Origin of the sequence: Streptomyces sp. NBC_01260, from assembly GCF_036226405.1 — a bacterium.
Taxonomy (GTDB): domain Bacteria; phylum Actinomycetota; class Actinomycetes; order Streptomycetales; family Streptomycetaceae; genus Streptomyces; species Streptomyces laculatispora.
Genome location: NZ_CP108464.1, coordinates 5,199,836 through 5,315,178 on the forward strand (window position 1 = coordinate 5,199,836; position 115,343 = coordinate 5,315,178).

The window sequence follows — 115,343 nt, forward strand, 5'->3', positions numbered from 1 at the left end:
ACGACGCTCCGCCCCGAGCAGGCCGCCTACATCGGCGTCGAGGTCGACGGCCCGTACAAGTCCGACCACTACCGCTACTGATCCCGTAACCGCGGCGGGCCGCCGGTGACCGGTCACCGGCACGACCGGCCAGTGACAACCGGCCAGTGACAACCGGCCACCGGCAGACCCCGCGGCCCCCGGCCCGGAACCCGCGGACGCGACAGCGTCAGCAGGCCCGGTGACTCAGCAGCAGCGCAGCGCAGCAGCTACGAACGCAGGCCCCCGCACCCCCGTGTCGGGGGCCTGCGCCGTACCGCACCCGCACAGCCCGAGGAACCCGAAGGACCCCATGCCCCGCGGCCGTTATTCGCTCCACGATCTCCACGACCACACCCCCCTCGGTGAAGAGCACTTCCACTGCGCCCCCGGCCCCTCCGGCTGGCGCTATGTCTCCCAGACGACCGCCCCGTCCGGCGACCACCTCGGATCCATCGATCTCACCCTGGACGAACTCGGCCGCCCGATCCGTCTCGAACTCCACGCCGCGAGCTGGCAGATCCGCGGCGCCGCCCTCGAAGGCGTCACCTGGGTCCGCACCGATCCGACCGGCACTCACGCCAACGAAGGCAATGTCCGCGCCCACACCTTCACCGGCACTTCCCCCGCCTTCCTCATCGCGACCGCACGCCTGCTGCGCCTCACCCCCGATTCCCCCGCGACCCGTCTCCGCGTCGTCGCCTTCACGGATCCGGTCCTCGCCCCCCGTACCGTCGACCAGTCCTGGGCCCTGGTGAACAGTGAAGCGCACGCCACTGACAACGGCCCCCTGACCGTGGACGAATACCAGGTCAACGCCCTGGACACCGGCGAGCAGCACACCATCCACATCGCCGGCGACGTCGTCCTCTCGGCCCCGGGCATCGAGCTCGAAGAGCTGGAATCCCCGCCCTCGACCCGCTAGGCGTAGTGCCCCCGCAGGGTTGCTGACGCGGCGGATCAGGCGGGACGACGGCTCTAGGCGGGCGGAGCGAACCCGGTAGCGGGCGGACGCGCCCGGTCCGCCCGGGGAGCCGCGGCATCCCCGGGCCCCGCAGGCCGAACAGGTGCCCCAAGTGCCCCAGGCGTCGCGGGTGCCACAGGCACCGGGTGAGCAGCAGGGGCACCAGGGACAGCAGGGGCAGTCTCCGAGCCCCACATCCGCTCACTCACAGAAGCGGCGAGCATCCGGTGCGCGTCCCGAGTCTGCCGTTCGTTCACCACGGCCGCCAGGTACGCGGCGGCGGGCACGCCCACCGGAGCCGGAACCCCGGTCCACCCGGCGAGCTCTCCGGCCAGCCGACCGGCCATGGTCCGGCCCACCTCGGCGTCCAACTGGTGCATCCGCGTCAGGTACTGGCGCACCGCCAGCCACAGTTCGTCCGGAACCGCCGACAGATCCAGCCCGGCGAACCGTCCCACCAGCCAGGGCGGCGGGGGCGGAACAGTGGCTGCCCGGCCCGCCGGCAGCCGCTCCCGTACGACGAGCGTCCCCGCGAAGACATCCCCGAGCCGCCTCCCACGCGCCGACACGAGCGATGCGATGGAGGCGACCACCCCGAGTGTCATGAGGATCTCCACGACACCCATCGCCCCACGCACCAGCGCGTGCCGGAACCGGATCGGCCCCCCGTCGTCCCGCACCACCCGCAGCCCGCACGCCAGCTTCCCCAGTGAACGGCCGTGGCTGAGCGTTTCCACCGCTATCGGTGCTCCCACCAGCACCAGCAGGAACGTCGCCACGGAGACGGCGGCGGATGCTGCCCCGTCCAGGGAGGCCGTCGCCACGGCCAGGCCGACCGACACCAGGACGAACGCCGTCCCCACCACCACCAGATCGATGGCCAGAGCCAGCGCACGGCTCGGCAGTTTCGCCGGCCGCAGCCCCAGCACGACCGCGTCCCCGGTCACGAGCTCACTCATCGCCGCCCACCCTTCGCCGACCATCCCTGCCCCTCGGGGCCACAGTCTGCCAAGCTGACCCGCAAACGCGCCGCAGCAGTACGGACCCGTACGCACCCATGCCTGGAGCAGCAGCCGACCATGGACCTCGACGTCTTCGTCAACGCCCACCGCAGTGAGTGGGACCGCCTGGATCACCTCCTGCACCGCGGGCGCAGGCTCACAGGCGCGGAAGCCGACGAACTCGTCGACCTCTACCAGCACACGGCAACCCATCTCTCCCTGATCCAGTCCAGCGCTCCCGACCCGCTGCTCATCGCGCGCCTCACGCAACTGGTGGCCCGGGCCCGCTCCACGGTGACCGGCACCCGTCGCGCCTCGTGGCGCGACGCCGCGCGCTTCCTCACGGCAGGATTTCCCGCGGCGGTCTACCGCTCCAGGCACTGGTGGATACCCACGGCCGTCCTCTCCACGCTCCTGGCCGCGCTGATCGGCTGGTGGATCGGTACCCACCCGGAAGTCCAGTCGGCCATCGCCGCCCCCGAAGACCTCCGCCGCATGACCAGTCCTGGCGGGGAGTACGAGACCTACTACTCAAGCCATCCCGCGGCCTCGTTCGCCGCCCAGGTCTGGACGAACAACGCCCAGGCCGCAGCCATGTGCCTGGTGCTGGGCGCATTCCTCTGCGTCCCGGTGATCTGGATCCTGTTCCTCAACGTGCTCAACCTCGGGGTAGGTATCGGACTGATGTCCTCGGCCGGCCGGCTCGACATGTTCCTCGGCCTGATCCTTCCGCACGGACTGCTCGAACTCACCGCCGTCTTCGTGGCGGCCGGCACCGGTCTCCGCCTGGGCTGGACGGTCATCGACCCCGGCCCCCGCACCCGGCGCACAGCTCTGGCGCAGCAGGGCCGCGCCGCGATCGGCATGGCCATCGGCCTGGCCCTGATCCTGTTCGTCTCGGGTGTCATCGAAGGCTTCGTCACCCCGTCGGGCCTCCCGACATGGGCCCGTATCGCCATCGGAATCGCCGCCGAGCTGGCCTTCCTCGCCTACGTCTACATCCTGGGCGGCCGCGCGGCCGGAACCGGCGACGCCGGCGACATTGCCGACTCCGAACGGAGCGCCGAACTCCCGGTTGCCGCCTGATGTGCGTAGGCCTCTCCCGACCTGCTAGTCTCCTCCTCGCCCCAAAAAACCGTTGACACGGCGGACTGGGGGAGGTAGATTAGAACGGTTGCCTCGAACTGGACAAGTTCGGGCCCAGCAGTTAGCGTCATCTCGCTCTCACCGGAAATTGAATTTCCGCAGAGCCATTGATTCCCACTCTTTGGATCGGGAAGCCGATTAGTTCGGCCGAACTGCTTCTGATAAAGTCGGATCAGCCGAAAGGCAAGGCCACTTCAACGGCCACTGGAAATCGAATTCGAACCGGAAACGGAACGAGATCGAGTCTGGTAAGGTTGGAACCGCCGGAAAGGGAAAGCGCGAAAGCGAAGAACTGGAAAGCGAAAATGCGAGGCCCGCTTCGACCGGGAATCGGACACGAAAGAGTCTGATAGAGTCGGAAACGCAAGACCGAAGGGAAGCGCCCGGAGGAAAGCCCCAGAAAATGTTCTGGTGGTGAGTACAAAGGAAGCGTCCGTTCCTTGAGAACTCAACAGCGTGCCAAAAGTCAACGCCAGATACGTTGATACCCCGACCTGCTTCGGCAGGTTCGAGGTTCCTTTGAAAGTCCTGGCAGACCACATTAGTGGTTCTACCAGGCAATGCACATAGCGAGGACATAGTGAACGATCGGTCTTATTCCGACTCGATTGTTCCGCTCTCGTGTGTGTGATCCCGATTACGGGAAAACATTCACGGAGAGTTTGATCCTGGCTCAGGACGAACGCTGGCGGCGTGCTTAACACATGCAAGTCGAACGATGAAGCCCTTCGGGGTGGATTAGTGGCGAACGGGTGAGTAACACGTGGGCAATCTGCCCTTCACTCTGGGACAAGCCCTGGAAACGGGGTCTAATACCGGATAATACTTTCCCTCTCATGGGGGAAGGTTAAAAGCTCCGGCGGTGAAGGATGAGCCCGCGGCCTATCAGCTAGTTGGTGGGGTAATGGCCTACCAAGGCGACGACGGGTAGCCGGCCTGAGAGGGCGACCGGCCACACTGGGACTGAGACACGGCCCAGACTCCTACGGGAGGCAGCAGTGGGGAATATTGCACAATGGGCGAAAGCCTGATGCAGCGACGCCGCGTGAGGGATGACGGCCTTCGGGTTGTAAACCTCTTTCAGCAGGGAAGAAGCGAAAGTGACGGTACCTGCAGAAGAAGCGCCGGCTAACTACGTGCCAGCAGCCGCGGTAATACGTAGGGCGCAAGCGTTGTCCGGAATTATTGGGCGTAAAGAGCTCGTAGGCGGCTTGTTGCGTCGGTTGTGAAAGCCCGGGGCTTAACCCCGGGTCTGCAGTCGATACGGGCAGGCTAGAGTGTGGTAGGGGAGATCGGAATTCCTGGTGTAGCGGTGAAATGCGCAGATATCAGGAGGAACACCGGTGGCGAAGGCGGATCTCTGGGCCATTACTGACGCTGAGGAGCGAAAGCGTGGGGAGCGAACAGGATTAGATACCCTGGTAGTCCACGCCGTAAACGTTGGGAACTAGGTGTTGGCGACATTCCACGTCGTCGGTGCCGCAGCTAACGCATTAAGTTCCCCGCCTGGGGAGTACGGCCGCAAGGCTAAAACTCAAAGGAATTGACGGGGGCCCGCACAAGCAGCGGAGCATGTGGCTTAATTCGACGCAACGCGAAGAACCTTACCAAGGCTTGACATACACCGGAAAGCATCAGAGATGGTGCCCCCCTTGTGGTCGGTGTACAGGTGGTGCATGGCTGTCGTCAGCTCGTGTCGTGAGATGTTGGGTTAAGTCCCGCAACGAGCGCAACCCTTGTTCTGTGTTGCCAGCATGCCCTTCGGGGTGATGGGGACTCACAGGAGACTGCCGGGGTCAACTCGGAGGAAGGTGGGGACGACGTCAAGTCATCATGCCCCTTATGTCTTGGGCTGCACACGTGCTACAATGGCCGGTACAATGAGCTGCGATGCCGCGAGGCGGAGCGAATCTCAAAAAGCCGGTCTCAGTTCGGATTGGGGTCTGCAACTCGACCCCATGAAGTCGGAGTTGCTAGTAATCGCAGATCAGCATTGCTGCGGTGAATACGTTCCCGGGCCTTGTACACACCGCCCGTCACGTCACGAAAGTCGGTAACACCCGAAGCCGGTGGCCCAACCCCTTGTGGGAGGGAGCTGTCGAAGGTGGGACTGGCGATTGGGACGAAGTCGTAACAAGGTAGCCGTACCGGAAGGTGCGGCTGGATCACCTCCTTTCTAAGGAGCATTTCTTACCCGGTTTTCCGGGTCAGAGGCCAGTACACCGGCGAATGTTCGGTGCTGGTTGCTCATGGGTGGAACGTTGACTATTCGGCACGACAGGTTGTTTTTCACTAGTACTGCTTCGGCGTGGAATGTGGGGAGTGATCGGTCGGGTCGGGCACGCTGTTGGGTATCTGAAGGTACGGCCGTCGTGGTCGTCCTTCGGTTGCCGGCCCCAGTGAACTCGCCCGGTAAGGGTGGGGTGGTGGGTGGCTGGTCGTTGTTTGAGAACTGCACAGTGGACGCGAGCATCTGTGGCCAAGTTTTTAAGGGCGCACGGTGGATGCCTTGGCACCAGGAACCGATGAAGGACGTGGGAGGCCACGATAGGCCCCGGGGAGCTGTCAACCAAGCTTTGATCCGGGGGTGTCCGAATGGGGAAACCCGGCAGTCGTCATGGGCTGTCACCCGCTGCTGAACACATAGGCAGTGTGGAGGGAACGAGGGGAAGTGAAACATCTCAGTACCCTCAGGAAGAGAAAACAACCGTGATTCCGGGAGTAGTGGCGAGCGAAACTGGATCAGGCCAAACCGTATGCGTGTGATACCCGGCAGGGGTTGCGCATGCGGGGTTGTGGGATCTCTTTTTCACGGTCTGCCGGCTGTGAGACGAGTCAGAAACCGTTGATGTAGGCGAAGGACATGCGAAAGGTCCGGCGTAGAGGGTAAGACCCCCGTAGCTGAAACATTAACGGCTCGTTTAAGAGACACCCAAGTAGCACGGGGCCCGAGAAATCCCGTGTGAATCTGGCGGGACCACCCGTTAAGCCTAAATATTCCCTGGTGACCGATAGCGGATAGTACCGTGAGGGAATGGTGAAAAGTACCGCGGGAGCGGAGTGAAATAGTACCTGAAACCGTGTGCCTACAAGCCGTGGGAGCGTCGCTGTGTGTGCTTGCACATGCAGTCGTGACTGCGTGCCTTTTGAAGAATGAGCCTGCGAGTTTGCGGTGTGTTGCGAGGTTAACCCGTGTGGGGAAGCCGTAGCGAAAGCGAGTCCGAATAGGGCGATTTAGTAGCGCGCTCAAGACCCGAAGCGGAGTGATCTAGCCATGGGCAGGTTGAAGCGGAGGTAAGACTTCGTGGAGGACCGAACCCACCAGGGTTGAAAACCTGGGGGATGACCTGTGGTTAGGGGTGAAAGGCCAATCAAACTCCGTGATAGCTGGTTCTCCCCGAAATGCATTTAGGTGCAGCGTCGTGTGTTTCTTGCCGGAGGTAGAGCACTGGATAGGCGATGGGCCCTACCGGGTTACTGACCTTAGCCAAACTCCGAATGCCGGTAAGTGAGAGCACGGCAGTGAGACTGTGGGGGATAAGCTCCATGGTCGAGAGGGAAACAGCCCAGAGCATCGACTAAGGCCCCTAAGCGTACGCTAAGTGGGAAAGGATGTGGAGTCGCAGAGACAACCAGGAGGTTGGCTTAGAAGCAGCCACCCTTGAAAGAGTGCGTAATAGCTCACTGGTCAAGTGATTCCGCGCCGACAATGTAGCGGGGCTCAAGCGTACCGCCGAAGTCGTGTCATTCACACATATAGGGCCAACGCCTGTGTGGATGGGTAGGGGAGCGTCGTGTGCCGGGTGAAGCAGCCGCGGAAGCGAGTTGTGGACGGTTCACGAGTGAGAATGCAGGCATGAGTAGCGATACACACGTGAGAAACGTGTGCGCCGATTGACTAAGGGTTCCTGGGTCAAGCTGATCTGCCCAGGGTAAGTCGGGACCTAAGGCGAGGCCGACAGGCGTAGTCGATGGACAACCGGTTGATATTCCGGTACCCGCTTTGAAACGCCCAATACTGAATCAGGCGATGCTAAGTCCGTGAAGCCGGCCCGATCTCTTCGGAGTTGAGGGTAGTGGTGGAGCCGACGAACCAGACTTGTACTAGGTAAGCGATGGGGTGACGCAGGAAGGTAGTCCAGCCCGGGCGGTGGTAGTCCCGGGGTAAGGGTGTAGGCCGTGTGGTAGGTAAATCCGTCACACATTAAGGCTGAGACCTGATGCCGAGCCGATTGTGGTGAAGTGGATGATCCTATGCTGTCGAGAAAAGCCTCTAGCGAGTTTCATGGCGGCCCGTACCCTAAACCGACTCAGGTAGTCAGGTAGAGAATACCGAGGCGTTCGGGTGAACTATGGTTAAGGAACTCGGCAAAATGCCCCCGTAACTTCGGGAGAAGGGGGGCCATCACTGGTGATTGGATTTACTCCATGAGCTGGGGGTGGCCGCAGAGACCAGCGAGAAGCGACTGTTTACTAAAAACACAGGTCCGTGCGAAGCCGTAAGGCGATGTATACGGACTGACGCCTGCCCGGTGCTGGAACGTTAAGGGGACCGGTTAGCTGACTTTCGGGTCGGCGAAGCTGAGAACTTAAGCGCCAGTAAACGGCGGTGGTAACTATAACCATCCTAAGGTAGCGAAATTCCTTGTCGGGTAAGTTCCGACCTGCACGAATGGCGTAACGACTTCTCGACTGTCTCAACCATAGGCCCGGTGAAATTGCACTACGAGTAAAGATGCTCGTTTCGCGCAGCAGGACGGAAAGACCCCGGGACCTTTACTATAGTTTGATATTGGTGTTCGGTTCGGCTTGTGTAGGATAGGTGGGAGACTTTGAAGCGGCCACGCCAGTGGTTGTGGAGTCGTCGTTGAAATACCACTCTGGTCGTGCTGGATGTCTAACCTGGGTCCGTGATCCGGATCAGGGACAGTGTCTGATGGGTAGTTTAACTGGGGCGGTTGCCTCCTAAAGAGTAACGGAGGCGCCCAAAGGTTCCCTCAGCCTGGTTGGCAATCAGGTGTTGAGTGTAAGTGCACAAGGGAGCTTGACTGTGAGACCGACGGGTCGAGCAGGGACGAAAGTCGGGACTAGTGATCCGGCAGTGGCTTGTGGAAGCGCTGTCGCTCAACGGATAAAAGGTACCCCGGGGATAACAGGCTGATCTTCCCCAAGAGTCCATATCGACGGGATGGTTTGGCACCTCGATGTCGGCTCGTCGCATCCTGGGGCTGGAGTCGGTCCCAAGGGTTGGGCTGTTCGCCCATTAAAGCGGTACGCGAGCTGGGTTTAGAACGTCGTGAGACAGTTCGGTCCCTATCCGCTGTGCGCGTAGGAATATTGAGAAGGGCTGTCCCTAGTACGAGAGGACCGGGACGGACGAACCTCTGGTGTGCCAGTTGTCCTGCCAAGGGCATGGCTGGTTGGCTACGTTCGGAAAGGATAACCGCTGAAAGCATCTAAGCGGGAAGCCTGCTTCGAGATGAGTATTCCCACCCTCTTGAAGGGTTAAGGCTCCCAGTAGACGACTGGGTTGATAGGCCAGATGTGGAAGCCCGGTAACGGGTGGAGCTGACTGGTACTAATAGGCCGAGGGCTTGTCCTCAGTTGCTCGCGTCCACTGTGTTAGTTCTGAAATAACGAACGGCCGTGTTTTGTTCCGGTGTTGGTTAATTTCATAGTGTTTCGGTGGTCATTGCGTTAGGGAAACGCCCGGTTACATTCCGAACCCGGAAGCTAAGCCTTTCAGCGCCGATGGTACTGCAGGGGGGACCCTGTGGGAGAGTAGGACGCCGCCGAACTCCTTTTGATAGTTAAGCCCCGTGCCCTTGTGGCACGGGGCTTTTCTGCGTTCCGGACCAGAAAGGGCTTGAACGGATCCGAGCGGGTCACGTCCGTCCTTCCTGACGTGCCCGCTGATCGGATCGGGCGCGGCCGCAGCCCCGCTACAGACGGCCTGCTGCCTTCAGAGCCAGATAGGCGTCGGCGAGAGCCGGCGCGAGGGTGTCGGGAGTGGCGTCGACGACCACTACGCCGCGGCGCTGGAGCTGGTCCGCCGTTCGACGCCGTCGAGCCTTGGCCCGGGCACCGGCAGCTGCCTCGTAGACCGCGTCCACTGTGCCTCTCGCGCCGGCCATCTCCTCGATGTGCGGGTCGCTGACGGCCGCCAGCAGCAGGGTGTGGCGCTGGGTCAGGCGGGACAGGACGGGCAGCAGGCCCTCCTCGACGGGGGCCGCGTCGAGACTGCTCAGAAGCACGATCAAGGAACGGCGAGGGGCGCTCGCCAGAGCCGTGGCACTGAGGCCCCGCGTATCCGTTTCCACGAGCTCCGGTTCGAGCGGCGCCATCGCATCGACCATGGCCGACAGGACTTCCCCGGCTGCCCGGCGCTGAACGCGGGCGCGGACACGGCGGTCGTAGGCGAGCAGATCCACGCGGTCGCCCGCTCGGGTGGCGAGAGCGGTCAGGAGCAGGGCCGCGTCCATCGCCGCGTCGAGACGAGGGACGTCACCGACCCGCCCTGCCGAGGTACGGCCCGTATCGAGGATGACGAGGATGTGCCGGTCGCGCTCGGGGCGCCACGTCCGTACGGCGACGGCAGACTGGCGGGCGGTGGCCCGCCAGTCGATCGAGCGGGTGTCGTCGCCGGGGACGTAAGCACGAAGACTGTCGAACTCCGTACCCTCGCCGCGGGTCAGGACACTCGTGCGGCCGTCGAGTTCTCGCAGTCTGGCGAGGCGGGACGGCAGGTGCTTGCGACTGGTGAACGGCGGCAGGACCCGGACCGTCCAAGGGACTCGATGATTGCCTTGGCGGGCCACGAGGCCCAGCGGCCCGTACGAGCGGACGGTGACCAGCTCGGCCCGTCGGTCACCACGGCGGGTGGGGCGCAGGAATGTGGTGACGCGGCGGCGTTCGCCGGACGGGATCGTCAGCTTGTGGCGGGACGCGGACTGCTCCGCGCCCGGCTGCCAACTGCTGGGAGGCCAGGCATCACGGAGGTGTGCCCGCAGGCGGCGGCGGGAACGATTGACTACGGTGAGTTGCACTTCCGCGCCGTCACCGAGTCGAACGCTTGTATCGCCAGATCGGGTGAACTGGAGCGGGCGCACTGGCGCAGCCAGGGCATAGTCGCACAGAATTGCTAGAGACAGCGGGGCGTTGACCGCGAGCATGCCCGTCCAGCTCGGGGCCAGGATGCCTACTGGGAGTGACCCCAGAGCGGCGAGCAGCGCGGTGCGTCCGGTGAGGGCCACGATTCACCGCCTCATCGGGGTACGGGGACTTGGGCGAGGACTGCGGTGATGACGGAGTCGGGGGTGACACCTTCCATCTCCGCCTCGGGCCGCAGCTGGATGCGGTGGCGGAGAGTGGGGAGGGCCAGGGCTTTCACGTCGTCCGGAATCACGTAGTCGCGGCCCGTGAGCCAGGCCCAGGCCCGGGCGGTGGAGAGCAGAGCAGTGGCACCTCGGGGTGAGACCCCGAGGGAGAGTGAGGGGGAATCACGCGTGGCACGACAGATATCCACGACGTAGCCGGCGATCTCGGGGGAGACGCTGGTCCTGGCGACAGCGGTGCGAGCGGCTTCCAGGTCGGCCGGTCCTGCGACCGGGCGTATGCCCGCTGCCTTGAGATCGCGGGGGTTGAAGCCGTCGGCATGGCGGGTCAGGACGTTGATCTCGTCCTCACGGGACGGAAGAGGCACCGTCAGCTTGAGGAGGAAGCGGTCCAACTGGGCTTCGGGAAGCGGGTATGTGCCCTCGTACTCCACCGGGTTCTGGGTGGCTGCGACGAGGAAGGGGTCGGGGAGGAGACGTGGGGTTCCGTCGACGGTGACCTGGCGCTCCTCCATTGCCTCCAGGAGGGAGGACTGGGTCTTGGGAGGTGTCCGGTTGATTTCGTCGGCGAGCAGGAGGTTGGTGAAGACCGGCCCCGGCTGGAAGGAGAACTCGGCGGTGCGGGCGTCGTAGACGAGGGACCCGGTCACGTCGCTGGGCATCAGGTCAGGGGTGAACTGGACGCGTTTGGTGTCGAGTTCGAGTGACGCCGCGAGGGCGCGGACCAAGAGGGTCTTGGCCACACCCAGGACGCCTTCGAGTAGGACGTGACCCCGGCAGAGCAGTGCGACGACGAGTCCGGTCACCGCCGGGTCCTGTCCGACCACGGCCTTGGCGATCTCGGAGCGCAGAGTTTCCAGGGAGGCGCGGGCCGCATCGTCGCTCCTGATGGTCTCGGCTGTCCCGGCGGGAACTGGGGGCGGGGCGGTCATGAGGTACGAACCTCCCTTTCGAGGGAGTCGAGTTGGTCTGCCAGAAGGACGAGCGCGGCGTCGTCGGAAGGAGCCGAGCCAAAGAACAGTTCTCGGAGGCCGCTGTCGGTCGTGCTGAGGCGCGCGGAGACGGCGGGCAGGAGCGTGACGGGGGAGTGGGCGTCCCGGGGGGAGACGCCGACGAGGGGGGCGATACGGGTGCGAGAGGCGTGGCGCAGTGAAGCGGCGGCCCGGTCACGGGCGTTGGTCTTGCGGTGGAGGCGGGCACGCCCCTCGGTGGACTCGGAGGCGCGAATGGCCACGGGCAGCCGTTCGGCGATCACGGGGCCCAGGCGACGGGCTCGCCAGACGGCGGCAAGTACGGCGGCGATTGCGAGTTGCAGGGTGCCCCACAGCCAGCCCGAGGGGATCAGGTCGAGGAAGCTGCTCTCGCCGCCTGCGCTCTCGCCCCCTGCACCGTCGTCATCGTTGCCGCCGCTGCTTGCGGCGGGACTGTCAGCGAGCGAGGGAAGGTACCAGACCAGATGCGGGTGGGAGCCGAGGAGTTGAAGGGCCAGCGAAGCGTTGCCCTGATTGTCCAGACGGTCGTTGTACAGGATGTCGGGGGAACCGAGAAGGACAGTGTCGCCCGCTGCAGGCTGCCGGAGGAGCAGCAGGGAGGGAAGGCCGTCGGCCGGGTAGCAGGCGAGGGCGTCGAGGCTGTCCGAGGCGTAGCGGAAGCCACCCGTCTCGACATCGCCGGCTCGACGGGCCGCGTCCAAGGAGCACCGAGGGGCACGTGTGGTGACCGGGGCGGAGGACTCCGCTCGGACGCCGGGGGCCAGTGCGCCCACGGAGGGAGGGCCCGCAGCGATGAGCACGGTGCGGCCGGCGGCGTCGGCCGTTGCGGTGCGGAGCTTGTTCTGCTGGACCGGCGTCAGCAGGTTGGGTGCGGCGACGAGCAGCGTGGTGTCGGGGCCGGCAGCGGATGTGGCGTCCTGGAGCGTGGTGACGACGCGGACGGAGACGCCACGGTCCTTGAGCAGTTCGGCGACGGCCCGGCTGCCGTAGCGGTCCGCGGAGCGGGGGTCGAGGCGTCCGTGCCGATCACCGGAGTGGGTGGCCGCCAGGGCGACTCCGGCGGCCACGAGCACGAGGACGGCGAGCAGCAGTCCGCGTGTGCGGATCCAGACCTGACGGGGAGTCGGGGAGGCCGAGGAGGAAGGGGTGGTGACCACGGTCATCCGGCAGCTCCCTGGAGCGCGCCGGTCAGCTGGGGCTTGGTGGACCCGAGCTCCAGGTCCAGGGCGAGCACGGTCAGATACGCCTGCTGGTCGGCGGTGCGGCCACCGTATGTGACGTCGTCGAACTGCCGGGCCGCCGCAAGCAGTCGCGTGGCGTGTGCGGGGAGCGGGCGGGCGGCTTCCGCGGCGGCTTCGTCGGCCGTTCGGCCGGGGCGCGGGTCCAGCAGGGCGCGTTCCTCGAGGGAGCGGACGATGGCGCGCATCCGTTCCTGGACCGCCTGGTTCCAGCGGCCGGCGGCGGCGTGCGCCTCGGCCGCTGTGCGGTGCTCCGCAGCACTGCGGGGACCGTTCCGGAAGAGGGCGTCCGCCGGGCTGAAGCCGCGTTGCGGGGTGCCCAGCCGCCACCAGAGTGCGGCGACCAGAGCGAGGACGATCAGTACCAGTACGACCAGTCCTGCCGGACCGCCGGGGGCGGCGCCCGAGGCGGACGAGAGGAGATCGCCGATCCACTTCCACAGGTGGTCGAGGGCACGCTGGAGGAGGTTCGGGTCGTTCTCGTGGTACATCGGTTTGGACAATTCGTGCCGTGCGGCCTCGCGGCCGGGCACCCGCGGGGTGTCCACGGGTATGTCGCCGCTCGCCCGGATCAGCAGTTGTGCCGCCGCTGTGCCGCCCGCCCCCGACACGGCGTCAGCTCCTGTTGTCGTAGCCCGGCAGGCCGGCTGCCCTGGCGAGGTCGAGGTCGAGTGCCTCGCGTCGGATGCGCTGGTCCACGTAGAGCAGCGCCATGACACCCGCGGAGAGAGGGTAGGTGATCGTTGCGATGACCACGTTGCCGATACCGGAGACGATCAGGAACGGCCAGCCGAGACTGTTGGCGCCATTGGTGAGGAACGCGTTCAGACCGCCGCCGTCCACAATCATCGCGATGATGCCGAACGGGATCCCGATCACCAGGGTCACGATGAGGATCAGCAGCCAGGTGAGCGCCAGGATGCCGAAGGTCCGCCACCAGGCACCCCGGATCAGTTTGGCGGAGCGCCGCATCGAGGTGGTGATCGACTGCCGCTCCAGCATCAGCGCAGGGGAGGCGAGGCAGAAGCGGACCATCAGCCAGACCAGCACGACACATGTGGCGAGCAGCGCGAGGAAGGCGAGCCCGACACCTGCCGTGTCGCCGAGCAGGTAGCCGGGCAGGAGTCCGACGGTCATGATGGCCGCGGCCATGACAGCCAACAGCAGTGTCAGGCCCAGCAGCGGGAACAGCCTGGGCCGGGCCTCGGCCCACGCGTCGGCGAGGGTGACGGGGCGGCCGAGCACCGAGCGGCTGATCACCACGGTCAGTACCGCTGTGGTGAAGATGGTGGCGAGCATCGTGATGAGCAGAGGCGGGGCGTTGTTCAGCAACGTGGCCTGGAGCGAGTCGGCTTCCTGTCGCAGGGCCTCCGAGCCCGTGGCGTTCAAGTCGACCGACGGGGGATCGGGCAGCAGATAGCGCTGCACGAGGAGGATCGCGGTCTGGACGATCACGGAGACGGTGAGCGTGATGCTGAGGACCGTGCGCCAGTGGGCGCGCATGGTGGATACGGCGCCGTCCAGGATCTCGCCGACGCCCAGTGGCCGGAGCGGGATGACGCCGGGCCGGGCCGCATCCGGCAGGCCGCCCCAGCCGGGCCCCTGCGGCCGGCCGCCCCAGCCGGGGGCGGGTGGCGGTGCGCCGGGGCCGGTGCCGGAACTGCTCGGCGGGGACCACTGTCCTGCGGGCGGCTGCGTGGAAGACCAGTTTCCCGCAGGTCCGTTGCCGTCGACAGGCTCGGAAGGCCGGGGGATGCCCGCCTCCTGGCCGTCGGAGGGGGCAGATCCGGGCGAGGCCCAGCCCGGAGTGTCGTTCATTCTCGCTCCTTAACGGTCCTGACCGCTCATCGGGGCGTCAGGTTGGCAGCCATCGTGCCACGCGTTGCACCGGTCCGGGCCTGGTGCTCTATCTCCTTCGTCCCTTCATTTGTGGGCGGCTCACCGGGCAGACTGGGGGGATGGCTGATCAGGACGCGCAACCGCCGGTGGGCATCGCCCCCTCGGCGCTTTCCGTACTTCGCTGGGACGAGCCTCCGGAAGGTCCGGTGCTGGTGCTTCTCGACCAGACGCGGTTGCCTGCGGAGGAAGCCGAGCTGGTGTGCGCCGATGTGCCCGCGCTGGTGGAGGCGATCCGGACGCTGGCGGTGCGGGGAGCACCGCTGCTCGGTATCGCGGGGGCCTATGGCGTGGCTCTCGCCGCGGTACGGGGCCAGGACGTGGGGGTGGCCGCAGGGCTGCTGGAGCGGGCGCGGCCCACCGCGGTGAACCTCGGCTACGGCGTGCGGCGGGCCGCCGGGGTGTACCGGGCGGCGGTCGAGAAGGGGGCAGGTCCGGCGCAGGCCGCGGCGGAGGTGCTGGCAGAGGCCAGGGCCCTGCACCGGGAGGACGCCGTGGCCAGCGGTCGCATGGCGCGGTTCGGGCTCGCCCTCCTGGACGAGCTGCTGCCCGACGGCGGGCATCAGCTGCTGACCCACTGCAACACCGGGGCGCTCGTCTCGGGAGGCGAGGGCACCGCCTTCGCGGTGGCGCTCGGCGCGCACCGGGCAGGCCGGCTGAGGCGGCTGTGGGTGGACGAGACCCGTCCGCTGCTCCAGGGCGCCAGGCTCACCGCGTACGAGGCGGCTCGCAGCGGTATGCCGTACAGCCTGCTCACGGACAACGCCGCAGGGTCGCTGTTTGCCGCAGGGGAGGTGGATGCCGTACTCATCGGTGCGGACCGCATCGCCGCGGACGGATCCGTGGCCAACAAGGTGGGGAGTTATCCGCTGGCGGTGCTCGCGAAGTATCACCACGTACCGTTCATCGTGGTGGCCCCGACCACGACCGTGGATCTGGACACCGCGGACGGGGCGTCGATCACCGTGGAGCAGAGACCCGGACGGGAAGTGACTGAGGTCACATTGTCGCAGGTCGGGCTAGCCGGCCGGGAAACGGGTGGCGTGGTCGTGGCACCGCTGGGATCCCCGGCGTACAACCCCGCCTTCGACATCACGCCGCCGGAGCTGGTCACGGCGATCGTCACGGAGGAGGGCGTAATCTCCCCGGTCACAGGGGTCGGACTGGCAGAGCTGTGTGCCAGGTCATCGCAGATAACGATTAGCTAATGGGATGATGTCGATTATGAAGGGACGCGTCCTTGTCGTCGACGACGACACCGCACTGGCCGAGATGCTCGGCATTGTGCTGCGTGGTGAGGGGTTCGAGCCGTCGTTCGTAGCGGACGGCGACAAGGCACTTGCTGCATTTCGTGAGGCAAAGCCGGACCTGGTCCTGCTGGATCTCATGCTGCCCGGTAGGGACGGCATCGAGGTCTGCAGGCTGATCAGGGCCGAGTCAGGTGTGCCGATCGTCATGCTCACTGCCAAGAGCGACACGGTTGACGTGGTGGTGGGCCTGGAATCCGGGGCCGACGACTACATCGTCAAGCCGTTCAAACCTAAGGAGTTGGTTGCCCGGATCAGGGCACGTTTGCGGAGGTCCGAGGAGCCGGCGCCGGAGCAGCTGACCATCGGCGATCTGGTCATAGATGTGGCCGGGCACTCGGTGAAGCGGGACGGGCAGTCCATTGCCCTGACCCCGCTGGAGTTCGACCTGCTGGTCGCGCTCGCCCGTAAGCCGTGGCAGGTCTTCACCCGTGAGGTACTGCTCGAGCAGGTATGGGGATATCGCCATGCCGCCGACACCCGGCTGGTGAACGTTCATGTTCAGCGTCTCCGCTCCAAGGTCGAGAAGGACCCGGAGCGGCCGGAGATCGTGGTGACCGTCCGAGGCGTCGGTTACAAGGCCGGACCGAGCTGACATGTCCCTGGGTAGCGCTGCTCCGAAGCCCGGGGAGCCGGGAGTCCGTGCGGAGCGGGCTGCCGGTTCAGGGTCTGCGTCGTCTCACTTCGGGCGTTTCCTGCGGGGCGGCCGGTTGTTCCAGAACCGGGCGCCCGGCGGGCCGGTGCCGCGTCTGCTGATGCGCTGGGTGCGGCGTCCGCTGCTGCCCGCGGTGCGGCTGTGGCGGCGCAACCTTCAGCTGCGGGTCGTCGCGGGCACGCTGCTGATGTCGCTCGGTGTGGTGCTGCTGCTCGGCCTGGTCGTGATCGGGCAGGTGCGCAACGGCCTGCTGGACGCGAAGGGCAAGGCCGCCCAGACACAGGCCGCGGGCGGATTCGCTGCTGCCCAGGAGAAGGCGAACGCACCACTCACCCCTGCTACCGGGCAGGGCGGCGACGCCGCGGACGGCACGACGGCCAACAACTCCTGGCGGACCGAGCTCGTCGACCAGCTCGCCAGCGGCGGGAAGAACGCCTTCAACGTGGTGGCGCTCAGCGCCGACGAGGGCTCCCGCGCGCCCAGAGGCTCGGGCAGCGTCGAGGCCGCGAGTATTCCGCAGAGCCTGCGCGATTCCGTGAACAAGGGCCCTGGAGCATTCCAGACGTACTCCCTGATCCGCTACGCGAACGGGCAGGAGTCGCAGCCCGGTCTCGTCGTGGGCAAGCGGCTCTACGACATCGACCGCAACCCCTACCAGCTGTACTACGTCTTCCCGCTGACGCAGGAGGAGAAGTCCCTGACTCTGGTCAAGGGCACACTGGCCACCGCGGGCCTGTTCGTGGTCGTGCTGCTCGGGGCCATCGCCTGGTTCGTGGTGCGCCAGGTCGTCACACCCGTCCGCATGGCGGCCGGGATCGCGGAGCGGCTCTCCGCCGGCCGGCTCCAGGAGCGGATGAAGGTCACCGGCGAGGACGACATCGCCCGGCTCGGTGAGGCCTTCAACAAGATGGCGCAGAACCTTCAGCTGAAGATCCAGCAGCTGGAGGAGCTCTCGCGGATGCAGCGGCGGTTCGTCTCGGACGTCTCGCACGAGCTGCGGACACCGCTGACGACGGTACGGATGGCTGCCGATGTCATCCATGAGGCGCGAGTCGACTTCGACCCCGTCACTGCTCGTTCCGCGGAGCTGCTCGGTGACCAGCTCGACCGGTTCGAGTCGCTGCTCTCCGATCTGCTGGAGATCAGCAGGTTCGACGCGGGAGCCGCGGCGCTGGAGGCCGAGCCGATAGACCTGCGGCAGGTCGTGCGACGGGTGATCGGTGGCGCCGAGCCGCTGGCCGAGCGCAAGGGCACCCGGATCCGGGTGGTCGGTGACGAGCAGCCGGTGATAGCGGAGGCCGATGCGCGACGGGTCGAGAGGGTCCTGCGCAACCTGGTCGTCAACGCCGTCGAGCACGGAGAGGGCCGCGATGTCGTGGTGCGGATGGGGGTGGCCGGCGGAGCGGTCGCGGTGGCCGTCCGGGACTACGGTGTGGGGCTGAAGCCCGGCGAGGCGACCCGGGTGTTCAACCGCTTCTGGCGGGCCGACCCGGCCCGCGCGAGGACGACCGGCGGCACCGGTCTGGGGCTGTCGATCGCCGTCGAGGACGCCCGGCTGCACGGCGGCTGGCTGCAGGCCTGGGGCGAGCCCGGTGGCGGCTCGCAGTTCCGGCTGACGCTGCCGCGTACGGCGGACGAGCCGCTGCGCGGCTCGCCGATACCGCTGGAGCCCGAGGACTCACGGCGCAACCGGGAGAACCGGGAGCGGGCCGCGGCGGCCCCCGCGCAGGCCACGGGCAGCGAGCACCGGCTGATGGCGGTGCCCTCCCAGCCGGCGGGTACGGACCGCTCACCGCTGCCGGTACCGGCTCGCGCCCCCGCGGCTGCCCGGACCGCACCGGTCTCGGTGCATCCGGCGGCACTGCCGGGCAGCGGCGCACGGGTGGTTCCGCGGCCCGCCGAGGAGCGGCCCGGCGACAACGACTCCCCGGGGCAGGATCCGGGGCGGGAGGACACGACTCGTGGGCACTGACCGTCATCAGGGCGGCCTCGGACGTGCGGCGGGGCTGACCGTGCTGCTGGGATGCGGCGCCCTGCTGCTCACGGCGTGCGGCTCGATGCCCGTCACCGGGGACGTCAAGGCCGTGGACGCCTCGCAGCCCGGCGACTCCCAGGTGCAGGTGTACGCGGTCGCACCGCGTGACGGTGCCACGCCGAACGAGGTGGTCGACGGTTTCCTGGAGTCGATGACCAGCGATGACTCCGACTTCCGGACGACGCGCAAGTACCTCACGCAGGAGGCGTCGAAGGCCTGGAAGCCGGGTGCGCTCACCACCGTGCTGGCCAAGGCGCCGAACCGGAGCGACCGGCCCTCCCACGAGGGTGACCGCAGCACCACCGAGGTCACCTACACGCTGTCCGGCGAGAAGGTGGCGACGGTCGACGAGCAGAACGCCTACCAGCCGCTGGCTCAGACGGACTACGCCCGCACCCTCCACCTGGTGCGGCAGAACGGGCCGGACGGCAAGGAGTGGCGCATCGACATCGTGCCGGACGGCCTGGTGCTCGGGCAGTCGGACTTCAAGCGGCTCTACCGTTCCGTCAACAAGTTCTACTTCGCGACCGGTCGCTCCGAGGCGCAGTCCACCCTCGTCGCCGACCCGGTCTACATCCGTAACCGGACGGACCCCGTCACCGGGACGGACACCGTGACGCAGGCGGTCCGCAGTCTCCTGAGGGGTCCGACCGACTGGCTGCGGCCGGTGGTCGAATCACGTTTCCCGGCGGGGACGGGACTGCGGAAGGACGTCATCTCGCTGACGCCCGACGACCGCAACGTACTGAAGGTCCCGCTCAACAAGAAGGCGGACGGGGCCGGACAGCGCTCCTGCCGGATGATGGCCTCGCAGGTGCTCTTCACCCTCCGGGACCTGACGTCGGCGCGGGTCGAGCAGGTGGAGCTGCAGCGTTCGGACGGTTCGCCGTTGTGCGTGCTCGGGTCGGATCAGGCCGAGGAGTACGCCCCCGACGGTTCGTCGGGCGGGCCCGACAGCCAGTACTTCGTCGATGCCAAGGGGCATGTGCAGCGCATTCCGGGGAGCACCAGGGGCAGCGGGGAACCGGAGCCGGTGGCCGGGCCGTTCGGTGCCGGTCCGGCGCGGGTGAGCGAGGTCGGCGTGGCCCGGGACGAGCAGTTGGCCGCGGCGCTCTCGCAGCACCACGACGCGCTCTACGTGGCCTCCATCACCGAGGGCGGCCAGCTGCCGGCCCCGGCGGTGACGAGCAAGGCCGGCGGTTCCGAGGACCGTCTGACGGCGCCCAGCTGGGACGGCAGGGGTGACCTCTGGGTCGCCGACCGGGACCTGGACAACCCCAGGCTGCTGCGGCTGGCCGGTGGTGCGGGCAAGCCGCAGGAGGTCACGGTGCCGAGTCTGAACGGCAGCCGGATCGAGGGACTGCGGCTGTCCTCGGACGGTGTGCGCATCGCACTGCTGCTCAAGAGCGACGGCCATACCACGCTGAGGATCGGCCGGATCGAGCGTCAGGGACCGCAGGACAAGGAGCGGGTTTCCGTGGTGGACTTGCGGCAGGCCGCGCCGCAGCTGGCGGATGTGACCGCGATGTCGTGGTCGGGCGGCAGCCGTCTCGTGGTGGTGGGCAAGGAGCAGGGCGGCGTGCAGCAGGTCCGCTACGTCCAGGCGGACGGCTCGACGCCTGCCTCGGGCGTGCTGCCCGGGGTGAATCAGGTGCGGGCGATCGCCGCGGCGGACGACGAGCAGTTGCCGCTGATGGCGGACACGCAGGGCGACGGAATAGTGAAGCTGCTGCCCGGAGACAACTGGCAGACCGTCCTCAAGGAGGGTTCGGCGCTGGTCTACCCGGGCTGACGCCCGCACCCGCCCGCACCCTCGTACCGCCTGCATCCGCCCGGTTCCGTCGGCCCCTGGGCGGTTGTCCACAGGGGTGGTCCGGCGGCCCGGTCGGGGGCACAGTGGAGTTATGCGCGGGTGGTGGCGTGAGATCACCGGACTGGTCCTGCCGGTGGCCTGTGGGGGCTGCGGCAGACCGCGGACCGAGCTGTGCGAGGAGTGCGGCGCGCAGCTCCACGGCGGGGTTCCGCGCCGGGTGAGGCCTGAGCCGGAGCCGGCCGGTCTGCCCGCGGTTTATGCCGCCGCCGGCTACGAGAACGCGGTACGGGCGCTGCTGCTGGCCCACAAGGAGCGGGGTGCACTCGGCCTGGCAGGGGCACTCGGCAAGGCGCTGGCGGGTGCCGTGCGGGCCGGGGCGGGGCCGTCGTCCGAGCCGGGACCCCTGCTGCTCGTGCCCGTGCCTTCGTCGCGCCGGGCCGTCGCGGCGCGAGGACATGATCCGACGCGCCGGATCGCGTTGGCGGCCGCTGCGGAACTGCGGCGTGCGGGCACCCCGGCCCGGGTGGCCGCGGTGCTGCGGCAGCGGCGTCCGGTGGCCGACCAGTCGGGGCTCGGAGCCGGGGCGCGCCGGGCGAATCTGGCGGGTGCGCTGGAGGTGGTGGCCGGGGGCGGGCGACTGCTGGCAGCCGGACGGCCGGTGCTGGTCGACGACTTGCTCACGACAGGTGCCTCACTGGCCGAGGCGGCACGGGCGGTCGACCGGACGGACGGGCCGGACAGCACTGGTTCCGGGGCGCTCCAGGGTGCCGTTGTCGCAGTGTCTCCGTCCGCCTTCGAAATAAACCGGAACTGGAAGTGAACTTGCATCGTTGCAGGTAGTGAGTGGGTAAAAAGACCTGAACGGAGGTACGTGCGAGTAGCGGGTGCCGACAGGCGGCCGAGCAGGCTATGTTCGGTTGTGAGGAATGGTGAATGCCAGACCTCGGCGAATGCAACACCAGGTTTCGGGCAGGTGACCCACCAGCAGTTCAGAATCCGGAAATTCGGTGGGGTGCAGACCTCGCCGTCGGGGGAGGAGGAGGTGGAAGCCACCGAGTCCGCGGCTCCGGTTACCACCGGGGCCTGGTGCAAAAGGGAGATGCTCCGCCACTGAGCGGAGCGATCCGGGAACGGAGTTCTGCGTGGACATCGTCGTCAAGGGCCGCAAGACCGAGGTGCCCGAGCGGTTCCGCAAGCACGTGGCCGAGAAGCTGAAGCTGGACAAGATCCAGAAGTTCGACGGCAAGGTGATCAGCCTCGACGTGGAGGTGTCCAAGGAGCCGAATCCCCGTCAGGCCGACCGTTCCGACCGGGTGGAGATCACGCTCCGCTCGCGTGGGCCGGTCATCAGGGCGGAAGCGGCCGCAGGCGACCCGTACGCAGCGCTGGACCTGGCCACCGGCAAGCTGGAGGCCAGGCTGCGCAAGCAGCACGACAAGCGCTACAGCCGCCGCGGCTCGGGCCGCATCTCAGCTGCCGAGGTCGCCGAGGTCGTGCCGGACGCGGCTTCGTTCAACGGCGACGGCGTGCTGATCGCCGACGAAGTGGCAAAGCCCGTGCCCACCACCAGGATCGGCTCGCTCGAGGTACAGGGCGAAGGACCGCTGGTGATGCGCGAGAAGACGCACGTCGCGGCACCCATGTCGCTCGACCAGGCGCTCTATGAGATGGAGCTGGTAGGACATGACTTCTACCTGTTCGTGGACTCCGAGACGAAGGAGCCGAGTGTCGTCTACCGGAGGCACGCCTACGACTACGGTGTCATCCACCTGAGGACCGACCCGCTGGCCGCCGATGAGGCGGGCGGCGCGGGTGGTGCGCTCGGCGGCTGACGCCCCCTCCGTGGTGCCCCTGGAGCGCCGTGTGCGCCCCCAGGGGCACCCGCGTGCGACCACTGGATCACCGCTCTGACGTCCAGGCATGAAATCATGGCGGCCCAAGCCAATCGGTGCTCTGTGAACTGCCGTTGGCGGACAGTTTGTGAACTTCAGGCCATGGCCTTCAGGGGGAGGAACGATGGCGGACACCTTCGGGCCCGTGCGCGATGCGAATGATGCCGACTCTGCTTCCGGTGCCCACACCGGAACGGACGAGGACAGCGGTTCCCACAAGGAACCGATCCGGGTCCTCGTGGTCGACGACCACGCCCTCTTCCGCAGAGGACTGGAGATCGTCCTCGCGCAGGAGGAGGACATCCAGGTCGTCGGCGAGGCAGGGGACGGGGCGGAGGCGGTCGACAAGGCGGCCGATCTGCTGCCCGACATCGTGCTGATGGATGTACGGATGCCCAAACGCGGTGGTATCGAGGCCTGTACCTCCATCAAGGAGGTGGCCCCCAGCGCGAAGATCATCATGCTGACGATCAGCGACGAGGAGGCCGACCTCTACGACGCCATCAAGGCGGGCGCCACCGGCTATCTCCTCAAGGAGATCTCCACGGACGAGGTCGCCACCGCGATCCGTGCGGTCGCCGACGGGCAGTCCCAGATCAGTCCGTCCATGGCGTCGAAACTGCTCACCGAGTTCAAATCGATGATCCAGCGGACCGACGAGCGCCGGCTGGTGCCGGCGCCCCGGCTCACCGAACGTGAGCTCGAAGTCCTCAAACTGGTTGCTACGGGCATGAACAATCGCGATATCGCGAAGGAACTCTTCATTTCCGAGAACACCGTGAAGAACCACGTCCGCAACATTCTGGAGAAGCTCCAGCTGCACTCCCGGATGGAAGCCGTGGTCTACGCCATGCGGGAGAAGATCCTCGAGATCAGGTGACGCGGCCGGGTAAAGCCCCGGGAAGGCGTGGTCACGCCAGGACGCGGGCTATTTCCCGCGTGAGCGGCCCGCGCAGTTCCGGTGCGTCCACCCGCTCCAGCCGGACCTCGGTGCAGCCGACCCACGACGCCGCCTCGACCAGAGCCTGCGCCATCGGCGGCACGGCCTTCGGGCCCGCCAGGGACACCTGCCGGGCGACCAGCGTCGTGCCCTCACGCGCCGGGTCGACCCGGCCCTGCAGTCTGCCGCCCGCCAGCAGGGGCATCGCGAAGTAGCCGTGGATCCGCTTGGGCTTGGGGACGTAGGCCTCCAGCCGGTGGGTGAAGGCGAAGATCCGCTCGGTGCGCGCCCGCTCCCAGACGAGTGAGTCGAACGGCGACAGCAGCGTCGTACGGTGCCGGCCGCGCGGCTCCGAGGCCAGTGCCGCCGGATCCGCCCAGGCCGGCTTCGCCCAGCCCTGCACCGTCACCGGCACCAGGCCGGAGTCCGCGACCACCGCGTCGAACTGCTCGCCCCTGAGCCGGTGGTAGTCGGCGATGTCCGCGCGGGTGCCCACGCCCAGCGACTGCCCGGCCAGCGCCACCAGGCGCCGCACGCACTCCGCGTCGTCCAGGTCGTCGTGGAGCACCGCATCGGGCAGGGCCCGTTCCGCGAGGTCGTAGACCCGCTTCCAGCCGCGCCGCTCGGTGCACACCACCTCGCCGTACATCAGGGCCCGCTCGACGGCGACCTTCGACGCCGACCAGTCCCACCACTCCCCGCCGTTCTTCGCGCCGCCCAGCTCCGTGGCCGTCAGTGGGCCCTCGGTGCGCAACTGCTTGATGACCGTGTCGTACGTGCCGTCGGGCAGGTCGTGGTGCCACTGCGGGCGCGAGCGGTAGGCGCGGCGGCGGAAGGCGAAGTGCGGCCACTCCTCGACCGGCAGGATGCACGCCGCGTGCGACCAGTACTCGAAGGCGCGGCCCCCCGACCAGTACGCCTCCTCCACCGGGCGCCGGCCGACCGCGCCGAGGCGCGCGTACGGAATCAGCTCGTGCGACCGCGCGAGCACCGAGATCGTGTCGAGCTGGACGGCGCCGAGATGCCGCAGCACGCCCGGCACCCCGGCCCGGCGGTCCGGAGTGCCCAGGAAGCCCTGGGCGCGCAGGGCGATCCTGCGGGCCTGATCGGCGGAGAGTTCGGCTGCGGGAGGCTGCACAGACGTCATGACTCGAACCCTAGAGGGCGGCACTGACAGTCCGGCCCGGAATTCCGCGGTCCTCACGGGCGGACGGGGGCCACCGCCGGAAGGTAGGCGCAGGTCCCCGGCAGCCCGAGGTCGGACGGGAGCAGCGCACCGGTCCACGTATCGCGTCGCACCCCCTTGTTGAGCAGTCCGGAGCGCTGGTCGCCCTCCATGAGGAAGCCGGCCCGCAGCGCCACCGCCCGCGAGGGGACATTGCCGGTCTCGGCCCGCCATTCCAGCCGGTCCCCGCCGAGCGAGGTGAAGGTCCAGTGGGCGGCGCGGCGGACCGCCTCCGTCATGTAGCCGCGGCCGCGGTGCTCCCCGGCGGTCCAGAACCCCACCTCGTAGGTGCCCGGCTGGTTGCGGCGGTTGATGCCGAGCGCACCGGTCAGGGCCCCGCCGTCGCGCAGCACGACGGCGAAGTTGTACATGGAGTCGTCCTGCCAGCCGGCGGGCGAGAACTGCCGGGTGAAGAGCTCCGCGTCGGTGCGGCCGTACGGCGAGGGGACGACCGTCCAGCGCTGGATGTCCGGATCCTGGCAGGCGGCGTGCACCTCGTCCGCGTCGCCCGGGGCGAAGGGGCGCAGCAGCAGGCGGTCGGTGGTGAGGGTGATCGGTTCCATGTACGGATTCTGGTGACCGGCCCGGGTGCGGGGCGAGCACTTTTCGGACTTCCCGGCACCTTCGGCCCCCTTGGGCCGTTGATCGGGAAGGGCACTGCGAGCTCAACGCGGTGGCAGCCCTCCCGGCGCGGCGGGGTCCTCGCTTACGATGGCCGTTGCGGTGGGGCCCACCTGCCGTGCCCGCGCCAGAGTCCATAACACGACCCAGTGCCAGGCCCGACCGGCAAGGAGACCAGCCTCAGTGTCCGTCTTCAACAAGCTCATGCGTGCAGGCGAAGGCAAGATCCTGCGCAAACTGCACCGCATCGCGGACCAGGTCAGCTCCATCGAAGAGGACTTCGTCAACCTCTCCGACGCCGAGCTGCGGGCGCTCACCGACGAGTACAAGGAACGGTACGCGGACGGCGAGAGCCTGGACGACCTGCTTCCCGAAGCATTCGCGACCGTCCGTGAGGCCGCCAAGCGGGCCCTCGGACAGCGCCATTACGACGTTCAGATGATGGGCGGCGCAGCCCTGCACCTCGGCTATGTGGCCGAGATGAAGACCGGCGAGGGCAAGACCCTGGTCGGCACGCTGCCCGCGTATCTCAACGCGCTCTCCGGCAAGGGCGTGCACCTGATCACGGTCAACGACTATCTGGCCGAGCGCGACTCGGAGATGATGGGCCGGGTCCACAAGTTCCTCGGGCTGGAGGTCGGCTGCATCATCGCCAACATGACTCCGGCCCAGCGTCGTGAGCAGTACGCCTGCGACATCACGTACGGCACGAACAACGAGTTCGGCTTCGACTACCTCCGCGACAACATGGCGTGGTCGCAGGACGAGCTCGTCCAGCGCGGTCACAACTTCGCGATCGTCGACGAGGTCGACTCGATCCTGGTCGACGAGGCCCGTACCCCGCTGATCATCTCCGGTCCCGCCGACCAGGCCACCAAGTGGTACGGCGACTTCGCCAAGCTGGTCACCCGGCTGGCCAAGGGCGAGGCGGGCAACCCGCTCAAGGGCATCGAGGAGACCGGCGACTACGAGGTCGACGAGAAGAAGCGGACCGTCGCGATCCACGAGCCCGGTGTCGCGAAGGTGGAGGACTGGCTCGGCATCGAGAACCTCTACGAGTCGGTGAACACCCCCCTCGTCGGGTACCTCAACAACGCCATCAAGGCCAAGGAACTCTTCAAGAAGGACAAGGACTACGTCGTCATCGACGGCGAAGTCATGATCGTCGACGAGCACACCGGCCGTATCCTCGCCGGCCGCCGCTACAACGAGGGCATGCACCAGGCGATCGAGGCGAAGGAAGGGGTGGACATCAAGGACGAGAACCAGACCCTCGCCACGATCACCCTGCAGAACTTCTTCCGCCTCTACGGCAAGCTCTCCGGCATGACCGGTACGGCGATGACCGAGGCCGCCGAGTTCCACCAGATCTACAAGCTCGGTGTCGTGCCGATCCCGACCAACCGGCCGATGGTCCGGGCCGACCAGTCGGACCTGATCTACCGCACCGAGGTCGCGAAGTTCGCCGCCGTCGTCGACGACATCGCGGAGAAGCACGAGAAGGGCCAGCCGATCCTGGTCGGCACCACCTCGGTCGAGAAGTCCGAGTACCTCTCGCAGCAGCTCTCCAAGCGCGGTGTGCAGCACGAGGTCCTCAACGCCAAGCAGCACGACCGGGAGGCGCCGATCATCGCGCAGGCCGGCCGCAAGGGTGCCGTCACGGTCGCGACGAACATGGCGGGCCGCGGTACGGACATCAAGCTGGGCGGCAACCCCGACGACCTGGCCGAGGCGGATCTGCGTCAGCGCGGACTCGACCCGGTCGACCACGTCGAGGAGTGGGCGGCCGCGCTGCCCGCGGCGCTGGAGAAGGCCGAGCAGGCGGTGAAGGCCGAGCACGACGAGGTCAAGGACCTCGGCGGGCTCTACGTCCTGGGCACCGAGCGGCACGAGTCGCGCCGCATCGACAACCAGCTGCGTGGTCGTTCCGGCCGCCAGGGCGACCCGGGCGAGTCCCGCTTCTACCTGTCGCTGGGCGACGACCTGATGCGTCTGTTCAAGGCGCAGATGGTCGAGCGCGTGATGTCGATGGCCAACGTGCCGGACGATGTGCCGATCGAGAACAAGATGGTCACGCGTGCGATCGCGTCGGCCCAGTCGCAGGTCGAGCAGCAGAACTTCGAGACGCGTAAGAACGTCCTGAAGTACGACGAGGTGCTCAACCGGCAGCGTGAGGTCATCTACGGCGAGCGGCGCCGGGTGCTTGAGGGCGAGGACCTCCAGGACCAGATCCGCCACTTCATGGATGACACGATCGACGACTACATCCGCCAGGAGACGGCGGAGGGGTTCGCCGAGGAATGGGACCTGGACCGGCTGTGGGGCGCGTTCAAGCAGCTCTACCCGGTGAAGGTCACGGTCGCCGAGCTGGAGGAGGCCGCCGGGGATCTCGCCGGGGTCACCGCCGAGTTCATCGCCGAGTCGGTCAAGGACGACATCCACGAGCAGTACGACGAGCGGGAGAAGACGCTCGGCTCCGACATCATGCGTGAGCTGGAGCGGCGCGTGGTGCTGTCGGTGCTGGACCGCAAGTGGCGTGAGCACCTCTACGAGATGGACTACCTCCAGGAGGGCATCGGCCTGCGGGCCATGGCGCAGAAGGACCCGCTGGTCGAGTACCAGCGCGAGGGCTTCGACATGTTCAACGCCATGATGGAGGGCATCAAGGAGGAGTCCGTCGGCTACCTGTTCAACCTGGAGGTCCAGGTCGAGCAGCAGGTCGAGGAGGTGCCGGTGCAGGACGCGGGGACCTCGCTGTCCAAGGAGGACGCCGTTCCGGCGGCGCGTCCGGAGATCCGGGCGAAGGGGCTCGACGCCCCGCAGCGCCCCGACCGGCTGCACTTCTCCGCTCCCACGGTGGACGGAGAGGGCGGGGTCGTCGAGGGCGACTTCGCGAGCGTCGACAGTGACGGGGCCGGTGCTGAGTCCGACGGGCTCACCCGGGCTGAGCGGCGCAAGGCGCAGAAGAGTGGCGGGGGCGGGCGGCGCCGCAAGAAGTAGCGCGCGCTGACTGCTGGATCGCGGCCGGGGCCGGACACCGTACGGGTGTCCGGCCCCGGCCGTTGTGCGGGGGTGGGGCCCGTGCGGTGGCGGTACGGCGAGTCCCCACGCCGGAGGACTGGAACGGGGGCTGGGTGGGCCGGTGGGGCAGGGGAGGGGGATTTGGGCGGGAGGGGGCCGCGAGGGCCACTGAGGGCCGTACAGCCCCGTAGTGGGTGCCGGATGGGAAGCCGCGCCGGCTGTGAGTGGCGACGGGCGGGTTGGGCCGGCCCCGGGGTGGCGGGACCGGGGAGGGGTGGGCTCCTTCGGTCAGGGATGGCGGGCCGGGGCACTGCCCAGTTCCACTGCGGCGCAGCGCCAGCGGAGGTCGGGGCCCTGTTCCAGGCGGAAGGCCATGGCCCGGACCTGTTCGCCCGCCGCGATGCTCGCGCAGGCCTCCACCACGCCGGGGGCCGGCTGGGCGCCGCGGCACATGCGGATCACCGGGCGGGCGCCGCGGCTCCTGAGCGGGGTGGCGGGGGCCAGTTCGGCGAGCTGGTCGTAGGCCTCGCCGATGGTGTGGCCGAGCATCCAGTGGACGGGGCGCTGGCCGCTGAGGACGGCCAGGAGGCGTTCCGCGAACCACTGGTGGGGGCGGACGCGCCGGGGCGTCCGGAGGCGTTGCGAGGGGACGGTCTCGGGCCTGCGTGCGTCGTGTCGTCCGGCGGGCCGGGTCCTGTTCATGGTCACTGCTCATCGCCCCCGTGCTTCAGAGGCCCGGCAAATACCGGGCGGTAACTTCTGCTGTGGATCTTCTACGGGGGCGGCGGACGCGGCCGCAAGCGTCGGAGGGGCCGATGGAGCGGACCCGGAATTCACCTATCCGGGTGGCGGACCCGGTTCGGAGAGGGGAGCGGGGCGGGGGCGGGCAGGGTGAGCGGCGGTCGCCGGGTGGACGGGGCGGGGCCCGTACAGGTAACCCCAAAGGGGGACGTCGCACGTATCCTGAGGGCGTCTCCGACTACGAAAGCGGCCAAGCCATGCGCGTGTACGTCCCCCTGACCCTCTCCGGTCTCGCAGCGGCGCACCGGGCGGGCGAGCTGGGCCCCGGTCCGCTCACCGCGTACGCGGTGACCCCCGCACTGCGCGAGTGGTACGTCTCCGACGACATCGAGGAGCTGGAGTACGCGGCGCTCAGCCGGGCCGCGTCCGCGTCGCTGCGGATGATCGCCGGGGACCCCGCTGCCACCCGCCGTCGCGTCGTCGTCGCGGTCGATGTGCCGGACGGGGACGCCGTCGCCGACCCGGACCACATCCTGGACGCCTCGTCGCTCGGTGAGGTCGCGATCGCGTCCGCGGTGGCGCTGGCGAAGGCGGCCGCGGTGCACGTCGACTCGGACGAGGCGGACAAGGACGTCACGGCGGCCGCGGCCGCGCTGGGGGCGGCGGACCTCGGTGACGGCGACGCGCAGTTCACCGTGGACGGCGCCGAGGACCACGAGCTGCTGTGGTTCGGCATTCAGGAGATTCCGAACCTGATCGGCTGACGGCGGAGCGGAGCGGCCCTGGCGGCGGCCGCAGCACCGGTTGTCGGTGGCGGCGGGTATTTTTCTTGGCATGGGGACGCAGGAGAAGTACCGCACGCATCTCGTCTGGGACTGGAACGGCACGCTGCTCGACGACAACACCGCGGTCGTCGGCGCGACGAACGCCGCGTTCGGTGAGGTCGGCGTGGCGCCGATCAGCCTGGACCAGTACCGGGAGATGTACTGCATCCCGATACCCCGCTTCTACGAACGGCTGATGGGCCGGCTGCCCACCGAGGCCGAGTGGGATCTGATGGACGTGGTCTTCCACCGCCACTACACCGAGCAGCGCGAGGGCTGCGGGCTGACGGAGGGGGCCGCGGAACTGCTCGCGCGGTGGCAGCAGGCCGGCCGGAGCCAGTCCCTGCTGAGCATGTACGGGCACGACGAACTGGTCCCCGTGGTGCGGGGATACGGCATCGAGCGGCACTTCGTGCGCGTCGACGGCCGCACCGGGCGCTCCGGCGGCAGCAAGGCGCAGCACATGGAGCGGCATTTCGCGGCGCTGGACGGGATATCCCCGGAGCACGCGGTGATCATCGGAGACGCGGTGGACGACGCGGTGGCCGCGGCCCATGTCGGCGCGCGGGCGGTGCTCTACACGGGTGGTTCGCACAGCCGGGCCAGCCTGGAGGCGGCCGGGGTGCCCGTCGTGGACACCCTGGCCGAAGCGGCGGCCCTCGCCGAGCAGCTGGGCCGGTAGGGCAGCCGGCGGCCGGTACCGGCCGCCGCCCGCTCCGCACCGGCTGGGGAGCCGGTGCTCAGGTGACCCGGCCCTCCGCGCGGAGCACCCTCGCTCAGGTGACCGGGGCCTTGGTGCGGAGCACGGTCAGGAATTCACGCATCCAGGCCGAGTGGTCGGGCCAGGCGCGGGACGAGACCAGGGTGCCGTCCACCACGACCTCGGTGTCCTGGAAGGCTGCCCCGGCCGACTCCATGTCCGGTTCCAGCGCGGGATAGGCCGTGACACGGCGGTTCTTCAGCGCACCGGCCGCGGCCGTCATCAGCGGGCCATGGCAGATCTGGGCCACCGGGCGGTCCGTGTCGAAGAACGCCGTGAGGATCTTGCGCAGGCCGGCGTCGTTGCGGAGGTACTCGGGGGCGCGGCCGCCCGGGACGACCAGGGCCACGTAGTCGGCCGGGTCGACCTCGGTGAAGGCCAGATCGGCGGGCCAGGCGTAGCCGGGCTTCTCGGTGTACGTGTCGAACCCGGGCTCGAAGTCATGGACCACGAAGCGGAGCATCTTGCGGGACGGGGCGGCGATGTGGACCTCGTACCCCTCCTCGCGCAGCCGCTGGTACGGATAGAGGACCTCGAGGGACTCGGCGGCGTCGCCGGTGACGATCAGGATCTTCGGTGCCATGGCAGGGCTCCCCACGGTTCGTCGGCCTGTTCCGGTTACCAGAGTGCGACACCACGGCACGATGCGCTGTCCAGAGTGTCAAAGTTCGTGGCTTTCTTTTGTACACATACGGCTCGTGACGGTGACCGGGGCGGGGGAGATAGCCTGGACCCCGTGATCAGCGCGATACGCCTCGGGGGCAGCGAAGCCCCCGGCCTGCGCCCGGAGTGCCACAGCACCCGGGCCCTGACTGATCCCCTCAGCCCGGCCCGAGTGCCAAAAATGGCCAATATGGTCCCGGGCGTCTCTCATAGCGGCATAGCGTCGACTCAGACCGGAAACCCCGTGTCGTGGCGGTACGTCGTCTTTTTCACCTACGTCACGCAACGGCGCGCGACAGGAGCCAGAGGACATGCAGACCAAGCTGGACGAAGCCAAGGCCGAGCTGCTCGCACGGGCCGCCAAGGTAGCTGACAACAGCCCGGGCGGTGGTGTCGGTGGCCCGGGCGGTACCCCCCGGGTGCACGTTGCGGCCACCGGGGCCGACAACGGCAACGGGGCCGGGCAGGAGCGTCCGCGCCAGGACGTGCTGCTCGCCTATCTCCAGCGCTACTACCTCCACACCGCTCCGGAGGACATCGGCGGCCGGGACCCGGTCGACGTCTTCGGCGCCGCCTCCTCCCACTACCGGCTCGCGGAGAACCGCCCGCAGGGCACGGCGAACGTCCGGGTGCACACCCCGACCGTCGAGGAGAACGGCTGGACCTGCAGCCACTCCGTCGTCGAGGTCGTCACGGACGACATGCCGTTCCTGGTGGACTCTGTCACCAATGAGCTGTCCCGCCAGGGGCGTGGCATCCATGTCGTGATCCACCCGCAGGTCATCGTCCGACGCGATGTGGCCGGCAAGCTGATCGAGGTCCTCGCCGACGGCGCCGGCATCTCGACCGGTCCGCAGAACGGGCGCAAGAACGCCAAGGGGGCGAAGGACGCCAAGGCCGAGCTGCCGCACGACGCGCTCGTCGAGTCCTGGATCCACGTCGAGATCGACCGTGAGTCCGACCGTGCCGACCTCAAGCAGATCCAGGCCGACCTGCTGCGCGTGCTCTCCGACGTACGGGAGACCGTCGAGGACTGGGAGAAGATGCGGGACGCGGCGCTGCGCATCGCCGACGACCTGCCCGGCGAGCCGCTCGACGACCTCGCCGACGACGAGGTGAACGAGGCCAGGGAGCTGCTGCGCTGGCTCGCCGCCGACCACTTCACCTTCCTCGGCTACCGCGAGTACGAGCTGAAGGACTCCGACGCGCTGGCCGCCGTACCCGGCACCGGCCTCGGCATCCTGCGCTCCGACCCGCACCACAGCGAGGACGAGGCGCACCCGGTCAGCCCCTCCTTCGACCGGCTGCCCGCCGACGCCCGCGCCAAGGCGCGGGAGCACAAGCTCCTCATCCTCACCAAGGCCAACAGCCGGGCGACCGTGCACCGCCCCAGCTACCTCGACTACGTCGGCGTGAAGAAGTTCGACGCCGAGGGCAATGTCATCGGTGAGCGCCGCTTCCTCGGACTGTTCTCGTCCGCCGCCTACACCGAGTCCGTGCGCCGGGTGCCCGTCGTCCGCCGCAAGGTGGCCGAGGTGCTGGAGGGCGCGGGCTTCTCGTACAACAGCCACGACGGCCGCGACCTGCTCCAGATCCTGGAGACGTACCCGCGCGACGAGCTGTTCCAGACGCCGCCCGACCAGCTGCGCTCCGTCGTCACCTCGGTGCTCTACCTCCAGGAGCGGCGCCGGCTCCGGCTCTACCTGCGCCAGGACGAGTACGGGCGCTACTACTCCGCGATCGTCTACCTGCCGCGCGACCGCTACACCACCGGCGTACGCCTGCGGCTGATCGACATCCTCAAGGAGGAGCTGAACGGCACCAGCGTCGACTTCACCGCCTGGAACACCGAGTCGATCCTCTCCAGGCTGCACTTCGTCGTCCGGGTCGCCCCCGGCAGCGAGCTGACCGGCCTCACCGACGCCGAGGCCGACCGCATCGAGGCCCGGCTCGTCGAGGCCGCCCGCTCCTGGGCCGACGGCTTCCAGGAGGCGCTGAACGCCGAGTGCGGCGAGGAGCGCGCCGCCGAGCTGCTGCGCCAGTACGGGCACTCGTTCCCCGAGGGCTACAAGGCCGACCACTCGGCGCGCGCGGCCGTGGCCGACCTGGTCCACCTCGAAGCCCTCAAGGAGCACGAGCGGGACTTCGCCCTCAGCCTGTACGAGCCGGTCGGCGCCGCCCCCGGCGAGCGCCGCTTCAAGATCTACCGGACCGGCGAGCAGGTCTCCCTCTCCGCCGTCCTGCCGGCGCTCCAGCGCCTCGGGGTCGAGGTCGTCGACGAGCGCCCGTACGAACTGCGCTGTGCGGACCGTACGCACGCCTGGATCTACGACTTCGGGCTGCGGATGCCGCAGGGCACGGGCGGCGGCAGCCACCTGGCCGACGACGCCCGCGAGCGGTTCCAGGAGGCCTTCGCCGCCGTGTGGACCGGCGAGGCCGAGAACGACGGCTTCAACGCGCTGGTGCTGAGCGCCGGTCTGAACTGGCGCCAGGCGATGGTGCTGCGCGCCTACGCGAAGTACCTGCGCCAGGCCGGATCGACCTTCAGCCAGGACTACATGGAGAGCACTCTCCAGAACAACGTCCACACCACCCGGCTGCTGGTCTCGCTCTTCGAGGCCCGGATGTCGCCGGGGCGCCAGAGCGCGGGCACGGAGCTGACCGACGGGCTCCTCGAAGAGCTCGACGGGGCCCTGGACCAGGTCGCCTCGCTCGACGAGGACCGGATCCTGCGGTCCTTCCTCACCGTTATCAAGGCCACCCTGCGCACCAACTTCTTCCAGCGCGCGGACAGCGGCCTGCCGCACAACTACGTGTCGATGAAGTTCGACCCGCAGTCCATCCCGGACCTCCCGGCCCCGCGCCCGGCGTTCGAGATCTGGGTCTACTCGCCTCGGGTCGAGGGCGTCCACCTGCGGTTCGGCAAGGTCGCCCGCGGTGGTCTGCGCTGGTCCGACCGGCGCGAGGACTTCCGTACCGAGATCCTCGGCCTGGTCAAGGCACAGATGGTGAAGAACACCGTCATCGTGCCGGTCGGCGCCAAGGGCGGCTTCGTCGCCAAGCAGCTCCCCGACCCGGCCGTCGACCGTGACGCCTGGATGGCCGAGGGCATCGCCTCGTACCGCACCTTCATCTCGGCACTGCTCGACATCACCGACAACATGGTGACCGGCGAGGTCGTGCACCCCAAGGACGTCGTCCGGCACGACGAGGACGACACCTACCTCGTCGTCGCCGCCGACAAGGGCACCGCGAAGTTCTCCGACATCGCCAACGAGGTCGCCGTCGCGTACGGCTTCTGGCTGGGCGACGCCTTCGCCTCGGGCGGCTCCGCCGGCTACGACCACAAGGGCATGGGCATCACCGCCCGGGGCGCCTGGGAGTCCGTCAAGCGGCACTTCCGCGAGCTCGGCCACGACACCCAGACCGAGGACTTCACCGTCGTCGGCGTCGGCGACATGTCGGGTGACGTGTTCGGCAACGGGATGCTGCTCTCCGAGCACATCCGGCTCGTCGCGGCCTTCGACCACCGGCACATCTTCATCGACCCGAAGCCGGACGCCACGATCTCGTACGCCGAGCGGCGCCGCCTCTTCGACCTGCCGCGCAGCTCCTGGGCCGACTACAAGAAGGAACTGATCTCCGCGGGCGGCGGCATCCACCCGCGCAGCGCCAAGTCCATCCCGGTCAACGCGCACATCCGCGAGGCGCTCGGCATCGAGTCGGGGGTCACCAAGATGACGCCCGCCGACCTGATGCAGACGATCCTCAAGGCCCGCGTCGATCTGCTGTGGAACGGCGGCATCGGTACGTACATCAAGTCCTCCGCGGAGTCGAACGCGGACGTCGGCGACAAGGCCAACGACGCGATCCGTGTCAACGGCGAGGACCTGCGGGCCAGGGTCGTCGGCGAGGGCGGCAACCTCGGCGCCACCCAGCTGGGCCGGATCGAGTTCGCCCGCACCGGCGGCCGGATCAACACCGACGCGATCGACAACAGCGCCGGGGTGGACACCTCCGACCACGAGGTGAACATCAAGATCCTGCTCAACGGGCTGGTACGGGACGGCGACATGACCGTCAAGCAGCGCAACAAGCTGCTGGCCGAGATGACCGACGAGATCGGTCATCTGGTGCTGCGCAACAACTACGCGCAGAACACGGCGCTCTCCAACGCGGTCGCGCAGGCGCCCTCGCTGCTCCACGCCCACCAGCGCTTCATGCGCCGGCTGGGCCGCGACGGCCATCTCGACCGGGGGCTCGAGTTCCTGCCCAACGACCGGCAGATCCGCGAGCTGCTGAGTGCCGGCAAGGGGCTCAGCCAGCCCGAGCTGGCCGTGCTGCTCGCCTACACGAAGATCACGGCGGCGCAGGAGCTGATCGGGACCAGCCTGCCGGACGACGAGTACCTGCAGAAGCTGCTGCACGCCTACTTCCCGCGGCAGTTGCGCGAGCAGTTCCCGGAGGCGGTCGACGGGCACGCGCTGCGCCGCGAGATCATCACCACGGTGCTGGTCAACGACACGGTGAACAGCGGCGGTTCGACGTTCCTGCACCGGCTGCGGGAAGAGACCGGGGCCTCGATCGAGGAGATCGTGCGGACGCAGGTCGCGGCCCGTGAGATCTTCGGGCTCGGCAGGGTGTGGGACGCCGTGGAGGCGCTCGACAACCGGGTGCCCGCCGATGTGCAGACCCGGATCAGGCTGCACTCGCGGCGGCTCGTCGAGCGTGGTTCGCGCTGGCTGCTCGGCAACCGGCCGCAGCCGCTGGAGATCGCCGGGACGATCGACTTCTTCCGGGCCGGTGTCGAGCAGGTCTGGGCCCAGCTGCCCAAGATGCTGATGGGCGCCGACCGGGAGTGGTACCAGTCGATCCTGGACGAGCTCACCGAGGCGGGTGTCCCGGACGAGCTGGCGCAACGCGTCGCCGGATTCTCGTCCGCCTTCCCGACGCTCGACATCGTGGCGATCGCGGACCGTACCGGCAAGGACCCGCTGTCCGTCGCCGAGGTGTACTACGACCTCGCCGACCGGCTGTCCATCACCCAGCTGATGGACCGGATCATCGAGCTGCCGCGGGCCGACCGCTGGCAGTCGATGGCCCGCGCGTCCATCCGCGAGGACCTGTACGCCGCTCACGCGGCGCTCACGGGTGACGTGCTGAGTGTGGGCAACGGGTCCTCCACCCCGCAGGAGCGGTTCGAGGCGTGGGAGGAGAAGAACGCGGCGATCCTGACGCGGTCGCGCTCCACGCTGGAGGAGATCCAGGGGTCGGACGCGTTCGACCTGGCGAACCTGTCGGTGGCGATGCGGACGATGCGGACGCTGTTGCGTACGCACGCGTAGCGGTGGCGGGGGCGAGGCGGCTGCCGGGTGTGTCCGGTGGCCGCCCCGTCCTCAATCGCCGGACGGGCTCGAAGTGCCGCTCCCGGGCCGGGGGCGGTTATTTCTTGCCGGTGAACTTCTCGTAGGCGGCGACCACTTCTTTCGCCGGGCCGTCCATGCGCAGCGTTCCCGCCTCCAGCCAGATCGCCCGGTCGCAGGTCTCGGTGATCGACTTGTTGTGGTGGCTGACCAGGAAGACCGTGCCGGCCTGCTGACGCAGTTCGATGATCCGTTCCTTGCTGCGGCGCTGGAACTTGGCGTCACCGGTGGACAGGGCCTCGTCGATCAGCAGCACGTCGTGGTTCTTGGCCGCGGCGATCGAGAAGCGCAGCCGGGCACCCATGCCGGAGGAGTACGTGCGCATCGGCAGGGTGATGAAGTCGCCCTTCTCGTTGATGCCGGAGAAGTCGACGATCCCCTCGTAGCGCTCGCGGATCTCGTCGCGGCTCATGCCCATCGCGAGTCCGCCGAGGACGACGTTGCGCTCGCCGGTCAGATCGCTCATCAGCGCGGCGTTCACCCCGAGCAGCGAGGGCTGGCCCTGGGTGTGGACACGGCCCTTCGTGGCGGGCAGCAGACCGGCGATGGCCTTCAGCAGCGTCGACTTCCCCGAGCCGTTGGAGCCGATCAGGCCGATCGCCTCCCCCTTGTACGCGGCGAAGCTGACCCCCTTCACGGCGTGCACCTCGCGCACCCCGGGGGACTGCCGGCGCGAGGCGAGCCGGCTGAGGGCCGAGGTGGCGCTGCCCTTGCCGGTGCGGGCGCCGTTGACCTTGTACGTGATGTGGACGTCGTCGACGACGACCGTCGGTACTCCGGGCGAAGTGCTGTCAGCCACGTCCGTAACTCTCCTCGGCCTGCCAGAAGTAGATGAATCCGCCCACGCCGCACACCAGGGCCCAGCCCGTGGCGATGGCCCACACATGCGGGGGCAGCTGTCCGCCGTCGAAGCTGTCGATGAGCGCGAACCGCATCAGGTTGATGAAGACGGCGGCCGGATTGATCTCCAGCGCCAGCTTCACCAGGTGCGGGACCCGGTCGCCCTGGAGCATCGTGCCGATGCTCCACATCACGCCCGACGCGTACATCCAGGTGCGCAGCACGAACGGTGTCAGCTGGGCGATGTCCGGGGTCCGCGCGGCGAGGCGGGCCATGGCCATCGAGATGCCGGTGTTGAAGACGGCCTGCAGCGTCAGGGCCGGTACGGCCAGCAGCCAGGAGGGCTGCGGGTACTGGCCGAACACCAGCAGGATCAGCACCAGTGCGCCCAGCGAGAAGATCAGCTGCTGGAGCTGTTGCAGGGCCAGCGCGATGGGCAGCGAGGCGCGCGGGAAGTGCAGGGCCCGTACGAGCCCGATGTTGCCGCTGATCGCGCGGGTGCCCGCGGTGATCGAGCTGCTGGTGAAGGTCCAGATGAAGACGCCGGTGACCAGGAACGGGACGTAGTCCGGGACGCCGTGCTTCGTCTTCATCAGGACGCCGAAGATGAAGTAGTAGACCGTCGCGTTGAGCAGCGGGGTCATGATCTGCCAGATCTGGCCGAGCTTCGCCTGGCTGTACTGGGCGGTGAGCTTGGCGGTGGCGAAGGCCGTGATGAAGTGCCGCCGTCCCCACAGTTCCCGGACGTACGCGGGAAGGGACGGCCTCGCCCCGCTCACGGTCAGCCCGTGCCGGGCGGCGAGGGCCGCGAGCTCTCCGGGCGCGTACACGGGAGGGGACGCGTCGGGCGGGGTGGCCGCCGGGGCCGCCGGAGCTGTTGTCTGGCTCACCACGATCGCTTTCGTCGAGGGGGGAGGGACACACGCAAGCGACGGGACGGAACCGTATCGTCGCAACGCCGAGAGTATGGCGCTACGACGTCGCAACGCAACCGTTTCGTCGTAGCGGACTATGATTCGGGCCATGACCACCGACCCGGGAAGCCGCCGCCGTGTCCCCGCCGGAGCCGCCGTGCTGCGCGAGGACGTGACCGATGCGATCCGCAGCGCGGTCTTCGAGGAGCTGGCCGCGGTCGGCTTCGCCCGGATGTCCATCGAGGGCATCGCCCGGCGCGCGGGCGTCGGGAAGACCGCGGTCTACCGCCGCTGGAAGTCCAAACTGCACCTGGTCCTCGACCTGGTCTCCGCCGTCGCGGTGCAGGGCATGCCCGCCCCGGCCACCGGCTCGCTGTACGGGGACGTCCGCGCCGTGCTCGAACTCGCCGCCTACGCCCTGCGCCACCCGCTCGCCTCCCAGGTCATTCCGGACCTGCTCGTCGAGGCGGCCCGGAACCCGGAGATCTCCGCCACCATCAAGGCCGCCCTGCTCGACCCTCAGCTGGGCATCGCCGCCGTGGTCGTACGGGACGCCGTGGCGCGCGGGGAACTGCCGGAGGGCAGCGACCCCGACCGCGCCCTCGACCTGATCGTCGGCCCGCTCTACTGGCGCCTCGCGGTGGTCCGGGGCGAGCTGCCCGCGGGGTATCTGGACGATCTGGCGGCCTCGGCCGTGGCCGCGCTCACCCGCTGACCGCGGGAAGGAACCGGCCTCGCGCGTTCCGCGTCTTGTCTGGCGGCAGACCCGGTGGTTCCGAGCGGGTCCGTCCCCGGTTGCCGCTCCGGACCGGGGTGTGAGTGTGCTTTCAGGAGCTGCCGGTCCATCGGATAGTCTGGTGGGCGGGCCGCCCACCGGGCCTCCCGGAGCAAGCGCCACACCGTGCTCCCGGGCCGTCCGGGCGAAGCCCCGGGCACTGCCGTCACCGCCGAGGACGAACCCTGGACCGGAGCGGCTTTGCCCACGGGGCGAGCACGGTGCAGGCGTAGTCACTCGTTCGGGACCGTAACCGGTGACCCCCGACCGTTCACACGGTTGAGCCATACGGACAGCCAGGCCCCCGATGAACGGACGTGCTCAACATGCCGCCACGGCTCAGTGTCGTTGTCCCCGTCTATAACGTGGAACTCTTCCTGACGGACTGCCTGAAGTCCCTCGCGGAGCAGACCATGACCGACCTCGAGGTGGTGATGGTCGACGACGGGTCCACCGACGGCAGTGCAGCTCTGGCCGCCGAGTTCGCCGCGCAGGACGACCGCTTCCGGCTGGTGAGCCAGAAGAACGGCGGGCTGGGGCACGCCCGTAACACCGGTGTCCGCAACTGCGACCCGGAGAGCCGCTACCTGGCCTTCGTCGACAGCGACGACATCATCCCGTCGAACGCGTACGAGCTGCTCGTCGGGGCGCTGGAGGAGACCGGTTCGGACCTCGCGTCCGGCAATGTGCTGCGGCTGCGCGCCGGCGGCAAGCTCCAGCAGTCGCCGATGTTCCGCAAGCCCATGGCCACGACCCGGCTGCGCACCCACGTCTCCCGTGACCTGGATCTCCTCGGCGACCGGATCGCCTGCAACAAGGTCTTCCGCCGCTCCTTCTGGGACAAGCACGAGTTCGCCTTCCCGGTCGGCGCGCTCTACGAGGACATCCCCGTCGTGCTGCCGGCCCACTTCCTGGCCGGCTCCGTCGACATCGTGAAGGACCCCGTCTACCAATGGCGGGACCGGCCGGGCTCGATCACCACCAGCCGGGCCGTCGTCCGCGGCGTCCGCGACCGGGTCGCGCACGTGCAGGGGGTCTCCACCTTCCTGGCGGAGAACCGCACGTCCGCCGACAAGAACCACTACGAGGCGCACGCCCTCGCCAACGACCTCTGGTACTTCATGGAGGTCCTCCCCGACGGTGACGCGGAATACCGCGAGGCCTTCCTGACGCACTGCAACGCCTTCATCGACCAGGTCGACCCGACGGTTCTCGACGGACTCCCGCTGCGGCTGCGCCTGATGTGGTACCTGGTGCGCGAGCACCGCATGGAGGAGCTGCTGGCGCTGCTCGCCTACGACAAGCGCGAGCCCGGGGCGTTCGCCGTACGCGGGGTGCGCCGCCGGCAGGCCGAATACCCGGTGCTGAAGCAGCCGGTGCCGGCCCAGGTGCTGCGCGTGGCCGACCGCGACCTCCCGCTCGCCGCCCGGCTGCGGGACGCGCAGTGGCGCGACGGCAAGCTGCACCTCAAGGGGTACGCCTACATCCGCAACCTGCCCGTCGCCGCGGGCCCCAGCGAGTTCCGGATCGGCTGGCTGCGGGCCGGCCGGCGCAACGTGGTGCCGCTGCGGCTGCGCAGGACCGACGAGCAGGAGGCCACCGCCCGCTCCCGCCAGAGCCTGCACGACTACGACCGGGCGGGCTTCGAGGCGGTCATCGACCCGGCGAAGCTCCGCATCGCCGCCGACGGCACCCCCAAGCAGCTCACCTGGCAGCTGGAGATCGGCATCGCCAGGAACGGCCTGCTGCGCCGCTCCTTCCCCTCCGTCCGCGAGGCCTCCGTGGCACCGCCCGTGTACCGGCCGGACGGGGACCACCGGATCGTCCCGGCCTTCGACGCCGACAAGCTGGTGCTGCACGCGGAGCGGATCGACGCCCGGTTCGAGACCCACCGCGCGGGCGACACGTCCGGCACCGTCGTGGTGTCCGGTATGGTCCGCGACCGCCTCGCAGGCGGCGCGCTGCGGCTCGGCCTCACGCACAAGGCCACCGGTACCGCGTACGACGTCCCGGTCACGGTGGGCGAGGGCACCGAGTCCTCGGCCGCCGGCTGGCGCCGTTTCACCGCGGAGCTCCCGCTCGCGGCTGTCACCGAGGCCCGTCCCACGGCGGACGACGCGCCGAAGAGCCTCGGGTACAGCGTCCATCTGGTCGGCCCCAAGAACCAGCGGACGCCGATCGATGTGCCCGGCCCCGTGCTGCCCGGCCGCTACCCGCTCGGCGACGGCGCGGACGGCGTGCGCCGCGAGCTCGCCTTCGTCACGAGCTCCCGCGGGAACCTGCTGATCAGCGACCGCACCGTGCAGCCCGCCGTCGAGCTGGCGAGCTGGACCGATGACGGGCAGCTGTTCCTGGAGGGCACCTTCCCCGAGGACCCGGCACACCCCGTCGAGCTGGTGGCCCAGAACAGCAGCCACCGCGAGGAGGCGACCTTCCCGGTCGAGTTCTCCGGCGACGACGACGCACGGCGCTTCCGCGCCGAACTGCGGCCGGACGCCGTCGAGGGACCCGGCGGCCCGCTCCCGCTCGGTGAGGGCAACTGGTACTTCTTCTTCCGCGAGAAGGGCGCGGGCGACGAGAGCGGCGACATCGCGCTGCGCATCCCGGCCGCCGCCTTCCGCAGCCTGCCCGCCACCCGCACCCTCACCGGCCGCGACTACACCATCGAGCGGCGCTTCGGCGACCAGCTCCTGGTCGTCTCCGCCCCGGTGCTCACCGCCTCGGAGCGCGGTCTGCGCGCCAAGAAGCTGTTGAGCGACTCCTACGCGGCGCAGCGCACCGCGCCGCTGCGCGAGGCCGCCCTCTACAGCAGCTTCGACGGCCGCCAGTTCTCCGACTCGCCGCGTGCGGTCTACGAGGAACTGGTGCTCAGGGGAACCGAGCTGGAGCACCTGTGGGTGGTGCGCGACCAGCAGGCCATCATCCCCGCGGGCGCCACCGCCGTGGAGCACGGCTCGGCCGCCTGGCACGAGGCGCTGGCCCGCAGCCGGCACATCGTCACCAACACCCAGCTGCCCGAGTGGTTCGTGCGGCGCGAGGACCAGACCGTCGTCCAGACCTGGCACGGCACCCCGCTCAAGCGCATCGGCCTTGAGCTCGCGGGCACGATCCAGGCGAACACCGCCTACATCGGCACGCTCAAGCAGCGCGCCCGGCAGTGGAGCTTCCTGGTCTCCCCGAACACGTTCTCCACCCCCGTCCTGCGCCGTTCGTTCGGTTTCGAGGGCGAGGTCCTGGAGTGCGGCTATCCGCGTAACGACCTCTTCCACGCCCCCGACCGGACGAAGGTCGCCGAGGCGGTACGGGAGAGGCTCGGGATTCCCGCGGGCAAGCGGGTCGTGCTGTACGCGCCGACCTGGCGCGAGGACCAGCAGTTGGGCGGCGGGCGCTACTCCCTGGGCCTCCAGCTCGACCTGGCCGCGGCCGAACGCGAACTGGGCGCGGACACCGTGCTGCTGGTGCGCCGTCACTACATGGTCACCGACCGGCTCCCGGACAGCGGCACCGGATTCGTCCGCGACGTCTCGCGCTACCCGGACGTCGGCGAGCTGATGCTGATCAGCGACGCGCTGGTCACCGACTACTCCTCGCTGATGTTCGACTTCGCCCAGACCGGGCGTCCGATGCTCTTCCACACCTACGACCTGGAGCACTACCGCGACACGCTGCGCGGATTCAGCTTCGACTTCGAGGCGCGTGCTCCCGGCCCGCTGATCCCGGGCTCCGACGATCTGATCGCCGCCCTGCGCGACCCGGTCCGGGCCATCGCGGGACACGCGGAAGCGTACGAGGCATTTCGGCGGGACTTCTGCGACCTCGACGACGGCCGTGCGACCGCCCGGGTGGTCGACCGGATGCTGTAGTCCGCGTATCGCGCGAAACGTCGCCCCCCACAGGGGCACACGTGCCCGGCCGGTACCCGTACCGGCCGGGCACCGGCGTGTGGTGAACCGCGGTACGACGCCGCGGTGAACGGGAATTGACGTACGGACTGACCGAACTGCGTGAACCGTTCGAGTGATTCGGCATTCCCGGTGTTTGTGCAGACCCGCAGCGCACTCGAGCCGCGAGCCCCATAAGTGTGTTCATCGGTGCGTTGCATAGCGTCGCCGGGTTGCTACGTTCTGCTTTCATGGGTATCCGAATGCGGTGCGAGTCCTGGGACGTGCGGCGCGCGAGAGCCGTCGTGCTCGTTGCCGCGGCCGTCGGCCTCCTGACTCGCATGCTCATCGCGGCGAATACGCCGGGCCCGGCCGATGTGCGCATCTTCGCGGATTTCGCCAAGGCGGTCACCGTCTACGGCCCCGTCCGGATCTATGAACACCCGCTGCCCGGACTGCCCGTCTACAACCATCCGCCGCTGGCCGGCTGGATGCTGCTCGGTCTGAACGGTCTTTCCGAACTCGGAATGTCGTTCGCCACGCTCATCCGCTCACCCGCGTCCATCGCCGACTTCTGCTGCGCGATTCTCGTGTTCGAGATCGTCCGGCGGCGTGCCGCCCAGGGGACGGCGGTGCTGTGCGGCGTCGGAGTCGCCGTCAGCCCGGTTCTGATCGCCACCTCCGGCTACCACGGCAACACCGACGCGGTCGCCATCGCGTTCGCCCTGGCCGCCGCCCATCTGCTGGCCGACCGGAAGTCGCCGTTGGCCGCGGGGGTGGCCGCGGCGCTCTCGATCAGCGTCAAGTTCATTCCGGTGGTGGTGATCCCGGCGCTGTTCGTCGCCGCGCTGCGCGGCGGCCGACCGGTGCTGGTCCGCTTCGCCGCCGGGTTCGGCGCGCTGTTCGCCCTGGTGTGGGGGCCGGTGCTGGTGACCGTGCCGCAGCACCTCAGGGAGAACGTCCTGGAGTACGCGGGCGGCACCTACCACCTCTGGGGGCTGGTCCGGTTCGCCGATGTGCTCGGGCTGCCGGATTCCGTCATCACCTCCATGCAGGGCGGCGCGCACTTCCTCTTCGCGCTGGTCTGCGTGGTGGCCGGGGTCTGGCTGGCGTGGCTGCGGCCCGGTCAGCTGCCCGGGGCCGTCGGCGCCACCCTGGGCCTGCTGCTGCTCCTGTCCACCGCCTCCGGTCTGCAGTACCTGACCTGGGCGGCCGCCGGAGCGTTCGTTCTCGGGTTCTGGGAAGGGCTCGCGTACAGCTGTGCGGCCGGGCTGACGGCCGTCCTCGGCTACAGCGGACGCTCCGCCGTGCGCTGGAACGAGCTGACGCTGGAAGTGGGCGCCGCCGGATGGACCGTCCTCGCGGTCGGCCTGGCCGCCGGCGTCCGCCGGATCCTCGCCGCTCAGCCGGACACACCCCCGAAGCCCCCCGCCGAGCGGGCACCGCTCGGCGCTCCCCGTACCTCGCGGCCCTCCGGTTCCGCGGTCAACTGACCGCGCACACCGGCGCCGCGTCCCCCCGCCCAACCGTCCTCGACCCCAGCACCGAGCACCGAGCGCAACTGGAGAACGCCCCGTGAAGGAAAGCCCGAGCCCCAGGATCGGCATCCTGGTGGTCGCGTACAACGCGGAGACAACGCTGGAGAAGACCCTCGACCGGATTCCGGAGGACTTCCGGTCCCGGGTCGACGAGATTCTCATTCTCGACGACGCCAGTCATGATGCGACCTTCACCGCCGGCTGCCGATGGTCCCAGGCGGACGGAATGCCGCGGACCGTGGTGATGCGGCACACCAAGAACCTGGGATACGGCGGAAACCAGAAGGCCGGATACGCGCTGGCAGCCGCGCACGGACTGGACATCATCGTGCTCCTGCACGGCGACGGACAGTACGCCCCGGAACTGCTCCCCGACATGGTCGCCCCGATCGAACGCGGCGAATGCGAAGCGGTGTTCGGATCGCGGATGATGAAATCCGGCACTGCCCTCAAGGGCGGAATGCCGGTCTACAAGTGGCTGGGCAACCGCATTCTCACCCGGCTGGAGAACGGCCTCCTCGGTTCGCAGCTGACCGAATTCCACTCCGGGTACCGCGCCTACAGCGTCGAGGCGCTGAAGAGGCTGCCGATCGACCGGAACACCGACGCCTTCGACTTCGACACCCAGATCATCGTCCAGCTGCTCAACGCGGGAATGCGGATCAAGGAGATCCCCGTGCCCACGTACTACGGCGACGAGATCTGCTACGTCAACGGCATGAAGTACGCGAAGGACGTCGTCAAGGACGTCCTCGAATACCGCCTGGCGGTCAAGGGGTTCGGCACCTGCGCATGGATCCCGAAACCCGTCGAGTACGCCTTCAAGGAGGGCGACGGCTCCTCGCACGCGGTCATCCTGGAGAAGATGCGGAAGCTGCCGCCCGGCCGGGTCCTGGACCTCGGCTGTTCCGGCGGTCTGTTCGCGGAGCGGCTGGAGGCACTCGGCCACGAGGTGACCGGTGTGGACTTCGTCGAGGTGCCCGGAGTGCGGGAGAAGTGCACGTACTTCCACCTCGCCAATCTGGAGGAGGGCCTGCCGGTCGAGGCCGGCGTCGACTTCGACTACGTCGTCGCCGGGGACGTCATCGAGCATCTCTCCCGCCCCGAGCGGGTGCTCACCGAGGTCGCCACCGTGCTCCGGCCGGGCGGCCAGGTGCTGCTGTCCGTTCCGAACTTCAGCCACTGGTACTCACGGATGCGCGTCGCGCTCGGCGCCTTCGACTACGACCGCCGCGGCATCCTCGACGAAACGCATCTGCGGTTCTTCACCCGGGCCAGCCTGCGCCGCACGGTACGCAACGCGGGCTACGACGTCCTGGACATCGCCTCGACGGGGGCGCCGTTCTGGTCGCTGCTCGGACGGGGCCCGCTGGCCGCGGTACTCGGCGGGCTGTCCAGGCTGCTGACCCGGATCAGGCCGACGCTGTTCGGCTATCAGCACGTCGCACTGCTCACCCCGCATGCGGCCGAGACGATCATCGCTGGAGAGCACGTCGATGTACAGGACATCCTCAACCCGCAGTACGTCCCTGCCGACCGGGTCGGCGTCTGAGGCGACCGTTCCCCAACCCACCGCCGCCCAAGCGTCCGAGAATCCGGCCGCCGCCGTCAGGAGCAAGGTCTTGACCCTTCCCAGCGTGCTGCTGCTGCTGTTCGCCGTGTTCTCGTCCGCGGGCGGCCAGATCATGCTCAAACACGGGATGAAGGGCGCCGCAGCCGCCGCCGGGGAGCACGGCGGCTCCGTCGCCCTGCGGGCCGCCACCAGCCCCTGGGTGGTGGTCGGGCTGGTGATCTTCGCGGTCTCCGCCCTCGCCTGGATGTCCACCCTGGCCAAGGTGCCGCTCTCCATCGCGTACCCGTTCAACGCGCTGGGCTATCTGCTGATCGTGCTGGCCGGGGCGACCGTGCTGCACGAGCGGACCTCGATGTGGACCTGGGGCGGCTCGTTGCTCGTGGTCGTCGGCCTCGTCACGGTCATGGCGGGCCAGCAGCGCTGAGCCCGATCGAGGCCGAAGGGCCCGGCACCGGAACATTCCGGTGCCGGGCCCTTCGGCCTCGATCGGGTGGGTCAGGCGGTTCCGGTCGCCGAGGGCTCCTCGCCCAGCAGGACCCGGCGCACCACGCGCTCCGCGGCGCGGCCGTCGTCGTACGGGCAGAACCGCTCGCGGAACGCCTTCAGCAGTGCCTCGCTCGCGGGGCTGTCCCAGCTGCCGTCGGTGAACGCCCGGGCCAGCTCGTCCGTGGTCGTCGCGACGGCACCCGGGGTCTCGCCGGGCTTGCCGGACAGCAGGTCGAAGACCACGCCGCGGACCGTGCGGTACGTCTCCCAGTCCGGGGCGTGCACCACGATCGGGCGGTTCAGGTGGGCGTAGTCGAACATCACCGACGAGTAGTCCGTGATCAGCGCGTCGGCGGCCAGGCAGAGGTCCTCGATCCGCGGGTGGTCGCTGACATCGATGATCGACGGGTTCTCGGGGAGTCCGGCGCCGCCGTAGAAGTAGTGCGCGCGGACCATGACCACGGTGTCCGGGCCCACGGTCTCGCAGAACCGGGCCAGGTCGAGGCGGCTGGTGAAGCCGGCCTCGTAGTCGCGGTGGGTGGGCGCGTACAGCAGGGCGCGCTGGCCGGGGCGAATGCCGAGCCCCTCGCGGATCTTGTCGGTCTGCTCCTGCGTCGCCGTCGCGAAGACGTCGTTGCGGGGGTAGCCCGTCTCCAGCGAGCGCGCGGCGCTCGGGTAGGCGCGGGACCACACCTCGGTCGAGTGCGGGTTGGCGGAGACGCTCCAGTCCCACCGGTCGACCCGCTTGAGCAGCCGGTCGAAGTTGAGCCCCTGCGCGGCCGCCGGATAGTTCTGCTGGTCCATCCCCATGATCTTCAGCGGGGTGCCGTGGTGGGTCATCACGTGGATCTGGCCGGGGCGCTTGACCAGGTGGTCGGCGAAGTTGACGTTGTTGAAGAAGTACGTGGCACGGGCCAGCGCCGACCAGTAGCGGCGGGTGCCGGGCACCACGTAGTCGATGCCCTTCGGCAGCGAGTCCACCTGGTTCTTCGACACCACCCAGACCCCGTGCACATCGGGGGCCAGCTCCTGGGCCTTGCGGTAGATCGCCTCGGGGTTGCAGCTCACGCCGCGGTTCCAGTAGGCCGCGTAGACGGCGAGCTTCGGGTCCAGCGGAAGCTTGCGCTGCGCCTTGTAGTAGCGCGCGGTGAACGACTTCTTCGCCTTGGCCCGGGCCGTGCTGGGGGCCGTGCGCAGGCTCCGCCGGGTGGCGAGGGCGGTGTCGAGGGCGCCGAGAGCGGCGTACTTCCCGCCGCCCATCAGCTGCGGCCGGAGCCCCTTCGCGCCGCCCGGGAAGGTGAAGCCGTCGGGCCGGTGGTCGCTGTGGAACGAGGCGACGGCGGTGACGTACTGCCTGCGGCGCTTCGTTACCATCGGGTACGCGGAAAGCAGCTCCTGGACCGCGCGGTCGAAGATCAGCCCGCGTACGGGGCTCAGGGCCGGGCGCGCCTCGACGAACGTCATCAGCTCGCCGTACGCGTCGACCAGCTCCAGCGGCGTCGAGCCGGCCGTCGGCTCCGCCGCGTCCGTGAGGCCGGGCAGATAGCGCTGCTGGCGGTGTTCGACGCAGGCGGTGCCCAGCGTGGCGACCGAACCGGCGACGGCGAGCGCCTTCAGCGCGTACATGCGCTCACCGTGCGGGCCGGGGCCGAAGGCCAGGCTCTCGCTCTCGGCGAGGGTGCGGCGGACCGCCCGGTTCCAGGACACCGGCGCGATGTCCAGGAGGCCGGGGCGGGCGGCGAGGGTGTGCGGGCCCGCGGGCATGCCGCTCAGCAGTTCCAGCGAACGGGTCATCCGGGTCTTGCCGCGGAACGGGCGCTTGCGGTGGCCGAACACCAGCACATCGGGAGCGTCGGTGGATTCCAGCCGGTCCGCGATGTCCTGCAGCGCGCCCGGCAGGTAGATGTAGTGGCCCTCGAGGAAGAGGAGGTAGTCCCCGGTGGCCCGCTCGGCCCCGGCGTTGCGGCGGCCGTGGGCTCCCGAGCCCTCGGGCAGGTGGATGGCCTGGACCCGGCTGTCACGTGCGGCGAACTCGTCCAGCACCAGTCCCGAACCGTCCGGGGCGCCGTCATCCACACCGATCACCTCGATGTCCGTGAACGACTGCGAGAGCACCGACTCCAGGCACTCGCGCAGACTTCCCCGGGCGCGGCGGACGGGGATGATGACACTCAGCCGGGGCATACAGACTCTTTCTCGGACTGTGCGTACTGGGGCGCACACAGATTACTGCGGGGCGCTCAGCAGAACGGGCAGGGGGCTGACAAGGGTGCGGTGGTCGGGAGGCGGGCGGGCCGGGCCCTGGTGGGGCCGCCGGCCGGTCGGAGCCGTCCGGTCCATGGATATGGACGCGGTGATTCCGGCCGGGACCGGTAGACGCACCACTCTGCCGTCGATGTGGTCGACCGCGTGGCTGATGAAGGCCCCACTTATCATACTACCCACGCCCTTAAGTGAACCTTGGTCATCCAGGGGCGTGCGGGCCCACGGCACCCCGGGCACGCGGACGGGGCAGTCCATGGTGGCTGACCGGACTGCCCCGCGTTGACGCACATGCCCCGGGAGGGTGTGGATCACGCCCGGCGGCTACTTGACCGCGCCCGCCATGACGCCGGAGACGAACTGGCGCTGGAAGGCGAAGAACACCGCGAGCGGTATCACCATCGAGACGAACGCGCCGGGCGCAAGGACGTCGATGTTGTTGCCGAACTGCCGTACCTGCTGCTGGAGTGCGACCGTGATCGGCGGCGAGCCGGAGTCCGCGAAGATCAGTGCGACCAGCATGTCGTTCCACACCCAGAGGAACTGGAAGATCCCGAGCGAGGCGATCGCGGGACCGCCCAGCGGCATCACGACCCGGGTGAAGAGCCGGATCTCGCCCGCTCCGTCGAGCCGCGCCGCCTCCAGCAGCTCCCGCGGGATCTCCGCGAAGAAGTTCCGCAACAGGAAGATCGCGAAGGGCAGGCCGAAGGCGGTGTGGAAGATGATCACGCCGAAGGTCGTCTCGAAGATGCCGACCGCGCCGAAGAGCTTGGAGACCGGGATCAGCGCGACCTGCACCGGGACCACCAAGAGCCCCACCACCACCAGGAACCACCAGTCGCGGCCCGGGAACTCCATCCAGGCGAAGGCGTATCCGGCGAGCGAGCCGATCACCACGACCAGGACGGTCGACGGGACGGTGATCATGACGGTGCTGAGCAGTGAATCGGTGATCGTCGAATTGTCCAGCAGCCGGGAGTAGTTGTCGAAGGTCAGCTCGGACGGGACGGTGAAGACCTTCCACCAGCCGGTCGCCGCGATCTTGTCCGCGCTGCGCAGCGAGGACAGCAGCAGCCCGATGGTGGGCATCAGCCAGAACAGCGCCACCAGGATCAGGACGACCCGCATCACGCCGCCGCCGGCCCGTGCCGCGATCCGGGCGCCGAGCGACCGTCCGGCCTTCGCCGCGCCGGTGTCCGGGGCGGCGCCCGCCCCGGCGGGCGGGGCCGTGGTCGAGGGTGTCGTCATCGGCGCCCCTCCTTCCGTATCCGCCTGATGTTGAAGAGCATCACCGGGACCACCAGCAGCAGCAGGAGCACGGCGATGGCGCTGCCGATCCCCAGGTCCGCGTCCGTGCCGAACGAGGACCGGTAGAGCTGGAGCGCCAGCACGTTCGCGTCGTCCTGCGAGGAGCCCGGCGCGATGATGAAGACCAGGTCGAAGACCTTCAGGACGTTGATCATCAGCGTCACCAGCACCACCGCGAGGACCGGGGCGAGCATCGGCACCGTGATCCGGCGGAACACCTGCCACTCGTTGGCCCCGTCCACCCGGGCCGCTTCGAGGAGTTCGCGCGGCAGGCCCGCCAGGCCGGCCGCGATCAGCACCATGGCGAAGCCCGCCCACATCCAGACGTAGCTGCCGATGATGCCGGGCGTCACCAGGGTCGGCCCGAGCCAGTCGACCCCGTTGTACGGCTCCTTGAAGTTGGAGGCCGGCAGCCGGAGTTCGGCGCCGTCCGCCGCGGCGGGCAGCGTGAACGTGCCGTCGGCGCCGGCGGTGGCCGAGGCGACCACCGCGCCGTCCTTGACGGCCTCGACCTTGATGCCCTTGAGCCCGAGCTCCTTGGGGTCGATGACGTTGGGCTTCCCGCCGCCGCCCTTGGTGAAGTCCAGCCAGGCGGTGCCGGTGATCTTCCCGCCGGTCACCGCCGCGGGGGCCCGTGCGGGCTTCGCGTCGCCGGGCATCTTCGCGGGCGCCACCCCGACCAGGGGCAGTTGGACCGGCTCCCCGGCCCGGACCGGCACCTTGGTCACGAAGGACCCGCCGCCGGCCGCCTTCAGCGGGTGGACGGGCAGCGGATGCGCCTTGGGGAACCCGGTCGATTCGGCGAACGTGTCGTGCACGCCCACCCATACGGCGTTGGCGACCCCGCGCTCCGGTGCCTGGTCGTACACCAGCCGGAAGATGATGCCCGCGGCGAGCATCGAGATCGCCATCGGCATGAAGACGATCAGCTTGAACGCCGTTCCCCAGCGAATGCGTTCGGTCAGCACCGCGAAGATCAGGCCGAGGACGGTGGAGACGGTCGGTGCGAGGACGACCCAGATCGCGTTGTTCTTGACCGCGGTACGGATGGTGTCGTCGGTGAACAGTGCCTTGTAGTTGTCGAGTCCGGCGAAACCGGTCCCCGCCTGGTCGAAGAAGGACCGGTAGACGGAGTACACGATCGGATACACCACGAGCGCGCCGAGCAGCACCAGCGCGGGCAGCAGGAAGAGCGCCGCGATGGCCCTGCGGGTGCCGGTGACGCTCTTGCGGCTGGGCACCTCACGGGCGGGCGGCTGCCCGGAGCCGGGCTGCCTGGGGGCGGGTACCGAGGTCCCGCCGCGGGGTCGGGTGTCGGCGGGGGGCGCCTCGTCGGCGCCCCCCGCTGCGGCTGTCGTCATCCCGTCAGCTCTTGTACGCCTTGGCCGCGTCGGACTCCAGTTTCGCCTGGGTCCCCGCGATGTCCTTCGGGTTCTTCAGGAAGTCCTGCAGCCTCTTCCACTCACCCTTGCCGGGCGTACCGCCGAACGACTGCGGGGCCTGGTCGGACATGTCGAACCGGACGGCGTCACCGGCCGCGACCAGTGCCTTCGCCATCGTGCGCTGCACCTCGTTGGGGTACGCGGCAGCGTCCAGCGACTTGTTGGGCGAGATGAACCCGCCCTGCTCGGCCCAGATCTTCGCGGCGTCGGTGGAGGCCAGCCAGGTCAGCAGCGCCTGGGCGCCCTTGCTGTCCTTCAGCGCGACCGCCGCGTCGCCGCCGGTCACCACGGGCGACTCGGCGCCGACCGCGGGGAACGGGAACACCTTGGCGTCCGTACCGATCTTGGCCTTGGTCTGGGCGATGTTGACGCCGACGAAGTCGCCCTCGAAGACCATCGCGCCCTTGGGCTGGTCACCGCCGGTGAAGGTCTGGGTGACCGAGGCCGGGAACTCCGTCTGGAGCGCGCCGTCGGCGCCGCCCGCGATCAGGGCGGGCTTCCCGAAGAGCTGCGCGAGCGTGGTCAGCGCGTCCTTGACGGACGGGTCCGTCCACTTGATCTTGTGCTGGGCCAGCTGGTCGTACTTCTCGGGGCCCGCCTGGGAGAGGTAGATGTTCTCGAACCAGTCGGTGAGCGTCCAGCCGTCCGCGCCGGCGACCGAGACCGGGGTGACGCCCGAGGCGGACACCGTCTCGGCGGTCGCCAGGAAGTCCTTCCAGGTCTTCGGCTCGGACGCCCCGGCGTTCTCGAAGGCCTTGGCGTTGTACCAGACCAGGGACTTGTTGGCGGCCTTGAAGTACACGCCGTACTGGGTGCCGTCCACCGCGCCCAGGTCCTGCCAGACCTTGGAGTAGTTCTTGGTCAGCTGGGCCTTCGCCTCGGCTCCGGCCGGCTTCGCCCACTTCTTGGCGACGGCCTGCTGGATCGCGCCGACCTGCGGGATCATCGCGACGTCCGGCGGCTGGCCGCCCGCGATCTTCGTACCGAGGAAGTTGACGATCGGGTCCTGCGCCGGGACGAAGGTGACCGTCGCCCCCGTGCGCTTCTCGAACTCCTTGAGGACCTTGACGAAGTTGGCCTGTTCCGGACCGGTCCAGACCGCCGCGACGGAGATCTTCTCGCCGTTCAGTTTCGGCAGTACGACGCTCGACGCGCTGTCCTTGCTTCCTTCGGAAGCGCCCCCCTCGGTCTTGTCCTTTCCGCCGTCACCGTCGTCGCCGCAGCCGGTGAGGGCCAGTGCGCCGATGGCTGTGAACACCATGGCGGCCCTGCGAATCCGAAGCGTTGTGCGCATCCGTGCCCCGTCTCTCCTGTGCGCGTGCACCGACCGGCATCGCCGGACTTCCGACGGTGCCGGTCATTCATCACATGGTCGTGTGCGCACAGTCCTACGCCCGGCATCCAGGTGCCGCAATACCAACTTCGGGCTCAACTCGATGATCGTGATGGGCTCGTGACGTCAAGTCGGTGACGGTATACGGAGATTGGGGACGACAGGCCCGAACGGCCCGTCGCCCCTTCAGTGGTGAGCGGGTGCGAGCGGCGCCAGCGGCGCGGCGTTCACCGAACGCGCCGCGCGCTCCAGCGCACTGGCCAGCAGGGCCAAGTCCGTCGGCCCGTTGCCCAGTTCGCGCACCGGGCGGCGGGTGGGCGGATCGCCCATCCGTTCCCACTCCAGCGGTACGACGGTCGGCCGCAGCGTCGCCGTACGCGGAATGCGGCCCGTGACCCGGCCACCCTGGAACGGCGTCACCCGCCCGTCCGGATGGCCCAGCCGCCCGCGGCCCGGCGCCGGATCGTCCGGCGAGGGAGGGATGACCGGCGGATCGAGCACGACCCGAAGCCGGGCCCCGCGGGCCAGCTCGGTGTCCTCCGTGCGGTCCGGGCGGGCGGACGTCGCGACCAGGTGCACGCCGAGCCTGCCGCCCTCCCTGGCCACGGCCTCCAGCGCCCTGACGACCGAACCGGCGGCCGGCCGGCCCGGACTGCCGAGCGCCGGGGCTATCAGCGCGTCGAAGTCGTCCACGAGCACGACGAGCCTGGGCAGCGGCGAAGGCCCCGGCTCCGGCGGCCGGGCCGCGGCGGGACGCAGTTGCAGGGTTCCGCTCATCTGGGAGTCCACGTCGCCGCGCGGCTCGGACGCGCCCGGCGGCCACTGACCGGCCGTCCGCCGCGTCGTTTCGGACCGGCTGTGCCATTCGGCGAAGTCGAGCTCGCCGAGCACTTCGGCCCGCCGCTTCAGCTCGCCGCCCAGCGCCTGCGCGAACTCCCGCATCCTGACCGGGTCGGAGGCCACCAAGTGCGTGAACACATGCGGGAGTTCGGTGCAGGGGCGCAGGCTCTCGCCGCGCTCGCCCCCGGCGCCGTCGACCAGCAGGATGCCGAGCCGGTCGGGACGGGCCGCGGCCGCCAGCGACGCGGCGACGGCCCTCAGCAGTTCGGTACGGCCGCTGCCGCCCGGCCCCTCGATGAGGAGGTGCGGCCCCTCGTCGGCGAGATCCACACTCACCGGTCCCCGGGGCCCGGCCCCGAGCACCACGACGGGCCGCCCGGCGAAGGCGGCGCCCTCGTCGGCCCCGGCGGCCGGGCGGGAACCGGTGTCCATTGCCGCGCCGCCCGGCCCGGAGCCGCGGGCGGCGACCCGGGGGGCGTCGCCCTGACGCGGCCCGCTGACCCGGTTCGAGGAACGCCCCGAACCGGCTGAGCGAAGGCTGTCGTTGTCCCTCACATCTGCGGATCCGTCCCAGGCGCGGGTGTCGGATCCGGGCAGGGTGCGCGAACTCGGTGTGCCCCCGGGCCCCCCGTCGTACCGCTGCCCGCCCACCCGGGGGTGGGGGGTGCGGCCGGACGCGGGGCTGTCGGCGCGGTCGGGGTACGGGGTGCGGCCCGAGCCCGCGCCGTCGTACGCCCCGCCGCGACCGGAGGCGCCGCGCGGTACGCCCGCGTGGGTCTCGTTCGAGCCGCCGCGACCGTCGGTGCCGCGGGGATACGGCGTGCGTCCGGAGCCCGGGGTGTACGTGCCGTCGGGGTAGGAGGTGCGGCCGGAGCCCTGGTTCTCCACGGGGGCCGGGTACGGGGTGCGACCCGGGCTCCGGCCGTCCGCGCCCTGCGGGTACGGGGTGCGCCCCGAGCCCGGGGCGTCCGTGCCCCGGGCGGCGGGCGGGCGCGATGGTTCGCCGCCCGTGCGCTGGGCCCCCACCCGGGGGCCCGCACCGCCGGTGCGGCCCGAGCCGCGGGTGCCGTCGCCCGCGCCGCCCGTCCAGCTGCCCGAGCCGCGGACCGTCGCGCCCGGCTGCTCGTCCGCCGTCGAGGCCCAGCGGGCCATCAGGGAGGCCGGGGTGGCGCGGGCCAGGCCCAGCTCGTCCAGGAGCCGGGCGGAGGGCGGGAGCGCCACCGCGGCCGGCCGGCCCGGCAGCCCGGCCGGGCCCTCCGTGCGCAGCGGGGCCAGCGCCCGGCCGAACCGCTCCGCCCAGTGCGCCGACACCGCGTCCACCGCGGCGACCGTGCCGTGGCCGGCCGCCCGGCCGCCCGACGTGCGCAGCAGCCGCAGCGCCGTCGCCACATCGCCGCTGAGCATCGCCACCGCCCCGCACTCCCGGAAGGCGATCGAGGCGTGGCACGCCGCCTCGTAGGTCGCGGCGACCGGGGAGGTGGGGGTGGCGGCCGGGGTCTCGGCCAGACAGATCAGATGGATGCCCGCCGCCGCGCCCGCCGAGGCCAGCCGGGCGGTGTTCTCACGCAGCGCCGAGGAGCCGGGATCGCCGTCCACGATCACCACGGTGAACGGGCCCTCGTAGTGCCGGGCGGCCTCCGAGACCGTCGAGCGGTCCAGACTCGCCCAGCCGGGCCCCAGCGGCCCGTCGTCCAGCCGGCGCACCAGTTCCGTGGTCCGGGCGACGGCCTGCTCACGGTCGTACGCGAGCAGCAGCCGGCAGTCCTGGCCGTGCATCGGGCGCAGATGCGGCAGCCAGCCGAGCCAGGCCCACGTGCGGCGGCGCTCGTCCACCCCGCGCGCCCGGTCCGTGCTGATCAGCACGATCTCCAGATCGGCGGGGGGGTGCAGGGCGGCCAGCTGCGCCACCACCGAGCGGGCGAGCCCCGTCAACCGGTCCCGCGGCCCGGCGAGCCCCAGCGAACCCGCCTCCCGCAGCCCCACGGTCACCGGCACGGCCGGCAGCTCGGCCCGCTCGGTCGTGCCCAGCCGGACCACCAGCGCCTCCGGATGCCCGGCGTCGCGCTCCCACAGCCGGGGGCCCGGTCCGAGCGCGGTCAGCAGTACGGACGCCGGATCGGGCCAGGTGCCCTCCGGAGCGGTGGGCAGCGCGGTGAAGGTGGCGGGGGCCGGGGCCGGCGGTGCCGTCTCGTCCGGCGCGCTCTCGTGCACCGGATCGCCCTTGCCGCCCGCGAGCCGGCGGGCCCAGGCGCCTATGCCCCGCCGGGGCGCTTCCTCGTCCGGGTAGCGGTCGGGGCGCCCGGAGCCCGACCGCGGCCGGGCCACGGAGTGCCCGCCCCGGTCGTCGTCCCGCGCGCCGCGCTCGTGGAAGGCGGGTTCCTCGTGCCCCCCGGGCCCGGGGGGCACGGCCGCGCTGTACGCGTGGGCGGAGCCGTCCCCGAAACCGTGTCCCGGGTCGGCGTCGGCCGGAGCCCTGGCCGCCACCCGCAGATGCCCCTCGCCGTCCGGCGCGGTCCCCAGCGTCGGCGTACGCGCCCCCGAGGTCAGCCGGAGCGTCGACTCGCCGAGCCGCAGCAGCGCACCGGGTTTCAGCCGGACCGGACGGTCGCGGACCTCCGCGCCGTCCAGCGAGGTGCCGTTGGTCGAGCCCAGGTCGGCCACCGCGACCCGGCCGTCGTCCGAGACGGTCACCGCGCAGTGCAGCCGCGAGACATCGGGGTCGTCGAGCGGGACATCGGCTTCGGCCGAGCGCCCGATCCGGATCTGCCCGCCGTGCAGCAGGTGGACCCCGCCCGCGTCCGGTCCGGCGATCACGTGCAGCTGCGCCGGAACGGCGTCGTCCGTCGACTCGTCCTCGCCCGGGACCTGGAGCGAGAGCACCGCTCCGTCGACCAGGGGCGGCTCACCGAGGGCGCTGCGCTGCGCGTCGAGCCGCTCCCGCCCGGCGAACAGCACCACCGCACCGCTGCCGAGGGAGCCGTCGGGCCCGGAGACGGCCGCGGCCAGGCCGGATGCCACGGTGGCCAGCGCCGTCCCCGCGGGGGCGGTGACCAGCACGTCGCAGGCGCGCGCCGGGGTGTGGCCGCTGCGCGGCGCGAGGACGGTCAGCCGGATCTGCATCGCCGTCAGCGGTCCCTTCTGCGCGAGGTGCCCGGCAGGGGAAACGCCCTGTGATTCCCCCCACCCGGAACGGACGCGTCGTCCGGTACAGGTTCGTCACGTACCGCAGGGCTCCCGACCCCACGGTTCTGTGCTGGAGGCATCCTCGCACCTGCCACTGACAACACGCCCGGGGGTCACCGCTAAGTGATCTTGAAAGGTCGGCTGTGCGCCCAAAAGTGCATGCTTGGCCCGTTCTACGGCACGGCCGATCCGGTCCGGACCGGCGCCCGCGGCCCTTGCGCGCCCCCGGTGCGGCAACCATCCGCCCGGAGCGAGCGTCTTCCTCCGCAACCGGTGCGCCCGGGGGCGGGGAGACCCGGCCCTCCGGGAATTCCGGACAAAGCGGCAACCGGGCGGAGCCGGTCACCCACCGCCGGACAGGCTCTAGAGTGGGCCGGAAACTCCCGGAGGAATCCGGGGGACCGCAAGCACCACGATCAGCAGGGAGCGCATGACGTGCGGCCGGTAGGCAGCAAGTACCTGCTCGAGGAGCCGCTGGGGCGCGGCGCCACGGGCACCGTCTGGCGCGCCCGCCAGCGTGAGGCCGCGGGCGCCGAGGCGGCCGTCACCGGCCAGCCCGGCGAGCTCGTCGCGATCAAGGTCCTCAAGGAGGAGCTCGCCAACGACGCGGATGTCGTGATGCGGTTCCTGCGCGAGCGCTCCGTGCTGCTGCGGCTGACCCACGAGAACATCGTGCGCACCCGGGACCTGGTCGTGGAGGGGGACCTCCTCGCCCTGGTGATGGACCTGATCGACGGTCCGGACCTGCACCGCTACCTCCGGGACAACGGCCCGCTCACCCCGGTCGCCGCCTCGCTGCTCACCGCGCAGATCGCGGACGCGCTTGCCGCCAGCCACGCCGACGGCGTCGTCCACCGCGACCTCAAGCCCGCCAATGTGCTGGTCTCCGAGCGCGACGGCGAGATGCACCCGATGCTCACCGACTTCGGCATCGCCCGGCTCGCGGACTCCCCGGGGCTGACCCGGACGCACGAGTTCGTCGGCACCCCGGCCTATGTGGCGCCCGAGTCGGCCGAGGGCCGCCCGCAGACCTCCGCCGTCGACATCTACGGCGCCGGAATCCTGCTGTACGAGCTGGTCACCGGCCGGCCGCCGTTCGCCGGCGGCACCGCGCTCGAAGTCCTGCAGCGGCACCTCAGCGAGGAGCCCCGCCGCCCCAGCACCGTCCCCGCGCCGCTGTGGACGGTCATGGAGCGCTGCCTGAGCAAGGACCCGGACCGGCGGCCCAGTGCCGAGAACCTGGCCCGCGCCCTGCGTACCGTCGCCGCCGGCATCGGCGTGCACGCGAACTCCGCGCAGATCGCGGCCGCCGACGGGGTGGCCGCCCTGCTCGCCCCCGACCCGGCGCCCACGGCCGTCCCCGAGACGCCCGGAGCGGCGGACCCGACGCAGGTGCTGCCGAGCAACGCCGGCTCGTACGACGCCAACGCGGCCACCAGCGTCATGCAGCAGAACGCCGGACAGGGCGGCGGCCACGCCGACCCGACCGCGGTCCTGCCGCCCGTCCCGCCGCAGCCCGAGGGCGCCCCGCAGTCCGACGGACCGCACCCCTGGCAGTCCCAGCTCCAGGCCGCCCGCGACCGCAACGACCAGACGCAGGTCCAGTACCTCGACCCGAGCCAGGACCCGCTGCGCCGCCGCCCCCAGCGTCAGCAGCCCCCGCAGCAACAGCAGCAGCGCCGGCAGCAGCAGTACCCCCCGCAGAACCGGCAGCAGCCTCAGCAGCAGCAATACCAACAGCAGCAGCAATACCAGCCCCAGCAACAGCAACAGCAGTACCAGCCCCAGCAACAGCAGTACCAGCCGCAGCAGCAGCGCCAGCAGTACGCGCCGCCGCAGCAGCCCCAGCAGCCTGCTCAGCGCCCGGCCCGCGAGCCCAGGCAGCGCAGTGCCAACCCGATGAAGATCCCCGGCCTCGGCTGCCTGAAGGGCTGCCTGTTCACGCTGGTCCTTCTCGTCGTCGCGAGCTGGCTGATCTGGGAACTCACCCCGCTGAAGGACTGGATCGGCCAGGGCCAGAGCTACTGGCACGCGATCAGTGACGCCGCCGGTACGGTCTCCGACTGGATCTCGAAGCTGGGCGGCGGCAGCGGCAACTGACGGGGCGGGGCGCCGCCGATCCAGCCGGACGCCCTGTCAATTCTGTAGCTATATCGACTTCTGCGGGCCAATTCCACGGCAATTCGTACGCAGAAGTGAAGGTTGGTGCCATCCAGGGCACGCAACCCCCCGATCGCCGCGTAACTTTGTCGACCGGGGGTTGTTGCGCGAGGGCCCAATCGCCAGCCGCTGAGGGAGCAGTCTTGGCACGGAATATCGGCAGCCGGTACACCGCCCACCAGATCCTGGGGCGCGGCAGCGCCGGCACGGTGTGGCTCGGCGACGGCCCCGAGGGGCCCGTCGCCATCAAACTGCTCCGCGAGGACCTCGCGTCGGACCAGGAACTCGTCGGCCGGTTCGTCCAGGAGCGCACCGCCCTGCTCGGACTCGACCATCCGCACATCGTCGCCGTCCGCGACCTCGTGGTGGACGGCAACGACCTGGCCCTGGTCATGGACCTGGTCCGCGGCACGGATCTGCGCACCCGGCTCGACCGCGAGCGCAGGCTGGCCCCGGAGGCCGCCGTCGCGATAGTCGCCGACGTCGCCGACGGTCTCGCCGCCGCGCATGCCGCGGGGGTGGTCCACCGCGACGTCAAGCCGGAGAACATCCTGCTCGACATGGAGGGTCCGCTCGGCCCCGGCAACTCCCACCCCGCGCTGCTCACCGACTTCGGCGTGGCCAAGCTGATCGACACCCCGCGCCGCACCAAGGCCACCAAGATCATCGGTACGCCGGACTACCTGGCCCCCGAGATCGTCGAGGGCCTCCCGCCCCGCGCCGCCGTCGACATCTACGCCCTGGCGACGGTGCTCTACGAGCTCCTCGCGGGCTTCACGCCCTTCGGCGGCGGCCACCCCGGCGCCGTCCTGCGCCGCCATGTCACCGAGACGGTCGTCCCGCTCCCCGGCATCCCCGAGGAGCTGTGGCAGCTGCTCGTCCAGTGCCTGGCCAAGGCCCCGGCCTCCCGGCTGCGCGCCTCCGAACTGGCGGCCCGGCTGCGTGAACAGCTCCCGCAGCTGGCCGGCATCCCGCCCCTGGACGTGGACGAGCCGGACGACGAACCGGAGCCCCAGCCGCACGGGCAGAGCTACGACGAGCAGCAGTACACCCCGGCGGCCGAGGAGCCCCGCCGCCGCGGCGCGGTGCCGCTGGTCCCCGGCTCGTCCCCCGACTCCAACCGGGACACCCACACGAGCATGCGCGTCCCGGCCCCCGACGAGCTGTCCGGCGGTCCCCGGGGCACCGCCCGCGCCCCGCGCGCCCCCGGCCGGCCGCGCCCCGGCTCGGCGCGCAACAAGGCGGCGGCCATCCGCAAGCGCCGCCTCACCCTGGGCGCGGTGGCGCTGGTGCTGGTCGCCGGACTCGGCATCGGCGGCTGGCTGGCGATGAGCGATGACGACGGGGGCGCGACCCCGCAGGACACCAGGAACTCCGCCCCCGGCACCCCTTGAGCGCGAGGAGCCCGGCCCCGGCGCCCGCCCGCGCCGGGCCGTGTGCGGCGGGGCGGCGGAGCGGCGATCACGCGGCCCGAGGAACGTCCGCGCCGACAGCCGTTACGCTGGACCCGTGGCAGTCGTCGATATTTCCGAAGAGCTGAAGTCCCTCTCCTCGACCATGGGGTCGATCGAGGCCGTCCTGGACCTGGATGCGCTGAGGGCGGACATCGCCGCGCTCGAGGAGCAGGCGGCGGCGCCGTCCCTCTGGGATGACCCGGAGGCGGCGCAGAAGATCACCAGCAAGCTTTCGCACATGCAGGCCGAGGTCCGCAAGACCGAGGCGCTGCGCAACCGGATCGACGATCTCGAGGTTCTCTTCGAGCTCGCCGAGGACGAGGGCGACGCCGATGCCCTCGCCGAGGCCGAGTCGGAGCTGGCCTCCGTCAAGAAGGCGCTCGACGAGATGGAGGTCCGTACCCTCCTCTCCGGCGAGTACGACGCGCGCGAGGCCCTGGTCACCATCCGGGCCGAGGCCGGTGGCGTCGATGCCGCGGACTTCGCCGAGAAGCTCCAGCGCATGTACCTCCGCTGGGCCGAGCGGCACAACTACAAGACCGAGGTCTACGAGACGGCGTACGCCGAAGAGGCCGGCATCAAGTCGACCACCTTCGCGGTGGAGGTGCCGTATGCCTACGGCACGCTCTCCGTCGAGCAGGGCACCCACCGGCTCGTCCGGATCTCGCCCTTCGACAACCAGGGCCGCCGCCAGACGTCCTTCGCGGGCGTCGAGGTGCTGCCGGTGGTCGAGCAGACGGACCACGTCGAGATCGACGAGTCCGAGCTCCGTATCGACGTGTACCGCTCCTCGGGCCCCGGCGGCCAGGGCGTCAACACCACGGACTCCGCGGTCCGGCTGACCCACCTGCCGACCGGCATCGTCGTCTCCTGCCAGAACGAGCGCTCGCAGATCCAGAACAAGGCATCCGCGATGAACGTCCTCCAGGCGAAGCTCCTTGAGCGCCGCCGCCAGGAGGAGCAGGCGAAGATGAACGCGCTCAAGGGCGACGGCGGCAACTCCTGGGGCAACCAGATGCGCTCGTACGTCCTGCACCCGTACCAGATGGTCAAGGACCTGCGTACGGAGTTCGAGATGGGCAACCCGGAAGCGGTCTTCAACGGCGAGATCGACGGCTTCGTGGAGGCGGGCATCCGCTGGCGCAAGCAGCGCGAGAAGTAGCCTCATCCGCACCGCAGTTGAGCCCGGGCAGTCATCACCGCCCGGGCTTCTTCTGGTTCCGGAACGGGTGAGTTGAGGGGATGGCGTGGTGAACGCGTCACAGTCGTGGTTCCGAATGAGGGTCAACCGCCGCCAAACCGGGGCACATTGCACGGAACGGCCTTGACGTAGTCCTTAACTCTGGCCAGGCTGCTGGAGCAGCGTACGTATGTCTGGGACGGGTGTGATCGGGGGCGGGCGGTACGGCCACGGCACGACGTGGGCCGGCGTTCGGAGCAAACCCCGCAGGGCCGTGACCCCGCATATGGCTGCTCCACTGACGAGAACAGCTACTGGGGGTAGCAGCACATGACGAAGAAGACGCGAGTCCGCGTCGCGCGGATGGCCGCGGGTGCGGTCATCGCCGCAGGCGCCTCGCTCACCGCCGCCGGTGCGGCACAGGCCGTCGGAATCGGTGTCGACGTCGCGGGTATCGGCGTCAATGCCGAGGCCAACCAGGGCGGCGTGAACATCGGTGTCTCCGGCGATGACGACGCGGCGGGCGGAGGTGACGCCACGGGTGGCGAGGACGCTGCTGGTGGTGGCGACGCGGCCGGTGGTGCCGATGTCGCTGGTGGCGCTGACGTCGCCGGTGGTGCCGATGTCGCTGGTGGTGGCGATGCGGCGGCCGGTGGTGAGGATGCTGCTGGTGGTGGCGATGCGGCGGCCGGTGGTGAGGATGCTGCTGGTGGTGGCGATGCGGCGGCCGGTGGTGAGGATGCTGCTGGTGGTGGCGATGCGGCGGCCGGTGGTGAGGATGCTGCTGGTGGTGGCGATGCGGCGGCCGGTGGTGAGGATGCTGCTGGTGGTGGCGATGCGGCGGCCGGTGGTGAGGATGCTGCTGGTGGTGGCGATGCGGCGGCCGGTGGTGAGGATGCTGCTGGTGGTGGCGATGCGGCGGCCGGTGGTGAGGATGCTGCTGGTGGTGGCGATGCGGCGGCCGGTGGTGAGGATGCTGCTGGTGGTGGCGACGCTGCGGCCGGTGGTGGCGACGCTGCGGCCGGTGGTGGCGATGCGGCGGCCGGTGGCGGTGACACTGCTGGTGGTGGCGATGCGGCGGCCGGCGGCGGTGACGCTACCGGCGGTGGCGACGCTGCGACCGGTGGCTCAGGCTCCGGGACCGATGGCGGCAACGCGGGCACCTGCACCGTCGACCTCGACGGCGCCGAGTGCGCCGACAACACCGACACCGACTCGGTCGGCAACCAGCCGGCCGAGCAGGGCAAGGGCAAGGACGAGCTCGCCGAGACCGGTGCTGCCGAGACCACGTTCCTGCTGGTCGGCGCCGCGACGATGATCGCCGGAGGCATCGGCTTCCGGATCCTCCCGCGCCTGATGAACGGCCGCACGGCCGCCTGACGGCCACAGCGGTACCTGCACGAACAGAGGGGCTCGGACCGCGGAAGCGGTCCGAGCCCCTCTGGTCGTGCGCGTCGTACCCGGGGGAGTGAGGATCACGCCGTGTCCCGGCCGCCTCCCGGGGCTCCGGAACGGGGCCTCCGTGGCTTCCGTGGCCTCCTCCACCTCGCTCGGCGGCCGGAACGCCCTCCCAGCGCGCTGGGAGGGCGTTCCGGCGCCATCGCACCGGCCACGTACCGGGTTGAGGCCCGGGGCCCCGGTGCAGGTCATCCCGCGCGGCACCATTCAGGTAACCGGGAACCGTTCAGGTAATCGGGCGGTTGCTTTCGGTCACGCCGCCTGGTGGGCGAGCAGTGCCAGCGCGCACAGCAGCACCACCAGCAGGGCGATCAGCATCATCGGGTTCATCCCACCGAGGGGGCCCTGTCCCTGCTGCTCCAGCCGCGCGCGGCTGGCCCGGCACACCGGGCAGCGGCCCTCGGCCACGGGCGCCGCACAGTTCGCGCACACCAATCGGTCATAGGTCATGCGCTTTCCTCCTCCCGCGCGGCGGAGCCGCACAAGCCTTCACTCCGCACAACGCTCACGGAAACGCGACCGTTCCCCTACCACTGTGCCAGCTCGCACGGATTTCGGCGCGGCCCGCCGGACAGGTCACGGAAGCTCCCGGTTCGCGTCCGCTTGCGTTCCGCCATAAATCACCCATCCCGGTACGCGCGCCTGCACGCGTCAGTCCGGTTCGCGTATGGTCACGCTCACCTACTCCCGGCCGACCGTGGTGCATCCGTGATCCGATTCGACAATGTCTCCAAGACCTACCCGAAGCAGAGCCGTCCCGCTCTACGGGATGTGTCTCTCGATATCGAGAAGGGCGAGTTCGTCTTCCTGGTGGGCTCCTCCGGCTCCGGCAAGTCCACCTTCATGCGGCTCATCCTCCGCGAAGAGCGCGCCAGCCAGGGCATGGTCCATGTCCTGGGCAAGGACCTCGCGCGCATGTCCAACTGGAAGGTGCCGCACATGCGCCGCCAGTTGGGCACGGTCTTCCAGGACTTCCGGCTGCTTCCCAACAAGACCGTCGCGGAGAACGTGGCGTTCGCCCAGGAAGTGATCGGCAAGCCGCGCGGCGAGATCCGCAAGGCGGTTCCGCAGGTCCTCGACCTCGTCGGTCTCGGCGGCAAGGAGGACCGGATGCCGGGTGAGCTCTCCGGTGGTGAGCAACAGCGCGTGGCGATCGCGCGGGCCTTCGTGAACCGGCCCATGCTGCTGATCGCGGACGAGCCGACCGGCAACCTCGACCCGCAGACCTCGGTCGGCATCATGAAGCTGCTGGACCGGATCAACCGGACCGGGACCACCGTGATCATGGCGACCCACGACCAGAACATCGTCGACCAGATGCGCAAACGCGTCATCGAGCTCGAGCAGGGCCGTCTCGTACGCGACCAGGCGCGCGGCGTCTACGGCTACCAGCACTGAGCACCCAGCACTGAAAGGACGCCATGCGCGCCCAGTTCGTCCTGTCGGAGATCGGCGTCGGCCTCCGTCGCAACCTCACGATGACCTTCGCCGTCGTCGTCTCCGTCGCCCTCTCGCTCGCCCTGTTCGGCGGCGCGCTGCTCATGCGCGAGCAGGTCAGCACGATGAAGGACTACTGGTACGACAAGGTCAACGTCTCCATCTACCTCTGCGGCAAGGGGGATTCGGAGACGGTGGTCCAGTGCGCCAAGGGTGCGGTCACCGGGGAGCAGAAGAAGGAGATCGAGGGCGATCTCAAGAAGATGGACGTCGTCGAGACGGTGACGTACGAGTCGTCCGACGAGGCGTACAAGCACTACCAGGAGGAGTTCGGCGACTCCCCCATGGCCGGCAACATCACGCCGGACCAGATGCCGGAGTCCTTCCGCGTCAAGCTCCACGACCCGACCAAGTACAAGGTCGTCGCCACCGCCTTCGCCGGCCGCAACGGGGTGCAGTCGGTCCAGGACCAGAGAAGCATCCTGGACAACCTCTTCGGGCTGATGAACGGCATGAACGTCGCCGCGCTCTTCGTGATGGCGCTGATGCTGGTCATCGCGTTGATGCTGATCGTGAACACCGTCCGGGTGTCCGCGTTCAGCCGACGGCGCGAGACGGGCATCATGCGGCTCGTCGGCGCCTCCGGCTTCTACATCCAGATGCCGTTCATCATGGAGGCCGCGTTCGCCGGTCTGATCGGCGGCGTACTGGCCTGCGTCATGCTGCTGGCCGGCCGCTACTTCCTGATCGACGGCGGTCTGGCGCTCAAGGACAAGCTGAACCTGATCGACTTCATCGGCTGGGACGCGGTCCTCACCAAGCTCCCGCTGGTACTGGCGATCGGTCTGCTGATGCCCGCGGTTGCCGCTCTCTTCGCACTGCGCAAGTACCTCAAGGTATGACGAACGCCTCCCGGGCGCGGGGCCAACGAGCCGTGCGCCCGGGAGGCGTTGTCCTAGACTCAGCGCCATGTCTGGCCCCGTTCATCGTGTCGGGCCCCGCGGTCTCTGTCGCGGGGCGGCCCTGACATTGGTCTTCGCGAGCGTGCTCGCCACCGGCGCCGCCACCGGTGCGCTGCCCCGCGGCGAAGGGCGGAGTCCGGAGACGGAGACCCGGCCCGTCGCCTCCTTCGCGGACCGCGACGCGGTGGTCGATGCCGCCGCCGACGCGGTGGCGGACGGCAAGTCCGGTACGGAGGCGGCCGAGGAGGTCGTCAGCCGCAGCGGGGACCGCTGGGGCGCGGTGTACGACGAGCGGGAGTACCAGGAGTTCGAGCAGGCCCTCGACGGCTCGTACACGGGCGTCGGGATCGCCGCCAGACGCTCCGCCGACGGGCTGGTCGCGGTCGCCCGGGTCCAGCCGGGCAGCCCCGCCGACCGGGCCGGTATCCGTGCGGGCGACCTGATCCGCACGGTCGACGGCCACCGGGTCGACCGGCGCCCGGTCTCCGACGTGGTGGCCCTGCTGCGCGGTGACCGTACGGGCGCGGCCGCGGGGAGCGTTGTCGTCGTGGGGGTGCAGCGGGGTTCCGCCGGCCGGACCGAGACGCTGCACCGGGCCCGTCTCACCACCGAGGCCGTCACCGTGCGGCGGCTCGGACCGGACCGTTCCGATCCCTCCGCAGCCGTACTGATCGAAGTCGGCTCGTTCACCAAGGGTTCGGGCGCCGAGGTCCGTGACGCCGTCCGGGAGGCACCGGCGGGCACCGGCGTGCTGCTGGACCTGCGCGGCAACTCCGGCGGGCTGGTCACCGAGGCCGTCACCGCCGCCTCCGCCTTCCTGGACGGCGGACTGGTCGCCACCTACGACGTGCACGGCGAGCAGCGCGCCCTGTACGCGGACGGAGGGGGCGACACCGCGCGCCCCGTCGTCGTCCTCATCGACGGCGGCACGATGAGCGCGGCCGAGCTGCTGACCGGCGCCCTGCAGGACCGGGGGCGCGCGGTCACGGTCGGTTCGCGCACCTTCGGCAAGGGTTCCGTCCAGATGCCGAGCAAGCTCGCGGGCGGCTCGGTGGCCGAGCTGACCGTGGGCCACTACCGGACTCCGGCGGGCCGGAGCGTCGATGACCGCGGCATCACACCGGACCTCGCGGTGAGCGCGCGGGCCCAGCAGCGGGCCGAGACGGTATTGAGTGGCCTCGGGGGTGGGTCGTAGTGCGAAAATGGCCGCACTATGGCTAAGGAAAAGGACACCGGGCGCAAGATCATCGCGCAGAACAAGAAGGCGCGTCACGACTACACCATCCTCGACACCTATGAGTGCGGCCTCGCGCTGATGGGCACCGAGGTCAAATCGCTGCGCATGGGCCGGGCCTCCCTGGTGGACGGCTTCGTGCAGATCGACGGCGGCGAGGCGTGGCTGCACAACATCCACGTCCCGGAGTACGTCCAGGGCACCTGGACCAACCACTCGGCCAAGCGCAAGCGCAAGCTGCTGATGCACCGGGCCGAGATCGACAAGCTGGAGTCGAAGGCGCAGGAGAGCGGACACACGATCGTCCCGCTCGCGCTGTACTTCCTCAATGGCCGGGTCAAGGTCGAGATCGCGCTGGCGAAGGGCAAGAAGGAGTACGACAAGCGGCAGACGCTGCGCGAGAAGCAGGACACCAGGGAGACGAACCGGGCGGTCTCGGCCGCCCGCCGTCGCCAGCGGAGCGCCTGACCGGCCCCCGGGGACCGGCCGGCGGCCGGTCCGCCAGGAATAGGCTGGCATCGGCGTGCGTTGGTCACGTACGATGGCACTGCACCCCACGGGGTGTGTACCACCTTTGAAAAATCAACATGGGGATGATCGGTTTCGACAGCGGATGTCGAAGCAGGGGAAGCGAGTCGAGGAAGCGGCAATGATCTCGTTAACCATATGTCGCAACCAATAATCGCCAATTCCAAGCGCGATTCCTCCGCCTTCGCCCTCGCTGCCTAATTAGCAGCTAAGCGAAGACTCTGCGGAGTGTCAGCCCGGGGGTGATCCCGACCCGGATCCTGGCATCATTCAGGGATCTAAACTTCTAGGCCCGGTCACGGGGCCCTGAAGGAAATCAAACAGTGGCTGGGCCTGTCGGAGGCTTGTTCGCGTGACCTCCGGGGCCGAGAAAAGCGCAGCGAACTGCACTCGGAGAAGCCCTGATTCCGCACCGTTGGACGCGGGTTCGATTCCCGCCATCTCCACAATTCCCATGTGAACGAGGACCCCGTTGCCACCCGCAACGGGGTCCTCGTTTTTTGTCTGCCTCGCAGGCCGGTCGACCATGACCGGCGCGCGGGAGCGTGCGCACCGGCGTGCGGTTCTGCCAGGTGCTTCGATCGCCGAGCCGCCCCGGGTGGTGGCCGCACCAGGCCGCACCACGAGGCGGAACAGATGTATCCCTCATGGTGAACAACACCGGACAGTAGGGTCGGAGGGTCCTCGGCGTGCGCTACATTCATCGTCCGGGTGCACTGTGGTAGGGGGCGCGTGGACAGGGTGGGGGCCCGGTCCGGCGGTACATAACCGGTCAGTTGCGCGCACCCGATCTTGAGTGGGGGAAGTGCGTACAACAGTGGAAACTTGGCGCGAAGGTGCCCATGCGGGGCACACGCACGAGCCGAACGAAGTCACCATCCAACTCGACGGTCTGGGACGGCAGCTCTCTGAGCTGCTCCCGGAACCCGGCGCTCCGGATGGCTCCGACGGCCCTGTTTTCGTCGACGAGAGCGGGCGGCGGAGCAAGACGCTCCGGCGGTTCGGCTGGGTGATCGCCGCGGTCTGCGTCTGCTTCGCGGTGACGCTCGTCGGCGCCGTCCTCGGCGGCAACTCCAGCGCTCCGTTCCTGCCGCTTTCCGGCCAGGACGAGCACCGGAAGGCGGAAGAGGTGCAGGTTCCTCCCGCGCCGGGCGAGAGCGTGGGCGCCCTGGTCACACCCAGTGCGACGGCCGGCTCCTCGCAGTCCGCCCCGGTGGACGGGAGCAGCGCCCCGGTACCGGGCAGCTCGGCCGCCGCCGGCTCCTCGGCGCCCGGCGCCGGCTCCTCGCCGCCGGGTCCCGTCGTACCGGTCGGGGACCGGACCCAGATCAGCGGCGGTGATGACACCGCGCCGACCGCCGAAAGCTCGGTCTCGACCCTGCCCACCAGTACCGGGACGCCTCCCGCCGATCCCGGGACACCGCCGCCGGACACCGCGGCACCGCCCGTCGAGTCCTCGGAACCTCCTGTGCAAGAGCAAGAAGGCGCCAAGTAAATGACCACCCCCGTCACACGGGGCAGGCACAACCGTAAGAAGCAGACCCGGCGGCGCAGGCTCCCCATGCGCTATCTGCTGCCGTTCCTGCTCCTCGTCGCCCTGCTCGCCATGCTGATGCTGCGCGGCTACGTGCACAGCGAAATCCTCGCCGACCACCGGATTCAGCCACCGGCGGCCACCGACCAGGTGCCCCAGCAGGTCCTCGAAGGCGGACCGGTCATCGACGCGCGCAGCGCGACCGAGCCCGCCAAGACCCTGCGCATCCCGGATCACCGCATCGTGCTGACCTTCGACGACGGCCCCGACCCGGTGTGGACCCCGCGCGTGCTCGACAAGCTCAAGGAGTACGACGCGCACGCCGTCTTCTTCGTCACCGGCACCATGGCCTCGCGCTATCCCGAGCTGGTGAAGCGCATGGTCGAGGAGGGGCACGAGGTCGGGCTGCACACCTTCAACCACCCCGACCTCTCCTACCAGTCCCACGCCCGCATCGACTGGGAGCTCTCGCAGAACCAGCTGGTGCTGGCGGGCGCGGCCGGAATTCGTACCTCGCTGTTCCGGCCGCCGTACTCCTCGTTCGCCGACGCCATGGACGACAAGTCCTGGCCGGTCACCGAGTACATCGGCAGCCGCGGCTACCTCACCGTCGTCAACAACACCGACAGCGAGGACTGGAAGCGCCCCGGTGTCGGCGTCATCAGCAAGAACGCCACACCGAAGGACGGCAAGGGCGCCATCGTCCTGATGCACGACTCGGGCGGCGACCGGTCCCAGACCGTGGCCGCGCTCGGCCACTTCCTGCCCAGGATGCAGGACAAGGGGTACGAGTTCGCCAACCTCACCGATGCCCTCGGCGCCCCCAGCGCGCACACCCCGGTCACCGGCCTCGCGCTCTGGAAGGGCAAGGCGTTCGTCCACGCCGTCGACGTCTCGGAGCACATCACCGATGTGATGGCGGTCGGTCTCGCCGTCATCGGGGTGCTGGTCCTGACCCGCTTCGGGCTGATGCTGCTGCTCTCCTTCGTGCACGCGCGCCGGGTCCGCAAACGGGACTTCAGCTGGGGTGAGCCGGTCACCCGCCCGGTGACCGTCCTGGTGCCCGCGTACAACGAACGCGAGTGCATCGCCAACACGGTGCGCTCCCTGGTGGCAAGTGACTATCCGGTCGAAGTCATCGTCATCGACGACGGTTCCACGGACGGCACCGCGGACATCGTCGAGGCGATGTGGCTGCCGGACGTACGGGTGGTGCGCCAGCGCAACGCCGGGAAGCCCGCAGCCCTCAACAACGGCATCGCGCACGCCCGCCACGACATCATCGTGATGATGGACGGCGACACGGTCTTCGAGCCGGCCACCGTCCGCGAACTCGTGCAGCCGTTCGCCGATCCGCGGGTCGGGGCCGTCGCGGGCAACGCCAAGGTCGGCAACCGGGATTCGATGATCGGGGCCTGGCAGCACATCGAGTACGTGATGGGCTTCAACCTCGACCGCCGGATGTACGACCTGCTGCGCTGCATGCCGACCATCCCCGGCGCGGTCGGGGCGTTCCGCCGCGACGCGCTGGACCGGATCGGCGGCATGAGCGAGGACACCCTCGCCGAGGACACCGACGTCACGATGGCCCTGCACCGGGACGGCTGGCGCGTCGTGTACGCGGAGAACGCCCGCGCCTGGACCGAGGCGCCGGAGTCCGTGCAGCAGCTGTGGTCCCAGCGCTACCGGTGGTCGTACGGCACGATGCAGGCCATCTGGAAGCACCGCCGCGCGGTCCTCGACCGCGGGCCTTCCGGCCGCTTCGGACGCGTCGGGCTGCCGTTCGTCGCCCTGTTCATGGTCGTCGCCCCGCTGCTCGCGCCCCTCATCGACGTCTTCCTGCTGTACGGACTCGTCTTCGGCCCCACCCAGAAGACGGTTGTCGCCTGGCTCGGCGTCCTGGCGGTGCAGGCCGTCTGCGCCGCGTACGCCTTCCGGCTCGACCGGGAACGCATGACGTATCTGATCTCGCTGCCCCTCCAGCAGATCCTCTACCGGCAGCTCATGTACGTGGTGCTGCTTCAGTCCTGGATCACCGCTCTCACCGGCGGCCGGCTGCGCTGGCAGAAGCTGCGCCGCACCGGCGCCGTGGAGGCGCCCGGCTCGATGCCGAGCCAGCGGCGAGGCAGCAGCAATGACCGGAGGCCCGTCGCATGACCCACCCGAGCCACCCCTCGGCCTACCCGCAGCAGCCGCCCGGGGAGCCGCACACGGTGCCGTTCCCCGTGCAGCAGCAGTGGGCGCCCGCCGACGTCCGGTACGCGCTGCCCCCCGAGGCCGGGGCGGCGGTGCCCGCTCCCGCGCAGGAGCCGGCGGCCACCGCGCCGAAGGCGGGCGGCCGCGACCGCTATCTCGACCTGCTCCGTGCGGTCGCGCTGGTCCGTGTCGTCGTCTACCACCTGTTCGGCTGGGCCTGGCTGACCATCCTGTTCCCGTCCATGGGCGTGATGTTCGCCCTGGCCGGCTCCCTGATGGCCCGGTCGCTGGCCCGGCCCGCCTGGAGCGTCCTGCGCGGCCGGCTGCGCAGGCTGCTGCCGCCGATGTGGGCGTTCGCCGCCCTCGTCGTACCGATGATGTTCGTGATGGGCCTCAAGCCGGTGCGGGAGGAGGGCATCTGGTGGTTCCTCAAGCTGGGCTGCTACATCCTGCCGATCGGCTCGCCGCCGTACCCCTGGGAGAGCGGTTCTGAAGGCGGCTTCCTCGAACTGTCGTGGGCCGAGCAGGCGGCGGGCCCGCTCTGGTACATCCGCGCCTACCTCTGGTTCGTCCTGGCCTCACCGCTGCTGCTGAAGGCGTTCCGCAGACTGCCCTGGGTGACGCTGCTCGCGCCGATCGGCCTCACCGCCGTCATCGGCACCGGTCTGGTGGCCGTGCCCGGGGCGACGGGCGAGGCGCTCGTCGACTTCGGCACGTTCGGCTCCTGCTGGATCCTGGGCTTCGCCCACAACGACGGGCTGCTGCGCAGGATTCCGCGCTACATCTCGGTCTCCTCGGCCGCGCTCCTCATGGCCTTCGCCCTCTGGTGGGCGTCCGGGCACCTCACCGAGGAGGGCTGGAACCTGGACGAGATCCCGCTCGCCCAGGCCACCTGGTCACTCGGCTTCTGCGCGATCCTGCTCCAGTACGCGCCCTCGTGGAAGGAACTGCCCGGCCGGCTGGCCGGCTGGGACAGCCCGATCACCCTGGCCAACAACCGGGCCGTGACGATCTACCTCTGGCACAACCTGCTGCTCATGGCGACGATGCCGATCATCGACCAGCTGTGGAACATCCCGTGGGTCGGTGACCACCTCGACACGTACATCGACGCGTCGTACGACGTGCTCGTGCTGATCCTGATCTGGCCCCTGATAGGGGTGATGATCGTCGCGGTCGGCTGGGTCGAGGACGTGGCGGCGAAGCGGCGGCCCCGGCTCTGGCCCAACGGTGCACCGAAGCGGACCGGGAAGCGGGCCGCCGGACGCGGTACACCGGAACCGGCCGGGACCCCGGGACCGCACCGGCGGTGACCGCCCTCACCGGGCCGGCGCCGGCCCGGTGAGAGCAAGGTTGCGCACCGGTCACCTCACGGCACCACGCCGGAACGCGCGCTTCTGGGTCTGGACTCTGTGGTCGGTGACGGTCCTGTTCAGGGGACCGGAGTACGGGGTGAACCCGGCCGGGACGGTTCTTCCCGAACGGCGGCCTTCTGGACCTTCCTCGTGTTCTACGGGGCCTGTTCCGCGGTGACCCGGGCGGTATACCTTCGCCGCACCGCGGCCCCCCCGGCGAAGCCCCGGCTCAGCCACGCCGGGGTGTGATGATGACCGCACGGTGTCGGATGACGTAACGGGCGGGAAATACGGGCGAACCGAGCCTGTCACGCATCGTTGGCAGGGTCGGTCCTCCGCACCATCGAGCAGCAGCGGGACGAGAGCCGGGTAGACCACATGCGCGACGACGAACAGCACGGGCCCCTCGCGGGCTTCACGGTCGGCGTCACCGCCGCGCGCCGGGCGGACGAACTCGCCGCGCTGCTGCGGCGGCGGGGCGCCACCGTGGTGCACGCCCCCGCCCTGCGGACCGTGCCGCTCGCCGACGACAGCGAACTCCTCGCCGCCACCAGGGAACTCATCGAGAGCGCCCCCGACGTGGTCCTCGCCACCACCGCGATCGGCTTCCGGGGCTGGATCGAGGCCGCCGACGGCTGGGGCATCGGGGCCCAGCTGCTGGACCGGCTGCGCGGTGTCGAGCTGCTGGCCCGCGGCCCCAAGGTCAAGGGCGCGGTCCGGGCCGCCGGGCTGATGGAGGCGTGGTCGCCCGCCTCCGAGTCCATGGCGGAAGTGCTGGAACGGCTCCTGGCGGAGGGCGTCGAGGGCCGCCGCATCGCCCTCCAGCTGCACGGCGAACCGCTTCCCGGCTTCGTGGAGTCGCTGCGGGCGGCGGGCGCCGAGGTCATCGGCGTCCCGGTCTACCGCTGGATGCCGCCCGAGGACATCACCCCGCTCGACCGGCTCCTCGACCTCACCGCCGCCCGTGGCCTGGACGCGCTCACCTTCACCAGCGCCCCGGCCGCCGCCTCGCTGCTGCGCCGCGCCGAGGAACGCGGCATGCTTCCCGAACTCCTAAGCGCCCTGCGGGACGACGTCGTGGCGGCCTGCGTCGGACCGGTCACCGCACTGCCGTTGCAGGCCCACGGGCTCGGCACCATCCAGCCGGAGCGCTTCCGGCTCGGCCCGCTCGTCCAGGTGCTCTGCCGTGAACTGCCCACCCGGGCACGTACGTTGCCCATCGCCGGACACCGGGTCGAGATCCGCGGCCACGCCGTCCTGGTCGACGACGCGCTGCGCCCGGTGCCAGGGGCCGGGATGGCCCTGCTGCACACCCTGGCCCGCAGGCCGGGCTGGGTGGTGGCCCGCGCCGATCTGCTGCGTGCGCTGCCCGGCAGCGGCACGGACGAGCACGCGGTGGAGACGGCCATGGCCCGGCTGCGTACCGCGCTCGGCGTGCCCGGGATCGTTCAGACGGTCGTCAAGCGCGGCTACCGGCTGGCCCTGGATCCGGCGTTGGGCGCCAAGTGCGGCGATTCCTGAGGGAGTTGTCGTGCCATCAGGTGGGAGGCCCGCAGGAGGAGGGCGAGTGCGGCGGTGCACAGGACTGCCCGTACCGTGTTCCAGGCGACCCACGCGTCCTCGAACCGGTCCCGCACGGCGGCCGGGTCGGCGATGTGCGTCGGGTTCCCCGCCTGTGCGAGCTCGTCGTTGAGCGGGACGTTGACGCCCGAGGTGAGCAGGAAGGCGACGGCGTACACCGCGAGCGCGGCGAAGAGCCATCCGCGCGGGCCGGGGGAGCGGCGCTGCTGCCAGGCGGCCGCCGCGGTGAGGGTCAGCGCGCCGAAGAAACCGGCGAAGAACACCGGGTTCTCTATGACGTCGTTGATGTTCTGCATGACCTCGATGAAGGTCCGGTCGTCGCTGCGGCCGAGCGCGGGCATGACCGCGCAGGAGAAGACGTAGAACGTGCCCGCGACGAGGCCGGTGGTGACTGCGGCGCCACCGAGCACGAGGTGGCGGATGGTGCGGTTCGGCCGGTGGGCCTGGCTGGTTGTCATGGCTCCAGTGAAGCGGCGGGGGCGGTCCCGCTCCATCGCTCAGGCGCGCAGCTCCATACGCGGGCGTCCAAGCGGTGCGCGGGGCCGCCGGCCGGCGACGAGGGAGCCAGGAGCGGCCGGATCGGGCCGGGATACCGTGCGGGGATGATCACTGACATCCACCGGCTCGACGCGGAGGTACGGCTCCGTCCCGTCACCGAGGCCGACGCCGCCTCCCTCGCCGCAGCGCTGACCCGCAGCCGTACGTACATGAGCCGCTGGGAGCCCCGGCGGCCCGACGCCTTCTACACCGAGCAGGGGCAGCGCGAGCGGCTGGCCGAACTGCTGGCCGACCGCGAGGCGGGGCGCGTGATGCCCTGGGTGCTGGCGGACGAGGAGGACCGGGCGGTCGGCGGATTCAACCTCAACGCCGTCGTGCTCGGGTCGTTCCACAGCGCCACGCTCGGCTACTGGGTGGACGTCACCTGCGCGGGCCGCGGGCTGGCCACCGCGGCGGTGCGGCTCATCTGCGACCTGGCCCGGGACGAGCTGCGGCTGCACCGGGTCGAGGCCGGGACGGTCCTGGACAACGTGGCGTCGCAGCGGGTGCTCACCAAGTGCGGCTTCGAGCAGTTCGGCCTGGCCCCGCGCTACATGCACATCGACGGAGAGTGGCGCGACCACCGGCTCTTCCAGCGCATCCTGCACGACGGACCGCGCACCGGGGAACCGGCCGCGCCCGGCGCCTGAGGGGCCGCCCGGCCGGAGGTCACCCGAGGGCCTCTGGGGGCCCGGCGGCCGGGGTCCGCGCGGCGCCAGGGGTTACGGGCGGGGTTCGGGAGGGGCACTCTGGTGTGGACGTCGGCCGGACCCAAGGCGGTGACATGCGCATGGCAACGCGCAAGGGCTCGTGCGACTGGCGGTTCGATGCCGGGCGGCTCTGTCTGGACCTGGTGGCGACGGGGGCGGGCAGCGCCGACGCCCCCGATCCGCTGGACCGGCCCGAGCGGCTCGCCCACTGGCTGGTGGCCTCCGGGGCCGTACCGCAGGGCACCCGGCTCGCCGCCGTGGACCACAACTGGCTGGTGCTCTTCCGGCAGTTGAGGACCGCCGTCGACCGGCTGCTGACCGTGCAACTCGGCGGCCGCGGAGCCGAGGGAGCCCTGGAGCGTGTCAACGCCCTCGCCGCCGGAGCGCCGCCCGCCGTGCGCGCCGTGCGCACCGGGAACGGCGCCCTGGTGCGCGGGCTCAGCACCGAACCCGACTGCCGGGCGCTGCTCGCCACCGTGGCACGTGACGCCGTGGAGCTCCTCACCGACCCGGTGGCCCTGGGCGGGCTGCGCCGCTGCGAGGGCGACAACTGCCGCCGGATCTACCTGGACACCTCGCGCGGCCGGCGCCGGCGCTGGTGCTCCAGCGAGGTCTGCGGGAACCGCGAACGGGTCGCCCGGCACCGGCGGCGCAACGCGGTGCCGTGACCCTTGCGGCCGCGGGTCCTGTCCCGCGGCATCCGTCCCGCAGGAAATCCTGGACCCGGACTGAATGGATCGCCCCGCATCCCCGTACCCATGACCAAGGAGCTCAACAGGTCTCGACCGGGAGGTTCGGGTGCGCAAGGATGCGGCCGTGGCCGATGACCGTCCGCACGGGGCCCGGCAGCGCGGTGAGCCGCCCCCGTCCCCCTCCGCCGTCCCCGACGAGGAGCTGATGCGGGCGCTCTACCGCGAACACGCCGGACCGTTGACCGCCTACGTGCTGCGCCTCGTCGCCGGCGACCGGCAGCGCGCCGAGGACGTGGTGCAGGAGACGCTCATCCGGGCCTGGAAGAACGCCGGTTCACTGGGCGGGGCCACCGGTTCCGTCCGGCCCTGGCTGGTGACGGTCGCCCGGCGCATCGTCATCGACGGCCACCGCAGCCGCCGGGCCCGGCCGCACGAGGTCGAGCCGTCGCCGCTGGAGGCCATTCCCGCGGAGGACGAGATCGACAGGGCGCTGTGGCTGATGACGCTCTCGGAGGCGCTCGGTGATCTGACCCCCGCCCACCGGGAAGCACTGGTCGAGACCTACTTCAGGGGCCGCACGGTCAACGAGGCGGCCGAGGTGCTCGGCATCCCCAGCGGCACGGTGCGGTCCCGGGTCTTCTACGCACTGCGCTCGATGAAGCTCGTACTCGAAGAGCGGGGGATCACGGCATGAGCGACCACGAGTGGGAGCCCTTCGGGCCCCGGCCGGAGGGTCCTTCCGGCGGGCCCGGCGATCCCCCCGTCCCCGCCGACGGGTCCGGGCACGATGCCGCGGGCGCGTACGTCCTGGGCATCCTGGACGACGCCGAGGCCACCGCCTTCGAGGCGCATCTGGCCGGCTGCGCCGCCTGCGGCGACCGTCTCGACGAGTTCGCCGGCCTGGAGCCGATGCTCGCGCTGCTCGCCGGGTCACCGCCCGAGGTGCCCGGCGCCCGCCCGGTCCCGCACGTGCCCGCGCCTCCCTCGCCCCGGATGCTCGGCGAGCTGGTCGACGAGGTCGTGGCCGGGCGCGCCCGGCGCACCCGGCGGGGCCGGTATCTGATCGCTGCGGCAGCGGCCCTGATCATCGGCGGCCCGCTGCTCGCGGTGACGGCCACCGGCGGCGACCGGCCCGCGGCAAGGGCGGCGGACCCGCAGCCCGCCGGGCCCGCCGAGGACGCCTCGTTCCGCGGCATGAAGGAGAAGGTCCGGGCCACCGACCCCACCACCGGGGTCGACGCCACGATCGGCATGGGGCCGAAGGCCTGGGGCACCGACACGGTGCTGGAGCTGAGGAACGTGAGGGGCCCGCAGAAGTGCCGCCTGGTCGCCGTCTCCAGGACCGGCGAGGAGGAGGTCGTCACCTCCTGGTCCGTACCGAAGTGGGGATACGGCATCGGGGGCTCCACACACCCCGGCGCCACCTACCCGCTCTACGTCCACGGCGGGGCGGCGATGGCCCGGAGCGACATCGACTACTTCGAGGTGCGTACGTTCGACGGGAAGCGGCTGGTGAGGGTCGGTGCGTAGGGCTGTCCCGTGATTCCCGGCGGGCCGGTCCGGGCCGAAGCGCCGGCCGGCGAGATCACATGCTCGTGGCAGGTGCGCGACGGGCCTCGCGTCGCATAGGGTTGACGGCTGCCCAATGCACGTCAGAAGGGGGTCTCAGTGGCCGCGCAGGATGCCGCTGTCGATTCGTTGCGGGACCGGGAAATCGGTGTCGAGCAGGAACATCTCGACCGTGTTTACCACCGCCTCGAGGAGAAGATCCACGAGGCGGAATTTCTCATGAGTGATGCCGTCAAACGCGGCCAGGTCGGGACACCCGGAGCGCTCGCCGAGCGCGACGCCCAGGTGTTCCGGGCCGGAGTCCACCTCAACCGGCTGAACAGCGAGTTCGAGGACTTCCTCTTCGGAAGGATCGACCTGCTGCTCGGCAAGGACGGTGAGCGCGGCCCCGACGGCGCGTTCACCTCCGTGGAGCCGGCCGACGACGCAGTACGGGAGGACAGCACCGCCGATATCGCGGAGACGCTGCACATCGGCCGGATCGGGGTCCTCGACTCCGACTACGCGCCACTGGTCATCGACTGGCGGGCGCCGGCCGCCGCGCCCTTCTACCGGTCGACGCCGAAGGAACCGGGCAGGGTGGTACGCCGCCGGGTCATCCGCTCCAAGGGCCGCAGGGTCCTCGGGGTCGAGGACGACCTGATGCGTCCCGAGCTGACCGCGTACCAGGAGGGTGAGAAGCTCCCCGTCATCGGGGACGGAGCGCTGATGGCGGCGCTCGGGCAGGCCCGCAGCCACACCATGCGGGACATCGTCTCCTCCATCCAGGCCGAGCAGGACCTGGTGATCCGGGCGCCCGCCGCCTCGGTCACCGAGGTCTCGGGCGGTCCCGGCACCGGCAAGACCGCGGTCGCCCTGCACCGTGCCGCGTACCTGCTCTACCAGGACCGGCGGCGGTACGCGGGCGGCATCCTCGTCGTCTCGCCGACGCCGCTGCTGGTCGCGTACACCGAAGGGGTGCTGCCCTCGCTCGGCGAGGAGGGCCAGGTCGCGATCCGTGCGGTCGGCTCGCTCTCGGACGAGGCGGCGGGCACGGCGGGCGCCACCACCTACGACGAACCGGCCGTCGCCCGGATCAAGGGCTCGTCCCGGATCCTCCATGTGCTGCGCAAGGCGGCCCGCGGGGCGCTGGAGCAGCCCGCGGTCCGGCCGGCCGCCGGGGGCGACGGCCAACTGGCTTTCGGGGAGGCGGAGGAGGCTCCGCGGGAGGCCGCCACGCCCACCCGGCTGCGGGTGGTGGCCTTCGGCGCCCGGGCCGAGCTCAACGAGGACGAGCTCCGGCGCATCCGGAACAACGTCCTCAGCGGTACCGCACCGGTCAACCTGCTGCGCCCGCGCGCCCGCAAACTGCTGCTGGACGCGCTGTGGAGCAGGTCGTCCGGCCGGGGCCGCTACACCGATCCGGAGCTGGCCGCCGAACTGCGCTCGTCGTTCGACGAGGACGTCTCCACCGAGACGCCGTTCATCGAGTTCCTGAACGCCTGGTGGCCGGAGCTCACCCCGCGCGGGGTGCTCGCCGCGATGTCGGACGAGAAGCGGCTCGCCCGATGGGCGCGCCGGACCCTCAACCAGGGTGAGGTACGCCGGCTCGCGCGCTCCCTGAAGCGCCTCGACAGCGCGGGACAGGGGCCGCTGTCCGTCCACGACGTGGCGATGCTGGACGAGTTGCAGTACCTGATCGGCACCCCGAACCGGCCGAAGCGCAAACGCGAGTTCGACCCGCTGGACCACCTCACCGGTCTGGAGGAGCTGATGCCGCAGCGGGAGGAGACCCAGTGGGAGCGGGCCGAGCGGCTCGCGGCCGAGCGCACGGAGTACGCGCACGTCATCGTCGACGAGGCGCAGGACCTCACACCCATGCAGTGGCGGATGGTCGGCCGCCGCGGCCGGCACGCCACCTGGACGATCGTCGGGGACCCGGCGCAGTCCTCCTGGTCCGATCCGGACGAGGCGGCGGCGGCGCGCGACGAGGCGCTCGGCAACCGCCCGCGCCGCCGGTTCACCCTGACCGTCAACTACCGCAACCCGGCGGAGATCGCCGAACTCGCGGCCAAGGTCCTCGCGCTCGCGATGCCCGGCATGGAGTCACCGGCCGCCGTCCGGTCCACGGGGGTCCGGCCGCGCTTCGAGACCGTACGGGACGGCGATCTGGCCGCGTCCGTGCGCGAGGAGGCGCGGCGGCTGCTCGGCGAGGTGGACGGCACGGTCGGTGTCGTCGTCGCGATGAACCGGCGGGACCAGGCCCGCAAGTGGCTCGCGGAGCTCGGCGAACGGGTGGTGGCGCTCGGCAGTCTGGAGGCGAAGGGCCTTGAGTACGACGCCACGGTGGTCGTCTCGCCCGCGGAGATCGCGGACGAGTCCCCGGCGGGGCTGCGGGTGCTGTACGTCGCGTTGACGCGGGCCACCCAGCAGCTCACGGTGGTGTCGGGGGAGCGGGACCTGCCCGACGAGGACGGGGTGCCGGACCTGTTGAGGGACTGACGCCCACGGCGGGGCAGCGGGCCGAGGACCCTTTTTCCGGTCAACCTGCGCCGCGGGAATCACTTCTCCGGGGTGTTTGTTAGCCTGGAGTCGGCATCGGCTCGATCCAAGCCCCCGGGCCCAACCTTAGTCGCTTCGAGCGACCACTTGCCGCGAGGCGAGCATGGCGGGCCGGTGCCGCTTGACCGAAGAAGACAGACCCGCGTCACCTCCCGGTGACGCGGGTCTGTTTTTGTTTCACGGGGCCGGACACAGCCCGAATGCGTCCGGGACGCACTCGGGATGCGAGCCCCGTCGGGGGTTCCGCTGGAGCCCTCATATCTCGTATGGTGGAAAACACTTTCCGAAGTGCGGCAGTCATTACCGGCTACCCACCGGTAGGTGCGAATATCTGAAGGCGTGTGCGGGGCTGTTCTTGTTTGCAGCTCCGGCCGCGTAGCAATGAAGCTAAGGAAAGCGAAGGACTCGGCCATGGCAACGGCGCCCAGCGTCTCGTACTCGATGACGGTCAGGCTGGAGGTGCCCGCGAGCGGCACAGCGGTCTCCCAGCTCACCACGGCCGTGGAGTCCTCCGGTGGTTCGGTCACCGGCCTCGACGTGACCGCTTCCGGTCACGACAAGCTTCGGATCGACGTCACGATCGCGGCCTCCTCCACGTCGCACGCCGACGAGATCGTCGAAGGCCTGCGCGACATCGTGGGCGTCGTCCTCGGCAAGGTGTCCGACCGTACGTTCCTGATGCACCTCGGCGGCAAGATCGAGATGCAGTCGAAGCACCCCATCCGCAACCGTGACGACCTGTCGATGATCTACACCCCCGGCGTGGCCCGGGTCTGCATGGCGATCGCCGAGAACCCCGAGGACGCCCGCCGCCTCACCATCAAGCGCAACTCCGTCGCAGTCGTGACGGACGGCTCCGCGGTGCTCGGCCTCGGCAACATCGGCCCGATGGCCGCCCTCCCGGTGATGGAGGGCAAGGCGGCCCTCTTCAAGCGGTTCGCCGGCATCGACGCCTGGCCGATCTGCCTGGACACCCAGGACACCGACGCGATCGTCGAGATCGTCAAGGCGATCGCCCCCGGCTTCGCGGGCATCAACCTGGAGGACATCTCCGCGCCGCGCTGCTTCGAGATCGAGGCCCGGCTGCGCGAGGCCCTGGACATCCCCGTCTTCCACGACGACCAGCACGGCACCGCCATCGTCGTCCTGGCCTCGCTGACCAACGCGCTGCGCGTGGTGGGCAAGGACATCGGGGACGTGCGGGTCGTCATGTCCGGCGCCGGGGCGGCCGGTACGGCCATCCTGAAGCTCCTCATCGCCGCGGGCGTCAAGCACGCGGTCGTCGCCGACATCCACGGCGTGGTGCACTCCGGCCGCGAGGACCTGGTCTCCGCCGAGCCCGACTCGCCGCTGCGCTGGATCGCCGACAACACCAACCCGGAGTCCGTCACCGGCACCCTCAAGCAGGCGGTCGTGGGCGCCGACGTCTTCATCGGCGTCTCGGCCCCGAACGTGCTGGACGGGACCGATGTCGCGGCCATGGCGGACGGTGCGATCGTGTTCGCGCTCGCGAACCCGGACCCCGAGGTCGACCCCGCGATCGCCCGCGAGACGGCGGCTGTCGTGGCCACCGGCCGCTCGGACTTCCCCAACCAGATCAACAACGTCCTGGTCTTCCCCGGCGTCTTCCGCGGACTTCTGGACGCCCAGTCCCGCACCGTCAACACGGAGATGATGCTCGCCGCCGCGCGCGCCCTCGCCGGCGTCGTCGCCGAGGACGAGGTGAACGCGAACTACATCATCCCGTCGGTCTTCAACGACAAGGTCGCCGGAGCGGTCGCCGGAGCGGTCCGGGACGCCGCCAAGGCGGCCGGCGCGGCTGTGACGGGTCCCACGTCCGTCTGATGTCCGGCGCGTCGCGGGTCGCGGCGCCCCAAACGCCCCTTTAGGGTGGGCGGGCGACGCGTCCCGCAGAGCCCCGCACCCGCTGCGGACCGCTTTCGGGGAGTCGACGGAACGTCACCACGACGAGGCAGTGGCGCTTTTCGTGTGACTCCGGAGGGTGCCGGATTGGCTTTCCCGCCGCAGGTGGGGGCAGGATGCTTTCCCAAGGACTTGGTCCGGGGGGAGACCCCACGGGGCGCGAGGGTTCTCAACACGAACCCGAGTCCGGGGACTGTCCGAGGGCCCTGGCAGCATCGGCTTCGATCTCACGCCTCACAGGCAAGAAGAACACGGGAGTAACAACATGAACCGCAGTGAGCTGGTGGCCGCCCTGGCCGACCGTGCCGAGGTGACTCGCAAGGACGCCGACGCCGTGCTGGCCGCGCTCGCCGAGACCGTCGGTGAGATCGTCGCCAAGGGCGACGAGAAGGTCACCATCCCCGGTTTCCTGACCTTCGAGCGCACCCACCGTGCCGCTCGCACCGCTCGTAACCCGCAGACCGGCGACCCGATCAACATCCCGGCCGGCTACAGCGTGAAGGTCTCCGCGGGCTCGAAGCTCAAGGAAGCCGCCAAGGGTAAGTAACACCCCCTTTGCACGACGAAGGGCGGCCACCCCGACCAGGGTGGCCGCCCTTCGTCGTACGGGCCGCAGAACGCCGTTCTGGGCCGCTGAGGGCCATGCGGGCGGGCGCCCGGCCCCGTGACGACGGACGAACGGGGGCCCGGAGCAGTGCCCCGGGCCCCCGTTCATCCGTCCGCCAGTGCGTGTCAGACGAGTGAACCGCCCGGCAGCTCGACCTTCGCGCCGAGCTTCTCCAGCTTGTCCATGAAGTTCTCGTAGCCGCGGTTGATCAGGTCGATCCCGTGCACCCGGGACGTCCCCTGCGCCGCCAGAGCGGCGATCAGGTACGAGAAACCGCCGCGCAGGTCCGGGATGACCAGATCCGCGCCCTGGAGCCTCGTCGGCCCGGAGACGACCGCGGAGTGCAGGAAGTTGCGCTGGCCGAAGCGGCAGTCGGAGCCGCCCAGGCACTCGCGGTAGAGCTGGATGTGCGCACCCATCTGGTTGAGCGCCGAGGTGAAGCCGAGCCGGGACTCGTACACCGTCTCGTGGACGATCGACAGGCCCGAGGCCTGCGTCAGCGCCACGACCAGCGGCTGCTGCCAGTCGGTCTGGAAGCCGGGGTGCACGTCCGTCTCCAGCGCGATGGCGTTCAGCGCGCCGCCCGGATGCCAGAAGCGGATGCCCTCGTCGTCGATCTCGAAGGCGCCGCCGACCCGGCGGAAGGTGTTCAGGAACGTCATCATCGAGCGCTGCTGCGCCCCGTGGACGTAGATGTTGCCCTCGGTCGCCAGCGCCGCGGACGCCCAGGAGGCGGCCTCCAGGCGGTCCGGGATGGCCCGGTGGGTATAGCCGTCGAGACGGTCGACACCGGTGATCCGGATGGTCCGGTCGGTGTCCATGGAGATGATCGCGCCCATCTTCTGCAGTACGCAGATGAGGTCCTCGATCTCCGGCTCCACGGCCGCGTTGGACAGCTCGGTGACACCCTCGGCGAGCACGGCCGTCAGCAGCACCTGCTCGGTGGAGCCCACCGACGGGTACGGCAGCCGGATCTTGGTGCCGCGCAGCCGCTGCGGGGCCTCCAGGTACTGGCCGTCCGCCCGCTTCTCGATCGTCGCGCCGAACTGGCGCAGCACGTCGAAGTGGAAGTCGATCGGCCGGCCGCCGATGTCGCAGCCGCCGAGCCCCGGAATGAAGGCGTGGCCCAGCCGGTGCAGCAGCGGGCCGCAGAAGAGGATCGGGATGCGCGACGAGCCCGCGTGGGCGTCGATGTCGGCGACGTTCGCGCTCTCGACGTGGGTGGGGTCGAGGATCAGTTCGCCCGGTTCGTCACCCGGACGGACCGTCACGCCGTGCAGCTGGAGGAGCCCGCGAACCACCCGTACATCACGGATGTCGGGCACGTTGCGCAGTCGGCTGGGCCCGCTGCCGAGCAGCGCGGCGACCATTGCCTTCGGCACCAGGTTCTTGGCGCCTCGGACGCGGATCTCGCCCTCCAGCGGGGTTCCGCCGTGGACAAGCAGGACATCGTCTGTGCCGGTCATGAATCTCGCGTTCCGGAGTGGTCGGGCAGGGGGCCAATCGAAAGGGTAATGGCCGTGCGCCCCCCTTCCGTAAGAAGGCGGGTGGTGTGCGAACGTCATGAAACCGCCACACCACGCTCCGCATCCTGGATCTTGCGGAGGGTCACCGTCCGGATGGGCGTCCGGCTGTGCGCTCCTTGTGCACCCGTGCGCCCTGAGCTGCGCTCGGGCACCCAGGGCGACGACCGGGGCACTTGGCCCCCGCGAAAGCCGAAGATGCGGGATCATTTCTGGCATGACCGAGGTGTCCTCGCTCACAGGGCGGCTGCTCGTGGCCGCACCCGCCCTGGCGGACCCGAATTTCGACCGCGCGGTGGTGCTGCTCCTCGACCACGACGAGGAGGGCTCGCTCGGCGTGGTCCTGAACCGCCCGACCCCGGTCGGCGTCGCCGACATCCTCGCGTCCTGGGCCGGTCTGACCGGTGAGCCCGATGTCGTCTTCCAGGGCGGCCCGGTCTCCCTCGACTCGGCGCTCGGTGTGGCGGTGATCCCCGGGAGCGAGGGTCCTCTCGGCTGGCGCCGGGTGTACGGGGCGATCGGCCTGGTGGACCTGGAGGCGCCGCCCGAGCTGCTGGCCGCGGCCCTCGGCTCGCTGCGGATCTTCGCCGGTTACGCGGGCTGGGGGCCCGGACAACTGGAGGCGGAACTCTCCGAGGGCGCCTGGTACGTCGTCGAGTCGGAGCCGGGGGACGTCTCCTCGCCGCGCCCGGAGAGCCTCTGGAGAGCCGTCCTGCGCCGTCAGCGCAGCGAACTGGCCATGGTCGCCACGTACCCGGACGACCCTTCGCTCAACTGATCCCCCGGGCTTTCAGTACGCTTGGCGGTTATGAGCACTCTTGAGCCCGAGCGCGGGGCAGGTACGGGAACCCTCGTGGAGCCGACGCCACAGGTGTCGAACGGCGACGGCGACCACGAGCGCTACGCCCATTACGTCCAGAAGGACAAGATCATGGCGAGTGCCCTGGAGGGCACCCCCGTGGTCGCGCTGTGCGGCAAGGTCTGGGTACCGGGGCGCGACCCCAAGAAGTACCCGGTGTGTCCCATGTGCAAGGAGATCTACGAGTCCATGGGCGCCGGCGGCGACAAGGACAAGGGCAAGGGCGGCAAGGACAAGAAGTAGTCCGCAGCAGCAGAACCGACCTGTCCGGGAGAACCCCCGGGGCACGCAGCCGCGTGCCCCGGGGGTTCTTCGCCGTTCCGGGCCCGCCGGCGTTGCGCGGGCCGCGTCCCCGGGTCACAGAGTGGTTGAGACCACTTGTCGGCGACTTCGTCTGGACCTACCCTCCTGCAAGTTGTGCAGAACGAAACGAGCGTTGCGCATGGTGCAACGCCTACCGGTAGGGGTCCCGGATGAAGCTTTCTGCCCGAATCGCCGCCCCGGCTGCGGCGCTTGTGCTGGCGGGTCTCACCGCCACCGCCTGCGCGCCGCAGACCTCCGACACCGGCGCCAAGGGGGACGAGAAGACCGGCACACTGCGCGTCTGGCTGTTCCAGGAGGTGGGCAACAAGCCCAAGGAGAAGGTCGTCGACGCCGCGGTCGCGGACTTCGGGAAGGCCCACAAGGGCGCGAAGGCCGAGATCGAGTACATCCCCGTCGAGACCCGCGCCCAGCGCGTCAAAGCCGCGTTCAACGACCCCAAGAGCGCCCCGGACCTGATCGAGTACGGCAACACGGACACCGCCGGCTACGTGAAGGACGGCGGACTGGCCGATGTCAGCGCCGAGTTCGGTGCCTGGGCGGACGCCGAGGACACCGACCCGACCGCCAAGCAGTCCGTGACGGTCGGCGGGAAGGTCTACGGGGCCCCGCTCTTCGTCGGCGTCAGGGCGCTGTACTACCGCACCGACGTCTTCGAGGACTTGGGGATCGAGGCGCCCAAGTCCCAGGCGGAACTGATCTCCACCGCGAAGAAGATCCACCGAGAGAAGCCCGGCCTGTACGGACTCGCGGTGGGCGGCGCGTACACCTACGGCGCGATGCCTTTCATCTGGGCCAACGGCGGCGAACTGGCCGACGGGAGCGGCGCTTCGTACAAGGCCGCCATCAACAGCGAGAAGGCCCGCAAGGGCATCGCCGCCTACACCTCGCTCTTCGGCGACGCCAACTGCCCGGCCGCCAAGTGCGCCGCCATGGGTGGCAACGCGACCGTCACCGCCTTCGCCTCCGGCAAGGCCGCCATGGCCATCGGCGGCGACTTCAGCCACGCGGCCGTCGAGGCCGGCACGGTGAAGGGCAAGTACGCGGTCGTGCCGCTGCCGGGTGTGGCCGAGAACTCCGTCGCCCCGGCGTTCGCGGGTGGCAACAACATCGGCGTGCTGAAGAGCAGCGAGCACCGCACCCTCGCCGTCGACCTCATGAAGTCGCTGACCGGCAAGCGGACCCAGGCGAAGATGTTCGACGCGATGGGCTTCCTGCCGACGTACACGGACGTGCTGGCCGCGGCCGCGAAGAAGGAGCCGTTCGTCGAACCGTTCGTCAGGACCCTGGGCGCGGGCGCCAAGTTCGTCCCGGCCTCGCCGGCCTGGGGCCAGATCGACTCCTCGCTGATCCTGCCGACGATGTTCCAGGAGATCGTCAGCGGCCGCAAGGACGTGGCCGGCGCCTCGGACGACGCCGCGAAGAAGATGGACGCCGCGTTCGCCGACGCGGGCTGACGATGACGGCGAACAGCACGGCGTACAAAACGTCCCGCGCACCCGGAGCGGACGGGAGTGCCCCTCGCCCGCTCCGGCGCCGCCCCGCGGCCTCCCCGGCCCGGCGGTCCGGCTGGACCCCCTGGCTCTACCTCCTGCCCGCGCTCGTCCTGCTCGGCGGGCTGCTGGTCTACCCGATCTACCAGCTCGGCCTGATCTCCTTCCTGGAGTACACCCAGGCCCAGGTGAGCGGCGGCGAACCGGCCACCTTCCAGGGGTTCGGCAACTACGCGACGCTCTTCCACGACAGCCAGTTCTGGCAGGTGCTGCTGGCCACCCTGGTCTTCGCGGCGCTCTGCGTGCTGGCCACCCTGCTGGCCGGCTGCGCACTGGCCGTCCTGCTGACCCGGGTGCGGGCCCTGCCGCGGCTCGCGCTGATGATGGCCGCGCTCGGCGCCTGGGCGACCCCCGCGATCACCGGCTCGACCGTCTGGGTCTTCCTCTTCGACGCCGACTTCGGACCGGTCAACCGGGTGCTGGGGCTCGGCGACTTCTCCTGGACGTACGGGCGCTACAGCGCCTTCGCCCTGGTGCTCCTCGAAGTCCTGTGGTGCTCGTTCCCGTTCGTGATGGTCACCGTGTACGCGGGCATCCGGGCGATCCCCACCGAGGTGCTGGAGGCGGCTGCGCTGGACGGCGCCTCGCAGTGGCGGATCTGGCGGTCGGTCATGGCGCCGATGCTGCGGCCGATCCTGATCGTCGTCACCATCCAGTCGATCATCTGGGACTTCAAGGTCTTCACCCAGATCTACGTCATGACCAACGGCGGCGGCATCGCCGGCCAGAACCTGGTGCTCAACGTGTACGCGTACCAGAAGGCGTTCGCGTCCTCGCAGTACAGCCTCGGCTCGGCGATCGGCGTCGTGATGCTGGTGATCCTGCTGGCGGTCACGCTGGTCCATCTGCGCCTGGTGAGGCGCCAGGGGGAGGAACTGTGAGCCCGCCGTCCCTGTTGCGCGTCCGTCGGCCGGGCCGGCTCGCCGCCGAGGCGGTGGCCCTGCTGATCGCCGCCGCCGTGGCCTTCCCGCTGTACTGGATGGTGCTCTCGGCCATCAAACCGGCCGGCGAGATCCAGTCCACGCACCCCAGGCCGTGGACGCTCTCGCCGTCCCTGGACTCCTTCCGCCGGGTCTTCCAGCAGCACGACTTCGGGCGCTACTTCCTCAACAGCCTGCTCGTCGCCGGCACGGTCGTCATCGTCTCGGCGCTGATCGCCTTCCTGGCGGCGACGGCGGTGACCCGGTTCAGATTCCGCTTCCGCACCACCCTGCTGATCATGTTCCTGGTGGCGCAGATGGTGCCGGTCGAGGCGCTGACGATCCCGCTGTTCTTCCTGATGCGGGACTTCGGCCAGCTCAACACCCTCGGTTCACTGATCCTGCCGCACCTCGCCTTCTCACTGCCGTTCGCGATCTGGATGCTGCGCGGCTTCGTCAAGGCCGTCCCGGACGCCCTGGAGGAGGCGGCGTACATCGACGGCGCGAGCCGCGCCCGCTTCCTGTGGCAGATCCTCTTCCCGCTGGTCTTCCCGGGCCTGGTGGCGACCAGCGTCTTCTCGTTCATCTCGACCTGGAACGACTTCCTGTTCGCGAAGTCGTTCATCATCAGCGACACCTCCCGGTCGACGCTCCCGATGGCTCTGCTGGTCTTCTTCAAACCCGATGAGAACGACTGGGGCGGGATCATGGCAGCCTCGACGGTGATGACCGTTCCCGTGCTGGTCTTCTTCGTACTCGTACAGCGACGCCTGGTCTCGGGACTGGGCGGAGCGGTTAAGGACTGACGTCATGGACATGGACCTGATCCCGGCACCGGTGCGCGTGGGTGACCGGGGGCGGTGCGGATTCGTCCTGGATCCGTCCACCACCATCACCGCGGCCCCCGGCACCGAGACCACCGAACGCTGGCTGCGCGCCACGCTCGGCGCCGCCTTCGGCCTGTCGCTCGCACCGGGCGGCGAGGGCGCCGCGCGCGCGATCCGGCTGCGGACCGACCCGGCCCTGGAGCCAGAGGGCTACCGGCTGACCACCCAGCCCGACGAGAGCGTCGTGATCACCGGCGGCGGTCCCGCCGGAGTCTTCTGGGGTGCCCAGACGCTGCGTCAGCTGCTGGGACCGGAGGCCTTCCGCCAGGCGCCCGTCAACGGCGGCGCCCGGACCGGCTTCGGGTTCACGGACATCGAGGACGGCCCGCGCTTCCCCTGGCGCGGCATGATGCTCGACGTGTCACGGCACTTCATGCCCAAGACCGACGTCCTGCGCTACCTCGACCTCCTCGCCGCCCACAAGCTGAACGTCTTCCACTTCCACCTCACCGACGACCAGGGCTGGCGCATCGAGATCAAGCGCTACCCGCGCCTGACCGAGGCCGGCTCCTGGCGGTCGCGCACGAAGCACGGCCACCGGGCCTCCGAACTCTGGGACGAGACCCCGCACGGCGGTTTCTACACACAGGACGACATCCGCGAGATCGTGGCGTACGCCGCCGCCCGGCACATCCGTGTCGTCCCCGAGATCGACATCCCGGGGCACTCGCAGGCGACCATCACCGCCTACCCGGAACTCGGCAACACCGACGTCATCGACACCACCGCCCTCTCCGTCTGGGACAACTGGGGCGTCACCCCGAACGTACTCGCCCCCACCGACACCACCCTGCGCTTCTTCGAGGGCGTCTTCGAGGAACTCCTCGAACTCTTCCCGGCCGCCACCTCGCCGTTCATCCACGTCGGCGGCGACGAGTGCCCCAAGGACCAGTGGAAGCAGTCGCCGACGGCCCAGGCCCGCATCAAGGAACTCGGCCTGGCCGACGAGGACGAGCTGCAGTCCTGGTTCATCCGCCACTTCGACAGCTGGCTCACCGCACGGGGCCGCCGCCTCATCGGCTGGGACGAGATCCTGGAGGGCGGGCTCGCCGAGGGCGCGGCCGTCTCCTCGTGGCGCGGCTACGCGGGCGGCATCGCCGCCGCCGAGGCCGGGCACGACGTCGTGATGTGCCCGGAGCAACAGGTCTATCTGGACCACCGTCAGGACGGCGGCCCCGACGAGCCGATGCCGATCGGATACGTCCGCACCCTGGAGGACGTCTACCGCTTCGAACCCGTTCCGCCGGGCCTCTCCGAGGAGGCGGCCCGGCACATCCTCGGCACCCAGGCCAACGTCTGGACCGAGGTCATGCAGAACCGGGCCCGCGTCGACTACCAGGTCTTCCCGCGCCTCGCCGCCCTCGCCGAGGTCGCCTGGTCGGCCCTGCCCGCCTCCGAGGAACGGGACTTCGCCGGCTTCGAGCGGCGGATGGCCACGCACTACGCGCGACTTGACGCGCTGGGTGTCGACTACCGGCGGCCGGGCGGTCCGTTGCCGTGGCAGCGGCGGCCCGGCATCCTCGGACGCCCGATCGAGGGAGCGCCCCCGCTCGTGTGAGCCCGCGCGAAGGGAGCGGTTCCCGCCGCGGCGGGAACCGCTCCCTTCCGAGCCCTCTCCCGGTCCTCCCGCACTCTCCCGTGGGACGGAATAAGTCGTACAAGCTTCGCTGAATAGTGGCAATTCACACTCTGCGCAGAAGAGGTGCGAATCGGGATCATCCCCCTGGCCAGGGACGGATACTCCCTTCGCGGACCCTCGCGTCGGGCCGGTCCGAAGATGTGCCAGAGTTGCCACGTCCAGGCTTTGAGCACGTACCGTACGGCGAAACAGACGGGACAGCCGGGACACCGGGAAGGGGCAGCTGGGTTGACCACGCAAGCACCGCAGGCGGCGCAGTCCGTCACGCTGCCTGCCTCGCTGGACGAGGCCGTGGCGGCACTCGGCGCCATGCCTGCCGCCGTCCCCGTGGCAGGCGGCACGGACCTGATGTCGGCTGTCAACAAGGGCCTCCTGCGCCCCTCCGGGCTGGTCGGCCTCGGCCGGATCAGTGAACTCCGGGGCTGGCACTACCAGGACGGCCACGCCCTGCTCGGCGCCGGACTCACCCACGCCCGCATGGGGCGCCCCGACTTCGCCGCCCTCATCCCCGCCCTGGCCGCGTCCGCGCGCGCCGCCGGCCCGCCCCAGATCCGCAACGCCGGAACGCTCGGCGGCAACATCGCCACCGCCGCCCCGACCGGCGACGCCCTGCCGGTGCTCGCCGCGCTGGAGGCCGAGCTGGTCATCGCGGGACCCGGCGGCGCCCGCCGTGAGATCCCGGTCTCGCACCTGCTGGCCGGCCGCGAGATGCTGGAGCCCGCCGAACTGATCGGCTTCGTCCGCGTTCCCCTGCTGCACGCCCCGCAGGTGTTCCTCAAGGCGACCGGACGCACCGGCCCCGGCCGGGCCACCGCCTCCGTCGCGATCGTCCTCGACCCGGCCCGGCGCGGAGTGCGCTGCGCGGTCGGCGCCATCGCGCCGATGCCGCTGCGGCCGCTGGAGGCCGAACGCTGGATCGCCTCGCTGATCGACTGGGACGGCGAACGGGGCCTGGCGCCCGACGCGCTGGCCGCCTTCGGCGAGTACGTCGCCGCGGCCTGCATCCCGGACGAGCCACCGCCCGCCGACGGGGGAGAGGCGCCACCGCTGTCCCCCGCAGTACTGCACCTGCGGCGCACCGTCGCCGCGCTGGCCCGACGCGCGCTGGGGAGGGCACTGTCGTGAGCAACGAGAACCACACCGAACAGCACGGGGGATGGGAGCCGACCCCCCAGAGCGGCGAGTACGACGCCGACGCGACCGCCTTCGTCCACCTGCCGCCCGAGGACCTGGCGAACATCCCGCTGGCCGCGCCCGGCCAGGGCTACGTACCGCCGATGATCCTCCCGCTGACCCCGGCCGCCGGGCTCGACCCCGCGGCCACCGGCAGCTGGGCCGCCCAGACACCGGACCAGCGGGCCCAGCCGGAACGCGGCACGCAAACGGAGCGGCCGGCCCCCGAGGCGGTGCACTGGCCGGACCCGAACCAGCAGCAGACGCCGTACGGATACCCGCAGACCCCGCACCAGCCGCAGGCGTCCGGGGAGCAGTATCCGGACCGGTACCGCGAGAACCCGGCCGACACCGGCCAGTGGAACTTCGCCGAGTCCGCCGAGGCCACAGGACACACCGGCCAGTGGCAGATCCCGGTCGCCGACGGCGATCTCCCGGAGGAGTCCGGCGAGTTCTCGGCCTCCGCGCTGGCCGCCGGCTGGTACGCGGAGCGGACCCCGCCGGCCACCCTGCCCGGCGGCGCGCCCGCGCCCTGGGCGACGCGGGAGCCGGAGCCCGCGGCCGGGGACGACACCCCGCCGCAGGGGACGGACCCCGGCGGGGCACCGGACGCGCCGGACGGCGCCGCGGAAGGGGACGTGGACGCCGCCGCGCCGCTCCCGGAGCCTTCCGACGGCGCGCACGAAACCGCGCACGACGCCGCGCACGAAGTCCCGCCGGAGGCGACCCTCCAGGACGCGCCGCAGCACGGCACGGAGCACCCCGGCACAGCCGAACCGGTCGCCGAGGCGGCACCGGACGCCGGTACGGCACCGGATGCCGAGGCCACGGACGCCGAGTCGGCGCCGGAAGCCGAGGCCGCGGACACCGGTGCCGTGGACGCCGATGCCATGGACCTCGGCGCCGCGGACCCCGACGCCGCCCCGGCCGCTGCCCTCGACCTGCCCAGCGAGCACCCCTCCGCCTCGTACGTGCTGCACGTGAACGGCGCCGACCGCCCCGTCACCGACGCCTGGATCGGCGAGTCACTGCTCTACGTGCTGCGCGAGCGCCTCGGCCTCGCCGGTGCCAAGGACGGCTGCTCGCAAGGTGAGTGCGGCGCCTGCAACGTCCAGGTCGACGGCCGTCTCGTCGCCTCCTGCCTGGTCCCCGCGGCCACCGCGGCGGGCAGCGAGGTCCGTACCGTCGAAGGTCTGGCCGTCGACGGCGAACCGTCCGACGTCCAGCGGGCGCTGGCCGACTGCGGCGCCGTCCAGTGCGGCTTCTGCATCCCCGGAATGGCCATGACCGTCCACGACCTGCTGGAGGGCAACCACGCCCCCAGCGAGCTGGAGACCCGCCAGGCGCTCTGCGGCAACCTCTGCCGCTGCTCCGGCTACCGCGGCGTGCTCGACGCCGTGAACGAGGTCATCGCGGGACGCGAGGCCGCAGCCGAGGCGGCCTCGGCACCCGCCCCGGAATCCGCGGAACAGGACGAGGCCCGCATCCCGCACCAGGCGGCCCCCGGCGCGGGTAGTGTGCAGGCCCATCTGCAGGACGGAGGCATGGCGTGAGCAACGACGCAGCCACCGCGGCCGGCGCGACCCACACGGCGATCAGCATCCCTTCACTGGACGGCCCCGACGGCTCCGGGACCGAGCAGCCGCTGCTCGGCCTGGGCGCCTCGCTGCCGCCTGCCGACGCCCGCGCCAAGACCGAGGGCACCTTCCCGTACGCCGCCGACCTGTGGGCCGAGGGACTGCTCTGGGCGGCCGTGCTCCGCTCTCCGCATCCCCATGCCCGCATCCTGTCGATCGACACCTCGGCCGCGGTCGAGATGCCGGGCGTACGAGCGGTCGTCACCCACGAGGACGTCCCCGGCGAGAGCGCCTACGGACGCCGCGTCGTGGACCGCCCCGTCTTCGCCTCCGACCTGGTCCGCCACCACGGCGAGCCGATCGCCGCGGTCGCCGCCGACCACCCCGACACGGCCCGGCTGGCCGCCGCCGCCATCGCCGTCGAGTACGAGGTGCTGGAACCGGTCACCGACCCGGAGAAGGCCTTCGCCGCCGAACCGCTGCACCCCGACGGCAATCTGATCCGCCACATCCCGCTGCGCTACGGCGACCCGGAGATCGTGGGCGAGGTCATCGTCGAGGGCCTGTACCGCATCGGCCGCCAGGATCCGGCGCCGATCGGCGCCGAGGCCGGACTCGCTGTACCCCGCCCCGACGGCGGCGTCGAGATCTACACCGCCTCCACCGACCCGCACACCGACCGCGACCTGGCCGCCGCCTGCTTCGGCCTCGAACCGGACCGGGTGAAGGTCGTCGTCACCGGCGTCCCCGGCGCGACCGGCGACCGCGAGGACCCCGGATTCCAGCTCCCGCTGGGTCTGCTCGCCCTGCGCACCGGCTGCCCGGTCAAACTGGCCGCCACCCGCGAGGAGTCCTTCCTCGGCCACGCGCACCGCCACCCGACCCTGCTCCGCTACCGCCACCACGCGGACGCCGAGGGCCGTCTGGTGAAGGTCGAGGCGCAGATCCTCCTCGACGCGGGCGCGTACGCCGACTACTCGTCCGAGTCGCTGGCCGCCGCCGTCGCGTTCGCCTGCGGCCCCTACGTCGTCCCGCACGCCTTCATCGAGGGCTGGGCCGTCCGTACGAACAACCCGCCGTCCGGCCATGTCCGGGGCGAGGGCGCGATGCAGGTCTGCGCCGCGTACGAGGGCCAGATGGACAAGCTGGCCGCCAGACTCTCCATCGACCCGGCCGAGCTGCGGCTGCGCAACGCGCTGTCCACCGGCGACATCCTGCCCACCGGCCAGACCGTGACCTGCCCCGCCCCCGTCGCCGAACTCCTGCGTTCGGTAAGGGACTTCCCGCTCCCCTCGCTCCCCAAGGACTCCCCGGAGGACGACTGGCTGCTCCCGGGCGGCCCGGAGGGCGCGGGCGAGCCCGGCGCGGTGCGGCGCGGGGTCGGCTACGCGCTCGGCATGGTCCACATGCTCGGCGCCGAGGGCGCCGACGAGGTCTCCACGGCCACGGTCCGGGTCCACGACGGGGTCGCCACCGTCATCTGCGCCGCGGTCGAGACGGGCCAGGGCTTCTCGACGCTGGCCCGCCAGGTCGTCCAGGAGACCCTGGGCATCGAGGAGGTCCATGTGGCCTCCGTCGACACCGACCAGCCCCCGGCGGGCCCGGCCACGCACGGCCGTCACACCTGGGTCTCCGCCGGAGCGGTCGAACGCGCCGCGAAGATGGTCCGCACCCAGCTGCTCCAGCCGCTGGCCCACAAGTTCGGCATGTCCACCGAGCTGCTCCAGATCGCCGACGGCAAGATCACCTCGTACGACGGGGTGCTGTCCACGACCGTCACCGAGGCGATGGACGGCAAGGAGCTCTGGGCCACCGCCCAGTGCCGCCCGCACCCCACCGAGCCGCTCGACGAGTCCGGCCAGGGCGACGCCTTCGTCGGCCTCGCGTTCTGCGCGATCCGCGCGGTGGTGGACGTCGACATCGAACTCGGCTCGGTCCGCGTCGTGGAGATGGCCGTCGCCCAGGACGTCGGCCGGGTCCTCAACCCGTCCCAGCTGGCGACCCGGATCGAGGCGGGCATCACCCAGGGCATCGGCACCGCGCTGACGGAGAACCTGCGCACCGCGCGCGGTCTGATCCGGCACCCCGACCTGACGGGCTACGCCCTGCCGACCTCCCTCGACGCGCCGGACATCCGCATCGTCAGACTCGTCGAGGAACGCGATGTGGTGGCCCCCTTCGGCGCCAAGCCGGCTTCCGCGGTCCCCGTGGTGACCTCCCCGGCCGCGGTGGCCGCCGCGGTCCGCGCGGCCACCGGCCGCCCGATCAACCGCCTCCCGATCCGGCCCCAGGCAGCCGTCGCGGCCGCCAAGTCCTGACCGCCGCCGGACACACGGAAACCGCCCGCCCCTGCGGACGAGGGGCGGGCGGTTTCCGTATACCGAGGCCGTGACCGGAATCGAACCGGTGTAACTCGAGTTGCAGTCGAGCCCCTGAGCCTCTCGGGCACACGGCCGTGCGTTGTTCTCGTCCCGACCGTATGCCCCGGGGGTCCCGGCGCCAAGAGCACCGGCCGCCCCGCAACGCGACTGCCATACGGCGTTCACGAACGACCGCCGGTCCTACGACCATGGGACCAGAACGGGAGTGACTCTGGACAGGGCCCATGGCGGGTTTCGCCCCTTACTCTAGGGTTCATGACCGCCCTGGAACCGCGTGACGCCGAGGTCTCGGCCCGCACCGAAGACACCGATGACCTGCATGAGACCGTCGTCGCCGCAGTACCGGAAGGGGTGCTCGGGCGGACCTATCGGGCGCTCAGCATCGGCATCGTCTCCGTCGTGTTCCTGATCGCCTTCGAGGCCACCGCGGTGGGGACCGCGATGCCGGTCGCCGCCCGCGAACTGCACGGCATCCCGCTGTACGCGTTCGCTTTCTCGGCGTACTTCACCACCAGCCTCTTCGCCATGGTGCTCTCCGGGCAGTGGGCCGACCGGCGCGGGCCGCTGGGGCCGCTCGCCGCCGGGATCAGCGCCTTCGGGGTGGGCCTGCTGCTGTCCGGGACCGCGGGCACCATGTGGATGTTCATCGCGGGGCGGGCCGTCCAGGGGCTCGGCGGCGGGCTGGTGATCGTCGCGCTGTACGTGGTGGTCAGCCGGGCCTACCCGGAGCGGCTGCGGCCGGCGATCATGGCCGGGTTCGCGGCCAGTTGGGTGATCCCGTCCGTCGTCGGGCCGCTGGCCTCCGGGAGCGTGACCGAGCACCTGGGCTGGCGCTGGGTCTTCGTCGGCATTCCGGTCCTGGTGGTCTTCCCGCTGGCGCTCGCGCTGCCCGCGATCCGGCGGATGGCGTCCGGACCCGCCGATCCGGCGGCGCCCGTCGAGCCGTTCGACCGCCGGCGCATCGCGCTCGCGCTGGGCATCTCGCTGGGTGCGGGACTGCTCCAGTACGCCGGGCAGGAGCGGAACTGGTTCTCGCTGCTGCCGGCCGCCGCGGGGATCGCCCTGCTCGTCCCCGCGGTCCGCGGTCTGCTGCCCCCGGGCACCGGCCGGGCGGCGCGCGGGCTGCCCTCGGTGGTGCTGCTGCGCGGGGTGGCGGCCGGGTCGTTCATCGCCGCCGAGTCGTTCGTGCCCCTGATGCTGGTCACCCAGCGCGGCCTGTCCCCGACGATGGCCGGGCTGTCGCTCGCGGCCGGTGGCGGTACCTGGGCGCTGGGTTCGTATCTGCAGTCCCGGCCGCGCCTGGAGCCGCACCGCGAGCGGTTGATGGTGGGCGGCATGGTGCTGGTCGCCGCGGCGATCGCGGCGGCGCCCGCCGTGCTGATCGACGGGGTGCCGGTCTGGACGGTCGCCGTGGCCTGGGCCGTCGGCTGCCTCGGCATGGGCACGGTGATCGCGTCGACCAGCGTGCTGCTGCTGAAGCTGTCCGCGCCGCAGGAGGCGGGGGCGAACTCCGCGGCCCTGCAGATCTCCGACGGACTCTCCAACGCCCTGCTGCTGGCCGCGGGCGGCGCGGCGTTCGGCGCGCTCGGCGGGGGAGCGGTGGGGGCCGTGCACGAGGCCGTCGATGCGGGTGCGTCCGGCTCGCACCCGGGGGCGTTCGCGGTGGTGTTCCTGCCGATGGCGGGGGTCGCGATGGTGGGGGCCTGGGTGGCCACGCGGGTGCGGGAGCGGTGACAGGTGCCTATCCGGCCCCACATGATGGTACTGATCTGGCCCCACATGGTGGTACCGTTCTGGTATGGCCATGAACCTGCGTCTTCGTGACGACCAGACCGAAGCCCTCAAGCAGCGTGCCGAGCAGGAGGGGACGAGTATGCACGCCATACTGCTCCAGGCCGTGGACGACTACCTGGCCAGGACCGCCCAGCAGGCCATCGTCCGCAAGACGGCGAAGGAGCAGGCGGCCAAGTGGGGCGAGCTCATGGAGCGGCTCAAGTGAGCTGTGTTTACCTGTCCTCCGAAGACATCCTCGTCATCGCCGAACACGCCTGCCCGGACATGCAGATCGTGGTCCGCGACGCCGGACTCCTCGAATCGGCGGCCCACCGGCCCTCCGCGGCCATGTTCGGCGAGGAGGCCTATCCGGACGTCGTGGACAAGGCGGCCGCGCTGCTCCAGTCCCTGGCGATCAACCATCCGCTCTTCGACGGCAACAAACGCACCGCCTGGCTGTCGTGCATGACCTTCCTCGCGATGAACGGGGTCGATCTCCGCCCGGACATCGACGCGGCGGAACGCCTGGTCATCGCGGTCGCCACGGGGGAGATGGACGAGGTCAAGGTCATCTCCCAGGGGCTGGGCGACCTGGTCGCCGACCACGTGTGAGAGCCGTCGCAATTCGCCCCGGGGCGGCGGAGTCCAGGGCGGACCGCACCCCGCCCCCCGGTAGGGTGGCCCGGTTGTCGTATCGCGTGCGTGCCCGTCCCGGCCCGTGCGGACAGCACCCCACGTACCCGAGAGACCCGAACCGGAGACCGTGACTACTACCGCCTCCCACCACCTCTCACCCGCCTTTCCCGGCCGCGCCCCCTGGGGCACGGCCGGCAAGCTGCGAGCCTGGCAGCAGGGCGCCATGGAGAGGTACATCCAGGAGCAGCCGCGCGACTTCCTCGCGGTCGCGACCCCCGGCGCCGGCAAGACCACCTTCGCGCTGACCCTCGCGTCATGGCTGCTGCACCACCACGTCGTGCAGCAGATCACCGTCGTGGCGCCGACCGAGCACCTCAAGAAGCAGTGGGCGGAGGCCGCCGCCCGGATAGGGATCAAGCTCGACCCCGAGTACAGCGCCGGCCCCGTGAGCAAGGAGTACCACGGGGTCGCGGTCACGTACGCGGGTGTCGGGGTCCGCCCGATGCTGCACCGCAACCGGTGCGAGCAGCGCAAGACCCTGGTGATCCTCGACGAGATCCACCACGCCGGTGACTCGAAGTCCTGGGGCGAGGCGTGCCAGGAGGCGTTCGACCCGGCGACCCGCCGGCTCTCGCTCACCGGTACGCCGTTCCGCTCCGACACCAACCCGATCCCCTTCGTCGTGTACGAGGAGGGCAACGACGGCATCCGGCGGTCCTCGGCCGACTACACCTACGGCTACGGCAACGCGCTCGCCGACGGCGTCGTCCGCCCGGTGATCTTCCTCAGCTACAGCGGGAACATGCGCTGGCGCACCAAGGCCGGTGACGAGATCGCCGCCCGGCTCGGCGAGCCGATGACCAAGGACGCCATCGGGCAGGCCTGGCGCACCGCGCTGTCGCCCACCGGCGACTGGATCCCCAATGTGCTCAGCGCCGCCGACAAGCGGCTGACCGAGGTCCGCAAGGGCATTCCGGACGCGGGCGGTCTGGTCATCGCCACCGACCAGGAGTCCGCGCGCGAGTACGCCAAGATCCTCAAGAAGGTCACCGGCGAGAAGGCGACCGTCGTCCTCTCCGACGAGAAGGCCGCGTCGAAGAAGATCGATCAGTTCACCGACGACGCATCACGCTGGATGGTCGCCGTCCGCATGGTGTCGGAGGGTGTGGACGTGCCGCGCCTCGCGGTCGGTGTGTACGCCACCACCATCTCGACGCCGCTCTTCTTCGCCCAGGCCGTCGGCCGCTTCGTGCGCTCCCGCAGGCGCGGCGAGACCGCCTCGGTCTTCGTGCCGACGATCCCGATGCTCCTCGACTTCGCCAACGAGATGGAGGTCGAACGCGACCACGTCCTCGACAAGCCCAAGAAGGGCAGCGACGAGGAGAACCCGTTCGCCGAGGAGGACAAGCTCCTGGCCGACGCGGAGAAGCTGGAGGACGAGGAGACCGAGGAGCAACTGCCCTTCGAGGCCCTCGAATCCGACGCGGTCTTCGACCGGGTGCTGTACGACGGTGCCGAATTCGGCATGCAGGCGCACCCGGGCAGCGAGGAGGAGCAGGACTACCTCGGTATCCCGGGGCTGCTCGAACCCGACCAGGTGCAACTGCTGCTCCAGAAGCGGCAGACCCGGCAGATCGCGCACAGCCGCCAGAAGCCGGCCTCCGAGGCCGATCTGCTGGAGAAGCCGGCCGGCGACCGGCCGGTGGTCACGCACAAGCAGCTGCTGGGGCTGCGCAAGCAGCTGAACACCATGGTGTCGGCCTACACGCACCAGAGCGGCAAACCGCACGGGGTCATCCACACCGAGCTGCGGCGGGTGTGCGGCGGGCCGCCGAGCGCGGAGGCCACCGCCGGTCAGATCGAGCAGCGGATCAAGAAGGTCCAGGAGTGGGCCACCCGTATGACGTGAGCCCGCCGGAGCACGTGGGCACCGGCCCGGGGCAGTGGACAGCCGTCCTCGCCCCGGGCCGGTGTCATGAGCGGGCCGCCGCTACCAGACGAACGGTGCGGACTGGTTGGTCGTCGCGACACACGGTACGGTGGCCGACGTCGGGGACGAGGCCACGATCTGCAGCGACCAGTTGGTGGTGCTCGGGGGAGCGGGCAGCACCACGGAATTGGTGCTGTCCCCGGCCGCGAGGGTGCCGGAGGTGAGCTTCAGCGGGCCGAGGGTGATCGGGTTTCCGCCGCTCAGACCGGGGTTGGTCTTCGCGGAGAACTGGACCTGACTGGTGACGCCGCCCGAGGTCTTGGTGAGCTTGAGCGTCGTCGTGATGCTGTTCGGGTCGGCGCTCGTGCCGGCCGGCATGGTGATCGCCGTGGAGGTGATCTTGATGGTCTTGCTCGTGCCCGAGTCGGCGGCGGTCAGGGTGGCGAGACCGCTGCCCCAGGAGCCGCAGTTGTAGCTCGCCGTAGCGGTGAGCGGGGCGACGGCCGAGGCCGTCGGGGACGACAGCGCGAGCATCGCGCCGACGGAACACGCCGCGCCCAGTACCAGCGGCAGGCGTCTTCGGCTCGGGGTGTGGCCTGAAGAGATTGACATGACGGGTGGAACTCCTTCCGGTTTGATTTCCGCAGACTCGCTGTACCAGCCGTAATCGCTGTGTGCTCGCCGTACTTGCTCGATTTGCCGTACATGCGGATCTGCGTGCCGGGCCCGGCATGTCGGGTGCAGTGAAACGGTGATCTTCGAAGATGTCAACAGATGTGCAGGAAACGCGTGCTGAAATGCTTTTCGGGCATTTCCGAAAGGATCAATTCGCTCTCTCTTGACTTCTCTGCACCTGACCTCCTCAATGTGCGCAATCAATGGGCCATGAAAGGGTGTCAGGTGATCCGACGACGAAGACCCGGGGTGACCGGTCTGCTCGCTGCCTGCTTCGTACTGTCGCTGGGCTGTGTCGGGGCCGCCGCGCCGCTTCCCCCGCACCTCGCCACGTCGGCCGCGGCCGGCACGGTCGCCCCGACCGTCCACTGCACCCTGCCCGCGGGGCAGGGTGAGGCGACCGGGCCGCAGGAGATGACCGTCGAGCTGTCGCCCGCGGTCGTCGCCCCGGGCGGCAAGGTGCATGCCAAGGTGACGCTCGGGGCGTCGCCCGCCACCAGTGCCATCGCGCTGGAGGACGTGCCGACCATCCCCAGCCTCGACCTCGCGATGTCCGGCGGGGCCACCGGCACCGTCACTGTGCGGGGCGCCGAGTTCACCATGGACGTCCCGGCCGGGGAGCCCATCGAGATCCCGGAGTACGAAGGCGACTTCCTGGTTCCGGTGGATGCCTCCGGTGAGATCTCGCTCGCTCCGGTCCGCACCCTGACCCAGACCAAGGTGCTCGGATCGGTCTTCGAGACACCGTGCGACGTCGTCGGCGACGTGGGCAGCGTCGGCACCGTCACGGCGGAGGGTTCCGCTTCCGAGCCCGCCACCCTGACCGCCCCCGCCGATCCGGTGCGTCCGAACACCGCGGTCAAGCTGCGCGGTTCGCAGTGGACGCCGGGCGCCTCCCCCGTACCGTCGCTCTGCTCGGTGGGCGGTGGCGGCTGCGATCCGCTGAAGTTCGTCTCGCACACCCTGAGGATCGATTCCTACGGCACGCTCACCGGCACCGCGACCCTCGGCGAGGCCGGGGCGGTGCCCGACGGCAGATACGAGGTGAAGGTCAACGACGGCACGAAGGAGGCCACCGCACCCCTCACCGTCAAGGCCGTCGCGGCCGGCAACCGGGAGATCTCGCTGTCCTCGGACAGCGGGCCGGTCGGCAGCGTGGTCACCGTCAGCGGCCGCAACTACAACCCGGACCGCTGGATCAACGTCATCGGCCTCGATGCGGCGGGCACCGGGCTCGACGACAGCGCGGTCTACGTCAAGAGCGGTCCGGACGGCACCTTCGCCGTCGAGTTCACCGTCATCTCGGATGCCGTCGTCGCCGTCCAGGCCGACGAGGGCAACGACCCGGCGACCGTCCGCACGGCGCCGTTCACCGTCACCACCGAGGGCGGCGGTGGCGGCGGTGAGAGCGAGCAGCGGCTGACCACCGAGGTCAGGGCCGGGACGCTGTCCATGACCCAGGCCGGTGACACCGTCGACTTCGGCACCACGGTCCTGGGTACGGACACCGGGGTGCAGAAGGCCCGGCTCAACCGGGTGGAGGTGGAGGACGCCCGCGGCGTCAACAGCGGATGGTCGCTGACCGCCACCCTCACCGGCTTCAGGAGCGCCGACGGGCACACCATCCCGGCCGACGCCGTGCGATGGACACCGGCCTGCACCGCGCAGTCCGGGAGTGTGGGGGCGCCGGTGGCCGGATCGCCCGCCGCGCTCGGGAGCGAGGCGGCGAGCCTCTGCCGGATGAATCCGGACGGATCACGTCCGTTCACCGGCGGCCGGTTCGACGCCGATGCCGGTCTCTCGCTCACCGTTCCCGAATTCACCCGGCCCGGAGATTACAGCGCCACCCTCACCCTGACCCTGCTGTAACGGGGTCGCTGGGAAAACCCTTCCGGACGCCCGTCTGCTCCATACGGCAATGGAGCGGACGGGCGTTTCCCATTCCGCATTCGGATCAGTCACATTCCGCTTCCTTTGGAGGAGTCGTATGTTCGCGCATCGCAGACCCATCGGTACGAGAAGGCAGGGTGGCTCGGCATTACGCCGCGCCGTCGCCCTCGGCGCCACGACCCTGCTCGTCTGGACCGGCGGATCCGCCGCCCTGGCACCCCTCGCACACGCCGGCACGGTCACCCCGACCGTCCACTGCACCCTGCCCGCCGGTCAGGGCGAGGCGACCGGGCCGCAGGAGATGAACGTCGTCCTCACCCCCGACGTCGTCGACCCGGGCGGCAAGGTCCATGCGAAGGTGACGCTCGGCCCGTCCCCCGCCACCAGCGGGCTCAGCCTCAGCGACGTGCCCACCACCCCGAGCATCGACCTCGCGATGTCCGGCGGCGCCACCGGCACGGTGACCGTCACCGGACCCCAGGTCTCCCTCGACGTCCCGTCCGGGAAGCCGATCGAGATCCCGCCGTACGAAGGGGACTTCATCATTCCCGCCAATGCGAGCGGACCGATCTCCTTCACCCCGCTGCGCAATCTGACCCGCACGAAGGTGCTCGGCTCCAACTACGAGACACCGTGCGTCGTGACGAGCGGCGGCGGGTCCATCGGCACCGTGACCGCGGAGGGCAGCGCCGGACAGCCGGCCACGCTGATCGCCCCCACCACCCCGGTGCGGCCGTCCACTCCGGTCACCCTGGCGGGCAGCCGGTGGACCCCGTCCGCCACCCCCGTACCCTCGCTCTGCGCGGCGGACGGCGGCGGCTGCGACCCCGCCAAGTTCGCCGGCTCATCCCTCGCGATCAACGGCTCCGGGCAGCTGACCGGCAGCGCCGTGCTCGCGGGGGCGGGCGCCGTGCCGGACGGCTCCTACCTCGTCAAGGTCGGTGACGGTACGAAGGAGGCGACCGCGCCCCTGACCGTCCGGGCCTTCGTCCCCGACGGGTCCCGCGCGATCGCGCTGTCCCGCGGCAGCGGGCCGGTCGGCAGCGTCATCGCCGTCACCGGGAGCAACTACTTCCAGGACCGGTGGATCAACACGGTCGGCCTCGACGCGAGCGGGGCGACCCTCGATGACACCGCCGTCTATGTGAAGAGCGGGCCCGACGGGAAGTTCAGTGTCGACTTCACCGTCTCGGACCCGGCGATCGCCGCGATCCAGGTCGACGAGGGCAATGACCCGGCGACCGTGCTGACCACGCCGTTCACCGTGACCGAGGCCACCGCGACGCTCTCGGCGGGCACGGCCAAGGTCAAACCGGGCGGGGCCATCGGCGTCTCCGGTGGCGGCTGGCCGTCCGGCGTCACCCCGGCCGCCGCGCTGTGCGCCGCCGACGGCAGCGGCTGCGACGCGGCCCGCATCAGCGGCTCCACACTCCGGATCGCCGCCGACGGCACCCTCGCGGGTACGGTCACCGTCGCCGGAGCCACCCCGCGCGCCGTGCACGCGCTCCGCGTCACCGCGGGCGGCTCACAGGCCCTCACCCAGCTGACGGTCTCCCCGACCTTCGTCGTCCTCACCCCGGCGACCGGGCCCAAGGGCACCGCGGTCACCGTCCTCGGACAGGGCTTCGCGAAGGTGGCGACCGTGTCGATCGTCGGACTGCGGGCGAACGGCTCGCAGACCTCCGACCCGGTGCGGACCAAGGTGGTCGGCCTTGACGGGGCGTTCTCGCAGACCTTCACCGTCAACGCGGCCGACACCGTCGCGATCCGGGTCCGCGAGGTCCTCGTCAACCCGCGCACCGAGACGGCCGCCTTCACCGTCCAGGACGGCACGGCCCCGGCCGGAGCGTCGTTCGCGCTCTCGCCGCCCGAAGGACCGGTCGGCACAGTGGTCCAGGTGACCGGACGCGGCTTCGCGCCCGTCGCCACGGTCTCCGTGACCGGACGCACCGCGGACGGGAAACAGACCGCCGACTCCTACGTCACCCGGATCATCGGACTCGACGGCACCTTCGCCCTCAACTTCACCGTCCGGGACCCGGCCACGAAGTCGATCCGGGCCTGCGAAGTACTGGTGAACGGTAAAACTGTCCAGCAATTGTTCACCGTGAGTTAACGCCGGTTCACCTCCGGTGTACGGAGCGTTGCGAGGGCGTCGGCCGACATGGACGCGCGTAGATGTGCGGAATTCGGCCGATGCCCCGCTGACCGGCACTTATGCTCTTCCGACACAAGCGCTTTTCCGCAGGCGCCCGGATTCTGGACGAGGTCTTCCGCTGAGCGGACTGGCTCGCTACTGTCCCAAAAATGTGAACGCCCCGTGGCAACGCCGCCGCGGAGCGCAGCCGGTGCCTTGGCCAGGCCGGCGGCCTCTCCGTGCGTCGCCGCTGGGACCGGTGGCGCACAATCCGTGGGAACCAGCCGCCGCCGCTCACCAAAGAGGAGAGGGCGTCGTGACCGCGGAGACCTCGCAGACGCTCGACCGAGGACTGCGTGTCCTCAAACTGCTTGCCGACACCGACCACGGACTGACGGTCACCGAGTTGTCCAACAAACTCGGCGTCAACCGCACAGTGGTCTACCGTCTGCTCGCAACCCTGGAGCAACACACCCTGATACGTCGTGACTTGGGCGGACGGGCCAGAGTCGGCCTGGGCGTGCTGCGCCTGGGCCGTCAGGTGCATCCGCTCGTGCGGGAGGCCGCGCTGCCCGCGCTGCGCTCCCTGGCCGAGGACATAGGGGCCACGGCCCACCTCACTCTGGTCGACGGCACGGACGCGCTGGCGGTGGCGGTCGTCGAACCGACCTGGACGGATTACCACGTGGCGTACCGGGCCGGGTTCCGCCACCCGCTCGACCGCGGTGCCGCGGGCCGGGCGATCCTCGCCGCGCGGCAGAAGCCGGTGGGGGAGACCGCGTTCACCCTCACCCACGGCGAGCTCGAAGCCGGGGCGAGCGGCGCGGCGGCCGCACTGATGGGGGTGACGGGGGTCGAGGGCAGCGTGGGCGTGGTGATGCTCGCGGACGCGGTCCCGGAGCGGGTCGGCCCCCGGGTCGTGGACGCGGCCCGCGAGGTCGCGGACGCGCTTCGCTAGCGCGGGCGGCGGGGTACGGGCGCCCCGGCGCACCGGTTCCGCCCTCAGTCGCCGGGCGGGCTGAGGATGCCCTCAAACGCCGGGCGGGCTTGAGTTCGCCGGGCGGTTAGATTGGGCGGGTGCTCACACGTCTCTCGCGCCCCCGCACCCTCGCCCTCTGCGCCCTCCCCGTGCTCGCCCTCTTCGGCGTGGCCGCCTTCGCGCCGCTGCCGTTCACGCTGGCGCAGCCCGGTACGACGGCGAACGTGCTCGGGGACGACCACGGCACCCCCGTGATCAGCATCACGGGCACCCCCACCCGGCCCACCAAGGGCCAGCTGCGGATGACGACGATCGTGGCGACCGGGCCCGCCGCCGATGTCGGGATCGGTGACGTGATCGACAGCTGGTTCCGTACGGACCGGGCGGTCCTGCCCCGTGAGTCCGTCTACCCGACCGGCGGCTCCGAGAAGGAGATCGAGAAGCACAACCTCGACGACATGGTGAAGTCGCAGGACTCGGCGGTGGACGCCGCCCTGAACTATCTCGGCAAGAAGCCCGGCTCGGTCGATGTCACCCTGCACCTCGCGGACGTGGGCGGCCCCAGCGCGGGTCTGTTCTTCGCGCTCGGCGTCGTCGACAAGCTCGACGGTGACGGCTCCGGGGGCGATCTCACCGGCGGCCGCACCATTGCCGGCACCGGCACCATCCAGGCGGACGGCGCGGTCGGCGCGGTCGGCGGTGTCTCACTGAAGACGCAGGCGGCCCGCCGGGACGGGGCGAGCGTCTTCCTCGTACCGAAGGCCGAGTGCAAGGAGGCGCACGCCGAGCTCCCCGACGGGCTCCGGCTGATCCCGGTCACGACCCTGAAGGGCGCGGTCTCCTCGCTGCGGGCGCTGGAGCACGGGGGCAAGGTCCCGAGCTGCTGACCGGCCCCCGCCCGGCTAGCCGCTGACCGGCGCCCCCGCCCGGCCGGTGGCCCCACCGGACCCCTCATCCGACCCTTCGTCCGACTCCGACTCCGACCCCGGCCCCGGTCCCGACTCCGACCCCGGCCCCGCACCCGGCTCGTCGGCGGGCTCACCCGGCTCCTCGGCCGGTTCGCTGTCCATCGTCCGCCAGGCCGGGAAGACCAGCGGGCTCAGCGTCGCGAGCAGGTACACCCCGCCCATCGCCAGCAGCGCTCCCGAGGCGCCCGCGCTCTCCACCAGCAGCCCGGCCGCCAGCCCGCCCACCGGCATGGCCAGCTCGCACCCGGCGGTGATGGCTCCGGAGACCCGGCTGCGCAGTGCGTCGGGCACGCTCCCGTAGATCACCGTCGTCAGGATCGGGTTCAGGACGCCGCCCGCGATCCCGCTCAGCACCATCGTCACGGCCAGCGGCAGCGTCGTGCCGGTCAGCGCCGCGACCAGGAACCTCGGCGCCCCGCACAGGATCACGCAGACGCTGAACACGGCCCGCCGCGAGCAGCGGTGGCCCACGGCCCCGTACAGCAGCGCCCCGGTCAGGCCGCCCGCTCCGAACAGCGCGGTGAGCAGCCCGAGGTCGCGCGCGCCGCCCAGCTCGGCCGACGCGTGCACCGGCAGCAGCACGGCGTTCCAGCCCTGGTCGGTGCCGTTCATGAACAGGACCATCACGACGACGCCAAGCAGCAGCCGGTTGCCGAGCAAGTAGGCGTATCCCTCGCGCAGTTCACGCTTGTAGGTGGGCAGGGAGACGGGTGCCGCGGCCTTGAGGGGCTCGGCGGCGCGCACGCCCCGTACCCCTGCCGCGATGAGCGCCGCCGAGGTGAGGAAGGTCGCCGCGTCCAGCAGCAGCACGGTCTCCGCGCCGACCAGCGCGATCAGTACCCCGGCCAGCGCCGCCCCGACCATCCTGGCCCCGCGCGAGACCGCGTCGAAGAGGCTGGCGGCGCGGGGGAGTGTGGTGCCGGCGTGTTCGGCGAGGTCGGGGACCAGGACGTAGCGCGCGGTGTTGCCGGGCGTGTGGAACAGCCCGTTGACGGCCATCAGGACGCAGAGCATCCAGAAGGCGAGTGCGTCGGCGTAGTGGAGCAACGGGACCGCGGCGACGGCCAGTCCGCACACCGTGTCGGAGGCGACGGAGACCCGGCGCCGGCCGATCCGGTCGATGACGGGTCCGCCGATCAGCGCGGAGACGACGATCGGAAGGGTCGCGCAGAAGGCGACGACCCCGGCCCGGCCGGCGCTGCCGGTGGTCTCCAGGACGAACCACGGAACGCCGATCAGGGTGAGTGAAGTACCTGCTGTGGATATGGAGTTGGCCGCCAGTACGGCGACGAGCGGTACTCGGTCCGGTGTGTTCTTCCCCCCGCCCACGGACTAGGCCGTTCGAGGGGCGCGGGACGGTGCGGCGGACCGGTCCGGTATCAGGCGCAGGCCCATTTCGACCATGGTCCAGCCCAGCCGGGTCCGCATGTCCGTGCGCGGGGTGCGTGGGCCGGAGTCGCTGCGGGGGTGGACGAGGCGGAAGTCATCGGCGTGGCGGCGCAGTTCGACGGAGCGGAGGTCGTGCAGCTGAAGGTGCGTCTCGGGATGCATGGCGTGGTGTTCCCCTCAGTCGGTCAGTCAGTTCGGTTCAGTCAGGCGGTCGGTCAGTCGGTGGGGCGCGGGAAGACGTGCAGATGGGTGCGGACCAGGGCGGAGCCCTCGGTGCCCTCCGGGACCCGGTCCCGGTAGCTCTCGATGAGGTCGTGGACCTTCTCCGCCATTTCCAGGGAGAGTTCGGGCGTGAGGCGCACCTTGAAGTCGCTGAGGTCGGAGGAGCGCAGCCACGCCTCGGGCCAGTCGTGAAGGGTGCCGAGCCAGGTGTTCAGCTCCTGGGTGTGCAGGCCGGCGATCTCGTGCATCACGACGCCCATGGCGCCGCGGATCTCCGGGTCCGGGTCGCGGAGGAAGTCCGCGGTGCTGTTGAAGGCGGTGCCCATGTGGACCGCCTTCCACCACCGCTCGCGGCCCTTGCCGCGCTCCGGGTCGTCCACCACGAAGCCGTACGAGGCGAGCTGTCGCAGGTGGTAGCTGGTGGCGCCGCTCGATTCGCCGAGCCGGTCCGCGAGACTCGACGCGGTGGCCGGACCGAACTCCCGGAGGGTGTTCAGCAGCCGCAGCCGCAGGGGGTGGGCCAGCCCGCGCAGGGTGCGGGCGTTCACCATGTGGATGTTCGGGGTGCCTGCCGGGGTGTCGTCCGGCCCGGCCTCGTTCTCTGCCATGCCTCAATCGTAGAGTTACAAAGGAATCTTTGCAACAGGTTCTTTGCATCACTTTCTTTGGAACTCGGAACGGCGCCCGTAGGCCCCGCCGATCCCTCACCCCTCCTTGATGAACCCCTCCGCGACCAGCCAGTCCTTCGCCACCTGGTGAGGGTCGTCCCCGTCGACATCCACCCTGGCGTTCAGCGTCTGGGCGACCTCCGTGGTCAGCCGTGCGCTGAGCGGGTCCAACAGTGAAGCGATCACCGGGTACTTGTCGAACGTCGGGGTGTGAATGACGGGCGCCGCGTTGTAGTTGGGGAAGAAGTGCTTGTTGTCCTCCAGTACGTCGAGGTCCATCGCCTTGATCCGGCCGTCGGTGGTGAACACCTCACCCAACAGGCAGGAGTTGGACTTCGACACCTGGGTGTAGACGATCCCGGCGTCCATCTTCTTGATGTTGGCGCCAGGGATCGACATCCCGTACGCCTTCTCCATGCCCGGCAGCCCGTCGTTGCGGGCGGCGAACTCGTTCTCCACACAGATCGTCACCGCCGAGGGGTTCTTCTTCGACAGCGCGGCGACGTCGGAGAGCGTCTTCAGGTGGTACTTCGCGTTGTTCTTCTTGCTGATGGCGAGCGCGTAGGTGTTGTTGAGGGTGGACTGCGGCAGCCACGTCACCCCGTTCTTCCGGTCCGCGTCGCGCACCGCCTCCCACTGCTTCAACGGGTTGACGATCGGCTTCGAATGGCCCAGATACGTGATCCAGGCGGTGCCCGTGTACTCGTACATCGCATCGGCGTTGCCCTGGCGGATCGCCTCGCGCGCACTGATCGACCCGGGCAGGTTCGTCCGGTCGAGCACCTCGGCCCCGGCGGCCTTGAAGATCAGGCCGATCATCTGGCCCAGGATGATGTTCTCGCTGAAGTTCTTCGAGGTGACGGTCAGCGAGGCGCCGTGCAGCGGCTCGCCCTTCCCCACGGACCCCGGCTTCACGTCGTCGACCATCGGCGACCCGCTCTTCAGGCCGCACCCGGAGAGCGCCAGGGCCAGCGCCACCGCGCCCACCAGCCCGGTCCGCACCCCGCGCCTCGTACCCTTGCCCACCGGGCCCATCACCCCACCTCCAGTCCACGCGGCGTCAGCGCGACCTCGACCAGCGAGGCCAGCCAGTCCACCAGCAGCGCCAGCACCACCGTCAGTACGGAGCCGAGCACCAGCACCGGCATCCGCTGGGTCTGGATGCCCGAGGTGATCAGGTCCCCGAGCCCGCCGCCGCCCCCGAACGTGGCCAGGGTCGCCGTGCCCACGTTGAGCACCAGCGCGGTCCGTACCCCGGCCAGGATCAGCGGCACCGCGAGGGGCAGCTCGACCTTGGTGAGCGTCCCCATCGCCGACATCCCGATGCCGCGCGAGGCCTCCACCAGGGTCGGCTCGATCGCCTTCAGGCCGGCGACCGTGTTGGAGAGCACCGGCAGCACGGCGTAGATCACCATGCCCGTGATCGCGGTCGACGGGCCGATGCCCAGCCAGATCACCAGCAGCGCCAGCAGACCGATCGCCGGGGTCGCCTGCCCGATGTTGGCGATCGCCGTGACCACCGGGGCAGCCCTGCGCAGCCCCCGCCGGGTCAGCGCGATACCCAGCGGAATGGCGATGATCAGCACCCAGAAGGTCGAGATGGCGGTCAGCCTGACGTGCTGCCACCAGCGCAGCTGAACCGTGTCGCCCGCGAGCGAGTTCTTCGCGATCGCGTCGAGCTCGACATTGCTGATCCATACGTAGGTGACGATCAGGACCACCGCGAGCGCCGCGGGTACCAGCACCAGCTTGCGCCAGGTGATCCGGCGGGCCGGCCGGGCCGGGGGAGGAGGCGGCTCCTCCTCCTCGTCACGGAAGGCATGGCCCTTGACGTCGTGCTCGCCCGGCGGGCGGTCCCGGTCGGACGCGGGGACCGGACCGGTGGGGCCGGGGCCGGACGGAGAGGGGGAACGAGAGCTGGGAGTCATACGCCCGCACCGCCCTCCTGCTCCTGCACGGTCTGATGGGTGCGCAGCTCCTGGAGCTCGTGCTGGTGCTCCATGGCGGTGAGCCGGTCGGCCTCCAGCAGCTCGTGCACGGAGTTCATCAGGGTGTGCATGTCGACGACCCCGATGAACTCGCCGCGCCGCCCGGTCACCGCGACCCGCCCGCCGCTGTCGGTCAGCACCGCCTCCAGCGCGTCGTGCAGCGTCGCGTCCCTGGTCACCGTGTCGTGCACCAGCTGCCCGGCCCGCGCCAGCGAACCGCGGGCCCGCATCAGGTCGCCGCGCCGCAGCCACTTGTAGGGGCGGTTCCTGCGGTCCAGCATCAGCAGCTCGTTGTGCGGGCCGCTGCGCAGCTTGTTGAAGATCTCCTGGAGCGGGTCGTCGACCGTCACCGTCGGGAACTCGGCGATCTCCACGTCCCGTACCCGGGTGAGGTTGAGCCGCTTCAGCGCCGCACCGGCCCCGACGAAGCCCGAGACGAAGTCGTCCGTCGGATTGGTGAGGATGGCCTCCGGGGTGTCGAACTGCGCGATGTGCGAGTGCTCGCGCAGCACGGCGATCCGGTCGCCGAGCTTGATCGCCTCGTCGAAGTCATGGGTGACGAAGACGATCGTCTTGTGCAGTTCGTGCTGGAGCCGGATCAGCTCGTCCTGGAGGTGGTCACGGGTGATCGGGTCGACCGCGCCGAACGGCTCGTCCATCAGCAGCACCGGCGGATCGGCGGCCAGCGCCCGCGCCACGCCCACCCGCTGCTGCTGACCGCCGGAGAGGGCGCGCGGATAGCGGCCGTGGAACTCGCGCGGGTCGAGCCCGACCAGATCGAGCATCTCCTCGACCCGGTCCTTCACCTTCGACTTCGACCAGCCGATCATCTTCGGTACCAGGGCGATGTTCTCCGCGACCGTCATGTGCGGGAAGAGCCCGGACGACTGGATCGCGTACCCGATCTTCCGGCGCAGCTTCACCGGGTCCATGTCGGTGACGTCCTCGTCGCCGATCCTGATCCGGCCGGAGGTCGGCTCGATCAGCCGGTTGATCATCTTCAGGGTGGTCGACTTCCCGCAGCCGGACGGGCCGACGAGGATCACGGTCTCGCCCGCCTTGATGTCCATCGAGACGTTGTCCACGGCCGGGCTCGGGTTGCCCGGGTAGAGCTTGGACAGGTTCTCCAGCTGGATGGTGGCACCGGAGGTGGCGTTGACGGCGGGCTCCTGCTCGGCTTCCGCCGCGGTCTCAGACACGGATCCCCCTCGGGATGGTGAGCCGTCCCAGCAGTACGTACGCGGCGTCGAAGAGCAGGGCGAGGATGACGATGCCGAGCGTGCCCGCGAGCACCTGATTGATCGCGTTGGCGCTGCCCAGCGAGGCGATACCGCGGAAGATCTCGTTGCCGAGCCCCGGCCCGGAGGCGTACGCGGCAATGGCGGCGATGCCCATCAGCATCTGGGTGGAGACCCTGATGCCGGTGAGGATCGGCGGCCAGGCGAGCGGCAGTTCCACCTTGCGGAGCCGGGTGATCCGCGACATCCCGATGCCCTTCGCCGCGTCCACGAGCGCCGGGTCGACCCCGCGCAGTCCGACGACGGAGTTACGGACGATGGGCAGCAGCCCGTACAGCGTCAGGGTGATCACGGTCGGCGCCACACCGAGTCCGACCAGCGGGATCAGCAGACCGATCGCGGCAAGGGACGGAATGGTCAGGATGGTCGCCGTAGAGGTGATCGCCAGCGAGCCGCCCCAGCCGCTGCGATAGCTGACGACGCCGATCAGGACGCCCAGCGCCGTCGCGATGACCATGCACTGGAAGACGGCGCTGGCGTGCTGGAACGTGTCGGTGAGCAGCTGCTGGTGCTGATTGCCCAGATACTCCCAGAAGCTCACACGGCACTCCTCGGCTCAGTCGGTGTCCCCCGCCGCCTGCTCGACGAGCGGGATGATGCGCAGGGGTACGGGGTTCTCCATGACGATGGCGGTGGAGGCCCGGACAATGCCATCAAATCCGACAACCAGGTCGATCACCCGCTGAAGATCCGCGTTGGAACGCGCCACGAGCCGGCAGAACATGTCGCCGTGCCCGGTGGTGGTGTGCAGTTCGAGCACCTCCGGCACGCCGCCCAAGTGCGCCCGTACGTCGACCCCTTGGCCCTGCTTGATCTCCAGCGTCGCGAAAGCGGTGACCGGGTAGCCGAGCGCCGCCGGGTCCACGTCGGGGCCGAATCCGCGGATGACGCCATTCGACTGAAGACGGTCCAGCCGCGCCTGCACCGTCCCGCGCGCCACGCCGAGCCGGCGCGAAGCCTCCAGTACGCCGATCCTGGGCTCACGCGCCAGCAGCACGATGAGCCGCCCGTCCAGATGATCGATCGCCACGGTCCGCCTCCGGGAGTCCCTGTCATGGTCAGCATGTACAGATAGCCCGCCCATCATGGCCAATCACTGCACAGACTGCCCAGCGATTTCGCGAACTGTTGCGCACCTTGCGAAGCGGCGAGACCCTTCGGACATGACTGAGACGATGCACAGCACCCCCGACAGTGCACGGCAGGCCGACTCCTTCCCGGTCAAGGGAATGGACGCCGTCGTCTTCGCCGTCGGCAATGCCAAGCAGGCCGCGCACTACTACTCGACCGCCTTCGGCATGAAGCTGGTCGCCTACTCCGGACCGGAGAACGGCAGCCGCGAGACGGCCAGTTACGTCCTGACCAACGGCTCCGCCCGCTTCGTCCTCACCTCCGTCATCAAGGCGGCCACGGACCACGGCCGCTTCCTCGCCGACCACGTCGCCGAGCACGGCGACGGCGTCGTCGACCTGGCCATCGAGGTCCCGGACGCGCGCGCCGCGTACGCTTACGCGGTCGAGCACGGCGCCCTCGGCCTCACCGAGCCGCACGAGGTGAAGGACGAGCACGGCACCGTCGTCCTGGCCGCCATCGCCACGTACGGCAAGACCCGCCACACCCTGGTCGAGCGCACCGGCTACGACGGCCCCTACCTCCCCGGCTACGCAGCGGCCGCGCCGATCGTCGAGACGCCCGCCAAGCGGACCTTCCAGGCCATCGACCACTGTGTCGGCAACGTCGAGCTCGGCCGGATGAACGAGTGGGTCGGCTTCTACAACAAGGTCATGGGCTTCACCAACATGAAGGAGTTCGTGGGCGACGACATCGCCACCGAGTACTCCGCGCTCATGTCCAAGGTCGTCGCCGACGGAACCCTCAAGGTCAAGTTCCCGATCAACGAGCCGGCCGTCGCCAAGAAGAAGTCCCAGATCGACGAGTACCTGGAGTTCTACGGCAGCGCGGGCGTCCAGCACATCGCGCTCGCCACGAACGACATCGTCGCCTCCGTGCGCGCGATGCGCGCGGCCGGCGTCCAGTTCCTGGACACCCCGGACTCGTACTACGACACGCTGGGCGAGTGGGCGGGCGAGACCCGGGTGCCGGTGGAGATCCTGCGCGAGCAGAAGATCCTGGTGGACCGCGACGAGGACGGCTACCTGCTCCAGATCTTCACCAAGCCGGTCCAGGACCGGCCGACGGTGTTCTTCGAGATGATCGAGCGACACGGCTCGATGGGCTTCGGCAAGGGCAACTTCAAGGCCCTGTTCGAGGCGATCGAGCGCGAGCAGGAGCGCCGCGGCAACCTCTGAGCGACGCGGGGGTGACGGGGACGGGGTGACCGCGACGGGCGGGCCGGATCTTTCCGGCCCGCCCGTCGCGGTTGTCCCGCGGCCCTCACTCGGTCAGGTGTCGGCGTACACGCGAATGCGCTCAGCCAGGCAATCCGTCATCTCAGGGTGAGCCCGAACCGCCCATCCGGCTTTCAGGCGACTATGACCCGGCGCCCGCGCGTGTGGCCTGCCTGGCTGTCGATGTGCGCCGCCGCGGCCTCGGCGAGCGTGTACGACTTCTCGACCGGAATGTGGAGCTTTCCCCGCGAGATGAGGTCGGCGGCCACGGCGAGCGCGTCCGGCACGCTCCCGGCCACGCCGGAGAACCGGACACCGAGCTCCGGCGCACCGAGATCGGCGATGGAGATCACCTTCTGCGGGTTCCCGGTCAGATCGACGAGCTCGCCGATCACTCCCGAGCCGGCCAGATCGAGGGCCGCGTCGACCTGGCCGAGCTGCCGCACCCGCTCGACCCAGCCCTCGCCATACGTCGTGGCGAGGGCGCCCAGGCTGCGTAGATAGTCCTGGTTCGCGGCCCCAGCCGTGCCGATCACCGTGATGCCGCGGTCTCGGGCGATCTGCAGCACCGCCGATCCGACTCCCCCGGACGCACCGCTGACCAGCAGCGTCTGCCCGGACCGCACACCGACCTGGCCGATGATGCGCAGCGCGGTCTCCACCACGGAGGGATACCCGGCGGCCTCTTCGAACGTCAGCCCCTCGGGCATACGGGCCCAGGCCGACAGCACGGCGAACTCGGCATAGGTGCTTGAGCCTTCGCCGAACACGTGGTCACCGACCTCGACCCCTTCGACGCCCGCGCCGACCTCGTCCACCACCCCGGAGGCGTCCAGCCCGACTCCGGCGGGCAACTCGATCGGATGCGCCCCCAGGACCTGACCTTCACGGACCCTCCAGTCGACGGGGTTCACGCCCGCCGCCCGCACAGCGATGCGTATCTGGCCGGGGCCCGCATGGGGCTCCTCGGCGTCAATGAGGTGCAGAACGCCCGGACCGCCGAACTCGGCGAAGCTCACTCTCTTCATGCGATGGACCATAACACTAACGGTTAGTCTTTTGGATCT

General features: G+C 70.1%; 87 protein-coding genes, 1 tRNA gene, 3 rRNA genes and 1 other RNA gene (1 of these 92 cut by a window edge). 60 read left to right on the forward strand and 32 right to left on the reverse strand.

Annotation, left to right across the window (positions count from 1 at the left end; translation table 11 throughout):
* Both ahcY and OG322_RS23120 read left to right on the forward strand, forming a co-directional pair.
* Positions 1 to 81 carry the 3' portion of an adenosylhomocysteinase gene (gene ahcY, locus OG322_RS23115; RefSeq protein WP_123459681.1) on the forward strand. Its footprint begins 1,377 nt before the window's first position, so the window shows 81 of its 1,458 coding nt (coding positions 1,378-1,458); the start codon falls outside the window, past its left edge; the stop codon is at positions 79 to 81.
* 250 nt (positions 82 to 331) lie between these two features.
* Positions 332 to 943 carry a hypothetical protein gene (locus tag OG322_RS23120; RefSeq protein WP_124284155.1) on the forward strand — a complete coding sequence of 204 codons (612 nt, stop codon included), beginning with the start codon at positions 332 to 334 and terminating at the stop codon, positions 941 to 943.
* A gap of 53 nt (positions 944 to 996) precedes the next feature.
* Here OG322_RS23120 and OG322_RS23125 read toward each other — a convergent pair whose 3' ends face one another.
* Positions 997 to 1,941: an RDD family protein gene (locus OG322_RS23125; protein WP_266411869.1), complete on the reverse strand. Its 945-nt coding sequence runs from the start codon at positions 1,939 to 1,941 to the stop codon at positions 997 to 999.
* Positions 1,942 to 2,061: 120 nt separating this feature from the next.
* Here OG322_RS23125 and OG322_RS23130 point away from each other — a divergent pair, with 120 nt between their 5' ends.
* From OG322_RS23130 to rrf, 4 genes are all read left to right on the forward strand, one after another.
* On the forward strand, positions 2,062 to 3,069 hold the full coding sequence (locus OG322_RS23130) for a stage II sporulation protein M (protein WP_329306867.1): 1,008 nt from the start codon (positions 2,062 to 2,064) through the stop codon (positions 3,067 to 3,069).
* 710 nt (positions 3,070 to 3,779) lie between these two features.
* Positions 3,780 to 5,305, forward strand: a 16S ribosomal RNA gene (locus OG322_RS23135).
* A gap of 301 nt (positions 5,306 to 5,606) precedes the next feature.
* Positions 5,607 to 8,731 (forward strand): 23S ribosomal RNA (locus OG322_RS23140).
* Between the two features lie 79 nt (positions 8,732 to 8,810).
* Positions 8,811 to 8,927, forward strand: a 5S ribosomal RNA gene (rrf, locus tag OG322_RS23145).
* The 16S, 23S and 5S rRNA genes sit together here, the layout of an rRNA operon.
* Positions 8,928 to 9,071: 144 nt before the next feature.
* Here the strand turns inward: rrf and OG322_RS23150 are convergent.
* The 5 genes from OG322_RS23150 to OG322_RS23170 are packed head-to-tail and all read right to left on the reverse strand — an operon-like array spanning position 9,072 to position 14,511.
* Complete coding sequence (locus OG322_RS23150) at positions 9,072 to 10,382, reverse strand: DUF58 domain-containing protein (RefSeq protein ID WP_266411871.1); 1,311 nt, start codon at positions 10,380 to 10,382, stop codon at positions 9,072 to 9,074.
* Positions 10,383 to 10,393: 11 nt separating this feature from the next.
* Complete coding sequence (locus OG322_RS23155; RefSeq protein ID WP_329306868.1) at positions 10,394 to 11,395, reverse strand: AAA family ATPase; 1,002 nt, start codon at positions 11,393 to 11,395, stop codon at positions 10,394 to 10,396.
* Positions 11,392 to 12,618, reverse strand: coding sequence for a DUF4350 domain-containing protein (locus tag OG322_RS23160; RefSeq protein ID WP_329306869.1), 1,227 nt, complete (start codon positions 12,616 to 12,618; stop codon positions 11,392 to 11,394). The genes OG322_RS23155 and OG322_RS23160 overlap by 4 nt, the downstream gene beginning before the upstream one ends.
* Positions 12,615 to 13,304, reverse strand: coding sequence for a DUF4129 domain-containing protein (locus OG322_RS23165; protein ID WP_164494330.1), 690 nt, complete (start codon positions 13,302 to 13,304; stop codon positions 12,615 to 12,617). The genes OG322_RS23160 and OG322_RS23165 overlap by 4 nt, the downstream gene beginning before the upstream one ends.
* Before the next feature lie 4 nt (positions 13,305 to 13,308).
* Positions 13,309 to 14,511: a DUF7544 domain-containing protein gene (locus tag OG322_RS23170; RefSeq protein WP_329306870.1), complete on the reverse strand. Its 1,203-nt coding sequence runs from the start codon at positions 14,509 to 14,511 to the stop codon at positions 13,309 to 13,311.
* A 140-nt stretch (positions 14,512 to 14,651) separates the two neighbouring features.
* Between OG322_RS23170 and mtnA the strand changes: the two genes are divergently transcribed.
* The 7 genes from mtnA (at position 14,652) to OG322_RS23205 (ending at position 23,171) form a co-directional block, all read left to right on the forward strand.
* Positions 14,652 to 15,797, forward strand: coding sequence for an S-methyl-5-thioribose-1-phosphate isomerase (gene mtnA / locus OG322_RS23175; RefSeq protein ID WP_123471440.1), 1,146 nt, complete (start codon positions 14,652 to 14,654; stop codon positions 15,795 to 15,797).
* 4 nt (positions 15,798 to 15,801) lie between these two features.
* Complete coding sequence (mtrA, locus tag OG322_RS23180; protein WP_187740742.1) at positions 15,802 to 16,491, forward strand: two-component system response regulator MtrA; 690 nt, start codon at positions 15,802 to 15,804, stop codon at positions 16,489 to 16,491.
* A 1-nt stretch (position 16,492) separates the two neighbouring features.
* The gene (gene mtrB / locus OG322_RS23185) at positions 16,493 to 18,523 is read left to right on the forward strand and encodes an MtrAB system histidine kinase MtrB (protein ID WP_185095733.1); all 2,031 of its coding nucleotides are present in this window, start codon (positions 16,493 to 16,495) and stop codon (positions 18,521 to 18,523) included.
* A gap of 85 nt (positions 18,524 to 18,608) precedes the next feature.
* A complete protein-coding gene (locus OG322_RS23190; RefSeq protein WP_241200178.1) occupies positions 18,609 to 20,378 on the forward strand; it encodes an LpqB family beta-propeller domain-containing protein in 1,770 nt (589 codons plus the stop codon).
* A 112-nt stretch (positions 20,379 to 20,490) separates the two neighbouring features.
* The gene (locus tag OG322_RS23195; RefSeq protein WP_123471439.1) at positions 20,491 to 21,219 is read left to right on the forward strand and encodes a ComF family protein; all 729 of its coding nucleotides are present in this window, start codon (positions 20,491 to 20,493) and stop codon (positions 21,217 to 21,219) included.
* Between the two features lie 322 nt (positions 21,220 to 21,541).
* On the forward strand, positions 21,542 to 22,231 hold the full coding sequence (hpf, locus tag OG322_RS23200) for a ribosome hibernation-promoting factor, HPF/YfiA family (RefSeq protein WP_123471438.1): 690 nt from the start codon (positions 21,542 to 21,544) through the stop codon (positions 22,229 to 22,231).
* 184 nt (positions 22,232 to 22,415) lie between these two features.
* Positions 22,416 to 23,171 (forward strand): response regulator, encoded by a 756-nt coding sequence (locus tag OG322_RS23205; protein ID WP_123471437.1) that lies wholly within the window; start codon positions 22,416 to 22,418, stop codon positions 23,169 to 23,171.
* A 31-nt stretch (positions 23,172 to 23,202) separates the two neighbouring features.
* Here the strand turns inward: OG322_RS23205 and OG322_RS23210 are convergent, their stop codons facing one another.
* Together OG322_RS23210 and OG322_RS23215 are read right to left on the reverse strand one after the other, a co-directional pair.
* On the reverse strand, positions 23,203 to 24,378 hold the full coding sequence (locus OG322_RS23210; protein WP_124284151.1) for a winged helix-turn-helix domain-containing protein: 1,176 nt from the start codon (positions 24,376 to 24,378) through the stop codon (positions 23,203 to 23,205).
* A gap of 53 nt (positions 24,379 to 24,431) precedes the next feature.
* Positions 24,432 to 25,019 (reverse strand): GNAT family N-acetyltransferase, encoded by a 588-nt coding sequence (locus tag OG322_RS23215; protein ID WP_123471435.1) that lies wholly within the window; start codon positions 25,017 to 25,019, stop codon positions 24,432 to 24,434.
* A gap of 241 nt (positions 25,020 to 25,260) precedes the next feature.
* Here OG322_RS23215 and secA point away from each other — a divergent pair, with 241 nt between their 5' ends.
* The gene (secA, locus tag OG322_RS23220; protein ID WP_329306871.1) at positions 25,261 to 28,077 is read left to right on the forward strand and encodes a preprotein translocase subunit SecA; all 2,817 of its coding nucleotides are present in this window, start codon (positions 25,261 to 25,263) and stop codon (positions 28,075 to 28,077) included.
* 309 nt (positions 28,078 to 28,386) lie between these two features.
* Here secA and OG322_RS23225 read toward each other — a convergent pair whose 3' ends face one another.
* A complete protein-coding gene (locus OG322_RS23225; RefSeq protein WP_123471433.1) occupies positions 28,387 to 28,806 on the reverse strand; it encodes an Rv3235 family protein in 420 nt (139 codons plus the stop codon).
* Positions 28,807 to 29,096: 290 nt separating this feature from the next.
* On the opposite strand from OG322_RS23225, the gene OG322_RS23230 reads away from it, so the two are divergent.
* On the forward strand, positions 29,097 to 29,603 hold the full coding sequence (locus OG322_RS23230) for a DUF6912 family protein (RefSeq protein ID WP_123471432.1): 507 nt from the start codon (positions 29,097 to 29,099) through the stop codon (positions 29,601 to 29,603).
* A 70-nt stretch (positions 29,604 to 29,673) separates the two neighbouring features.
* Entirely contained in the window at positions 29,674 to 30,345 is a 672-nt protein-coding gene (locus OG322_RS23235) for an HAD family hydrolase (protein ID WP_123471431.1), read from the forward strand.
* Positions 30,346 to 30,439: 94 nt separating this feature from the next.
* Here OG322_RS23235 and OG322_RS23240 read toward each other — a convergent pair whose 3' ends face one another.
* Positions 30,440 to 31,006 carry a DJ-1/PfpI family protein gene (locus OG322_RS23240; RefSeq protein WP_123471430.1) on the reverse strand — a complete coding sequence of 189 codons (567 nt, stop codon included), beginning with the start codon at positions 31,004 to 31,006 and terminating at the stop codon, positions 30,440 to 30,442.
* 391 nt (positions 31,007 to 31,397) lie between these two features.
* Between OG322_RS23240 and OG322_RS23245 the strand changes: the two genes are divergently transcribed.
* Positions 31,398 to 36,431 carry an NAD-glutamate dehydrogenase gene (locus tag OG322_RS23245; RefSeq protein ID WP_123471429.1) on the forward strand — a complete coding sequence of 1,678 codons (5,034 nt, stop codon included), beginning with the start codon at positions 31,398 to 31,400 and terminating at the stop codon, positions 36,429 to 36,431.
* Between the two features lie 97 nt (positions 36,432 to 36,528).
* Here the strand turns inward: OG322_RS23245 and OG322_RS23250 are convergent, their stop codons facing one another.
* Together OG322_RS23250 and OG322_RS23255 are read right to left on the reverse strand one after the other, a co-directional pair.
* The gene (locus tag OG322_RS23250) at positions 36,529 to 37,308 is read right to left on the reverse strand and encodes an ABC transporter ATP-binding protein (protein ID WP_123471428.1); all 780 of its coding nucleotides are present in this window, start codon (positions 37,306 to 37,308) and stop codon (positions 36,529 to 36,531) included.
* On the reverse strand, positions 37,301 to 38,242 hold the full coding sequence (locus OG322_RS23255) for an ABC transporter permease (RefSeq protein ID WP_123471427.1): 942 nt from the start codon (positions 38,240 to 38,242) through the stop codon (positions 37,301 to 37,303). Before OG322_RS23255 ends, OG322_RS23250 begins: the two co-directional genes overlap by 8 nt.
* A 118-nt stretch (positions 38,243 to 38,360) precedes the next feature.
* On the opposite strand from OG322_RS23255, the gene OG322_RS23260 reads away from it, so the two are divergent.
* The 5 genes from OG322_RS23260 (at position 38,361) to OG322_RS23280 (ending at position 46,454) form a co-directional block, all read left to right on the forward strand.
* Positions 38,361 to 38,978, forward strand: coding sequence for a TetR/AcrR family transcriptional regulator (locus tag OG322_RS23260; protein WP_123471426.1), 618 nt, complete (start codon positions 38,361 to 38,363; stop codon positions 38,976 to 38,978).
* Positions 38,979 to 39,355: 377 nt separating this feature from the next.
* Positions 39,356 to 42,901, forward strand: coding sequence for a bifunctional glycosyltransferase/CDP-glycerol:glycerophosphate glycerophosphotransferase (locus tag OG322_RS23265; protein ID WP_123471425.1), 3,546 nt, complete (start codon positions 39,356 to 39,358; stop codon positions 42,899 to 42,901).
* A 269-nt stretch (positions 42,902 to 43,170) separates the two neighbouring features.
* Positions 43,171 to 44,412, forward strand: a complete 1,242-nt coding sequence (locus tag OG322_RS23270) for a glycosyltransferase family 39 protein (protein WP_329306872.1) — start codon at positions 43,171 to 43,173, stop codon at positions 44,410 to 44,412.
* A gap of 82 nt (positions 44,413 to 44,494) precedes the next feature.
* Positions 44,495 to 46,009 carry a bifunctional glycosyltransferase/class I SAM-dependent methyltransferase gene (locus OG322_RS23275; protein WP_123471423.1) on the forward strand — a complete coding sequence of 505 codons (1,515 nt, stop codon included), beginning with the start codon at positions 44,495 to 44,497 and terminating at the stop codon, positions 46,007 to 46,009.
* Between the two features lie 70 nt (positions 46,010 to 46,079).
* On the forward strand, positions 46,080 to 46,454 hold the full coding sequence (locus OG322_RS23280) for a hypothetical protein (protein WP_241199987.1): 375 nt from the start codon (positions 46,080 to 46,082) through the stop codon (positions 46,452 to 46,454).
* 71 nt (positions 46,455 to 46,525) lie between these two features.
* On the opposite strand, the gene OG322_RS23285 is transcribed toward OG322_RS23280, so the two are convergent.
* The 6 genes from OG322_RS23285 to OG322_RS23310 all read right to left on the reverse strand — a co-directional run bounded on the left by OG322_RS23285 (position 46,526) and on the right by OG322_RS23310 (position 56,821).
* Positions 46,526 to 48,700: a bifunctional glycosyltransferase/CDP-glycerol:glycerophosphate glycerophosphotransferase gene (locus OG322_RS23285; protein WP_124284147.1), complete on the reverse strand. Its 2,175-nt coding sequence runs from the start codon at positions 48,698 to 48,700 to the stop codon at positions 46,526 to 46,528.
* 42 nt (positions 48,701 to 48,742) lie between these two features.
* Positions 48,743 to 48,961 (reverse strand): hypothetical protein, encoded by a 219-nt coding sequence (locus OG322_RS23290; protein ID WP_148085590.1) that lies wholly within the window; start codon positions 48,959 to 48,961, stop codon positions 48,743 to 48,745.
* Positions 48,962 to 49,102: 141 nt separating this feature from the next.
* Positions 49,103 to 50,026, reverse strand: coding sequence for a carbohydrate ABC transporter permease (locus tag OG322_RS23295; protein ID WP_123471420.1), 924 nt, complete (start codon positions 50,024 to 50,026; stop codon positions 49,103 to 49,105).
* Positions 50,023 to 51,447 (reverse strand): carbohydrate ABC transporter permease, encoded by a 1,425-nt coding sequence (locus tag OG322_RS23300; RefSeq protein ID WP_123471419.1) that lies wholly within the window; start codon positions 51,445 to 51,447, stop codon positions 50,023 to 50,025. The genes OG322_RS23295 and OG322_RS23300 overlap by 4 nt, the downstream gene beginning before the upstream one ends.
* A gap of 4 nt (positions 51,448 to 51,451) precedes the next feature.
* A complete protein-coding gene (locus tag OG322_RS23305) occupies positions 51,452 to 52,822 on the reverse strand; it encodes an ABC transporter substrate-binding protein (RefSeq protein ID WP_185095731.1) in 1,371 nt (456 codons plus the stop codon).
* Positions 52,823 to 53,047: 225 nt separating this feature from the next.
* A complete protein-coding gene (locus tag OG322_RS23310) occupies positions 53,048 to 56,821 on the reverse strand; it encodes an FHA domain-containing protein (protein WP_329306873.1) in 3,774 nt (1,257 codons plus the stop codon).
* A 498-nt stretch (positions 56,822 to 57,319) separates the two neighbouring features.
* On the opposite strand from OG322_RS23310, the gene OG322_RS23315 reads away from it, so the two are divergent.
* From OG322_RS23315 to OG322_RS23330, 4 genes are all read left to right on the forward strand, one after another.
* Positions 57,320 to 58,984, forward strand: a complete 1,665-nt coding sequence (locus OG322_RS23315; RefSeq protein WP_123471416.1) for a serine/threonine-protein kinase — start codon at positions 57,320 to 57,322, stop codon at positions 58,982 to 58,984.
* Between the two features lie 203 nt (positions 58,985 to 59,187).
* Positions 59,188 to 60,438: a serine/threonine-protein kinase gene (locus OG322_RS23320; RefSeq protein WP_123471415.1), complete on the forward strand. Its 1,251-nt coding sequence runs from the start codon at positions 59,188 to 59,190 to the stop codon at positions 60,436 to 60,438.
* A 115-nt stretch (positions 60,439 to 60,553) separates the two neighbouring features.
* The gene (gene prfB / locus OG322_RS23325) at positions 60,554 to 61,660 is read left to right on the forward strand and encodes a peptide chain release factor 2 (protein WP_123471414.1); all 1,107 of its coding nucleotides are present in this window, start codon (positions 60,554 to 60,556) and stop codon (positions 61,658 to 61,660) included.
* A 348-nt stretch (positions 61,661 to 62,008) separates the two neighbouring features.
* Positions 62,009 to 63,058 (forward strand): hypothetical protein, encoded by a 1,050-nt coding sequence (locus OG322_RS23330; protein WP_329306874.1) that lies wholly within the window; start codon positions 62,009 to 62,011, stop codon positions 63,056 to 63,058.
* A gap of 330 nt (positions 63,059 to 63,388) precedes the next feature.
* Here the strand turns inward: OG322_RS23330 and OG322_RS23335 are convergent, their stop codons facing one another.
* Positions 63,389 to 63,586 carry a hypothetical protein gene (locus tag OG322_RS23335; protein WP_123471412.1) on the reverse strand — a complete coding sequence of 66 codons (198 nt, stop codon included), beginning with the start codon at positions 63,584 to 63,586 and terminating at the stop codon, positions 63,389 to 63,391.
* Between the two features lie 258 nt (positions 63,587 to 63,844).
* On the opposite strand from OG322_RS23335, the gene ftsE reads away from it, so the two are divergent.
* From ftsE to OG322_RS23385, 9 genes are all read left to right on the forward strand, one after another.
* Positions 63,845 to 64,534: a cell division ATP-binding protein FtsE gene (gene ftsE, locus OG322_RS23340; protein ID WP_024489199.1), complete on the forward strand. Its 690-nt coding sequence runs from the start codon at positions 63,845 to 63,847 to the stop codon at positions 64,532 to 64,534.
* Positions 64,535 to 64,557: 23 nt separating this feature from the next.
* Entirely contained in the window at positions 64,558 to 65,475 is a 918-nt protein-coding gene (gene ftsX / locus OG322_RS23345; protein ID WP_123471411.1) for a permease-like cell division protein FtsX, read from the forward strand.
* Between the two features lie 67 nt (positions 65,476 to 65,542).
* Positions 65,543 to 66,730 carry a S41 family peptidase gene (locus OG322_RS23350; RefSeq protein ID WP_123471410.1) on the forward strand — a complete coding sequence of 396 codons (1,188 nt, stop codon included), beginning with the start codon at positions 65,543 to 65,545 and terminating at the stop codon, positions 66,728 to 66,730.
* A gap of 18 nt (positions 66,731 to 66,748) precedes the next feature.
* Positions 66,749 to 67,237 (forward strand): SsrA-binding protein SmpB, encoded by a 489-nt coding sequence (gene smpB, locus OG322_RS23355; RefSeq protein WP_123471409.1) that lies wholly within the window; start codon positions 66,749 to 66,751, stop codon positions 67,235 to 67,237.
* A 121-nt stretch (positions 67,238 to 67,358) separates the two neighbouring features.
* Positions 67,359 to 67,746: a transfer-messenger RNA gene (gene ssrA, locus OG322_RS23360) on the forward strand.
* Between the two features lie 356 nt (positions 67,747 to 68,102).
* Positions 68,103 to 68,792, forward strand: coding sequence for a hypothetical protein (locus tag OG322_RS23365; protein WP_260147609.1), 690 nt, complete (start codon positions 68,103 to 68,105; stop codon positions 68,790 to 68,792).
* Positions 68,793 to 70,988: a bifunctional polysaccharide deacetylase/glycosyltransferase family 2 protein gene (locus tag OG322_RS23370; protein ID WP_123471407.1), complete on the forward strand. Its 2,196-nt coding sequence runs from the start codon at positions 68,793 to 68,795 to the stop codon at positions 70,986 to 70,988. It abuts the gene before it with no gap.
* Entirely contained in the window at positions 70,985 to 72,340 is a 1,356-nt protein-coding gene (locus OG322_RS23375) for an acyltransferase family protein (protein WP_124284142.1), read from the forward strand. The genes OG322_RS23370 and OG322_RS23375 overlap by 4 nt, the downstream gene beginning before the upstream one ends.
* A 420-nt stretch (positions 72,341 to 72,760) precedes the next feature.
* Positions 72,761 to 73,903: a uroporphyrinogen-III synthase gene (locus tag OG322_RS23385; protein ID WP_124284140.1), complete on the forward strand. Its 1,143-nt coding sequence runs from the start codon at positions 72,761 to 72,763 to the stop codon at positions 73,901 to 73,903.
* Here OG322_RS23385 and OG322_RS23390 read toward each other — a convergent pair.
* Positions 73,852 to 74,421, reverse strand: a complete 570-nt coding sequence (locus OG322_RS23390) for an anthrone oxygenase family protein (protein ID WP_329306875.1) — start codon at positions 74,419 to 74,421, stop codon at positions 73,852 to 73,854. The genes OG322_RS23385 and OG322_RS23390 overlap by 52 nt on opposite strands.
* Positions 74,422 to 74,565: 144 nt before the next feature.
* On the opposite strand from OG322_RS23390, the gene OG322_RS23395 reads away from it, so the two are divergent.
* The 7 genes from OG322_RS23395 (at position 74,566) to OG322_RS23425 (ending at position 82,482) form a co-directional block, all read left to right on the forward strand.
* Entirely contained in the window at positions 74,566 to 75,150 is a 585-nt protein-coding gene (locus OG322_RS23395; protein ID WP_123471403.1) for a GNAT family N-acetyltransferase, read from the forward strand.
* Between the two features lie 140 nt (positions 75,151 to 75,290).
* A complete protein-coding gene (locus OG322_RS23400; protein ID WP_123471562.1) occupies positions 75,291 to 75,878 on the forward strand; it encodes a CGNR zinc finger domain-containing protein in 588 nt (195 codons plus the stop codon).
* A 130-nt stretch (positions 75,879 to 76,008) separates the two neighbouring features.
* The gene (locus OG322_RS23405; RefSeq protein ID WP_123471402.1) at positions 76,009 to 76,596 is read left to right on the forward strand and encodes a sigma-70 family RNA polymerase sigma factor; all 588 of its coding nucleotides are present in this window, start codon (positions 76,009 to 76,011) and stop codon (positions 76,594 to 76,596) included.
* Positions 76,593 to 77,432, forward strand: a complete 840-nt coding sequence (locus OG322_RS23410; RefSeq protein ID WP_124284138.1) for an anti-sigma factor family protein — start codon at positions 76,593 to 76,595, stop codon at positions 77,430 to 77,432. Before OG322_RS23405 ends, OG322_RS23410 begins: the two co-directional genes overlap by 4 nt.
* A gap of 138 nt (positions 77,433 to 77,570) precedes the next feature.
* On the forward strand, positions 77,571 to 79,952 hold the full coding sequence (locus OG322_RS23415; protein ID WP_123471400.1) for a HelD family protein: 2,382 nt from the start codon (positions 77,571 to 77,573) through the stop codon (positions 79,950 to 79,952).
* 471 nt (positions 79,953 to 80,423) lie between these two features.
* On the forward strand, positions 80,424 to 81,857 hold the full coding sequence (locus OG322_RS23420; protein ID WP_124284137.1) for an NAD-dependent malic enzyme: 1,434 nt from the start codon (positions 80,424 to 80,426) through the stop codon (positions 81,855 to 81,857).
* Between the two features lie 343 nt (positions 81,858 to 82,200).
* Entirely contained in the window at positions 82,201 to 82,482 is a 282-nt protein-coding gene (locus OG322_RS23425; protein WP_003968811.1) for an HU family DNA-binding protein, read from the forward strand.
* A 185-nt stretch (positions 82,483 to 82,667) separates the two neighbouring features.
* Here the strand turns inward: OG322_RS23425 and murA are convergent, their stop codons facing one another.
* Positions 82,668 to 84,008: a UDP-N-acetylglucosamine 1-carboxyvinyltransferase gene (gene murA / locus OG322_RS23430; RefSeq protein WP_123471398.1), complete on the reverse strand. Its 1,341-nt coding sequence runs from the start codon at positions 84,006 to 84,008 to the stop codon at positions 82,668 to 82,670.
* A 274-nt stretch (positions 84,009 to 84,282) separates the two neighbouring features.
* Between murA and OG322_RS23435 the strand changes: the two genes are divergently transcribed.
* From OG322_RS23435 to OG322_RS23475, 9 genes are all read left to right on the forward strand, one after another.
* Complete coding sequence (locus OG322_RS23435; RefSeq protein ID WP_123471397.1) at positions 84,283 to 84,843, forward strand: YqgE/AlgH family protein; 561 nt, start codon at positions 84,283 to 84,285, stop codon at positions 84,841 to 84,843.
* 30 nt (positions 84,844 to 84,873) lie between these two features.
* Positions 84,874 to 85,167: a DUF3039 domain-containing protein gene (locus OG322_RS23440; RefSeq protein WP_072484142.1), complete on the forward strand. Its 294-nt coding sequence runs from the start codon at positions 84,874 to 84,876 to the stop codon at positions 85,165 to 85,167.
* Between the two features lie 230 nt (positions 85,168 to 85,397).
* Complete coding sequence (locus tag OG322_RS23445; protein ID WP_123471396.1) at positions 85,398 to 86,702, forward strand: extracellular solute-binding protein; 1,305 nt, start codon at positions 85,398 to 85,400, stop codon at positions 86,700 to 86,702.
* 2 nt (positions 86,703 to 86,704) lie between these two features.
* The gene (locus OG322_RS23450; protein WP_123471395.1) at positions 86,705 to 87,679 is read left to right on the forward strand and encodes a carbohydrate ABC transporter permease; all 975 of its coding nucleotides are present in this window, start codon (positions 86,705 to 86,707) and stop codon (positions 87,677 to 87,679) included.
* Complete coding sequence (locus OG322_RS23455; RefSeq protein ID WP_124284136.1) at positions 87,676 to 88,524, forward strand: carbohydrate ABC transporter permease; 849 nt, start codon at positions 87,676 to 87,678, stop codon at positions 88,522 to 88,524. Before OG322_RS23450 ends, OG322_RS23455 begins: the two co-directional genes overlap by 4 nt.
* A 4-nt stretch (positions 88,525 to 88,528) precedes the next feature.
* Positions 88,529 to 90,163 (forward strand): beta-N-acetylhexosaminidase, encoded by a 1,635-nt coding sequence (locus tag OG322_RS23460; protein WP_266411884.1) that lies wholly within the window; start codon positions 88,529 to 88,531, stop codon positions 90,161 to 90,163.
* 309 nt (positions 90,164 to 90,472) lie between these two features.
* The gene (locus tag OG322_RS23465) at positions 90,473 to 91,369 is read left to right on the forward strand and encodes an FAD binding domain-containing protein (protein ID WP_123471392.1); all 897 of its coding nucleotides are present in this window, start codon (positions 90,473 to 90,475) and stop codon (positions 91,367 to 91,369) included.
* Positions 91,366 to 92,970, forward strand: coding sequence for a 2Fe-2S iron-sulfur cluster-binding protein (locus OG322_RS23470; RefSeq protein WP_329306876.1), 1,605 nt, complete (start codon positions 91,366 to 91,368; stop codon positions 92,968 to 92,970). The genes OG322_RS23465 and OG322_RS23470 overlap by 4 nt, the downstream gene beginning before the upstream one ends.
* On the forward strand, positions 92,967 to 95,312 hold the full coding sequence (locus OG322_RS23475; protein ID WP_123471390.1) for a xanthine dehydrogenase family protein molybdopterin-binding subunit: 2,346 nt from the start codon (positions 92,967 to 92,969) through the stop codon (positions 95,310 to 95,312). The genes OG322_RS23470 and OG322_RS23475 overlap by 4 nt, the downstream gene beginning before the upstream one ends.
* Positions 95,313 to 95,377: 65 nt before the next feature.
* Here the strand turns inward: OG322_RS23475 and OG322_RS23480 are convergent.
* Positions 95,378 to 95,449: transfer RNA gene (locus OG322_RS23480), tRNA-Cys, on the reverse strand.
* A 181-nt stretch (positions 95,450 to 95,630) separates the two neighbouring features.
* Between OG322_RS23480 and OG322_RS23485 the strand changes: the two genes are divergently transcribed.
* The 4 genes from OG322_RS23485 (at position 95,631) to OG322_RS23500 (ending at position 99,693) form a co-directional block, all read left to right on the forward strand.
* On the forward strand, positions 95,631 to 97,109 hold the full coding sequence (locus tag OG322_RS23485) for an MFS transporter (protein WP_124284133.1): 1,479 nt from the start codon (positions 95,631 to 95,633) through the stop codon (positions 97,107 to 97,109).
* Between the two features lie 64 nt (positions 97,110 to 97,173).
* Positions 97,174 to 97,374, forward strand: coding sequence for a ribbon-helix-helix protein, CopG family (locus OG322_RS23490; protein ID WP_073738190.1), 201 nt, complete (start codon positions 97,174 to 97,176; stop codon positions 97,372 to 97,374).
* Positions 97,371 to 97,760, forward strand: a complete 390-nt coding sequence (locus OG322_RS23495; protein WP_329306877.1) for a type II toxin-antitoxin system death-on-curing family toxin — start codon at positions 97,371 to 97,373, stop codon at positions 97,758 to 97,760. The genes OG322_RS23490 and OG322_RS23495 overlap by 4 nt, the downstream gene beginning before the upstream one ends.
* A 151-nt stretch (positions 97,761 to 97,911) precedes the next feature.
* Positions 97,912 to 99,693 carry a DEAD/DEAH box helicase gene (locus tag OG322_RS23500; protein WP_123471387.1) on the forward strand — a complete coding sequence of 594 codons (1,782 nt, stop codon included), beginning with the start codon at positions 97,912 to 97,914 and terminating at the stop codon, positions 99,691 to 99,693.
* 81 nt (positions 99,694 to 99,774) lie between these two features.
* Here OG322_RS23500 and OG322_RS23505 read toward each other — a convergent pair whose 3' ends face one another.
* Positions 99,775 to 100,326, reverse strand: coding sequence for a hypothetical protein (locus OG322_RS23505; RefSeq protein WP_123471386.1), 552 nt, complete (start codon positions 100,324 to 100,326; stop codon positions 99,775 to 99,777).
* A 312-nt stretch (positions 100,327 to 100,638) separates the two neighbouring features.
* Here OG322_RS23505 and OG322_RS23510 point away from each other — a divergent pair, with 312 nt between their 5' ends.
* From OG322_RS23510 to OG322_RS23525, 4 genes are all read left to right on the forward strand, one after another.
* The gene (locus OG322_RS23510) at positions 100,639 to 102,258 is read left to right on the forward strand and encodes a WxL domain-containing protein (protein WP_164494328.1); all 1,620 of its coding nucleotides are present in this window, start codon (positions 100,639 to 100,641) and stop codon (positions 102,256 to 102,258) included.
* Positions 102,259 to 102,376: 118 nt separating this feature from the next.
* Positions 102,377 to 104,395 (forward strand): hypothetical protein, encoded by a 2,019-nt coding sequence (locus OG322_RS23515; protein ID WP_329306878.1) that lies wholly within the window; start codon positions 102,377 to 102,379, stop codon positions 104,393 to 104,395.
* Positions 104,396 to 104,732: 337 nt separating this feature from the next.
* Positions 104,733 to 105,374: an IclR family transcriptional regulator gene (locus OG322_RS23520; RefSeq protein ID WP_024489166.1), complete on the forward strand. Its 642-nt coding sequence runs from the start codon at positions 104,733 to 104,735 to the stop codon at positions 105,372 to 105,374.
* Positions 105,375 to 105,493: 119 nt separating this feature from the next.
* A complete protein-coding gene (locus tag OG322_RS23525) occupies positions 105,494 to 106,282 on the forward strand; it encodes a S16 family serine protease (RefSeq protein WP_123471383.1) in 789 nt (262 codons plus the stop codon).
* Positions 106,283 to 106,297: 15 nt separating this feature from the next.
* Here OG322_RS23525 and OG322_RS23530 read toward each other — a convergent pair whose 3' ends face one another.
* From OG322_RS23530 to OG322_RS23565, 8 genes are all read right to left on the reverse strand, one after another.
* Positions 106,298 to 107,692 (reverse strand): MFS transporter, encoded by a 1,395-nt coding sequence (locus OG322_RS23530; protein ID WP_329306879.1) that lies wholly within the window; start codon positions 107,690 to 107,692, stop codon positions 106,298 to 106,300.
* A 3-nt stretch (positions 107,693 to 107,695) separates the two neighbouring features.
* The gene (locus OG322_RS23535; protein WP_123471382.1) at positions 107,696 to 107,914 is read right to left on the reverse strand and encodes a hypothetical protein; all 219 of its coding nucleotides are present in this window, start codon (positions 107,912 to 107,914) and stop codon (positions 107,696 to 107,698) included.
* Between the two features lie 53 nt (positions 107,915 to 107,967).
* Entirely contained in the window at positions 107,968 to 108,582 is a 615-nt protein-coding gene (locus tag OG322_RS23540) for a winged helix-turn-helix domain-containing protein (protein ID WP_123471381.1), read from the reverse strand.
* A 96-nt stretch (positions 108,583 to 108,678) separates the two neighbouring features.
* Positions 108,679 to 109,677: a glycine betaine ABC transporter substrate-binding protein gene (locus OG322_RS23545; protein WP_123471380.1), complete on the reverse strand. Its 999-nt coding sequence runs from the start codon at positions 109,675 to 109,677 to the stop codon at positions 108,679 to 108,681.
* The gene (locus tag OG322_RS23550) at positions 109,677 to 110,570 is read right to left on the reverse strand and encodes an ABC transporter permease (protein WP_123471379.1); all 894 of its coding nucleotides are present in this window, start codon (positions 110,568 to 110,570) and stop codon (positions 109,677 to 109,679) included. Before OG322_RS23550 ends, OG322_RS23545 begins: the two co-directional genes overlap by 1 nt.
* A complete protein-coding gene (locus OG322_RS23555) occupies positions 110,567 to 111,829 on the reverse strand; it encodes a betaine/proline/choline family ABC transporter ATP-binding protein (protein WP_123471378.1) in 1,263 nt (420 codons plus the stop codon). The genes OG322_RS23550 and OG322_RS23555 overlap by 4 nt, the downstream gene beginning before the upstream one ends.
* Positions 111,822 to 112,469, reverse strand: coding sequence for an ABC transporter permease (locus OG322_RS23560; protein WP_123471377.1), 648 nt, complete (start codon positions 112,467 to 112,469; stop codon positions 111,822 to 111,824). The genes OG322_RS23555 and OG322_RS23560 overlap by 8 nt, the downstream gene beginning before the upstream one ends.
* A gap of 15 nt (positions 112,470 to 112,484) precedes the next feature.
* Positions 112,485 to 112,958, reverse strand: coding sequence for an Lrp/AsnC family transcriptional regulator (locus OG322_RS23565; protein WP_329306880.1), 474 nt, complete (start codon positions 112,956 to 112,958; stop codon positions 112,485 to 112,487).
* Positions 112,959 to 113,091: 133 nt separating this feature from the next.
* Between OG322_RS23565 and hppD the strand changes: the two genes are divergently transcribed.
* A complete protein-coding gene (hppD, locus tag OG322_RS23570) occupies positions 113,092 to 114,237 on the forward strand; it encodes a 4-hydroxyphenylpyruvate dioxygenase (protein ID WP_123471375.1) in 1,146 nt (381 codons plus the stop codon).
* Positions 114,238 to 114,410: 173 nt separating this feature from the next.
* Here hppD and OG322_RS23575 read toward each other — a convergent pair whose 3' ends face one another.
* Positions 114,411 to 115,304, reverse strand: coding sequence for an NADP-dependent oxidoreductase (locus tag OG322_RS23575; RefSeq protein ID WP_123471560.1), 894 nt, complete (start codon positions 115,302 to 115,304; stop codon positions 114,411 to 114,413).
* Positions 115,305 to 115,343: the final 39 nt, after the last annotated feature.

Bases quoted from the DNA above. Each gene is read 5' to 3' on its own strand.
- OG322_RS23330 (WP_329306874.1), top strand. From the start codon at position 62,009: ATGACGAAGAAGACGCGAGTCCGCGTCGCGCGGATGGCCGCGGGTGCG.
- mtnA (WP_123471440.1), top strand. From the start codon at position 14,652: ATGGCTGATCAGGACGCGCAACCGCCGGTGGGCATCGCCCCCTCGGCG.
- OG322_RS23390 (WP_329306875.1), bottom strand. From the start codon at position 74,421: ATGACAACCAGCCAGGCCCACCGGCCGAACCGCACCATCCGCCACCTC.
- mtrA (WP_187740742.1), top strand. From the start codon at position 15,802: ATGATGTCGATTATGAAGGGACGCGTCCTTGTCGTCGACGACGACACC.
- OG322_RS23160 (WP_329306869.1), bottom strand. From the start codon at position 12,618: ATGACCGTGGTCACCACCCCTTCCTCCTCGGCCTCCCCGACTCCCCGT.
- OG322_RS23120 (WP_124284155.1), top strand. From the start codon at position 332: ATGCCCCGCGGCCGTTATTCGCTCCACGATCTCCACGACCACACCCCC.
- murA (WP_123471398.1), bottom strand. From the start codon at position 84,008: ATGACCGGCACAGACGATGTCCTGCTTGTCCACGGCGGAACCCCGCTG.
- smpB (WP_123471409.1), top strand. From the start codon at position 66,749: ATGGCTAAGGAAAAGGACACCGGGCGCAAGATCATCGCGCAGAACAAG.
- OG322_RS23420 (WP_124284137.1), top strand. From the start codon at position 80,424: ATGGCAACGGCGCCCAGCGTCTCGTACTCGATGACGGTCAGGCTGGAG.
- OG322_RS23130 (WP_329306867.1), top strand. From the start codon at position 2,062: ATGGACCTCGACGTCTTCGTCAACGCCCACCGCAGTGAGTGGGACCGC.
- OG322_RS23490 (WP_073738190.1), top strand. From the start codon at position 97,174: ATGGCCATGAACCTGCGTCTTCGTGACGACCAGACCGAAGCCCTCAAG.
- OG322_RS23210 (WP_124284151.1), bottom strand. From the start codon at position 24,378: ATGACGTCTGTGCAGCCTCCCGCAGCCGAACTCTCCGCCGATCAGGCC.
- OG322_RS23240 (WP_123471430.1), bottom strand. From the start codon at position 31,006: ATGGCACCGAAGATCCTGATCGTCACCGGCGACGCCGCCGAGTCCCTC.
- OG322_RS23410 (WP_124284138.1), top strand. From the start codon at position 76,593: ATGAGCGACCACGAGTGGGAGCCCTTCGGGCCCCGGCCGGAGGGTCCT.
- OG322_RS23375 (WP_124284142.1), top strand. From the start codon at position 70,985: ATGACCCACCCGAGCCACCCCTCGGCCTACCCGCAGCAGCCGCCCGGG.
- OG322_RS23310 (WP_329306873.1), bottom strand. From the start codon at position 56,821: ATGCAGATCCGGCTGACCGTCCTCGCGCCGCGCAGCGGCCACACCCCG.
- OG322_RS23300 (WP_123471419.1), bottom strand. From the start codon at position 51,447: ATGACGACAGCCGCAGCGGGGGGCGCCGACGAGGCGCCCCCCGCCGAC.
- OG322_RS23440 (WP_072484142.1), top strand. From the start codon at position 84,874: ATGAGCACTCTTGAGCCCGAGCGCGGGGCAGGTACGGGAACCCTCGTG.
- OG322_RS23245 (WP_123471429.1), top strand. From the start codon at position 31,398: ATGCAGACCAAGCTGGACGAAGCCAAGGCCGAGCTGCTCGCACGGGCC.
- OG322_RS23505 (WP_123471386.1), bottom strand. From the start codon at position 100,326: ATGTCAATCTCTTCAGGCCACACCCCGAGCCGAAGACGCCTGCCGCTG.
- OG322_RS23460 (WP_266411884.1), top strand. From the start codon at position 88,529: ATGGACATGGACCTGATCCCGGCACCGGTGCGCGTGGGTGACCGGGGG.
- OG322_RS23435 (WP_123471397.1), top strand. From the start codon at position 84,283: ATGACCGAGGTGTCCTCGCTCACAGGGCGGCTGCTCGTGGCCGCACCC.
- OG322_RS23190 (WP_241200178.1), top strand. From the start codon at position 18,609: ATGCCCGTCACCGGGGACGTCAAGGCCGTGGACGCCTCGCAGCCCGGC.
- OG322_RS23395 (WP_123471403.1), top strand. From the start codon at position 74,566: ATGATCACTGACATCCACCGGCTCGACGCGGAGGTACGGCTCCGTCCC.
- OG322_RS23205 (WP_123471437.1), top strand. From the start codon at position 22,416: ATGGCGGACACCTTCGGGCCCGTGCGCGATGCGAATGATGCCGACTCT.
- OG322_RS23400 (WP_123471562.1), top strand. From the start codon at position 75,291: ATGGCAACGCGCAAGGGCTCGTGCGACTGGCGGTTCGATGCCGGGCGG.
- OG322_RS23230 (WP_123471432.1), top strand. From the start codon at position 29,097: ATGCGCGTGTACGTCCCCCTGACCCTCTCCGGTCTCGCAGCGGCGCAC.
- OG322_RS23425 (WP_003968811.1), top strand. From the start codon at position 82,201: ATGAACCGCAGTGAGCTGGTGGCCGCCCTGGCCGACCGTGCCGAGGTG.
- OG322_RS23445 (WP_123471396.1), top strand. From the start codon at position 85,398: ATGAAGCTTTCTGCCCGAATCGCCGCCCCGGCTGCGGCGCTTGTGCTG.
- OG322_RS23385 (WP_124284140.1), top strand. From the start codon at position 72,761: ATGCGCGACGACGAACAGCACGGGCCCCTCGCGGGCTTCACGGTCGGC.
- OG322_RS23335 (WP_123471412.1), bottom strand. From the start codon at position 63,586: ATGACCTATGACCGATTGGTGTGCGCGAACTGTGCGGCGCCCGTGGCC.
- OG322_RS23350 (WP_123471410.1), top strand. From the start codon at position 65,543: ATGTCTGGCCCCGTTCATCGTGTCGGGCCCCGCGGTCTCTGTCGCGGG.
- hppD (WP_123471375.1), top strand. From the start codon at position 113,092: ATGACTGAGACGATGCACAGCACCCCCGACAGTGCACGGCAGGCCGAC.
- OG322_RS23515 (WP_329306878.1), top strand. From the start codon at position 102,377: ATGTTCGCGCATCGCAGACCCATCGGTACGAGAAGGCAGGGTGGCTCG.
- OG322_RS23125 (WP_266411869.1), bottom strand. From the start codon at position 1,941: ATGAGTGAGCTCGTGACCGGGGACGCGGTCGTGCTGGGGCTGCGGCCG.
- OG322_RS23285 (WP_124284147.1), bottom strand. From the start codon at position 48,700: ATGCCCCGGCTGAGTGTCATCATCCCCGTCCGCCGCGCCCGGGGAAGT.
- OG322_RS23545 (WP_123471380.1), bottom strand. From the start codon at position 109,677: ATGGGCCCGGTGGGCAAGGGTACGAGGCGCGGGGTGCGGACCGGGCTG.
- OG322_RS23575 (WP_123471560.1), bottom strand. From the start codon at position 115,304: ATGAAGAGAGTGAGCTTCGCCGAGTTCGGCGGTCCGGGCGTTCTGCAC.
- OG322_RS23550 (WP_123471379.1), bottom strand. From the start codon at position 110,570: ATGACTCCCAGCTCTCGTTCCCCCTCTCCGTCCGGCCCCGGCCCCACC.
- OG322_RS23370 (WP_123471407.1), top strand. From the start codon at position 68,793: ATGACCACCCCCGTCACACGGGGCAGGCACAACCGTAAGAAGCAGACC.
- OG322_RS23535 (WP_123471382.1), bottom strand. From the start codon at position 107,914: ATGCATCCCGAGACGCACCTTCAGCTGCACGACCTCCGCTCCGTCGAA.
- OG322_RS23450 (WP_123471395.1), top strand. From the start codon at position 86,705: ATGACGGCGAACAGCACGGCGTACAAAACGTCCCGCGCACCCGGAGCG.
- OG322_RS23235 (WP_123471431.1), top strand. From the start codon at position 29,674: ATGGGGACGCAGGAGAAGTACCGCACGCATCTCGTCTGGGACTGGAAC.
- OG322_RS23260 (WP_123471426.1), top strand. From the start codon at position 38,361: ATGATTCGGGCCATGACCACCGACCCGGGAAGCCGCCGCCGTGTCCCC.
- ftsX (WP_123471411.1), top strand. From the start codon at position 64,558: ATGCGCGCCCAGTTCGTCCTGTCGGAGATCGGCGTCGGCCTCCGTCGC.
- OG322_RS23305 (WP_185095731.1), bottom strand. From the start codon at position 52,822: ATGCGCACAACGCTTCGGATTCGCAGGGCCGCCATGGTGTTCACAGCC.
- OG322_RS23215 (WP_123471435.1), bottom strand. From the start codon at position 25,019: ATGGAACCGATCACCCTCACCACCGACCGCCTGCTGCTGCGCCCCTTC.
- OG322_RS23485 (WP_124284133.1), top strand. From the start codon at position 95,631: ATGACCGCCCTGGAACCGCGTGACGCCGAGGTCTCGGCCCGCACCGAA.
- mtrB (WP_185095733.1), top strand. From the start codon at position 16,493: ATGTCCCTGGGTAGCGCTGCTCCGAAGCCCGGGGAGCCGGGAGTCCGT.
- OG322_RS23295 (WP_123471420.1), bottom strand. From the start codon at position 50,026: ATGACGACACCCTCGACCACGGCCCCGCCCGCCGGGGCGGGCGCCGCC.
- OG322_RS23540 (WP_123471381.1), bottom strand. From the start codon at position 108,582: ATGGCAGAGAACGAGGCCGGGCCGGACGACACCCCGGCAGGCACCCCG.
- OG322_RS23270 (WP_329306872.1), top strand. From the start codon at position 43,171: ATGGGTATCCGAATGCGGTGCGAGTCCTGGGACGTGCGGCGCGCGAGA.
- OG322_RS23195 (WP_123471439.1), top strand. From the start codon at position 20,491: ATGCGCGGGTGGTGGCGTGAGATCACCGGACTGGTCCTGCCGGTGGCC.
- OG322_RS23155 (WP_329306868.1), bottom strand. From the start codon at position 11,395: ATGACCGCCCCGCCCCCAGTTCCCGCCGGGACAGCCGAGACCATCAGG.
- OG322_RS23170 (WP_329306870.1), bottom strand. From the start codon at position 14,511: ATGAACGACACTCCGGGCTGGGCCTCGCCCGGATCTGCCCCCTCCGAC.